83 protein-coding genes are annotated in these 89447 nt (G+C 59.8%); 49 read left to right on the top strand and 34 right to left on the bottom strand.

Annotated features, from left to right (window positions below; all coding sequences use genetic code 11):
- The first annotated feature begins 4 nt into the window (after positions 1-4).
- On the top strand, positions 5-514 hold the full coding sequence (locus ACESMZ_RS12880; protein ID WP_372972732.1) for a nitrous oxide reductase accessory protein NosL: 510 nt from the start codon (positions 5-7) through the stop codon (positions 512-514).
- Between the two features lie 257 nt (positions 515-771).
- Here ACESMZ_RS12880 and ACESMZ_RS12875 read toward each other — a convergent pair whose 3' ends face one another.
- Positions 772-951 (bottom strand): ribbon-helix-helix protein, CopG family, encoded by a 180-nt coding sequence (locus ACESMZ_RS12875; protein ID WP_372972730.1) that lies wholly within the window; start codon positions 949-951, stop codon positions 772-774.
- Positions 952-1142: 191 nt separating this feature from the next.
- Between ACESMZ_RS12875 and dauA the strand changes: the two genes are divergently transcribed.
- Positions 1143-2894, top strand: a complete 1752-nt coding sequence (gene dauA, locus ACESMZ_RS12870; RefSeq protein WP_372972729.1) for a C4-dicarboxylic acid transporter DauA — start codon at positions 1143-1145, stop codon at positions 2892-2894.
- Positions 2895-2898: 4 nt separating this feature from the next.
- Here dauA and moaA read toward each other — a convergent pair whose 3' ends face one another.
- On the bottom strand, positions 2899-3891 hold the full coding sequence (gene moaA, locus ACESMZ_RS12865) for a GTP 3',8-cyclase MoaA (protein WP_372956604.1): 993 nt from the start codon (positions 3889-3891) through the stop codon (positions 2899-2901).
- A 266-nt stretch (positions 3892-4157) separates the two neighbouring features.
- Here moaA and ACESMZ_RS12860 point away from each other — a divergent pair, with 266 nt between their 5' ends.
- The 3 genes from ACESMZ_RS12860 (at position 4158) to ACESMZ_RS12850 (ending at position 5370) form a co-directional block, all read left to right on the top strand.
- A complete protein-coding gene (locus ACESMZ_RS12860; RefSeq protein WP_372972728.1) occupies positions 4158-4391 on the top strand; it encodes a hypothetical protein in 234 nt (77 codons plus the stop codon).
- Positions 4392-4529: 138 nt separating this feature from the next.
- Positions 4530-4886 (top strand): YbaN family protein, encoded by a 357-nt coding sequence (locus ACESMZ_RS12855; protein ID WP_372956606.1) that lies wholly within the window; start codon positions 4530-4532, stop codon positions 4884-4886.
- 46 nt (positions 4887-4932) lie between these two features.
- Positions 4933-5370, top strand: coding sequence for an RrF2 family transcriptional regulator (locus ACESMZ_RS12850; RefSeq protein WP_372956607.1), 438 nt, complete (start codon positions 4933-4935; stop codon positions 5368-5370).
- 102 nt (positions 5371-5472) lie between these two features.
- On the opposite strand, the gene ACESMZ_RS12845 is transcribed toward ACESMZ_RS12850, so the two are convergent.
- Positions 5473-6069 (bottom strand): HD domain-containing protein, encoded by a 597-nt coding sequence (locus tag ACESMZ_RS12845; protein ID WP_372956608.1) that lies wholly within the window; start codon positions 6067-6069, stop codon positions 5473-5475.
- Between the two features lie 117 nt (positions 6070-6186).
- A complete protein-coding gene (locus ACESMZ_RS12840; RefSeq protein ID WP_372956609.1) occupies positions 6187-8274 on the bottom strand; it encodes a catalase in 2088 nt (695 codons plus the stop codon).
- 348 nt (positions 8275-8622) lie between these two features.
- On the opposite strand from ACESMZ_RS12840, the gene ACESMZ_RS12835 reads away from it, so the two are divergent.
- From ACESMZ_RS12835 to ACESMZ_RS12805, 7 genes are all read left to right on the top strand, one after another.
- Positions 8623-9264, top strand: a complete 642-nt coding sequence (locus ACESMZ_RS12835) for a hypothetical protein (protein ID WP_372956610.1) — start codon at positions 8623-8625, stop codon at positions 9262-9264.
- 9 nt (positions 9265-9273) lie between these two features.
- On the top strand, positions 9274-10155 hold the full coding sequence (locus tag ACESMZ_RS12830; protein ID WP_372956611.1) for an ion channel: 882 nt from the start codon (positions 9274-9276) through the stop codon (positions 10153-10155).
- Positions 10156-10473: 318 nt separating this feature from the next.
- Positions 10474-11241, top strand: coding sequence for a Crp/Fnr family transcriptional regulator (locus tag ACESMZ_RS12825; protein WP_372956612.1), 768 nt, complete (start codon positions 10474-10476; stop codon positions 11239-11241).
- A 131-nt stretch (positions 11242-11372) separates the two neighbouring features.
- On the top strand, positions 11373-12725 hold the full coding sequence (locus ACESMZ_RS12820; protein ID WP_372972727.1) for a TrpB-like pyridoxal phosphate-dependent enzyme: 1353 nt from the start codon (positions 11373-11375) through the stop codon (positions 12723-12725).
- A 180-nt stretch (positions 12726-12905) separates the two neighbouring features.
- A complete protein-coding gene (locus tag ACESMZ_RS12815; protein WP_372972726.1) occupies positions 12906-13286 on the top strand; it encodes a CidA/LrgA family protein in 381 nt (126 codons plus the stop codon).
- Positions 13279-14010 carry an LrgB family protein gene (locus ACESMZ_RS12810; protein WP_372972725.1) on the top strand — a complete coding sequence of 244 codons (732 nt, stop codon included), beginning with the start codon at positions 13279-13281 and terminating at the stop codon, positions 14008-14010. Before ACESMZ_RS12815 ends, ACESMZ_RS12810 begins: the two co-directional genes overlap by 8 nt.
- A gap of 198 nt (positions 14011-14208) precedes the next feature.
- Entirely contained in the window at positions 14209-15702 is a 1494-nt protein-coding gene (locus ACESMZ_RS12805) for a diguanylate cyclase domain-containing protein (protein ID WP_372972724.1), read from the top strand.
- 38 nt (positions 15703-15740) lie between these two features.
- Here the strand turns inward: ACESMZ_RS12805 and ACESMZ_RS12800 are convergent, their stop codons facing one another.
- The 5 genes from ACESMZ_RS12800 to tmpT form a co-directional block, all read right to left on the bottom strand.
- Positions 15741-17303: a SpoVR family protein gene (locus ACESMZ_RS12800; RefSeq protein WP_372958355.1), complete on the bottom strand. Its 1563-nt coding sequence runs from the start codon at positions 17301-17303 to the stop codon at positions 15741-15743.
- Positions 17300-18595 (bottom strand): YeaH/YhbH family protein, encoded by a 1296-nt coding sequence (locus tag ACESMZ_RS12795; RefSeq protein ID WP_372972723.1) that lies wholly within the window; start codon positions 18593-18595, stop codon positions 17300-17302. Before ACESMZ_RS12795 ends, ACESMZ_RS12800 begins: the two co-directional genes overlap by 4 nt.
- A 28-nt stretch (positions 18596-18623) precedes the next feature.
- Positions 18624-20546, bottom strand: coding sequence for a PrkA family serine protein kinase (locus ACESMZ_RS12790; RefSeq protein WP_372972722.1), 1923 nt, complete (start codon positions 20544-20546; stop codon positions 18624-18626).
- 339 nt (positions 20547-20885) lie between these two features.
- A complete protein-coding gene (locus ACESMZ_RS12785) occupies positions 20886-23243 on the bottom strand; it encodes a DUF6351 family protein (protein WP_372958357.1) in 2358 nt (785 codons plus the stop codon).
- A gap of 171 nt (positions 23244-23414) precedes the next feature.
- Positions 23415-24074 (bottom strand): thiopurine S-methyltransferase, encoded by a 660-nt coding sequence (tmpT, locus tag ACESMZ_RS12780; protein WP_372958358.1) that lies wholly within the window; start codon positions 24072-24074, stop codon positions 23415-23417.
- A 54-nt stretch (positions 24075-24128) separates the two neighbouring features.
- Between tmpT and ACESMZ_RS12775 the strand changes: the two genes are divergently transcribed.
- The 8 genes from ACESMZ_RS12775 (at position 24129) to ACESMZ_RS12740 (ending at position 32443) form a co-directional block, all read left to right on the top strand.
- A complete protein-coding gene (locus ACESMZ_RS12775; RefSeq protein ID WP_372972721.1) occupies positions 24129-25070 on the top strand; it encodes a D-2-hydroxyacid dehydrogenase in 942 nt (313 codons plus the stop codon).
- Positions 25071-25350: 280 nt separating this feature from the next.
- Positions 25351-26907, top strand: a complete 1557-nt coding sequence (locus ACESMZ_RS12770; RefSeq protein ID WP_372958360.1) for a COG3014 family protein — start codon at positions 25351-25353, stop codon at positions 26905-26907.
- Positions 26908-26923: 16 nt separating this feature from the next.
- Positions 26924-27316, top strand: a complete 393-nt coding sequence (locus ACESMZ_RS12765) for a DUF1425 domain-containing protein (RefSeq protein ID WP_372958361.1) — start codon at positions 26924-26926, stop codon at positions 27314-27316.
- A 15-nt stretch (positions 27317-27331) separates the two neighbouring features.
- A complete protein-coding gene (lpoB, locus tag ACESMZ_RS12760) occupies positions 27332-27934 on the top strand; it encodes a penicillin-binding protein activator LpoB (protein WP_372958362.1) in 603 nt (200 codons plus the stop codon).
- Positions 27935-27951: 17 nt separating this feature from the next.
- On the top strand, positions 27952-29352 hold the full coding sequence (locus ACESMZ_RS12755; protein ID WP_372972720.1) for a DUF6844 domain-containing protein: 1401 nt from the start codon (positions 27952-27954) through the stop codon (positions 29350-29352).
- Positions 29346-30608, top strand: coding sequence for a CsgG/HfaB family protein (locus tag ACESMZ_RS12750; RefSeq protein WP_372958364.1), 1263 nt, complete (start codon positions 29346-29348; stop codon positions 30606-30608). The genes ACESMZ_RS12755 and ACESMZ_RS12750 overlap by 7 nt, the downstream gene beginning before the upstream one ends.
- Before the next feature lie 63 nt (positions 30609-30671).
- The gene (locus ACESMZ_RS12745) at positions 30672-30932 is read left to right on the top strand and encodes a DUF4282 domain-containing protein (RefSeq protein WP_372958365.1); all 261 of its coding nucleotides are present in this window, start codon (positions 30672-30674) and stop codon (positions 30930-30932) included.
- 170 nt (positions 30933-31102) lie between these two features.
- Entirely contained in the window at positions 31103-32443 is a 1341-nt protein-coding gene (locus tag ACESMZ_RS12740) for a YihY/virulence factor BrkB family protein (RefSeq protein WP_372972719.1), read from the top strand.
- Here ACESMZ_RS12740 and ACESMZ_RS12735 read toward each other — a convergent pair.
- From ACESMZ_RS12735 to ACESMZ_RS12710, 6 genes are all read right to left on the bottom strand, one after another.
- On the bottom strand, positions 32408-33454 hold the full coding sequence (locus ACESMZ_RS12735) for an HDOD domain-containing protein (protein WP_372972718.1): 1047 nt from the start codon (positions 33452-33454) through the stop codon (positions 32408-32410). The genes ACESMZ_RS12740 and ACESMZ_RS12735 overlap by 36 nt on opposite strands.
- 116 nt (positions 33455-33570) lie before the next feature.
- On the bottom strand, positions 33571-34308 hold the full coding sequence (locus tag ACESMZ_RS12730; protein WP_372972717.1) for a 16S rRNA (uracil(1498)-N(3))-methyltransferase: 738 nt from the start codon (positions 34306-34308) through the stop codon (positions 33571-33573).
- An 81-nt stretch (positions 34309-34389) separates the two neighbouring features.
- Positions 34390-35739 (bottom strand): adenosylmethionine--8-amino-7-oxononanoate transaminase, encoded by a 1350-nt coding sequence (locus ACESMZ_RS12725; protein ID WP_372972716.1) that lies wholly within the window; start codon positions 35737-35739, stop codon positions 34390-34392.
- A 540-nt stretch (positions 35740-36279) separates the two neighbouring features.
- Positions 36280-37026 carry an amino acid ABC transporter ATP-binding protein gene (locus tag ACESMZ_RS12720; RefSeq protein WP_372958370.1) on the bottom strand — a complete coding sequence of 249 codons (747 nt, stop codon included), beginning with the start codon at positions 37024-37026 and terminating at the stop codon, positions 36280-36282.
- Positions 37027-37037: 11 nt separating this feature from the next.
- Positions 37038-37709: an amino acid ABC transporter permease gene (locus tag ACESMZ_RS12715; protein WP_372958371.1), complete on the bottom strand. Its 672-nt coding sequence runs from the start codon at positions 37707-37709 to the stop codon at positions 37038-37040.
- Positions 37710-37787: 78 nt separating this feature from the next.
- Entirely contained in the window at positions 37788-38546 is a 759-nt protein-coding gene (locus ACESMZ_RS12710) for a transporter substrate-binding domain-containing protein (protein WP_372958372.1), read from the bottom strand.
- A gap of 207 nt (positions 38547-38753) precedes the next feature.
- On the opposite strand from ACESMZ_RS12710, the gene ACESMZ_RS12705 reads away from it, so the two are divergent.
- From ACESMZ_RS12705 to ACESMZ_RS12695, 3 genes are read left to right on the top strand one after another with little or no spacing between them, the layout of a single operon-like run.
- The gene (locus ACESMZ_RS12705) at positions 38754-39359 is read left to right on the top strand and encodes a hypothetical protein (protein ID WP_372958373.1); all 606 of its coding nucleotides are present in this window, start codon (positions 38754-38756) and stop codon (positions 39357-39359) included.
- 16 nt (positions 39360-39375) lie between these two features.
- On the top strand, positions 39376-39951 hold the full coding sequence (locus ACESMZ_RS12700) for a hypothetical protein (RefSeq protein WP_372958374.1): 576 nt from the start codon (positions 39376-39378) through the stop codon (positions 39949-39951).
- 53 nt (positions 39952-40004) lie between these two features.
- Positions 40005-40379 (top strand): hypothetical protein, encoded by a 375-nt coding sequence (locus ACESMZ_RS12695; RefSeq protein ID WP_372958375.1) that lies wholly within the window; start codon positions 40005-40007, stop codon positions 40377-40379.
- A 44-nt stretch (positions 40380-40423) separates the two neighbouring features.
- Here the strand turns inward: ACESMZ_RS12695 and metF are convergent, their stop codons facing one another.
- The 4 genes from metF to ACESMZ_RS12675 all read right to left on the bottom strand — a co-directional run bounded on the left by metF (position 40424) and on the right by ACESMZ_RS12675 (position 45306).
- A complete protein-coding gene (metF, locus tag ACESMZ_RS12690; RefSeq protein ID WP_372972715.1) occupies positions 40424-41293 on the bottom strand; it encodes a methylenetetrahydrofolate reductase [NAD(P)H] in 870 nt (289 codons plus the stop codon).
- 12 nt (positions 41294-41305) lie between these two features.
- Positions 41306-42700, bottom strand: coding sequence for an adenosylhomocysteinase (gene ahcY, locus ACESMZ_RS12685; protein ID WP_372958377.1), 1395 nt, complete (start codon positions 42698-42700; stop codon positions 41306-41308).
- Between the two features lie 277 nt (positions 42701-42977).
- Positions 42978-44168, bottom strand: a complete 1191-nt coding sequence (metK, locus tag ACESMZ_RS12680) for a methionine adenosyltransferase (protein ID WP_372958378.1) — start codon at positions 44166-44168, stop codon at positions 42978-42980.
- A 127-nt stretch (positions 44169-44295) separates the two neighbouring features.
- Positions 44296-45306 carry an ArsR/SmtB family transcription factor gene (locus tag ACESMZ_RS12675; protein WP_372972714.1) on the bottom strand — a complete coding sequence of 337 codons (1011 nt, stop codon included), beginning with the start codon at positions 45304-45306 and terminating at the stop codon, positions 44296-44298.
- A gap of 207 nt (positions 45307-45513) precedes the next feature.
- Between ACESMZ_RS12675 and tkt the strand changes: the two genes are divergently transcribed.
- The 4 genes from tkt to fba all read left to right on the top strand — a co-directional run bounded on the left by tkt (position 45514) and on the right by fba (position 51204).
- Complete coding sequence (gene tkt / locus ACESMZ_RS12670; protein ID WP_372972713.1) at positions 45514-47514, top strand: transketolase; 2001 nt, start codon at positions 45514-45516, stop codon at positions 47512-47514.
- The gene (locus ACESMZ_RS12665; protein WP_372972712.1) at positions 47514-48545 is read left to right on the top strand and encodes a type I glyceraldehyde-3-phosphate dehydrogenase; all 1032 of its coding nucleotides are present in this window, start codon (positions 47514-47516) and stop codon (positions 48543-48545) included. Before tkt ends, ACESMZ_RS12665 begins: the two co-directional genes overlap by 1 nt.
- Before the next feature lie 258 nt (positions 48546-48803).
- Positions 48804-49964 carry a phosphoglycerate kinase gene (locus ACESMZ_RS12660; RefSeq protein ID WP_372972711.1) on the top strand — a complete coding sequence of 387 codons (1161 nt, stop codon included), beginning with the start codon at positions 48804-48806 and terminating at the stop codon, positions 49962-49964.
- Positions 49965-50139: 175 nt separating this feature from the next.
- The gene (gene fba / locus ACESMZ_RS12655) at positions 50140-51204 is read left to right on the top strand and encodes a class II fructose-bisphosphate aldolase (RefSeq protein WP_372972710.1); all 1065 of its coding nucleotides are present in this window, start codon (positions 50140-50142) and stop codon (positions 51202-51204) included.
- Positions 51205-51223: 19 nt separating this feature from the next.
- On the opposite strand, the gene ACESMZ_RS12650 is transcribed toward fba, so the two are convergent.
- Positions 51224-53356, bottom strand: a complete 2133-nt coding sequence (locus ACESMZ_RS12650; protein ID WP_372972709.1) for a hypothetical protein — start codon at positions 53354-53356, stop codon at positions 51224-51226.
- 356 nt (positions 53357-53712) lie between these two features.
- On the opposite strand from ACESMZ_RS12650, the gene ACESMZ_RS12645 reads away from it, so the two are divergent.
- The 5 genes from ACESMZ_RS12645 (at position 53713) to ACESMZ_RS12625 (ending at position 58872) form a co-directional block, all read left to right on the top strand.
- Entirely contained in the window at positions 53713-55956 is a 2244-nt protein-coding gene (locus ACESMZ_RS12645) for a choice-of-anchor F family protein (RefSeq protein WP_372972708.1), read from the top strand.
- Between the two features lie 167 nt (positions 55957-56123).
- Complete coding sequence (locus tag ACESMZ_RS12640; protein WP_372972707.1) at positions 56124-56621, top strand: CinA family protein; 498 nt, start codon at positions 56124-56126, stop codon at positions 56619-56621.
- Positions 56622-56640: 19 nt separating this feature from the next.
- Positions 56641-57477 (top strand): ammonia-dependent NAD(+) synthetase, encoded by an 837-nt coding sequence (gene nadE / locus ACESMZ_RS12635; protein ID WP_372972706.1) that lies wholly within the window; start codon positions 56641-56643, stop codon positions 57475-57477.
- A gap of 70 nt (positions 57478-57547) precedes the next feature.
- Entirely contained in the window at positions 57548-58519 is a 972-nt protein-coding gene (locus ACESMZ_RS12630) for a DnaJ C-terminal domain-containing protein (RefSeq protein WP_372972705.1), read from the top strand.
- 11 nt (positions 58520-58530) lie between these two features.
- Positions 58531-58872: a chaperone modulator CbpM gene (locus ACESMZ_RS12625; protein WP_372972704.1), complete on the top strand. Its 342-nt coding sequence runs from the start codon at positions 58531-58533 to the stop codon at positions 58870-58872.
- A 73-nt stretch (positions 58873-58945) separates the two neighbouring features.
- Here ACESMZ_RS12625 and ACESMZ_RS12620 read toward each other — a convergent pair whose 3' ends face one another.
- On the bottom strand, positions 58946-59122 hold the full coding sequence (locus tag ACESMZ_RS12620; protein WP_372972703.1) for a DUF6435 family protein: 177 nt from the start codon (positions 59120-59122) through the stop codon (positions 58946-58948).
- A gap of 215 nt (positions 59123-59337) precedes the next feature.
- Between ACESMZ_RS12620 and ACESMZ_RS12615 the strand changes: the two genes are divergently transcribed.
- From ACESMZ_RS12615 to ACESMZ_RS12590, 6 genes are all read left to right on the top strand, one after another.
- Positions 59338-60828, top strand: coding sequence for a DUF5666 domain-containing protein (locus tag ACESMZ_RS12615; protein WP_372972702.1), 1491 nt, complete (start codon positions 59338-59340; stop codon positions 60826-60828).
- A gap of 77 nt (positions 60829-60905) precedes the next feature.
- Entirely contained in the window at positions 60906-61775 is an 870-nt protein-coding gene (locus tag ACESMZ_RS12610) for a DUF6502 family protein (RefSeq protein ID WP_372972701.1), read from the top strand.
- Complete coding sequence (locus ACESMZ_RS12605; protein WP_372972700.1) at positions 61756-63246, top strand: DUF5666 domain-containing protein; 1491 nt, start codon at positions 61756-61758, stop codon at positions 63244-63246. The genes ACESMZ_RS12610 and ACESMZ_RS12605 overlap by 20 nt, the downstream gene beginning before the upstream one ends.
- A 127-nt stretch (positions 63247-63373) precedes the next feature.
- Positions 63374-64096 carry a DsbA family protein gene (locus ACESMZ_RS12600; protein WP_372972699.1) on the top strand — a complete coding sequence of 241 codons (723 nt, stop codon included), beginning with the start codon at positions 63374-63376 and terminating at the stop codon, positions 64094-64096.
- 137 nt (positions 64097-64233) lie between these two features.
- On the top strand, positions 64234-65253 hold the full coding sequence (locus ACESMZ_RS12595) for a rhodanese-related sulfurtransferase (RefSeq protein ID WP_372972698.1): 1020 nt from the start codon (positions 64234-64236) through the stop codon (positions 65251-65253).
- Positions 65254-65277: 24 nt separating this feature from the next.
- Positions 65278-66009, top strand: coding sequence for a YdiY family protein (locus tag ACESMZ_RS12590; protein WP_372972697.1), 732 nt, complete (start codon positions 65278-65280; stop codon positions 66007-66009).
- Positions 66010-66024: 15 nt separating this feature from the next.
- Here ACESMZ_RS12590 and ACESMZ_RS12585 read toward each other — a convergent pair whose 3' ends face one another.
- The 4 genes from ACESMZ_RS12585 to ACESMZ_RS12570 form a co-directional block, all read right to left on the bottom strand.
- Positions 66025-66783: a substrate-binding periplasmic protein gene (locus ACESMZ_RS12585; RefSeq protein WP_372972696.1), complete on the bottom strand. Its 759-nt coding sequence runs from the start codon at positions 66781-66783 to the stop codon at positions 66025-66027.
- Between the two features lie 81 nt (positions 66784-66864).
- Positions 66865-67812, bottom strand: a complete 948-nt coding sequence (locus ACESMZ_RS12580) for a YbgA family protein (protein WP_372956628.1) — start codon at positions 67810-67812, stop codon at positions 66865-66867.
- Positions 67813-67890: 78 nt separating this feature from the next.
- Positions 67891-70155: a glycosyltransferase gene (locus ACESMZ_RS12575; RefSeq protein ID WP_372972695.1), complete on the bottom strand. Its 2265-nt coding sequence runs from the start codon at positions 70153-70155 to the stop codon at positions 67891-67893.
- Positions 70152-71192 carry a YbhN family protein gene (locus ACESMZ_RS12570; protein WP_372972694.1) on the bottom strand — a complete coding sequence of 347 codons (1041 nt, stop codon included), beginning with the start codon at positions 71190-71192 and terminating at the stop codon, positions 70152-70154. Before ACESMZ_RS12570 ends, ACESMZ_RS12575 begins: the two co-directional genes overlap by 4 nt.
- A 183-nt stretch (positions 71193-71375) precedes the next feature.
- On the opposite strand from ACESMZ_RS12570, the gene gloA reads away from it, so the two are divergent.
- On the top strand, positions 71376-71924 hold the full coding sequence (gene gloA, locus ACESMZ_RS12565; RefSeq protein ID WP_372972693.1) for a lactoylglutathione lyase: 549 nt from the start codon (positions 71376-71378) through the stop codon (positions 71922-71924).
- A 36-nt stretch (positions 71925-71960) separates the two neighbouring features.
- Here gloA and ACESMZ_RS12560 read toward each other — a convergent pair whose 3' ends face one another.
- The 7 genes from ACESMZ_RS12560 to ACESMZ_RS12530 all read right to left on the bottom strand — a co-directional run bounded on the left by ACESMZ_RS12560 (position 71961) and on the right by ACESMZ_RS12530 (position 78528).
- A complete protein-coding gene (locus ACESMZ_RS12560) occupies positions 71961-72890 on the bottom strand; it encodes a DMT family transporter (protein WP_372956632.1) in 930 nt (309 codons plus the stop codon).
- Positions 72887-73537, bottom strand: coding sequence for a lactate utilization protein C (locus tag ACESMZ_RS12555; RefSeq protein WP_372956633.1), 651 nt, complete (start codon positions 73535-73537; stop codon positions 72887-72889). The genes ACESMZ_RS12560 and ACESMZ_RS12555 overlap by 4 nt, the downstream gene beginning before the upstream one ends.
- Positions 73534-74958: a LutB/LldF family L-lactate oxidation iron-sulfur protein gene (locus ACESMZ_RS12550; protein ID WP_372972692.1), complete on the bottom strand. Its 1425-nt coding sequence runs from the start codon at positions 74956-74958 to the stop codon at positions 73534-73536. The genes ACESMZ_RS12555 and ACESMZ_RS12550 overlap by 4 nt, the downstream gene beginning before the upstream one ends.
- On the bottom strand, positions 74955-75806 hold the full coding sequence (locus ACESMZ_RS12545) for a (Fe-S)-binding protein (RefSeq protein WP_411289451.1): 852 nt from the start codon (positions 75804-75806) through the stop codon (positions 74955-74957). The genes ACESMZ_RS12550 and ACESMZ_RS12545 overlap by 4 nt, the downstream gene beginning before the upstream one ends.
- A 112-nt stretch (positions 75807-75918) precedes the next feature.
- Complete coding sequence (locus tag ACESMZ_RS12540; protein WP_372972691.1) at positions 75919-76215, bottom strand: ComEA family DNA-binding protein; 297 nt, start codon at positions 76213-76215, stop codon at positions 75919-75921.
- A gap of 708 nt (positions 76216-76923) precedes the next feature.
- The gene (locus ACESMZ_RS12535; RefSeq protein ID WP_372956636.1) at positions 76924-78093 is read right to left on the bottom strand and encodes a GNAT family N-acetyltransferase; all 1170 of its coding nucleotides are present in this window, start codon (positions 78091-78093) and stop codon (positions 76924-76926) included.
- Positions 78094-78177: 84 nt separating this feature from the next.
- On the bottom strand, positions 78178-78528 hold the full coding sequence (locus ACESMZ_RS12530; protein ID WP_372956637.1) for a hypothetical protein: 351 nt from the start codon (positions 78526-78528) through the stop codon (positions 78178-78180).
- Positions 78529-78725: 197 nt separating this feature from the next.
- Between ACESMZ_RS12530 and ACESMZ_RS12525 the strand changes: the two genes are divergently transcribed.
- From ACESMZ_RS12525 to ACESMZ_RS12500, 6 genes are all read left to right on the top strand, one after another.
- A complete protein-coding gene (locus ACESMZ_RS12525; protein ID WP_372956638.1) occupies positions 78726-79433 on the top strand; it encodes a response regulator transcription factor in 708 nt (235 codons plus the stop codon).
- 15 nt (positions 79434-79448) lie between these two features.
- A complete protein-coding gene (locus ACESMZ_RS12520; protein WP_372956639.1) occupies positions 79449-80819 on the top strand; it encodes a sensor histidine kinase in 1371 nt (456 codons plus the stop codon).
- Positions 80816-81430, top strand: a complete 615-nt coding sequence (locus tag ACESMZ_RS12515) for an IMPACT family protein (RefSeq protein ID WP_372956640.1) — start codon at positions 80816-80818, stop codon at positions 81428-81430. The genes ACESMZ_RS12520 and ACESMZ_RS12515 overlap by 4 nt, the downstream gene beginning before the upstream one ends.
- Before the next feature lie 80 nt (positions 81431-81510).
- Positions 81511-82056, top strand: coding sequence for a DUF4136 domain-containing protein (locus tag ACESMZ_RS12510; RefSeq protein WP_372956641.1), 546 nt, complete (start codon positions 81511-81513; stop codon positions 82054-82056).
- A 15-nt stretch (positions 82057-82071) separates the two neighbouring features.
- Positions 82072-82428, top strand: a complete 357-nt coding sequence (locus ACESMZ_RS12505) for a translation initiation factor Sui1 (protein WP_372956642.1) — start codon at positions 82072-82074, stop codon at positions 82426-82428.
- Positions 82429-82484: 56 nt separating this feature from the next.
- Complete coding sequence (locus ACESMZ_RS12500) at positions 82485-83741, top strand: D-amino acid dehydrogenase (protein WP_372972690.1); 1257 nt, start codon at positions 82485-82487, stop codon at positions 83739-83741.
- 42 nt (positions 83742-83783) lie between these two features.
- Here the strand turns inward: ACESMZ_RS12500 and ispB are convergent, their stop codons facing one another.
- On the bottom strand, positions 83784-84752 hold the full coding sequence (gene ispB, locus ACESMZ_RS12495) for an octaprenyl diphosphate synthase (protein ID WP_372956644.1): 969 nt from the start codon (positions 84750-84752) through the stop codon (positions 83784-83786).
- Between the two features lie 234 nt (positions 84753-84986).
- On the opposite strand from ispB, the gene rplU reads away from it, so the two are divergent.
- The 4 genes from rplU to proB all read left to right on the top strand — a co-directional run bounded on the left by rplU (position 84987) and on the right by proB (position 88092).
- Positions 84987-85298: a 50S ribosomal protein L21 gene (rplU, locus tag ACESMZ_RS12490; RefSeq protein WP_372956645.1), complete on the top strand. Its 312-nt coding sequence runs from the start codon at positions 84987-84989 to the stop codon at positions 85296-85298.
- A gap of 36 nt (positions 85299-85334) precedes the next feature.
- Positions 85335-85595 (top strand): 50S ribosomal protein L27, encoded by a 261-nt coding sequence (rpmA, locus tag ACESMZ_RS12485; RefSeq protein ID WP_091849904.1) that lies wholly within the window; start codon positions 85335-85337, stop codon positions 85593-85595.
- A 149-nt stretch (positions 85596-85744) separates the two neighbouring features.
- Positions 85745-86938, top strand: coding sequence for an Obg family GTPase CgtA (gene cgtA / locus ACESMZ_RS12480; protein WP_372956646.1), 1194 nt, complete (start codon positions 85745-85747; stop codon positions 86936-86938).
- A 29-nt stretch (positions 86939-86967) separates the two neighbouring features.
- Positions 86968-88092, top strand: a complete 1125-nt coding sequence (gene proB, locus ACESMZ_RS12475) for a glutamate 5-kinase (protein ID WP_372956647.1) — start codon at positions 86968-86970, stop codon at positions 88090-88092.
- Positions 88093-88205: 113 nt separating this feature from the next.
- Here proB and ACESMZ_RS12470 read toward each other — a convergent pair whose 3' ends face one another.
- Positions 88206-88934 (bottom strand): PEP-CTERM sorting domain-containing protein, encoded by a 729-nt coding sequence (locus tag ACESMZ_RS12470; RefSeq protein ID WP_372956648.1) that lies wholly within the window; start codon positions 88932-88934, stop codon positions 88206-88208.
- Positions 88935-89447 lie beyond the last annotated feature (513 nt).

Here is an 89447-nt window from a genome sequence, read left to right as displayed (position 1 = left end):
GGTTCTGGCTTTTTCCCTTGCTCTGGCGGCCTGTTCCGGGTCGGAGGAAACCGCCCAGGCGAAGCCTGATGCGGTTCATTTCGAGTCCGGGGATGAGTGCCATGTTTGCGGTATGGTGATTACCCGGTTCCCGGGGCCCAAGGGGGAGTCAATTTCCGGCAAGGAGCAGCAGGTTCGCAAATTCTGCTCCACCAAGGATATGTTTTCCTGGGTTCTGCAGCCGGAGAACGTTAAACGTGACCATGTGCTGTATGTGCATGACATGGCCGAGACAGACTGGGATCACCCTGACGATACCGCCCTGATTGATGCTCGCGAGGCGTTCTATGTGGTCGGGTCGGAGCGTACCGGTGCCATGGGGCCTACCCTGGCGTCCTTTGCTGAGGAGTCAGCAGCTGAGGCGTTTGCCTCGGAGTTCGGGGGGGAGGTTGTGGCCTTTGCGGATGTGACTATGGAGCATCTGAGTTCCGGGGGTGGGGTGTCGTCCGGGATGGGTGGTTCTCATTCCATGTAGTGTTTGTTTTGAGGGTTGATTCGCGGGCCTGTTTTTTCAGGCCTGCGGGTTTGGGTGGCGGCTCATTGCCCCTGGGGGCTTTCGCCGCCGCGTTGGAGGGGCGTCCTGCCACCCCAACGCTTCCGGGGCATCCATGCCCCTGCTCTGAAAGCCCCCAGGGACACTGAGCCCGGGCCTCAGTGCTGTCCGTATTCGGGCTGGGCTAGGTTGCCTCGTTTGGCATTGAGCAATGGTTAATCACGTTTGAACCAAACTGCTCAAGATTCCGAATTCTTCCCTTCCGTGTCATAACTTACGCCATGCTCCCGCAGGTACTCACGGATCATTTGCCGCACCACCTGTGACGGGGTCAGGTCCTGTGAGGCGCAGAGTTGCTCGAACGCCTTCTTCTTGTTCGGGTCGATCAGCAGGGTCAGCCGCGCCGTCTTCTTTTCCACTACTCGTCTCCTGTCTGTTCTATTAACATTAAATGTTAATATTTTTGGCTAATTCCGGCAATACGGAGTCCAGCCGATTCATTTGCGAGCCATAATAACCATATGTTAATGTTATTAACATAGTTTGCTTTCGAATTACTGGGTGTCCGGCCCGCTTATGCCGGGTGCCTGCATCTGACAGGGGGGTTGCCATGGCGCGTCAACGGTTTCCGGTCAGTCTCCCCGGTATCGCCACCGGGCTTCGTGGGGCATGGCGGGAAGGCTACGGGGCGGCGGAGCTGCGGCAGGATGTGATGGCCGGGATGACGGTGGGAACGGTAGCGGTGCCCCTGTCCATGGCGCTGGCCATCGCCACCGGCGTGCCGCCCCAGCACGGTCTGTATACGGCGATTGTTGCCGGCGCCATCATCGCGCTGACCGGGGGGGCACGGTTTAACGTGTCCGGTCCGACCGCTGCCTTTGTGGTTATTCTCTTTCCCATTGTCCAGCAGTACGGATTGGGTGGGCTGCTGATTGCCACCATGATGGCAGGGTTGCTGCTCGTGGCCCTCGGGCTGGCCCGTATGGGACGATTGATCCAGTTTGTTCCCTATCCGGTGGTGCTGGGCTTTACTGCCGGCATTGCCGTGGTGATTGCCATGCTGCAGGTGCCGGATTTCCTCGGTCTGAGTACCGGGCCCATGGGGGAGCATTTTACCGAGAACATCGGGATTATCCTGTCGTCCTTTCCGACACTGGAACCGTTTGAATTTGGCATCGGGGTATTCACTCTGGGCGTTATGCTGCTCTGGCCCAAACTGGGTGTACCGGTGCCGGCACCGTTGGTGGGGCTGGTTGTCGGCGGCTTTGCGGCGTGGGGAGTGAACGCCGTGTTTGGTGGCGAGGGTACGCAGGCTGTGGAGACCATTGCTTCCCGCTTCACCTGGGAGGCCGGGGGCGAGTCCGGCCAGGGTATTCCGCCGGTGTTGCCCACGTTGATGGCTCCCTGGCAGTTGCCGGGGCCGGACGGACAGCCCCTTGTACTGAGTTTTGACCTGTTCCGGTCTCTGACGGGGCCAGCCTTTGCCATTGCCATGTTGGGAGCCATTGAGTCCCTGCTGTGCGCGGTGGTAGCTGACGGGCTGACCCGGACCCGTCATGACCCGGATGCGGAGCTGATTGGGCAGGGCCTGGGGAATATTGCCGCGCCCCTGTTTGGTGGTATTACCGCGACCGCGGCGCTGGCCCGTACCGCCACGAGCATTCGCAGTGGGGCGCGGTCGCCGGTGGCCGCACTGGTGCACGCCGTCGTAGTACTGCTATCGGTGGTGGTGCTGGCGGGGGTGCTTGGCCTGGTGCCCATGGCGGCATTGGCGGCACTGCTGTTCATCGTTGCCTGGAATATGAGTGAGGCGAGGCACTTCGTCCATACCCTGCGGTCGGCACCGGCGGGGGATGTGGTTATCCTGATTACCTGCTTCGGCCTGACAGTCTTGTTCGACATGGTGCTGGCGGTGGCGGTAGGCGTCGGGCTGGCGGCGGCCCTGTTTATCCGGCGCATGGCCCTGCTCACGCACACCGAGCCCGCCGGTGCGGAGCACCACCCCTCGCTGAACGGCCTACCGGACTCGGTAGTGGTCTACGATATCAATGGTCCCCTGTTTTTCGGGGTCGCGGAGACAGCACTGCGTTCCCTGCATGTGGTGGACCCACACGTTCGTACTGTGATTCTGGATATGCACGATGTGCCCAGCATGGACGGCACGGCCCTTGTGGCCATGCGGTCACTGATGGAAGAAATGCAGCGCGAGGGTGTCAGCCTGATTTTCGCCGGGCTGCCGGCAAGGATTATCGTGAAGTTGCGGCGAGCCGGGGTGCGTAAGCAGACTGGGGCGCTGACCTACGCCCGCACGCTGGATGATGCCCGGGCGGTGGCACTGCGATGGGAAAACCGGGCGGCGTGAACGTTCAGCCGCCGGTCATGTTCATGAAACGAAGGATCTGGACATCGCCGTTGAGGTCGAAGTGGTGCTTCTCGGGCTTCAGGTCCATGGCGTCGATGATGGTCTGTTGCAGCTTGTCATCGCTGACCGGGTTGCCGCGCAGGACACGGCGCAGGTCGACAGAGTGCTCGTTACCCAGGCACAGGAGCAGCCGGCCTTCCACGGTGACACGTACCCGGTTGCAGGTGGCGCAGAAGTTATGGGAGTGGGGTGAAATAAAGCCAACCCGCGTCTTGCTGCCAGGCATGCGGTAATAGCGCGCCGGACCACCGGAGTCCTCTGTGGCTGGCACCAGGTCGTGGTGCTGGCGGATCACGTCCCGGACTTCGTCACTGCTGCAGAAGGCTTCACCCCGGTCGTGCTCGGTGATCTGGCCCAGGGGCATTTCCTCGATAAACGTAATATCCACACCCTTGCGACGGGCGAAGTCGACCAGTTCCGGCACTTCCTCGTCATTACGGCCCTTGAGTACCACGGTGTTGAGCTTGATGCCCCGGAAGCCCGCTTCCCGGGCGGCGTCAATGCCATCCATTACCTGTGACAGGCGACCGGTACGGGTAATGCGGCGGAACTTGTCCTCGTCCAGGGAATCCAGGCTGATATTGAGGCGGTGCAGCCCGGCGCGACGCAGGTCTTCCGCCATGGTCGGCAGCTGGCTGCCGTTGGTGGTCATGGCAAAGTCCCGCAGACCATAGCTGCCAATCTCTTTCACCAGTTCGAGAATATCCTTGCGGACCAGTGGTTCGCCACCGGTAAGGCGGATCTTTTCCGTGCCCAGGTCAGAGAAGGTGCGGGCGACCCGGGCGATTTCTTCGAGGGTCAGCACCTGCTGGCGGGGCAGGAAAGTCATGTCCTCCGCCATGCAGTACACACAGCGGAAATCACACCGGTCAGTGACAGACAGGCGCACGTAATTCACGGTGCGGCCAAAGCGGTCGGTCAACCTGGATTCGGGCATGTCTGCTTTCCTGTCCTGTGGTAAATCGAGGTGTATCAACAAGCGTAGCCCAAGTATGGCAAACCTGGGGCCCGAATCCGATACCCCCCCGGGAGTATTCCCTTGCCTGAAGGGTCGGCCTGCGTTCGTGGTGATAGCCTCAGCGACCGGACAGTGTTGGGCGGGCGAAAACCGTCCTGCTTGCGATAAGATGTATTTAATTTGAAGATTACTGAAGAATGGGCTTTAATACATTCATTGAAAATAAATGTTAAAGAGGGGGCAGCATGGCAGACAGTCAACTGATGGAGCGTCTTCTGAAGTTCGCTAACGGGGCACTGCTGGCCAGTGTGCTGGCGGTGGTTGTCACCGTTGTGCTCGCGTACCCACTGGCGAGCAGTTTGCCAATGCCGGCCCAGATCGGGGCCCATATCGGCACACTGATTATTGCGACCACGCTGAAGCTCTCCTATGTCACAAGGCTGGTTTCTCTTTATTCTCTGGGCAGACCCGTCCATTGAGTTGCGGTAAACTGGTTGCTTTTGCGACGGAATGTCACAGGCATGTTCCTTCCGATACAGGCATCCTCGGTCAACCTTGTGTGTATATCTGGTAGTGGCACGATGATGTTGTCAGGGCAGGGGACGGAGATAACCAATATGGGCAAAACCGGTTACCGGTTGCTTGCGTATATCAGTCTGAGTCTGGGAGTTGCGGGCATCGTCTTGCCCCTGCTCCCCACGACGCCTTTTGTGCTGCTGGCGGCCTGGAGCGCGAGCCGGGGCTCACCGGCGTTTGAAAGCTGGCTTCATAACCATGCACGGTTTGGCCCGCTGATTCGTGACTGGCACGAGAGACAGGCGGTGCCTCTTTCGGCAAAGTGGCTGGCGACAATACTACTGGCGTCCAGCTGGGCGTTCTTGTGGTGGTGGCAGTCACCGCCAGTGGTCCTGGTAATCACAGGACTGTTTTTTTCCGGCCTGGTCATTTTTCTCTTTACCCGGCCGACAGCATGAAATGTCAGGGATTATTCCCTGAAAAACAAGGGTTCAGGAGTCCCAGATGCACATTACCCGTTACACCGATTACTCATTGCGAGTGCTGATCTACCTGTCCATGCAGCGGGATCGGCTCGCCACGATCCAGGAGATCGCCGATAGCTACCAGATCTCCAAGAACCACCTGATGAAGGTGGTGCACCAGCTCAACAAGAAAGGCTATATCGAAACGGTCCGGGGCAAGAGTGGTGGCATGCGCCTGCACCGTGAACCGAACACCATCAACATAGGCGTGCTGGTGAGGGAAACCGAGCAGGACCTGGACCTGGTGGAGTGTTTTTCCTCGGAAGGCCACTGCGTCATTACACCGGTGTGCGGACTCAAGGGCGCCTTTGCCCACGCCCTGAAGGCCTTCCTCGAAGCGCTGGATGAGTACACACTGGAAGATGTGTTGCCGGACCGGCATCGTCCGCAGTTATTGCGGTTATTGCAGATCGCCTGAACACGTCTCCTGAGCCAGGAAAGGCCCGGCCAGAAGCTCTGACCGGGCCTTTTCCATTCCAGCTGTCTGCGCGGTGAGGAGTCGCAGACTCGCTGTTCCGGGTTATTCGGAAACCGCCTTGTACAGTGAGCGCTTCGGCTTGGCCATCACGCGATGCACCATGGGTTCGAAGAACTCCAGCGGCAGGATTTCACCGTCCGGATTAAATGCCGGGGAGTCGTACTTGCTGACAAACTCCAGGGTACGCTCGTAATAGGGGTGGTCCCGGTACTGCTCCCTCAGGTTGCGGTCCATGCCGAGGTGGTGGAAGAAATAATAGCCCTGGAAGATGGCGTGGTGCTTGACCATCCAGTGATTTTCCTCGGACACAAACGGCTCGACGATTGCAGCTGCGATATCCGCGTGGTTAAAGGTGCCCAGGGTATCTCCAATGTCGTGGAGCAGGGCACAGACCACGTATTCCTCATCCTTGCCGTCCCGGTGGGCCAGGGTGGCGGTCTGCAGGCAGTGAGTGAGGCGGTCCACCTTGAAGCCGCCGAAATCCCCGCCCAGCAGTTTCAGGTGTTCCAGGATACGGTCAGGATGCCCCTTGGCGAATTCCCGGAAGCAGCCACCGATCACTTCCCAGTCTTCCCGGGTACCTTCTTTCATGTCAGAGAAACTGGCGCGATCACGGGCGCCTGCGGTCATATCGTTCATAACAGAACCCTCATCAGCAGACATTGTTGTCGTTGTTTAGAATCACTATAGCGAACCGGTTGCACCCGCGACAAGGGAAATACTGCCCCGCCGGGGATGGACGGGACAGGGTACCCCTCAGAACTGATCGACTTTCTCTTCCCTGGGCCAGAAGCGAACGTCGCGGCAGGCCTCGATGAACCTGCCAGTGTCGTCCGGGCCATGGAAGGGAATGCAGCCATCATCGAGCATCGCTGTAAGGCCAACGCTGTCAAACAGCTTGCGTGCCGCCGGGGTGTAGCCGATGAACTTGCAGTGGGCAAAGGCATCGTCCACGAAGTCCCGGGCGGTGGCATCCTTCGCCAGGTCATCCACGTTGTCTTCGGAGGGCAGCAGGGCAATGGCATCGAATACCACGGATGGGCCGCCATCCACCTTTTCATCGGCAGCCAGCGGGTTGCCGTCGCTGTCCCTGACCCCGCCGATGGTGGGGGCCACTACGGCGAGCCGGGCACCTTCTGCCTCCACGGTTTCCCGGAGCTTTTTGAACAGGGCCGCATCAACCCCTTCGCTCACCAGAACGCCCACCTTGCGGCCCCGGAAGGTTTTCGGGCCGTTGAGCAGGATGCTGAGGGCCGGGGATTCCGGCAGGTCGGTGCGGGGAGCCATTGCGGCTTCCGCGGCTTCAGGTATCTCTTTCAGTCCCAGCCCCTCGCTCACTTCGGTGGCCAGCTGCCTGTCCACGTTCAGCAGGTGAGACACCATCCGCTCCCGGATATCCAGGCGCTCACATTTGCTCAGCTCGAACACAAAGGCGTTCTTGATGTGACGCTTCTCGATGTCTGTCTGGCTGATATAGAACTGGCGGGCCTGGCTGTAATGATCCGCAAAGGTTTCCGAGCGGACCCGCTCCTTGACCCCTTCCATCGGTGTTGGGTGTGACTGGAACCCGGTTCCCGGGCACTCCCTGGGGCCGGCGGCTTCCTGGTCCCAGCTGTTGGGCTCGTAGTTCACTCGCCCGGTGGGGTTCTTCATGGTCATGTGACCGTCCTGCATCAGGTGGTGGACAGGGCACCGGGGGGCGTTTACGGGAATGTTGGTGAAGTTGGGGCTGCCGAGACGTTTAAGCTGGGTGTCCAGGTAGGAGAAGTTGCGTCCCTGAAGCAGCGGGTCGTTGGAATGGTCAATGCCGCGAACAATGTTCTGGGTACAGAAGGCCACCTGCTCGGTTTCCGCGAAGAAGTTGTCCACCACGCGGTTCAGCACCATCTTGCCGATGGGGCGCACCGGCACCTGTTCCTCGGGAATGATCTTGGTGGCGTCGAGAATGTCGAACTCGAACTGGTCGGCAAACTCGTCGTCAAAGATCTGAACGCCGAGCTCCCATTCCGGGAAATCGCCGATCTGGATGGACTCCCACAGGTCCCGGCGATGGAAGTCGGGGTCCGCGCCATTGATCTTCAGTGCCTCGTTCCAGACCACCGACTGGAGGCCCTGCAGGGGCTTCCAGTGGAACTTGACGAATTTTGACGCCCCGCTGCTGTTCACAAAGCGGAAACTGTGAACGCCGAACCCTTCCATGAAACGGAAGGAGCGGGGAATCGCCCGGTCAGACATGGCCCACATCAGCATGTGAACACTCTCGGGTGTGAGAGAGACAAAGTCCCAGAAATTGTCGTGGGCGGTCTGGGCCTGCGGGAAGCCCCGGTCCGGCTCCTGCTTGGCGGCGTGGACCAGGTCGGGGAACTTCATGGCATCCTGGATAAAGAACACCGGAATATTATTACCCACCAGATCCCAGTTGCCTTCCCGGGTGTAGAACTTGGTGGCAAAACCACGGACGTCCCGGGGCAGGTCGGCCGACCCCTTGTTGCCTGCCACCGTCGAGAAACGCACGAAGACCTCGGTCTGTTCCCCGGCCCGCTGGAACAGGTCGGCACAGGTAATATCCGAGAGGTCACCGTAGTTCTCGAAATAGCCCTTGGCACCCATGCCACGGGCATGCACGACCCGCTCGGGGATCCGTTCATGGTCGAATTTGAAGAGCTTTTCCCGGAGAACGTGATCCTCCATAAGGGTCGGGCCGCGGGTGCCGCCCCTGAGCGAATTCTGGTTGTCGGCGATGGGCACGCCCTGCGGGGTGGTCATGGTCGGGGTGCCCTGGCCGGCCTGCTGGTGAGTCTCGCCGCCCTTGCCCTTGTTCGTGAAAGTAAATCGCTCAGCCATGTTCTGCTCCTTGTGAGTTGCCGTTTCACTGATGCTGATAACCCGTTCAGCGTCGAACAACCTGGTCAGGGAGGCAAATGGCTTTATTAACGCATCTTGCGGAAGGGTCTCATGATCGTGAATAAAAACGGCCGGGCTGCCAGCGCCTCATAACATGGGTTAATAACGGGGCGAAAAACTGTACTTAATAGGTACATAACGTACATGGAAAAGGGTCTGTACCTGGCAGATGGGGGTGAGGGACCTTAAATAACCTTCATCAAAATGTATGGTTTTTCACAGGGCATGTGCTTGGCTTTTTCATGAGTCCTTTGCAGACTCCCCGGCGAACAGGTCACGGAGGAGCAAATGCTTGAGTGGATACATCAGAACAGTACCCTGGTGAACTCGCTTACCAGTATCGGCACCCTGCTTATCTGGTTGTTCTATGCCCAATTGCTGTACCTGGGATTCAGCCGGCAACGGCGGCCCAGGATGCTGATCAACAAGGGGGTGGGGCACGAATACATCGATTCCCCCTGTCTGGTCTGCAATATGAGCCAGGAGGCGGTGTTTGTGTTTTTCGTGGTGGTTCGCCTGAACACGTCCAAGGGAGTGCTGACCGCCCCGATGACCGACATAGCCCCGGGTGCCGGCGACGAGAAACCGGCTCTGTGGGAGCGCACCCGGCAGGGCCCGCTGGACTCCGGCCAGTGCCTGGAGTTCATCAGTTTCCGTAACATGATCTCGACCATTGCCGGGCGGGAGGGCATCGAAACCGACCACGGTTACCCCTGTGACACCGATGTGGAACTGGAATGGCTGGAAATCCACGTAATCTGCATCTACGGCTCGGATGACAAGGCCTTTGGCGCTGTTCGCAAGTTCCGGATATGTGCCAATGACGAAACCCGTCAGGTAGAGCTGCAACCGACCTCGCTGGACACCTCCCGCCGGACCTCCTGGCGGTACCGGAGACGCATCAAACAATGGCTGCGGGAATATCAATAGGGGATCGGAATGGACTGGTTGAACTTTGTTGCCGGCGCCGCCCTGGTGGTGCTGGTTATGGTGGATGCCTGCTGGACCACCCTTACCACCCGTGGAGCGGGCGTCTTCACGGGCATGGTGACGAATACGGTGCGCTGGTGCGCAATAACGCTTTCCCGGAATGCCGGCCGGCGTGCTTTCCTGGTGGCCGCAGGGCCGTTGGCGATCACCCTGATGGGGCTGGTATGGGTAACGGGCCTCTGGGCAGGCTGGGTGCTGATGTTTGCTGCCATTCCGGGGGCGGTGCAGCAGTCTTCCACGATGATGCCTGCCACCGCTGCGGGTGACCTTGTCTACTTTGTCGGCTTTACCCTGTCGACACTGGGGGTTGGCGATCTGGTCCCCGCCGGTACCTTGTCCCGGGTTCTGACAGCGGTGGCCTCGTTCAACGGATTGATACTGATTACGCTGGGTATCACTTATGCCGTGCCACTGGTGAGCGGTGCCGTGCAGCGCAGGGAGCTGGCCTTTGAACTGAGTCTGGTGAACAGCGCCGCCCGGGCAGAAGGGAGCTCCCCGTTGCCCAGCCTGACAGAGGGCCTGAAGTCGGTACGACGTGACCTGATGCATTGTACGGAACAGCGAATGGCCTATCCGATGCTGGATCTCTACTTCACCCGCGCCAGGGAATTTTCCCTGCCCTGGCAGCTGGCGAACGCCGTGAGTCTTGCCCTGAAGTACCTGGAACAGGACGGGGTTCGGCCACAGGATCAGCGGGAGCTCGGGAACTTCCTGGCGGTGGCGGAGCGGTACCTGGTACTGCACGGTCTGACGTCCGGTTCTGTGGACAATCGGTTACAGCGTCTGGTGGAGAAAGACGGGTGGCCTGAGGCTGTCTCATGGCGGGGTTAATGCTGGCGCGACACGCTTATTTAACGTCGATACATATAAAAAAAATAAATAATTCTACAATCATATCCGGGGAAAACCTGGTTCGCATTAACATAGATTGTGCCGTATCTGGCGGCATAAAATAATCGTTGATAATTATCGTTAATACGCTAACGTTGGTCATGTTGGCGCCATGGGTCGGGTGTGTTACTTGATTCGCCTTCATTGGTAGTTCGCTAACCCGCTGTATGAAATGCGGTTTTATTTTTCCTGGATAAGGTGCCTTGAACGTCGCCTGTGTGGAGTCACTGTGCCCCTGAAAAAAACATCGAGGTAGTTATGGGTTGGAGAATTCCTGAAGCCCTGAAAGAAAGAAGTGGACAGGCGGATGCCGGTAAATCCATTGACCCGTTCAGTATTTGTAATATTTCTTCTTCGCCAGTGAGTGTTTTTAAATCAGAAAACCTTTACTCGGAAGGGAACTCCGCCGATCACGTCTATGTGGTAAGGAGCGGCTTGTGTTTTTCGTTCCGTTATGACGAGGACGGTCGCCGGCAGATTATCGACCTGGCCTTTCCGGGCGATTTTATAGGACTGGAGGCTCTCACCCAGGCCCGGTTTGTCAGCAGTGTCTCGGCTTTGACCCAGGCCGAACTGGTTGCCTATTCGGTCGATGACTTTACCCGCCAGTGCTATGACGAGCCGGCACTCTCTCGCGCACTGGTTGAGTGTATTGCCAAAGAGCACGCCATTCTCACCAAACGATTGGTGGGTGTGGCCCACAGCCCGGCCGACCAGCGTATCGCCCACTTTCTCCTCGAGATACGGAGCCGGGCCCTGCAATCCAGCAAGCTCCACCCCGTCAGTGAGGGCACCAGAAACCGGGCGCTGATCACGGCCGGTGGCGACTTTAACCTGAAGCTGCCCCAGGCAATCATTGCCGACACCCTCGGGCTCAGCATCGTCCATGTCAGCCGGACCCTGAGCAAGCTCAAGGAAGAGGGACTGATCGAGGACTCTTCCGCAGGGATACGTTATCGCAATCTGGATGGCCTGAAAGCGCTGGCACTCTGGGAGGGCATCTCGCCCTGGCTTGAGGCGGGATGACGACTGGTTGCCATTGACCCCTCTCCTTTCAGTCACCGGGCACCCGGGTTATGCCTATGGAGCAGTTCCCGGAACGGGCCGATATGGTAATGTGGGCATCTCTGCAATCGTGTCGTAAGGAACCCAAACCAATGACAACAAAGTACCTCCTTGATGAAACCCGCATGCCAAAGACCTGGTACAACATCCAGGCAGATTTTCCCGAGCCCATGGCCCCGGTGCTTCACCCGGTTACCAAAGAGCCGGTGGGGCCGGCGGATCTGGAGCCTCTGTTTGCCAGGGCGCTGATCGAACAGGAGGTGAGCACCGAACGGGACATCGAGATTCCCGAGCCGGTGCGTGAGGTTTACCGCCTGTGGCGTCCTGCTCCCCTCTATCGCGCCCATGGCCTGGAGAAAGCGCTGGGTACCACCGCAAAGATCTTCTACAAGTATGAGGGCGTCAGCCCCGCCGGCAGCCACAAGCCCAATACGGCGATTCCCCAGGCGTTCTACAACAAGCAGGAAGGCATCAACCGGCTGACCACTGAAACCGGTGCCGGCCAGTGGGGAACCTCACTGGCCTTTGCCGGCTCCCTGTTCGATATGGATGTCAACGTCTTCCAGGTACGGGTTTCCTACGATCAGAAGCCTTACCGCAGGGCGGTTATGGAAACCTACGGCGCCAAGTGCGTTGCGTCGCCCTCCAACCTGACCGAATTCGGGCGCAAGGTGCTGGCGGAAAATCCGGACCATACCGGCAGCCTGGGCATTGCGATTTCCGAAGCCGTCGAGCTGGCGGTTCAGGACCCGAACACCAAGTATGCCCTGGGCTCGGTACTCAACCATGTGCTGGTGCACCAGTCCATCATCGGCCTGGAAGCCATGGAGCAGATGGAAATGGCCGACGCCTGGCCGGACGTGATTGTGGGTTGCACTGGCGGTGGCTCCAATTTTGCCGGCATTGCGTTCCCGTTTATGGGCCATGCCCTGCGTGGTGGTGAGAACCCCCGGATCGTGGCCGTAGAGCCGTCCGCCTGTCCGACCCTGACCCGGGGCAAGTTCGCCTACGACTATGGCGATACTGCCCATATGACGCCGCTCACCAAGATGCATACCCTGGGCTCCCAGTTCACTCCGCCGGGCTTCCATGCCGGTGGTCTGCGCTACCATGGCATGGCGCCGATGGTTTCCCACGCGAAGGAGCTGGGGCTGTTTGAGGCAACCGCCTATACCCAGAGGGAGTGTTTCGAGGCAGGTGTAATGTTTGCCCGTGCAGAGGGCATTGTGCCAGCGCCGGAAGCCAACCATGCGGTGAAAGGCGCTATAGAGGAGGCCCTGCGGTGCAAGCGCGAAGGCACTTCCGAGGTGATCCTGTTCAACCTGTGTGGTCACGGTCACTTTGATATGGCCGCCTATACCTCGTACTTCGCCGGTGAGCTGGGGGACTATGAGTATGATGATGCCGAGCTGGGTATGGCGTTGTCTGGCCTTCCTTCGGTGTAATGCGCTGTCCGGGTAATTCTGCCGAGTAACGAAAACCCGCCAAAACCGGCGGGTTTTCTGTCAGGGCACTCTGTACAAGTGTGAACAGGCGGGTTCTCGCCCCTACTCCGCAGTAGCCAGGCATCCCGGGGTGCCGCCTGACTGAGACAACAACCCTTTGAAAACGGAGCAAGCAGGGGAATGACGTTCCTTGTGGGGGTAACGCTGCTGCTGGTTTTGCAGCTGGCAGGTGAGGTGGTAGTGCGACTGCTGGCATGGCCGGTTCCCGGGCCAGTGTTGGGCATGATCGTGCTGTTTCTGATCCTGCTGCTGCGCAAAGGCGTGCCGGGTTCCCTTGCTACGGCCAGTAGCGGGCTGCTCACTCACCTGTCGCTGCTGTTCGTGCCTGCGGGAGTGGGTGTGATGGTTCATGGCGACCGGCTGATGGCCGAGTGGTTGCCAGTGGTCGCCGTGCTGTTGGTCACCACGTTACTTACCATGCTGGTGACCGCCGGCGTGATGGTCCTCGCAACCCGCTACCTGGTGCCCGGCTACCGGGAGCAGGAGCAAAGCGATGACTGAGCCGAACCTGGTCGAGATCTGGGTTTACCTGTCGGCCTCACCCTTGCTGGGGCTGACCATGACTCTGGTCGCCTATCTGGCGGCATTCTCGCTCTATCAGCGAGCCGGTGGTTCGCCCCTGTTGAACCCGGTGCTGATCGCGATGGTCATGATCATCCTGGTTCTGACGGTGAGCGGTATTCCGTACCAGGACTATTTCGAGGGTGCCCAGTTCGTTCACTTCCTGCTGGGGCCGGCGACGGTCGCCCTTGCGGTGCCTCTTTACGAACAGCTCTCCCGCCTTCGCCGGTTGTGGCTGCCTGTCAGCCTTGCCATTGTGGCCGGCGTTGTCTTTGCCGCTGTCAGTTCTGTGCTCCTGGCCAGGGTCCTGGGGGCGACCAGCCAGACCCAGTTGTCACTGGCCCCCAAGTCCGCTACAGCACCGGTAGCGATGGGTATTTCCGAGGCCATTGGCGGATTGCCCTCGCTGACGGCCGTGCTGGTGGTGGTGACCGGAATAGTGGGCGCGGTATTGGGCACCCGGCTATTCCAGTGGTCTGGTATCCGTGATGACAGCGTAAAGGGCATTGCCATGGGGGTGGCGGCCCATGGTATCGGAACCGCCCGCGCATTCCAGGTGAGCAAGCAGATGGGCGCCTTCTCCGGGCTGGCCATGGCGCTGTCAGCGTTCGCCACCGCCATGCTGGTCCCCTGGCTCGTAGACTGGATCGAGGGCGTTTTGTAACAGGGGCACCCTGTTGGCCAGGCTTCCGGTCTCCGCGGAACTGAGGGCAAACCAGGCTGCGTCGACAACCTGTCGCAAAAAGATGTGAAAAGGTGTCAAAACCAATTCCCAGTATTTTACTCAAGATACAAACAGGCTAATCTTTAGGAATGGGCGGCGTTTAACCGTATAAAAAATGCCCGTAGTCAGGAGGCGCGGATGAGGGATGACAGTTTTGCTGAGGCTCTGCTGAATAACTTACAGGAGTTTCTGGATTCCTCACCGGATTGTTTGCTGGTCAGCGACTTCGACACCCATCGTTACCTGTACGTTAACGAAACCACCTGCACGATGACCGGTTACAGTCGCCATGAGCTGCTGGAGATGGAAGCGTCTGCGCTGACTCTTCAGGATCGTGACCTTGTCTCCGAAATCTATCAGAAAGCCCGGGAGGCGGGCGATGCTGGCTTTACCGATGAGCCCCGGCTTATGGAGAGCAAGGACCGTTCGCGAAGGGGCTGGTGGGAGCCGCATTTCCGCTACACCATCGTTCACGGCAGGGAAGTGGTGGTGATCGTTTCCCGTGAGGTCACACCGCAGGTCCTTGCTGAAAGAGCGGCACTGCGCGCCAAGAAAATCTATGCAGCCTTGAGCGCTACCAACGAAGCGATCATTCGCAGTTCTTCCCCTGATGAGCTTTTCCAGGCTGTATGTGATGCCGCCATCGAAAGTGGTGGGATGACGACGGCGGTCGTCCTGATGCCGGATCCCGGTTCGGATCTCCTGGTACCGAGGGCGATGGCTGGCTATGGGCGCGATGCTATGGACGAAACGGTCATTTCCACTGATCCGGGTCGACCTGAAGGGCGAGGGCTTAACGGCACGGCTTTCCGTAGTTGCGAGCCCGAAGTCACGGGTGACTTTCTCAGGGATGACCGTACGCGCCACTGGCACGGTATGGTCCGAAGCAAGACTCGCCTGAAGTCTGCTGCGTCGGTCCCCATCCTCAGGGCCGGGCGGGCTATCGGGACACTTTACCTTTGTTCCCGCGAACGGGGAGCGTTCGATGAGGAGATTATCAATCTGCTCTTGCGCATGGCGGATAACGTCTCCTTTGCCTTGCAGACGTTCGAGAGGGAAGAGGAGCGTCGGCAGGCGGAAGAGCGAGCCCACTACCTGGCAACCCACTGCAGCCTCACCGGCCTCCCTAACCGCAACCTGCTGGCGGATCTCCTGGAACAGGCTATTGCGTCAGTGGACCGCACCGGCCACAAGCCGGCCATCATGTTTATCGACCTGGACCACTTCAAGGAAGTGAACGACACCTGGGGTCACGACACCGGTGACCGGGTGCTGGAACAGGTGGCCAGCCGCTTGCGGGGTTTGCTGCGTGACCACGACGTACTGGCCCGGCTTGGTGGTGATGAGTTCGTGGTGCTGGTGCAGAACATTGACCGGCGAGCCCACGCGGTTCGCGTGGCAGAAAAACTACTGCAGGCGTCGAAGCAGCCGATAAAGGTCGAGAACCATGCCTTTGAAATCACCTTCAGCATCGGCATCAGCCTCTACCCTGACCATGGCTGCCATCAGCGGGAGCTGATGAAGGCGGCCGACCTGGCTATGTACGTGGCCAAGGAAAAGGGCAAGAACACCTGGGCCATTTCCGGCGACGGTGCCCAGAGCCGGATAAGCTGCGTGGACGAGCCGGCCTGAGTATAACCGGGTGCCTGCACATTGAACCCGATTAAACCTCAGTGGTCCTGGTCTTCCCAGGGGGGGCAGTGGTACTCGTCCACTACCGTGCCTTCATCCACACTCTCCAGGTGCACATCAAAGCCCCACAGCCGGTGTACATGCCGGAGCACTTCCTCGGCATCCTCGCCGCCCAGCGGCACCCGGTCTACCGGGATATGCCGCAGGGTCAGTGACCGGTCACCGCGCACATCCACGTTCCACACCTGGATATTGGGCTCCCGGTAGCTGAGGTTGTACTGACGGGCCAGCTTCTCCCGCAGCGGCCGGTAGCCAGGGTCGTCATGGATGGCGGTGACCCGGTAGACCTCTTCCTGATCGTCGTTCTGGATGGCGAAAAACTTCATGTCCCGCATCACCTTTGGTGACAGGAACTGTTGGATAAAGCTCTCGTCCTTGAAGTTGCGCATCGCGAAGTGAACCGTTTCCAGCCAGTCCCCGCCGGCAATATCCGGGAACCACTCACGGTCCTCGTCGGTGGGGTTCTCACACATCCGTCGCAGGTCCGAGAAGATGTTGAAACCCAGGGTGTAGGGGTTGATGCCGGAGTACCACGGACTGTTGAACGGGGGCTGATAGACCACTGCGGTGTGGCTCTGCAGGAACTCCAGCATGAAACCATCGGTCACCAGGCCCTTCTCATACATGCGGTGTAGCAGGGTGTAATGCCAGAACGAGGCCCAGCCCTCGTTCATGACCTGGGTCTGGCGCTGGGGGTAGAAGTACTGCCCCAGCTTGCGCACGATGCGGATGATTTCCCGCTGCCAGGTTTCCAGCAGCGGGGCGTTCTTCTCGATAAAGTAGAGGATGTTTTCCTGGGGCTCGGACGGGTAACGCTGCTTGCGCCGGGCCTTGTCCTCGTCCGTTTCGTCCGGCCTGGGGATGGTGCGCCACAGATCATTGAGCTGGCGCTGCAGGTATTCCTCCCGCTCCTTCTGACGGCGTCGCTCCTCGGCTGCGGAGATGGGCGCGGGGCGCTTGTAGCGGTCCACCCCGTAGTTCATCAGTGCATGGCAGGAGTCGAGGATCTCTTCCACCGCCTCCACGCCGTGGCGTTCCTCACACTCGGCCACGTAATTCCGGGCGAACACCAGGTAGTCGATAATGGCGCTGGCATCCGTCCAGGTGCGGAACAGGTAGTTGCCCTTGAAGAAGGAGTTATGACCGTAGCAGGCGTGTGCGATAACCAGCGCCTGCATGGGCAGGGTGTTCTCTTCCATCAGGTAGGCGATACAGGGGTTGGAGTTGATCACGATCTCATAGGCCAGCCCCATCTGCCCCCGCTGATAGCCTTTCGAAGTATTGAGGAACTGCTTGCCGAAGGACCAGTGGTGATAGCCCACAGGCATGCCCACGGAGCTGTAGGCGTCCATCATCTGCTCCGCGCTGATCACCTCGATCTGGTTGGGGTAGGTGTCGAGGCCAAATTCCTCGGCGCACCTGGCGATTTCATCGTCGTACTGCTGGATCAGCTCAAAGGTCCATTCGGAGCCGGTGGAAATGGGCTCCCGCCTGGCCGGTGCTGAATCCGGCAGGTTGGGGCGGTCAATAATGTCAGTCATGCGGCTTTCCTCTCGAACAGCTGGCGGAACACCGGGTAGATTTCACCCGGGTCGGCGATCTGCTGCATGGCAAAGCTTTGCGGGAAACGCTCCATGATCTTCTCGTACTCGTACCACAGCATCTGGTGATCCTGGGGGGTGATCTCCACATAGGCGTAGTACTGCACCAGGGGGATAATCCGGTCGGCCAGGATCTTGCCGCAGATGGGAGAGTCGTCGTTCCAGTTATCACCGTCTGATGCCTGGGCAGCGTAGATGTTCCACTCATCCGGGGAATAGCGGGATTCGATGATCTTGTGCATCAGCTTCAGCGCACTGGAGACGATGGTGCCCCCGGTTTCCCGGCTATAGAAGAACTCTTCCTCGTCCACCTCCTTGGCGCTGGTGTGGTGGCGGATGAAGACCACATCGATCTTCTTGTAGTTTTTCTTCAGGAACAGGTACAGCAGGATAAAGAAGCGCTTGGCAATGTCCTTGTGAGTCTGGGTCATGGACCCGGAGACGTCCATCAGGCAGAACATGACGGCGCTGGTGGCGGGTTTCGGCTTCTTGATGTGCTGCCGGTAGCGGAGATCGATTTCGTCAATGAAAGGGATTCGGCGCACATTGGCCTTGAGCCTGGCGATTTCACCCTCCAGTGCCTCGATCTGGTCCACGTGGCTGAAGGCCGGGTCCAGCTCATCCGGGGCACTCTTCAGAGCGGCAAGCTGCTCTTCCAGTTCGCGTATCTTTTTGCGTCGGGCGCCGCCCAGGCCCAGTCTCCGGGCGTGGGCACCCCGCAGGGAGCGCACCACATCCAGCTTAGCGGGAACACCCTGGGTGGTGAAACCGGAGCGATGATACGTGAACGCCTCGGTGTCCTTGAGTTTCTTGCGGGCGAGGTTGGGCAGTTCCAGGTCATCGAACAGGAAGTCCAGGAACTCGTCCTGGGTGATCTGGAAGGCAAATTCGTCCATGCCCTCGCCATCCGGGCTGGCCTGGCCGGAGCCGGAACCACCCCCGCCGCCACCTTCCGGCTTGGGAATTTCATCACCGGCAACAAACTCCTGGTTGCCCGGGTGGACCACCTCGCGCTTGCCGCCCTGGCCGTGATGGAACGTTGGTTCATGGATATCCCGGGAGGGAATGCTGACGCTTTCCCCCCGCTCGATATCCGTGATGGAGCGCTTCTGCACCGCATCCGCCACGGCTTTCTTGATGTGCTGGCGATAGCGGCGCAGGAACCGCTCCCGGTTCACCGCGCTCTTGTTCTTGCCGTTAAGACGGCGATCAACGATGTGGGTCATGCCCATAGTGCAACTCCTTCAGGTCAGAAAACGGTTAATGCGACTTTCTGACTCTGAGGTACCACTCCGCCAGCAGCCGGACCTGTTTCTCGGTGTAGCCACGGTCCACCATCCGCTCCACGAACTGCTTGTGCTTCTTCTGGTCTTCCTGGCTGGCCTTCGGATTGAAGGAAATCACCGGCAGCAGGTCTTCGGTGTTGGAGAACATCTTCTTCTCGATCACGCTGCGCAGTTTTTCGTAGCTGAGCCAGGAGGGATTCTCCCCCTGGTTGTTGGCCCGGGCCCGCAGCACGAAGTTGACAACCTCGTTGCGGAAGTCCTTCGGGTTGCTGATGCCCGCAGGCTTCTCGATTTTCTCCAGTTCGTCGTTGATAGCGGATCTGTCCAGGATTTCGCCCGTTTCGGGATCCCGGAACTCCTGGTCCTGGATCCACAGGTCGGCGTAGGTCACGTAGCGGTCGAACAGGTTCTGGCCGTACTCGCTGTAGCTTTCCAGGTAGGCGGTCTGGATCTCCTTGCCAATAAACTGCACATAGTGGGGAGCCAGGAACTCCTTGATGTAACGCAGGTAGCGCTCCTGGATTTCCGCCGGGAACTGCTCCTGTTCGATCTGTTTTTCCAGTACGTAGAGCAGGTGCACCGGGTTGGCTGCCACCTCGGTGGTATCGAAGTTGAACACCTTGGACAGGATCTTGAACGCAAAGCGGGTGGACAGCCCGTCCATGCCTTCATTAACGCCCGCAGAGTCCCGGTACTCCTGAATGGACTTGGCCTTGGGGTCGGTATCCTTGATGTTCTGGCCGTCGTACACCTTCATCTTGGAGTAGATGCTGGAGTTTTCCGGCTCCTTGATACGGGACAGCACCGAGAACTGGGCCAGCATATCCAGGGTATCCGGTGCACAGGGGGCGCCGGACAGTGAGCTGTGCTTGAGGAGCTTCCGGTAGATTTCGATTTCCTCGGTGACCCGCACACAGTAGGGCACCTTGACGATGTAGACCCGGTCGAGGAAGGCCTCGTTGTGCTTGTTGTTGCGGAAGGTCTGCCACTCGGACTCGTTGGAGTGGGCGAGGATGATGCCGTCAAAGGGCACCGAACCCATGCCCTCAGTGGTGTTGTAGTTGCCTTCCTGGGTGGCGGTCAGCAGCGGATGGAGCACCTTGATGGGCGCCTTGAACATCTCCACGAACTCCATCAGCCCCTGGTTGGCCTTGCACAGGCCGCCGCTGAAACTGTAGGCGTCCGGGTCGTCCTGGGAGAAGTCCTCCAGCATACGGATGTTGACCTTGCCCACGAGGGCCGAGATGTCCTGGTTGTTGTCATCGCCGGGCTCGGTCTTGGATACGGCCACCTGGTCCAGTACCGATGGGTACTTCTTCACCACCCGGAACTGGCTGATATCGCCACCATATTCGTGCAGGCGCTTGACCGCCCAGGGAGACATGATGGGTTTGAGGTAGCGCTGGGGAATGCCGTATTCCTCTTCCAGGATCTGGCCATCCTCAAGCGGATCGAACAACCCCAGTGGTGACTCGTTCACCGGGGAGCCCTTGATGGCGTAGAAGGGCACTTTCTGCATCAGGAACTTGAGCTTCTCCGCCAGGGAAGACTTGCCGCCCCCCACCGGACCCAGCAGGTAGAGAATCTGCTTTTTCTCTTCCAGGCCCTGGGCCGCATGGCGGAAGAAGGACACGATGTTTTCCACCGCCTCTTCCATGCCATAGAACTCGGAGAATTCCGGGTATCGCTTGATAACCTTGTTGGAAAAGATGCGCGACAGGCGCGGGTCTCTGGACGTGTCAATAAATTCTGGTTCGCCAATGGCCAGCAGCATGCGCTCGGCTGCGGTGGCGTAGGCGGCTGGATCGTTCTTGCAGATCTCCAGGTATTCCTCCAGGGAGTATTCTTCTTCCTGGGTCTGGTCATACCGGTCTTTAAAGTGTTGCAGGATGCTCATGGGTGACCCTCGCTTGCTAATGATTCCTCGACTACACGCAAAATTCCCCGTTGTTGGACGCCGCGGGCGGGCGTTTGTGGTTAAGGTTGGATGGAAGTCATGACTGCTGTCTGCCGGATATACGACGGGACTCAAGCCCCGGTTTCCAGCGGGCCCTGTTCCGGGCCCTTTCAATTTCAGCTTAGTCCAGGTTTGCAGCTTTGACAGGACAAAATGTTGTGGGTTCGTGACAGCAGGTGAAAACTTGTGAGGTTGGCAACAGAAGTGTTGTGAAAGGCGACGAATATGGCCGGGGAGGGGCTGACGGCGGTGGTGGCACCGCCGTCAGAAGGGTTGTGGTCAGCCTGCCGGGCGACCCTGGTCCGGAGCCTGGTAGTCGCAGACGCCCTGTGGGTAGATCTCTTCCAGGCGTTCAATTTCGCCGGCACTGAAGCTGACGTTGCCGTAGGTGCCGTCGGCAAGCGCCTCGCTCACCGGCTTCAGGCTGCATTTGAAGATGCTGCCTTCAATGGGGCCACCGGACTCGATCCGTGAGGTGGTGTAGGTCTCGAACTGTTCCGTACATTCGCCTGCGGAATTGTTGTCCAGGATACCATTCCATACATCGTCGCCCGCCTCGATCAGCGAACCGTCGGTATTGAAACAGGCATCCACGGCTTCTGCAGGCCGGTTCTCGGCGATGCTTCTGTCCGGGTTCTGCTGGATATTGGTGATCCAGTCATGAAGTACTTCCAGCGCCATCCAGGTCTGATTGTATTCCTCCCGGGGCCTCGGCCTGGTCGGGTCTGACAGATCCGTGGGACGGGTATCGGTGAACCATATCACCTGGTTGCCGGCATCCCCCATGCGGTTGATGATGCGCTGGCGCGCTGAGAAGGACTGGTGACTGTTGTGCATGTCCAGTACTTCCTCCAGGTAATGGCGCCAGTCGATGACCGGCATGTTCAGCTCACCATCAAACACCAGGCCCGAGGTGTAGGCCGCATTGATGGCTTCGATATCCGCTTCGGTGCGGGGCGCCGGGGTGACGCCGTCCGGACTGAGCATCATGTTGCGGCGGCTCCAGGGGTCGAAGCTGGCTGGCGTGAAATCACCCAGGAAGGGGAAGCCCTCCTGCACCATGTCATTGGGGTGTTTCCAGCCGCCAATCTGGGCGTTCAGCTTCAGGAACTCGTCCGTGGTGATATTGCCCTCCACCAGCGCATTGAGCCCGTATTGCACACCCACGTTGTCGTAGACAGTGCGGGGATTGCCGTTCTCGTCCAGGCCGTAGATGTTGCGGGCGTCATCGTAATGGGTCCACTGCACGTCATCCATGACCCCGGGAGGCTGCATCAGTTGCTGGTTGCGGGCCTGGCCGTAGTTGGGGTTGAGCACCAGGGCGGTGAGACCGCGCCAGGCCGGTATGCATTCGGTCATGCCCGGAGCGGTGCCGTAGCCCAGGGCGCGCTTGGCATCAGCAAACGGGTCCAGGTAGTTGTCGGTGGCATTGAGCCCCACCAGCCAGCTGCGATTGCTGGTGGTCTGCCATTTCGGGTTGGTGCCGTCGGTGACGTCCATGTAGTGCTCGAGCAGTTCACAGTCACCGATGTGTATCACCTGGGTGATCATGTCCGGGTAGGAATACTGGGGTACACCGCCGTCAAGCAGGTCCGGGTGGTTCTGGGAATAGACATACTGCTGGATACCGCCACCGGAGCCGCCAATGGCCACGGTGTATTCTGGCACTCCGAAGCGCTTGATAAAGTGCTCTTTCACCATCAGAGCGGTTTCACCGCCCACCTGCAGGTTATAGTGGCTGCTGGTGCGGGTGCCGGTGGAGTAGATCACTGCGTAGCCTTTCTTCAGCACCTCGGGCTCCAGCGAGCGGCCGCTGATGCGACCCTGGCTGTGGCCAATGGCAACGCCGCCTTCAAAGTGGAACAGCAGACGGCCGTTCCAGTTGGTGGTTGAGGCTTCCCAGGGCCCGTCTCCAGGCTCGGCCAGGGTGGCAAAGCTGTAGATGAAGCGGTTGATGGTTCCCCGCTCCTGCCGGACGACAAAGTCCACGGTGCGGCCGTCCGTCAGGGTGGTGGTGGCCATATTGGCAGGTCGGGAGCCATCGTCGGGCAGGGGAGCCCAGCTACCATCTGTAGTACGGTAGATAAAGGTGACATAGGGTTCGATGGAGCAATCCTTGCTTAGCCCAACCTGGCTGCCGGACGCATCCAGTACCGGAAAGCCGGTATCGCCTTCAGTGTCCACCAGCGGCTGCTTGCCCAACTCTGTGGTGACCGTGCAAACGAACGGATATTGTTGCGGCCCGGAGAAGATTGGCCCGGTGACCGGGTGGGCAGTCAGCATGACAGAGGCCAGGGGGCCCTGCCGGCGGTGGTGCAGTTCAAGCTGGTTCTCGCCTTCGACCAGACCGGAAACCAGCACCTCATGGCCATCGCCGCCGGCACGGATTTCCGGCTCTATGGGCTGGCCGTTCAGCCAGAACTCCAGTTGCCGCAGGCGCGATTTTACGGCAGGCGTGGACTTGATGGGGCGATCCTTGAACAGTACCTGCACCAGCACATCATCACCGGACACCTGGTCCGGGGCGCTGGAAAGTACCTTCAGGTCATAGTGGGGGTTGGCAGCATGGCCAGTGGCAGCGAGCCCTGTCAGGAACAACAGGACGATCAGGGGCTGAAGCATTCTCTTTGGAAGCATGGTGAAGATCCCTCTTTGTAAGTTTTTGTTACAGGGGTGCCTTCACCAGCATGGTCAAACATGTACAAAAAACAAACGGTCGGGCTGAAAAACGAGCCGCCCAGGCATAAGTATGCATGGCAGACGTCTTTAATATTCTGAAAAACCGTCAGAATTTGTCCGCCAGTCGCTTTAGTATTTTTTGAGATAAAAGACGCTCTCGGTAGCTCCGTTCCGCAGGCCCCGGCGTTTGGCAAAAGGATTATCCCGGCCCATTTCCCTGGTCAGGACGTGGTTGATGTCGTAGTCCTGGCCATAGAGGTTGTGAACTTCCTGGTCACTGACATTGAACGGAGGGCCTTTCATTTCAGTGCTGTCGTAATTGAGGGTGATCAGCAGCATGTGGGTGCCGTCCGGAATAACCGCGGTAAGATGCTCGACGTAGTCGCGCCGCATTTCCGGTGGCAGGGCGATCAGCGCGGCCCGGTCATACACCATGCGGATATGGCTGAGGTCTTCCGGTACCAGCTGGAAGAAGTCGCCACACCAGAGTTCCAGGTCGTCATGGCGAAATTTCGTGAAAGGCTCGCCCGGGTGCACCTTTGCTTTTTCCTCGGCCTCCTCGAAGAAATCCTTGCAGGCTACATCACTCAGTTCCACGCCGATGACCGGGTGACCGCGGTCGTGTAGCCACCACATGTCATGGGCCTTGCCGCAGAGAGGGACGAACACGGCATCGGTGCGATCACCGGCAAACTCCGGCCAGTGGTCATGGAGGTACTTGTTGACTGACCCTTCATGAAAGCCTATTTCGCCCTTTGCCCAGCGTGTGTGCCAGAATTCATGTTCCATGCCGTTTGCCCTCTTGTAGTGAACATCCCGGAGCATAAAACAGGAGTCAGAACAGTGAAAGCCGTATTCCTCGACGCCAGCACCCTCGGTGAGGATGTCTCCCTTGATCCGATCGAGGCCGTTACCGGGCCATTGACCTGCCACCCCCGTACCGCACCTGAACAGGTGACTGAACGGTTGCAGGGCTTCGATACGGTGCTGGTTAACAAGGTTGTGCTGGGGCGCAGGCATTTCGAAGCCTGCCCGGAGCTGAAAACCATCGCTGTGGTGGCCACGGGCCTGAACAACATCGACCTGGAGGCAGCCAGGGATCACGGAATCCAGGTGCTCAATGTCACCCGCTATGGCCGCTCAACCGTGGCCCAGCACACCATGGCCCTGATACTTGCGCTTGCGACCCGGCTGCTGGATTACCACCGGGATGTCCGCCAGGGGCGCTGGGCGCAGAGTGACATGTTCTGTTTGATGGACCACCCCATCATGGAGCTGGAGGGCAAGACCCTGGGGATCATCGGCTATGGCGACCTTGGGCAGGGTTTGGCGGAACGGGCCCGGGCGTTCGGCATGAACATCCTGCTGGGTTGTCGTCCCGGCCCGGCGCCCGGAGAGGTTGATGGTTATCAACGCATCCCGTTGGACGAGCTGCTGCCCCAGGTGGATGTGCTGTCGCTGCATTGCCTGCTCACGGATGACACCCGGAATCTGATCGGCGCCGCCGAGCTGCAAAAAATGAAACGCACCTCGCTGCTGGTCAACACCAGTCGCGGCGGCCTGGTGGATGAGCAGGCCCTGGCCGACGCCCTCCGGGATGGCACTATCGGCGGCGCCGGTTTCGACGTGCTCACTGAAGAGCCCCCGCGAAACGGCAATCCTTTGCTGGCGGAGGATATTCCCAACCTGATCGTCACCCCCCATTCCGCGTGGGCGAGTCTGGAAGCCCGACAGAGGATTGTGGAAATTACGGCAACGAATCTTGAGCGCGTCCTCTCTGAGTAAGGCCCGGGCTGATCAAAAATCAGACGCTTAACCGATTGATCTGGCTATGAAATGATCATCTTGTAACATTGTGTAACGGTGACCGGGAAAGATGTGTCGCTAATGTGAAATGATGCAATAGATTACTTCCTACGCTGTTTATGTGACCTCCCTCTCGCTTATTGTTAACTCCCGTTAAGGAATCGGTAATGTGGTTCCTTGCTGATGTGATAAAGGGAGTTATCGCAGCGCATGACTCCCTTTACGGCCAAGAGCCTGCAAGACAACAAAGGGAGTCTGCGTGAGACCTATCATACGTATCGCCGTTGCCACCCTGGCAGCGACCACCATTTCAGGATGTGCCTCTTTCCAGCATCGCGCCCAGATGACGGACTTCAATTCCGCCTACGCGAGCGGTGACTATGAGGCCGCACTTTCCAGTATGTCGTTCAAGCTTGACCCGGAAAAAGAGATCGATACGGAGGGTCGCCTCCTCGAAATCCTGCACCAGGCCGAGCTGTACCGATTGAAAGGCGACTTTGTGAAGGCCGCCGAGTATTACGACCTTGCCGAGCAGGGGATGAAATACCTCGATACCGAAAGTGTTGCGGAAGAAACCGGTGAGACCTTCATGGCCGTGATGATCAACGACTCGGCCCGGGACTACGAGGCCCTGATGTCAGAGGCGGTGCTGGTCAATACCTACAAGGCGCTGGCGTTTCTTGCCGAGGGCAACAATGAGTATGCCCGCATCGAGTTTAACCGGGCCGATGACCGCACACGTCGGGCGGTGGGCTTCTTCGCTGACGAAATTGCCGAGCAGAAGGAAAAGCTGGCGGAAGAGGCTCGTGAGGCAGAGCTTGAAGCAGCTGACGCCGAGGAGGAGACTGGCGGGCGCGCCAGCAGCGCCCTGTTTGCCAGTCAGAGTCTGCAAAGCGAGGGGCTCCAGCAAGCGGTTGCTGAAAATTACGGTGGCCCATCCGAATGGGCTGCCTATTCCGAGTTCCTGGTACCCACCAGCACCTACCTGCACGGGATCTATTTCCTGGCCAACGGATCGGTCTCGTCAGATTACGACAAGGCCGTGACCTCCCTGCGTCGCGTTGCCCAGATGAATGATGAGAACGAGCACCTGGCCCGCGATGTAAAGCTGGCCGAGGACCTGGCCGCGGGCCGGCTCACCTCCGGCGACATCGGCCCCCAGGTCTGGATCGTCTATGAGAACGGCCTGGGTCCGGTGCTGGAAGAGATGCGCTTTGATGTACCACTGCTGCTGTTCCATGGTAACCAGCAGGCACCGGCTTACACCGGTATTGCCCTGCCGAAATATGCCCGGCGGTCATCCGTAAGCGGCAATCTCATGGCTATCACCGGCGATGGTGAAACGGTTGAGACGGAGCTGCTCTCTGAAATGGACAAGGTGTTCCAGACCGAGATGAAAGCCCGTTTTCCCGGTGTTCTGACCCGTGCTGTTGCTTCCGCTGTGGTGAAGGCCGTTATCCAGAACGAAGCAACCGAGCGCCTGGGTATCTGGGGCCAGCTGGGCAGTGCCGTTCTCACTGCCGCGACAACCCAGGCTGATCTGCGCGGATGGCAGGCTTTGCCGGATCATTGGCAGGCCACACGTATTGCACGGCCGGAGGATGGCCAGCTGACCCTCGCACAGAACGACGGCACCACCCTGGGCACAGTGCAGATTCCTGACCAGCCTTTCACCCTGCTCTACGTCAAACGTCCCAGCCTGCAGGCCCCGGCCACGGTGATGACCCTGGATCTCAACGGAGCGTCGCCTGGCCTGCTGGCGCGTCTGCCGGAAGCCCCTGAGACCACCGAAGTGACTTCGGCCTCAGCCCAGTAATGTCGGGAGATACTGAATGATAACGCGCGTGATTTTGTTGGCGTTGCTGAGCCTGGTGTTGTCCGGATGCGCGACGCAGCCGCCCAGGAGCGAACTTTACGACCGCGAAGAGCTGAGCGTTGACCCGGAGGTTCAGTTTGGGCTGGTGGTGACGGAGCTGTTTCAGGAACGTCTGCGCCAGCCATCCGGCAACTCATTGTTGCAGGTGGCGTTCGCTGTAGAAGGCAGGGCCGATACCCGCTTTGGCTGGAAGGTAACCTGGTTCAACGCCAGTGGCATGGAAGTGCCTGGTGTTGGCAAGGGCTACCGGGAAGCCCGTGTACTGCCAGGTCAGCATCGATATTTCAAGGCTACCGCCCCCCACCCGTCGGTGGATTCGTTCCAGCTTCATCTCCGTGAAATGCGATAACTCAGAGGAAAAACAATGTTCAGGAAAGCCTTTCTATTGATCCTTGCAACGGTACTGGTCTCCGGTTGCGCCACCCAGACACGGTATGTTGACCCGGCGGCAGATGACGGCCCCGTATCCATGTCACTGGACTATCGCGATTTTGAGCGGGCGGCTACCGAGGCGGTCGAAGACATGCTGGCCAGCGGTGCGGTGGATAACCCCGACGGTGGGCGCTACATCCTGGTGGTCAGCCGGATCACCAACGACACCATGCAACGGATCGACACTGACCAGCTCATCAAGAAGATTCGTGTGTCCCTCCTGCGTTCCGGGAAAGTAGTTACCACCACCGCCGTGGGTCTCAACGGCGCCGAGGATGAGATGTCCATGCGTGCCCGTGAGCTTCGCGATTCCGAGGAGTTTGACCAATCCGGCGTGCAGCGCAAGGGCACTTTACAGGCTCCGGACCTCAGCCTGTCCGGCAAGCTGATCCAGCGTAACCATAAGGTAGGCCGTGAACAGCAGGTGGAATACTACATTCAGCTTACCGTCACCGAGCTTGGTACGGGGCTGGCGTTCTGGGAAGGCGAAACGCCCATTATCAAGCGTGGCTCTGACAAGTCGGTCAGCTGGTAAAAAACGGGGAAATGATGATGGATATTCGTAATACGGCTCTCTCGGTTGTTATTGCCGGCCTGCTGTCAGCAGTGCCCGCCCCCACGCTGGCCCAGGAAGGTGATCTCGCTGACCAGGCCCAGGCGGCCGATCAGGAGGCCAGCAAGACCCCACCGTCTCCGTTCATGGCAGTTTCCGAAGTGGATCCTGGTGACAAGAAAATCCAGGAGTTCCTGGATGCCCGCGGCTGGGTGCGTGGTGAGTCCGACAAGAACCCGGCCGGTGGCACCCTGGTGGTTGCCAGTCAGGCTATTGCTGCGGACCCGTCCACAATCCAGTTCAGCCAGGCCCGGGTCATTGCGACTGAGGAGGCCTTCCTGAAAGCCATGGGGGAATTGGTATCGCAGGATTCCGTGGATATCGGCGTGTCCCTGGCAGACCGGTTCATGAAAGACGACCTGCCTGAGGACGTGCGCGACACCACCAGTATGGATGCGCTGGGCAAGGCGGTAGCCGGTCGCGCCGCCGAACTGACTGTACAGAGCATGAATGCCCTTCTGGAAGAGCTTGGGGCAGACCCGTCAGGCCTTCCGGAAATGACCGTCGCCGAGCGCAAAGACCTGATCTACGACGAATTCGTCAGTGAAACCACCTGGCGTGCCATGGGGCGCCTGAGTGGGGTCGGGATCTTTGGCGTCATTGAGGAAGTGGGCGGTGACGGCCCGGTCAACAACGGCCGGATGAGTGTGGTGGTGGTTCGCTCTGACCGTTTCAGTGAGTTCGGTCGCCAGCTTCGTACCGGTGATGTGAATTCCGCCCAGGCCATCTCCCTTGACGAGATTCGCGAGCGCCTGGACCCGCAGCTGCGGGAAGGGGAGCCCATGCTGGGTTACTTCGGTGTTCAGCCAGTGGTTGATGCCAACGGGCGCTACGGACTGTTGTCATTTGGCACCTCCGGTCCGCAACTGACCCGCGGCAATATGGAAGAATTTGAAATTGCAGCAGAGATGGAAGCGGCCCGCGAAGAAGCCATGACAATGGCTGACGGCTGGCTCGCCCAGTTTGCCTCCATGACGGTGCAGGGGCAGAAGGAAACCACCCGCCGCAAGCTCAAGCAGAAGGTGCGTGAAACCCGGGGTGACGGTCGTACCGAGATCAAGACCTCTGAAGGTATCGGACGGATGGTCAATAACATCCTCAAATCCGAGGCCAATGCCCGTCTGACCGGTGTCCAGACCGTGGGGCAATGGGATGCGGTAGATCCTGCCACGCAACACCCCTACCTGGGGTATGTGAAGTACTGGTCACCGGGCACCTCCGCGAAAGCCCAGGGGCTGGACAAAAAGCCTGAGAAAGCAGCGGCCGAAAATACCGAAAGCCAGGGACAGCCCGCAACACAGAAATCCACTCGCAGCACAGGATCGTTTGGCTCATGGTAAGGCACAAGCTGGCGATCCTGCTGCTGATGCTGGTTCCCGGGCTGGCCATGGCGGCCACCGAGACGCGGACTGTCCAGGCGGAAGCCACCGGCATCAACCGGGAACAGGCCATTTTCAACGCCCTCGGGGACGCGGTACGCCAGGTTCGGGGCGCCCAGATCAGTGCCAGCAGGCAGGTGCAGTCAGCCCTGAGCCGCATGTCAGTGCGCACCGGGGACGGTCGCGAGGCCAGCGTGGAAATCCAGTCCGGCTCCAGTAGCCAGACCAGCGTTGCCAGTGAAGGCCTGATCAGTGGCTATCGCATCCGCTCCATTACCGATGCCCCTGGCGGTGGGAAGCTGGCTCGCCTGACCGTTGACGTACCGGTCTACCGGTCGCCGGGAAACCCCAATGACGGGCGCTGGCGCATGGCAGTTTACCCGGTCTGGCCGGCACGCCCCTTCTACGAGGTGGATGGCCGCCGCTTGTCCAGAGAGGAAGTTTCGGACCGGATGACCCAGTCCATTACCGAAGCGCTGGTACAGTCCCGGCGATTTGCGATGCTCGCCCGTGACAAGGAAAACGCGATTCTCTCAGAGCGGGACCGGATGCGCGGTGAAGACGTTCCGGTGCAGGAAAAGGCCATGCTCGGTAACGAGCTGGGAGCCGAGTACCTGGTGACTGCACAGGTGACTGACCTGACGCTGAATGTTGAAGAGAAGGTTTCCGGCCTGACCGGTGAGCGGAGTCGCCGGCAGTCCGGCGGCCTGGTGCTCGAGGCACGGGTAGTGGTGCCGGCTACCGGCACTATTGTCTGGACGCAGACCATGAACCTTTCGCCGGCCCGGCTGGGCATTGAGCTGGACGGCTCTCCCGGCTCACTGCAGTCCCTGTTCGGGAAAGCGGGTGAGGAAGTGGCCCTGGCGGTCATCGACGTTGTCTGGCCGCCGCTGGTTGAAGCCCATGAGGGTGATGAACTGGTCATCAACATGGGCGGACACCTGATGAAAGCGGGGCAGCAATGGGAAGTGTTTGCCCTCGGGGATCAGGTACGTAACAGCCACACCGGCAGCGGTCTGGGGCGCTCCGAGCGCCCGGTGGCCACGGTGGAGGTTACCCGTAGTACGCCCAAGCTGGCCTACGCGCGGGTAGTCGATGGCGAAGTGCAGGGGAAGGGGCAGGTGCTCCGCCGCCCTGCCTGGGCCGAGGCAGAGGATCCGAACGAAGCGATTCGGGGAACCCGTAAGCGTACCTGCCTGCCCATTGATCCCTGTTAGCACAGGGCAGGGATCAGGCAGCAGTGAGTTTACTCAGTCGTTAATAACCTAGGAAAAAGTAGAATGTTTAAGTCTTTTCTGAACTTTGATTCCATGATTACGCCGAAAATCATCACAGTGATTTACTGGCTCTCGATTGTTGCAGTCGCGCTTGGCGGCATTGCGAGCATGTTTTCCGGTTATCGCGGATTCACCTTCGCCAGCTTTCTGATGGGCCTCGGCATTATCGTCGGTGGTGTACTGCTGACACGGGTTTACTGTGAGCTGCTCATCGTGATTTTCAAGATCAATGAAAACCTGCGTACCCTCGCTACCAGGGAGTGATACGTCCACGCCGGTGGGGTCCAGCCCCCACCGGCATTTTTCCCCCGCCGCGTTTTAAGCCATACTCTCCCCTATATCCCGGAAAATAAAGGCAGTCCCGCGTTTATGCTGTCCCTCTGGATGGTTATAACCCGTTGTGCGATGCCGCTGGCTTTTACTAAGGACGTTGCGTGGCTTCATTCCAGTTCAAAGAGCGTTTCAACGCCGCCGAACGGTGGATACTGTCCAATCCGAATCCGCCCGAGAGATGGCCCTGGACATGGCTGTACAAGGCGGGGCGGGTTGCCTATGCGGTGGCGCGGGATATTCTCAGCGGGCAGTTGACCCTCCATGCGATGAGCCTGGTCTATACCACCCTGCTCAGCATCGTGCCGCTGCTGGCGCTGAGTTTCTCGGTGCTCAAGGCCATGGGCGTGCATCAGCGCATTGAGCCGTTCCTGTACCAGTTCTTTCAGCCGTTGGGCGATCAGGGCACGGAACTGGCCGAGCAGATCCTGGGGTTCGTGGACAACATGAAGGTGGGCGTACTGGGCTCAGTGGGCCTGGCGCTGCTGGTCTACACCGTGATTGCCCTGGTGCAGAAAATCGAGCGTTCCTTCAACATGATCTGGCGGGTGCCGGAGATGCGCTCCCTGGCCCAACGCTTCAGTAACTATCTGAGCGTGATCATGATCGGCCCCCTGTTGATGGTTTCGGCTATCGGTATTACCGCCACGATTTTCTCATCGGAGTTTGTGCAGCGGCTGATCGAGATAGAACCCCTCGGTACCGCCGTTCTTGTCGCCAGCCGGATGACGCCCTTCATGCTGGTGGTGGCGGCGTTTACCTTCGTGTATATCTTTATCCCCAATACCCGGGTGAAGCTGCGGTATGCATTTATTGGCGGTCTGATCGCGGGGGTGACCTGGCAGGCCGCTGGCATGATCTTCGCCTCATTTGTGGCGGGCTCTACCCGGTATGCGGCTATTTATTCAAGCTTTGCCATCGGCATCATTTTGCTGATCTGGATCTATATCAACTGGATGATCCTGTTGGCGGGTTCGAGCATTTCATTCTATTTGCAGAACCCCGGTAACGTGTCCCGGCGTCGTGATGTGGACCCGTCGCCCGAGTTACAGGAGAAGGTGGCGCTGGTATTGATGTGGCGGGTCTGCAAGCCCTTCAGCGAGGGTCGCCCCGCACCCCAGCAGGAAACCCTGGAGCAGGAAATGCGGGTTCCCGGGGAGATTACCCGCCGCATTTCCGACAAGCTGATTCGCAAGGGGCTGCTGAATCTTGCGGGCTCATCCGGTGACTACCTGGTGCCGGGGCGTGCGTTGGAACTGATCCGGGTAGGGGACGTGCTGGAAGCCGTGCGTGAGGACGAGGAGGGAGTGATGGCACGGCTTCCGAACGTGCTGCCCCCCGAGATGTATCCCACCGTCAGCGCCGACAAGACACGCTCCTTCGCCGAGCTGCTTCGCCCTGCGATGGTCTCAACGGCTGGAGAGTCCCTCGGCGAGAAAGCGTGACAGGATCTGGCGGACTTTATCGAGCTGGCGGGTTTCGAGGGATATAAGGGCCTGGAGCTCATCGTCGGCCAGGTTGCGCTGGTGAGCGTCACGCAGGACTTCCCGGGTGCCAAGTACCAGGCCGTCATTCAGCGGTGAATGGTCATTGCCTGGCACGGGACGCTCGGCGGTCAGTAGCAGTGCATGGTAGCGGGGCGGCAGGTTCCAGGCCCTGGCCACTTTCTGGGCGGTGGCCCAGGCAAACCGGTGCATGGCCTCGTAATACATCTGGGGCGTGGCATGCTGGTCCGGATAGCGCCGACGGATAATGGACTGCACCTCTCGCCTCAGGGTGAGGTAAGCCAGTGCCGGCAACAGGCCGGTCATGAAATAACTGGTGCTTTCTTCCTTGCGGTTCAGCGCAATCAGTTCAGACGCCCGCGCACAGCTCAGGCCCCAGCGCCAGACCCGTTGGGTAAAGGTGGACTCGGTGGAGTTGCGCGCTGCCAGCATGGGGCGCATCACCGAGGCTGAAGCCACATTGCGGATGCCATCAAGGCCAAGCAGAAAGACCGCCTGGTCAACGGTTTCCACTGTCTGGTCCCCGGCCTTGAAAAAGGGGCTGTTAGCTACCTGCAGCACCTGGTCGGTCAGCGCGGCGTCACTGAGTATGATACCCGTGACATCCTTGCGGGTGGTGGACTCGCTGGCCAGGGTTCGCATCAGGGTCGGCAGTGTCAGGGGCTGCCGGGGCAGTTCTTCCAGCCGGTTGCTATCCAGCCGGTTTTCGATTTCCCGCAGGATCTTGCCGGTGAACGGTGAAGGTGTGGTCAGTTGTCTCGGGCTGCAGTCCAGCAACCAGCAGAACAGGTGGTCGTCCAGCCGGTCCCTGGCGGAACGGTCCGGATCGGGTTGCAGGCTGTCCGATGGCCGTTTTCGGGTGGAAAACCCGTTACTGGCGGGATTTCGGGAGTCCGCGGCACCGTGGCCCTGGAACAGCCTGTCCATTATCCAGGATAGAATACCCGGCATCCGGTGTTTCTCCTTGAAGATATCTGGGTTTTCACGAGGTTACGGTCCCGAATCTGCTGTCGCAGTATAGTACAGTCCTGTTGCCGTTGCCTGCGCCCTGGCTGCAGGTCGTAATCTCATTCCCGGAAGTCACCCCAGAGCCACTGGCACAGGGTAAGCGCTGCCACAGGGGCGGTTTCTGTTCTCAGTACCCGGGGGCCGAGTGCAGTCGGACGGAAGCCGTGCTCCTGTGCCATGGCGATCTCTGCCGGGGTCAGCCCGCCTTCCGGGCCAACCAGCAGGGCGATACCCTTCGCCGGCGGGGGCAGCTGGTCAAGTGCCTGCTCGGTCCGGTGGTGCAGCACCAGCCGCAGATCACAGCTGTGGCTCTGTCCGAACCAGTCACCCAGGGACGCAAGCGGGGCAATGACGGGTACCGTGGCACGGCCGCACTGTTCGGCGGCGCTGATGGCCACCTGCTGCCAGTGGCGGATGCGCTTGTCTTCCCGGTCGCCCTTGAGACGGACATCGCAGCGCTCGCTGGTCAGGGGCACAATGGTATCCACTCCCAGTTCGGTGCTTTTCTGAACGGCGTAGTCCATCCGGTCGCCCTTGGAAATTACCTGGCCGAGTACGATCCTCAGCCGGTGTTCGCAGGTACTGGGCTCTTCCCGAAGCACGCGGGCCGTGACCTGTTTCTTGCCAACCTCGTTGAGTTCGGCCGGGTAGTTACTGCCATCGCCGTTGAACAGCTCCAGCGGCTGGCCAGGCTGCATCCGCAGCACCTTGCCCACATGGTGGGCGGCGTTATCATCGAGGATGACCGTCTGGCCCGCTTGCAAGGGAGCGCTGGTGTGGATTCTGGGGTTACGCACAGAGTGAACCTGCCTGGAACGGATACAAGGGCGTCAGGTTACCGAAAACCCGGGCCCTTGCGCCAGTCAGTTACGTCAGGGTCAGTCGCGAACAGCGACGTCGATACCTTCGGTGGCCACCTGTGCCAGGTGGCGAATCTGCTCTTCGGTGATCACGTAGGGGGGCATGAAGTAGACTACGTTGCCCAGGGGGCGCAGCAGGGCTTCCCGGGTAAGTGAGTGCTGATAGACCCGGATTCCACGGCGTTCCTGCCAGGGGAAGGGCTCTTTCGTTTTACGGTCTTTGACCATTTCGATAGCCATGGTCATGCCGTGCTGGCGGATGTCACCTACGTTGGGGTGATCGGCCAGGTGGGCGACCGACTCCGTCATGCAGCGGGCCAGGGCCCTGTTGGCATTGATTACATCGTCATCCCGGAAGATATCCAGGGTGGCCAGGGCGACGGCACACCCGATGGGGTTGCCGGTATAGCTGTGGCTGTGCAGGAAGGCCCTCAGGGTTTCGTAGTCGTCGTAGAACGCGTTGTAGACATTGTCGGTGGTCAGCACCACTGACAGGGGCAGGTAACCGGCGGTCAGGCCCTTGGACAGGCACATGAAGTCCGGGGTAATGCCCGCCTGCTCGCAAGCAAACAGGGTGCCGGTGCGACCAAAGCCGACGGCGATCTCGTCGGCAATCAGGTGCACGCCGTAACGGTCGCAGGCTTCCCGCAACTTAGTGTGGTAGATGGGGTGGTGCATGCGCATGCCCCCGGCGCACTGGATCAGTGGCTCGACGACAACGGCACAGATCTCGTCATGCTTCTCGGCCAGCAGTTTGTCCATGGCCTCGAACTGGCGCAGTGCGTACTCTTCGTCGGTCTCTCCCGGCTCCTTGTTGTAGGCATCGGGCGAGGGGGCAGTGAGCACTTCCATCAGCAGTGGCTGGTAGGTGTCCTTGTAGAGCGCTACGTCGCCAAGGGCCAGGGCACCGAGGGTTTCACCATGGTAGCTGTTGGACAGGTTGACGAAGTTTTTCTTGCCGGGCTTGCCGTGGTTTTTCCAGTAGTGGTAGCTCATTTTCAGGGCCGCCTCGATGGCGGATGAGCCGTTGTCGGCGTAGAAGCATTTGTTCAGGCCTTCCGGCGTTACTTCAATCAGCCTTTCGGACAGTTCCACTACGGGTTCATGACTGAAGCCGGCGAGGATAACGTGCTCCAGTTTCTCGATCTGGTCGCGGATGGCACCGTTGATGCGGGGGTTGGCGTGGCCGAACAGGTTAACCCACCAGGAGCTGACGGCGTCGATGTAGCGGTTGCCTTCGAAGTCTTCCAGCCAGACGCCTTCGCCTTTCTTGATGGGGATCAGCGGCAGGGATTCGTGGTCCTTCATCTGGGTACAGGGGTGCCAGACGGATTTCAGGTCACGGGCGACCAGGTCGGCATTGCGCATGTTTGGCTCCGGTTCTGTTTGCTTATTGGTGGATGTTGGCTGTTAACCAGAACGGATAATACAGTTAACGGCGATTGGTAGGAAGGGGCTGTTTTTTGTTGGTAGCCTGGCTGGTCTGGTGGCTGGCCGCATGGTGTAGGGGGGATTTCTTCACCGCAATTCACGGCCCGTCCCTGGGCCGGCCTTGCTCCGCGCCATCCCTGGCGCTGTTACGAAATCCCCCCTACACCACACGTCCGACGGGCCTTTTCGATAACGCGACTGGAGTTATTTTTGGCCCCCATCGGGCGCCAGCAGTATTCGGGAACTTACTGATCAGCTGAACAAAAAACGGAGTGAGCTGGTTATTCCAACGGATTTTAGTAGAGGTAACTCTATTGCTAGAGCGGATCGGGGGTGGTGGTAGCGCTTTCGCAGCAGCGCCATGGATGGCGCGGAGCAAGGCGGGTGCCAGGGATGGCCCCTGAATTGCGGCGGAGAAAGCGCTACCACCACCCCCGGTCCAGCCCCCAAACCGCAAGGGCCTATTTGGTCACCTGCTTAGTGCTTAAGCACCCGGGAAAGAAACGACTGGGTCCGCTCATTCTGCGGGTTATCAAACACATCCTCAGGCTTGCCTTCTTCAACAATCTGACCCTCGTGGATATAGATCACCCGGTCAGCCACCTCCCGGGCGAAGCCCATCTCATGGGTCACCACCATCATCGTCATGCCTTCCTTGGCCAGCTCCCGCATCACATCGAGAACCTCACCGATCATCTCCGGGTCCAGGGCCGAGGTCGGCTCATCGAACAGCATCAGCCGGGGTTCCATGGCCAGCGCGCGGGCAATAGCCACCCGCTGTTGCTGGCCGCCTGAGAGATGGCTGGGGTACTTGCTGGCCTGGTCCGCAATGCCCACCCGCTGAAGCAGCCGCTCCGCCGTCCCGTTGGCCACAACCTGGGGTGTGTTCTTCACCTTCATCGGGGCCAGCATGATGTTCTTCTTCACCGTCAGGTGGGGGAACAGGTTGAACTGCTGGAACACCATGCCCACTTCCTTGCGGATCTCCGCCAGGGATTTCTGGTTGCCACCCTTGGGCGCCAGCGGGTGACCGTCCACCTCCAGCTTGCCGGACTCGAAAGGCTCCAGCCCGTTCACGCAGCGAATCAGGGTTGACTTGCCGGACCCGCTGGCCCCGATAATCACCACCACCTCGCCGGCTTCCACGGTGAGGTTGATGTCCTTCAGCACATGGAGCTTGCCGAAGTACTTGTTCATGCCCTGCATCTTGACTATCTGGCTCATACTTCCGCTCCTTAAACCGACGTCAGCCCGCGCCGCTCAACCAGGCGCAGGATCAGTGACAGTGACAGGGTGATCATCAGGTAGAGTATCGCCACCATGAAGTAAACTTCGAAGGCGGTGAAGGTGTTGGCGATATATACCTGACCCTGACGCACCAGTTCGCCAACGCCGATCACCGAGAACAGCGAGGTGTCCTTGATGGAAACGATGGCCTGGTTACCCAGGGGCGGAATCATGCGGCGGAAGGCCTGGGGCCAGACGATGGCCCAGAAGGTCTGGGTGCGGGACAGGCCCAGGGACAGGCCTGCCTCAGTCTGGCCCTTGTCGATGGACTGGACACCACCACGGACCACTTCCGAGATGTAGGCGCCGGAGTTCAGCGCAATTGCGGCAATACCGGCAGTCAGCGGGTCAATGGGCCCGCCAACCAGGTCCGGCAGACCATAGAAAATGAACAATACTTGCACCAGGATAGGGGTACCACGGAAGATCTCAATATAGGCCGTGGCAGGCCAGCGCAGGAACCAGTGTTTGTTGATGCTCAGCAAGCCGAAAATAATGCCGAGAACAAAGCCGATGGCCAGGCCGCCGAAAGAAATCAGCAGGGTGTAGGGGACGCCCTTGAGCAGGTAGGGAATGGAATGAATCGCTGCCTGCCAGTCGAACTGGAACTGAAACTCCACGTTCTGTTTCTCCGTTCAGCCCAATGAAAAGCGCCGGAGCACACGGGCTCCGGCGCGGGTTGTCATGAGAGTGAAGGCTTACTCGTCTTCCGGCAGCTCACCGAACCATTTCTTGTAGATCTCGTCGTAGGTGCCATCTTCCTGCATGGAGGCGAGGGCCTCGTTGACCTCATCCACCCATTCGCTGCCTTTCTTCAGCGCGATGCCGTACTGCTGGCCTTCGTACAACGGCCCGACGGTCTTGACCCGGCCTTCGCCCTTGGTCTGGGCAAAGTAGCCAACGTTGGGGGCGTCATAGAAAACCGCATCAATGGAGCGGCTCATCAGGGCCATGTACATATCCGAGCTGCCAGGGTAGGGGGTAACGCCGTCGTCATCTTCCAGTTCGCGGGTCAGGAAGTCATAGCTGGTACTGCCGATCTTTGTGCCGACCTCCAGTCCTTCCAGATCCTCCAGGGCTTCCACCGAGTCATTGTCTGCGCGTACCAGAATGCGCAGGCCGGAATCATAGTAGGGATCCGAAAAGTCGACGATTTCCTTGCGCTCTTCAGTGATGGTGATGCCGGCAATGGCAATGTCCACATTACCGGTCTGCAGGGCTGGAATAATGCCATTGAAGTCCATGGTCTGCAGGTCGTATTCGAACCCGGCCCGCTCGGCTACTTCTGCAATGATCTCCATATCGAAACCGATCATCTCGCCGGTTTCCTGGTCCATCATCTCGAAGGGAACAAAGCTCGGGTCGGTGACCACTTTCAGGGTTTCTGCGGACGCGAGGGTCGTGGTCAGCGACAGCGCAGCAGCCACGCCGAGGGGTTTCATCCAGTTGGTGTTCATGGGATCTCCTTTCAGATTAGGGACATACCTGTATCAGGATAGACCATGTCACCTGGATTTTCAGGTAAATAGAAGGTGGCTTGTTTTCGGAGTGTCGATACAGGGAGCAGTTACCGGCGAACTGACTGAATTGCTTTGTGTATAGGTGGGTTGAGTGCCTCAAGGAAATCTCTTATTATCGGCGCGTCAACCCAAGGAGGGGCCCCAGTGCAAAGGAATAGTGCGCATACGCTTCTATTGTTTTTCTTCATCGCTTTTCTTATTTTTCAAGGGCCGGCGTTAACGAAAGCTGGCCCGCCGGTGATAGTTCCGTTGGTTGAAAGTACCTATACGAGCCCTTCCGGTAAGTTGCGATGTGACCTCGATGATTTTGTTTCCTCTCCTGGATTTTTCGTTAACGAAGCGTATGACTCTGGTGAGTCAGAAACACTTAGTTTCGGCTGGGACGCAGGGAGTTATTTTGAGTTGTGGACGATCCGCAGACAACGAGCAGGAAGAGTGGAATTTACCCCAATAGGGAAAGGCGGGTTCGCCGTCGATAACGCCTCTTTTATACCCTATTTCTACAGCGAACTACCGTACGAAATAGAGAGCGTGGCGACACTTGAGCCGTTGGGGGGGCGTAGCGAGGTCTTACGTGTTCAGATGGCTAAGCAGGTTCAGCTACATGCCTATTGGCTTGCTCAAGACGGTCTGTGGTTAAACAGTATTCAGTTCCTGCCAACTTTGGTCGATTCAGCGGAGGATATGCTGGACGTGACGGCAGTAAAAGATGCGCTCCAGAAGCTGACGGAGCGCTGTACCTTCAAATAGGAAAGGAGATAAGGGAATGTCTGATTATTTGAATTTGCTTCCTTACGAGACGCCGGAAAGCCAAAAGGAAGCGGCTCTAATGTTGGCCGAAGTAATTGACCTTCCAGAGCGTGTAGTACCTAAAGATACTGATTACAATCAGGTCGTTGCTGCAATGGCCGGCCTGGTTTTATATCGACATCTTGAAACTCACCAAAGGCGTGAGGTTATGCTGACTATCGATCAGTTCAAGAATTCTCACCGTTCTTTTTACGGACAATTGCAGGGGAAGATTGCTCTGGTCATAGCCCAGCCACGATGGGAGAGGTGGTCATTAACGACTGAGGAGTTGGAGGATATTGTAGAGTTTCACCGTAGCTTTGGTCGTTTCAGCACGTTAGCGGGTATCAATCCGGGGGCTTACGGAGTTGGTGCCAGCGTCTGGCAGATGATCGTTCATGGTGCCACGAAAGGGAATGTTGTCGGGTTCGCAGCTTCAACAATACTCGTAGGTATTGGAGAGGCATCCCATTCAACAGGTGAAGCGGCACAAGGGGAGCTGGAGAGACGAACAAGAAGAGAGCCGATTAACTCCGCGTCTCCTGTAAACTAACAGGTTGTAAATATGTGCTTGAGCCAAACGGGTCTTGGTAGATGAGGCAACATGTGTGGTCTCGCGACCTTCTGTTCTTTTTTCTGGTCTTCCTGGGATTGTCGGTGACCATCCTCGCAGTGAATCTGCTTACAACCTCTTACGAAGGTGTGTCTGGCCATGCCCTTGCCACAGTTCTGGCCGGACTGGCGCTAGTCAGGTACCGTTGGGATGGAAGCGTCCCGGGCTACACGGTGATAGTGGGATTCTCGGTCGTCGCCGGTTTCAGCGCTATACTCTATCTTTACCTCTTCCAGATTCTGGCGAGCCTGATTCCCAGGCTTGAGTTTGATCCGTTGCGGGGCTACGAAATCGCGTTCTCTTTTTTCGTGAATGCCTTGGTGTTCTGGGGAACGATGTGGTTCAGGCGCAGGGCTACTGCCCGGTGAAATCAGTCAGCCACAAATACGTCGTGGCTGACTGCTGAACTAACTCAGAACGAAATCTTGTCCCAGTTGGCCAAACCCAGGTTGTTCCAGATATTCAGGCTGGCCTCGGCCTGGTTCAGGGTATAGAAGTGCAGGCCGGGGGCACCGGCGGCCAGCAGGCGTTCGCACATGCGGGTTACCACGTCCTCGCCGAACTTTCTGATGCTGTCGGAATCGTCACCGTAGGCTTCCAGCTGCTTGCGGATCCAGCGGGGGATTTCCGCGCCGCACATATCAGAGAAGCGCACCAGGCTGGAGAAGTTGACGATGGGCATGATGCCCGGCACCACCGGAATGGTGATGTTCATCTTTTCCAGCCGGTCGATGAAGTAGAAGTAGCTGTCCGCATTGAAGAAGTACTGGGTGATGGCGCTGTTGGCGCCGGCTTCCACCTTGCGGGCGAAGTTCTTAAGGTCTTCCTCGGCATTGCGGGCCTGTGGGTGGAACTCCGGGTAGGCGGCCACTTCCAGGTTGAAGGTGTCACCGCTGTGCTCGCGGATGAAGGCTACCAGCTCGTTGGCGTAGCGCAGCTCACCGGAAGCACCCATGCCCGAGGGCAGGTCGCCCCGCAGGGCGACGATGCGGTTGACGCCGCTTTCCCGGTAGATATCCAGCAGCTCGGCAATGCTCTCCCGGGTGCCCCCCACGCAGGACAGGTGGGGCGCGGTGGAGATGCCCTGGCTGTGGAGGTTCAGCACCGTTTCAATGGTGCGATCCCGGGTTGAGCCACCGGCCCCGAAGGTGACCGAGAAGAAGTCCGGGTGCACCTCCGCCAGGCGGTCGCGCACGGTCTGGAGCTTTTCCCGGCCCTGATCCGTCTTGGGCGGGAAAAACTCGAAACTGAAGCGTCGTTTGAATTGCTTCTGGGATTCCATGTCTGTTTCCAATCAGTACTTGTAGCTTTCCGGCTTGTAGGGACCTTCAACGGGCACGCCGATGTATTTCGCCTGCTCTGCAGTCATCTTTGTGATCACTCCACCGAAGCCTTCCACCATGGCCCGCGCCACTTCCTCGTCCAGTTTCTTGGGCAGCACCTTGACGTAGACGCCATTGGCTTTTTCAGCGGTGGGCAGTTCCGCAAAGCGGCGCTCGAACAGATACATCTGGGCCAGGACCTGGTTGGCAAAGGAGCCATCCATGATCCGTGACGGGTGCCCTGTGGCGTTGCCCAGGTTCACCAGGCGACCTTCGGACAGCAGGATCAGGTGATCATTGGCGGCCTTGTCGCGGTAAACCACGTGTACTTGCGGTTTGACCTCGTCCCACTCCCAGTTCTTGCGCATGTAGGCAGTATCAATCTCGTTGTCGAAGTGGCCGATGTTGCACACCACAGCACCGCTCTTGAGGGCCTTGAGCATATGCTCGTCGCAGACGTTCATGTTGCCGGTGGTGGTTACCAGCAGGTCTGTGGTGCCCAGCAGGGCCTTGTCGATACCTTGATCAGTGCCGGTGTTCTCACCGTTGATGTACGGGGAGACCACTTCAAAACCGTCCATGCAGGCCTGCATGGCACAGATGGGGTCCGCCTCGGTAATCTTGACGATCATGCCTTCCTGGCGCAGGGAGGCGGCAGAGCCCTTGCCCACGTCACCATAGCCGATCACCAGCGCTTTCTTGCCGGCCAGCAGGTGGTCGGTGGCACGTTTGATGGCATCATTGAGGCTGTGACGGCAACCGTACTTGTTGTCGTTCTTGGACTTGGTAACGGCATCATTGACGTTGATGGCCGGCACTTTCAGTGTCTTCTCGCGCAGCATTTCCTGGAGGCGGTGCACACCGGTAGTGGTTTCCTCCGTTACGCCATGGCACCTGGCCAGGACGTCCGGGTATTTGTCGTGGAGCAGAGCGGTGAGGTCACCACCATCGTCCAGGATCAGGTTGGGCTCCCAGCCTTCCACATCGGCGCCGACCGTGCGCTCCAGGCACCATTCGTACTCTTCCTCTGTTTCACCTTTCCAGGCAAATACGGGAATACCGCTGGCAGCGATGGCGGCTGCGGCCTGGTCCTGGGTGGAAAAGATGTTGCAGGAGGACCAGCGCACGTTGGCGCCCAGTTCGATCAGAGTTTCGATCAGCACCGCGGTCTGAATGGTCATGTGGATGCAGCCCATGATGTTGGCACCCTTGAGGGGCTGCTCACCCTTGTACTTGTTACGCAGGGCCATCAGCGCGGGCATTTCGCCCTCGGCAATGTTGATTTCCTTGCGGCCCCAGTCGGCCAGGGTGATATCGCGGACTTTGTAGTCGTCGAAGCTGTTCAGCTGTTCTGCCGGAGTGCTCATGGTGTTCTCCTGTTCACTAAAAAGAATGGTTTGCCACGGAATCCACGGCCCTTCGACAAGCTCAGAGTGAACGGGAAAACAAAAGATTTTCAGCCACTATATCCACTAAATCCGCGAAAAAGACAAAAACCTGCACTTCAGAAGGTCCTGATTTCGTGTTCTTTAGTGGATTTCGTGGCAAATAATCTATGCCTGTTCTTTTTTCCGTGCTTTCTGTACTTCTCCGTTCGCCCTGAGCTTGTCGAAGGGCCGTCGATTCCGTGGCTAAAAAGGGTCTTTAAACGCCTGCCGCATCCTTCAATGCAGCCGCCCGATCTGTTTTCTCCCAGGGGAAGGCGGTAAACGTCTTGCCCCCAACCGTCATCTCGTACGCCTCACGGCCAAAGTGCCCGTAGGCGGCGGTCTGCTGGTACATGGGGTGCAGCAGGTCCAGCATGTTGGTGATGGCGTAGGGGCGCAGGTCGAAGTGTTCCCTCACCAGCTGGACGATCTTGTCGTCGCTGATCTTGCCGGTGCCGAAGGTGTTCAGGGAGATGGAGGTGGGCTGCGCCACGCCGATGGCGTAGGACACCTGGATCTCACACTTTTCGGCCAGGCCGGCGGCGACGATGTTCTTGGCCACGTAACGGCCGGCGTAGGCCGCGGAACGGTCCACCTTGGACGGGTCCTTGCCGGAGAAGGCACCGCCGCCGTGGCGTGCCATGCCGCCGTAGGTGTCAACGATGATCTTGCGGCCGGTCAGGCCACAGTCGCCAACCGGGCCGCCAATCACGAACTTGCCAGTGGGGTTGATGTGGAACTGGGTGTCCTTGTGCAGCAGTTCCGCCGGCAGGGTGTTCTTGACGATCAGTTCCATTACCGCTTCCTTGAGATCCGCCTGGGTGACGTCCGGGTCGTGCTGGGTAGACAGGACCACCGCGTCGATGCCCACCACCTTGCCGTCTTCGTAGCGGCAGGTGACCTGGCTCTTGGCGTCCGGGCGCAGCCATGGCAGCAGGCCGCTCTTGCGGGCTTCGGCCTGGCGCTGTACCAAACGGTGAGAGAACGTAATCGGCGCAGGCATCAGTACATCGGTTTCATTGCTGGCGAAGCCGAACATCAGGCCCTGGTCGCCGGCACCCTGGTCTTCCGGTTTCTGCCGGTCCACGCCCTGGGCGATGTCGACAGACTGCTTGCCGATGATGTTGATAACGCCGCAGGTATCGCCGTCGTAGCCCACATCCGAGGAGGTGTAGCCGATGTCCTTGATGACGCCACGGACCAGGTCTTCCAGGTCGACCCAGGCGCTGGTGGTGATTTCACCCCCAACAATGGCCACGCCGGTTTTGACCATGGTTTCACAGGCTACGCGGGCGTGGGGGTCGTCTTTCAGGATGGCGTCCAGTACGGCATCGGAGATCTGGTCGGCCAGTTTGTCCGGATGGCCTTCGGAGACCGACTCGGAAGTAAAGATGCTGTAGTCAGACATAGCACAGGCTCCTCTTGAGCTGGCGGGCAGTTTGCTGCCCTGTTTTCAGTGTGATGTTCGCTTTGCTTGGCTGTTAACCAATACGGTTCAGATTGGTAACGGATTTTATATCAAAGAATTTTGATATTCATTGTTGTGTTTGGCTTTCCGGCTTGCGGAATTCCCTTACCTGTATCTGGAAGCCGTTACGCAGGCCAATGAACAGGGTTTCTCCGGTTTCCAACCCCGCGGCGCCGGCCCAGACGTTCAGCTCCTCCGGCTCGAAACCCAGCCAGAGGTCGCCGCAGTTTTCCCGCGCCCAGTCCTGGTCATGCCGACGCAGGTCGCTGATCACCAGATAACCGCCGGGCGACATCAGTTCGCTGGCCTCCAGGAAGATATCCGCCGGGCTCGGCACGTGGTGTAGCACCATGTTGGCCACCACCAGGTCGAAGCGCTCGTTCTTCGGGAGCAGGGTGGCGGTGGTGCCCTCAATCAGCTCCACGTTATCCAGCTTCTCGTCGGCGCAGGTCTGCTGCGCCTTGCGCAGCATGTCGGCAGAGTTATCTACCGCCACTACTCGAGGACAGATACCTGCCAGTACCGGCAGGAAGGCACCCTCCCCGGGGCCGATTTCCAGGGCTGTTTGCCAGTTGTGCTGGGTGGCCCGGGCCCGTATCAGGTCTGCTGCGGGCTCCGCGTAAAGGTCAAAGGCGGCAATCAGCTCCTGTTGCTCACGGAACTGGTCCGCATGGCGGGCGAAGAACGCCTGTGACTGGTCCGCCCGCTGGCTGCGTATGGCTTCGATCTTTTCCTGCAGATGGCCGGCCACCGATACCCGGTCGATGGTACTGAATACCTGTTGTGCCGCAGAGTCGACAACGCCGAGCTGGCCCGGAGTCAGGTGAAGCGGGCGGCGATAGAAGATGGCGTTGCCTTCCCGCTGGGGTTCGATCAGCCCGGCCTTGTGCAGCACTTTCAGGTGGTGGCTCATGCCTGACTGGCGTACATCGAACAACTGGCTCAGCTCCAGCACCCCGAAGGTATCCCGGCGCAGCACGCGCAGGATTTCCAGGCGCAGGGAATCACCGCAAGCCTTGTAGAGCGGGGCGAGGGCATCGAGGCCAACTGGCAGGGCAGGTGCTTTCATATTGGTCATGGCGGCAAGTCTAGTGGTTGGTTGCGGATTGGGCAATATCTATATCAAAAAAAATTGATATAGCTTTGGTGGTGGGTTGGCCGGATTCGGTAATCCCTGCCTCTGTCGCAGCCACGCCGATTTGCCCCGATGGCCACTAATCGGCGAAAATACGCGCCTTCTTTTTTCGATCGCTTATGTTTCCTGACAAATACTGGAGAAACGTCAATGCCGTCCCGTAACGATCTCGCCAACGCCATTCGCGCGCTGAGCATGGATGCGGTTCAGAAAGCCAAGTCCGGCCACCCGGGTGCGCCCATGGGTATGGCGGATATCGCCGAGGTGCTGTGGAATGATTACCTCAGCCACAACCCGGCCAACCCCCAGTGGGCCAACCGTGACCGTTTTGTGCTGTCCAACGGGCATGGCTCCATGCTGCAGTATTCCCTGCTGCACCTGAGCGGGTACGACGTTTCCATTGACGACATCAAGAACTTCCGTCAGCTGCACTCCAAGACGCCTGGTCATCCGGAATACGGCTACACCCCGGGCGTTGAAACCACTACCGGCCCTCTGGGGCAGGGTATTGCCAACGCCGTTGGTTTTGCACTGGCCGAGAAGGCCCTGGGCGCCCAGTTCAACCGCCCCGGCCATAACATTGTCGACCACTACACCTACGCCTTCCTGGGCGACGGCTGCCTGATGGAAGGCATCTCCCACGAGGTGGCGTCCCTGGCCGGAACCCTGGGCCTTGGCAAGCTCATCTTCTTCTATGACGACAACGGCATTTCCATTGACGGCGAAGTGGACGGCTGGTTCACCGACGATACTCCCAAGCGCTTCGAATCCTATGGCTGGCACGTGATCCCGGCGGTGGATGGCCATGACGCCAACGCCATCCGCGCCGCCATCGAAAGTGCCCGCGCCAATACCGACCAGCCTACGCTGATCTGCTGCAAGACCATCATCGGCTTTGGCTCTCCCAACAAGCAGGGCACCGAGAGTTGCCATGGCGCACCGCTGGGCGATGATGAAATCCAGCTGACCCGTGAAAAACTGGGCTGGAACCATGGGCCTTTTGAAGTGCCCGAGGACATCTATGCGGCCTGGAACGCCAAGGAGAAAGGTGCCGCGGCCCAACAAGCCTGGGATGAAGCCTTCGCTGCCTACGAGAAGGCCGAGCCTGGGTTGGCTGCGGAGTTCAAGCGCCGCATGAACGGCGACCTGCCGGCGGACTTTGCGGAAAAGGCGGATGCCTATATCCGTGAGTGCCAGCAAAAGGGCGAGACCGTTGCCAGCCGCAAGGCCTCGCAGAACACCCTGAACGCCTATGGCCCGCTGCTGCCCGAGTTGCTGGGCGGCTCCGCGGACCTGGCCGGCTCCAACCTGACGATCTGGAGTGACAGCAAGGGCCTGACCAGGGATGACGCTTCCGGCAACTACATCTATTACGGTGTGCGGGAGTTCGGCATGGCCGCCATCATGAACGGCATTGCCCTGCACGGTGGCTTTGTGCCTTACGGCGCCACCTTCCTGATCTTCATGGAGTACTGCCGTAACGCCGTGCGTATGGCTGCACTGATGAAGCAGCGCTCCATCTACGTGTTCACCCACGACTCCATCGGCCTGGGCGAAGACGGCCCGACCCACCAGCCCATCGAGCAACTGGCCAGCCTGCGTACCACCCCGAACATGAACACCTGGCGCCCGGCGGATGCGGTTGAATCCGCCGTGGCCTGGAAAGCGGCCCTCCAGCGCAAGGATGGTCCTTCTGCCCTGGTATTCTCACGCCAGGGCCTGCCCCACCAGGACCGTGATGACAAGCAGTTGGCTGACGTGGCCAAGGGGGGGTATATCCTCTCTGACGACGGCGGCACACCGGACCTGATCCTGATCGCCACCGGCTCTGAAGTTGGTCTGGCCCAGGATGCCGCCGCCGCCCTGCGGGAGAAAGGTCATAAGGTGCGGGTGGTTTCCATGCCGTCCACCGAGGTATTCGATGCCCAGAGCGCTCAATACAAACAGAAGGTGCTGCCGCTGGATGTCACCAACCGCATCGCCATTGAGGCGGCCATCGAGGACTACTGGTACAAGTATGTGGGCCTTGATGGCCGGGTGATCGGCATGAGCACCTTCGGTGAGTCCGCGCCCGCCGGTGAGCTGTTCCGGGAGTTCGGGTTCACGGTCGATAACATCGTCGACACCGCCCTTGAGCTGCTGGATAACTGATGAGCAACGGAGCCCCTGCCCGCATTGCCATTAACGGCTATGGCCGCATTGGTCAGTGCGTGCTGCGTGCGCTCTATGAAAATGGCTACCGTGACCGGCTGCAGGTGGTGGCCATCAACGAGCTGGCAGACCTGGACACCATCGCCCACCTGACCCGCTATGACTCAACCCACGGACGCTTTCGTGGGGACGTGCAGGCACAGGGTGACCAACTGGTCGTGAACGGCGATGCCATCCGGGTGCTGCGAAGCGCCGAACCCGATGGCCTGCCCTGGGGTAATCTGGGCGTGGACCTGGTGCTGGAGTGCTCAGGTTCGTTCAGTGATCGGCCAACGGCGGAGCGACACCTGGCATCAGGTGCCCGCCGGCTGCTTTTCTCCCAGCCGGCAGGGCCTGATGTGGATCGCACGGTGGTTTTCGGCGTGAACGACAACAGCCTGGAAGCCGCAGACCGTATCGTGTCGGCGGCCTCCTGCACCACCAACTGCCTGGTGCCTGTGATAAAGGTACTGGATGAGGCGCTGGGCGTGGAGCAGGGCAGTACCACGACCATTCACGCGGCCATGAACGACCAGCCGGTTATCGACGCCTACCATCACCAGGACCTGCGTCGTACCCGTAGCGCCCTGCACAATATCGTGCCGGTGGACACAGGCCTGGCCCGGGGTATCGAGCGGCTGTTACCGGATATGAAAGACCGGTTCAGCTCAGTCGCCATGAGGGTGCCCACGTTGAACGTCTCGGCCATCGATATGGTGGTGAACGTTCGCCGTGAAACCTCCGTTGACGAAGTGAACCGCCTGCTGGCGGACGCCTCCGGGAACGGCCTCAAGGGTGTATTGGGCTATACCGACGAACTGCTGGCCAGCTCCGACTTCAACCACGATGCCCACTCCGGCGTCGTCGATGGCGGCCAGACCCGGGTCACCGGCGGGCGAATGGTGAAGGTGCTGTGCTGGTTTGATAATGAATGGGGCTTTGCCAACCGGATGCTGGACGTAGCCCGGTGCTGGTTGGGTAAAAACGATTGATTGGCCACGGAATCCACGGAAGAACACGGAAAGAAGATAAAGATACTTGCCACGAAAATCACGAAAGAACACGAAAAACTGGACTGCTCTAAAAATCTGTCTGTTTTAACTTTCGTGTTGTTTCGCGGGTTTAGTGGCTAAAAAATCATTCAATCTTTTCTTTCTTCATGTTTTCCCGCTCGCCCTGAGCTTGTCGAAGGGCTGTGGATTCCGTGGCAAAACAAGTATTTGAACTCTCAGGAAAATGGAACTGCGATTATGGCCATCAAGAAAATGACTGACCTGAACCTCGCGGGCAAGCGGGTTCTGATTCGTGAAGATCTGAACGTACCGGTAAAGGACGGCAAGGTCAGCAGCGACGCGCGTATCCGTGCCTCACTGCCCACCATCAAGGCGGCGCGGGATGCCGGTGCGAAGGTCATGCTGATGTCCCACCTGGGGCGCCCGGAAGAGGGCGTTTACGACGAGGCCTCCTCCATGAAGCCGGTGGCCGAGCACCTGACCGGTCTGCTGGGGCAGGACGTTCGCCTGGTCAAGGACTACCTGGACGGTGTCGAGGTGGCCGACGGTGAGGTGGTGCTGTTCGAGAACGTGCGCTTCAACAAGGGTGAGAAAAAAGACAACGAGGCGCTGGCAAAGCAGTACGCCGCCCTGTGTGACGTCTATGTCATGGACGCCTTCGGCACCGCCCACCGGGCCCAGGCCTCCACCCACGGTGTGGCGAAGTTCGCTCCGGAAGCGTGCGCCGGCCCGCTGCTGGCGGCGGAACTGGATGCCCTGGGCAAGGCGCTGGACAACCCGGCGAAGCCCGTGGTTGCTATTGTTGGCGGCTCCAAGGTCTCCACCAAGCTGGATGTGCTGAACGCCCTGGAAAAGGTTTGCGACCAGATTATCGTGGGTGGTGGTATCGCCAACACCTTCCTGGCGGCCGCCGGGCACCCGGTGGGCAAGTCCCTGTGTGAGCACGACTTGATCGATACCGCCAAGGATATCGCCTCCCGGGTGGAAATTCCGCTTCCGGTCGATGTCGTGGTTGCTCCGGAGTTTTCGGAAAATGCCACCGCGACGGTGAAGAACATTTCCGACGTGGCCGAGGACGATATGATCCTTGACGTCGGCCCGGAAACTGCCGGCGAATTTGCCCAGTTACTCAAGAATGCAAAGACCATTCTGTGGAATGGCCCGGTCGGCGTATTCGAATTCGATCAGTTTGGTAATGGCACCAAGGCCCTGGCCCATGCTATTGCTGAGAGCGACGCGTTCTCGCTGGCCGGCGGTGGCGATACCGTGGCGGCGGTTGACAAGTATGGCGTAGCTGACAAGATTTCGTATATCTCCACCGGCGGCGGTGCCTTCCTGGAGTTCGTGGAAGGCAAGACGTTGCCTGCAGTAGCGGTATTGGAAGAGCGAGGGGAGTAACTCCCAAACCAGATCGCGAGGTGGGCCGGGAACGCTTTCCGGGACCTTCGAAAACATGGACGTTTTCGAAGAGCCTACATGGATGTATCTACGGCGTGTCCCGGAAAGCGTTCCCGGCCTGCCGTAGCAGACTCCCAAGTCTGCCTCAACAAAATTTCAAGCAAGGAGAAAACCCATGGCCCTGATTTCGATGCGGCAACTTCTGGATCATGCCGCCGAGCATGGTTACGGTGTGCCCGCTTTCAACGTGAACAACCTGGAGCAGATGCGCGCCATCATGGAAGCGGCGGACAAGACCGATTCCCCGGTGATTGTCCAGGCCTCCGCCGGTGCCCGCAAATACGCAGGTGCCCCCTTCCTGCGCCACCTGATCCTGGCGGCAGTGGAAGAGTTTCCCCACATTCCCGTGGTAATGCACCAGGACCACGGCACCAGCCCGGCGGTTTGTCAGCGCTCCATCCAGCTGGGCTTCAGCTCGGTGATGATGGACGGCTCCCTGGGTGAAGACGGCAAGACCCCCACAGACTATGAGTACAACGTGGATGTGACCCGTCGTACTGTGGACATGGCCCACGCTTGTGGTGTGTCCGTGGAAGGTGAGCTGGGCTGCCTCGGCTCCCTGGAAACCGGCATGGCCGGCGAGGAAGACGGGATCGGCGCGGAAGGCAAGCTGGACCACGACAAGCTGCTGACGGATCCGGAAGAAGCCGCTGACTTCGTCAAGAAGACCCACGTGGATGCCCTGGCCATTGCCATCGGCACCAGCCACGGCGCCTACAAGTTTACCCGTCCGCCCACCGGCGACATCCTGGCCATCGAGCGGATCAAGGAAATCCACGCCCGCATCCCGGACACCCACCTGGTCATGCATGGCTCCAGTTCCGTGCCTCAGGAGTGGCTGGAGATCATCAACCAGTACGGCGGCGAGATTCCGGAAACCTACGGGGTGCCGGTTGAGGAAATCGTCGAGGGCATCAAGCACGGTGTTCGCAAGGTCAACATCGATACCGACCTGCGCCTGGCCAGCACCGGTGCGGTCCGTCGCTTCCTGGCTGAGAACAAGGCCGAATTTGACCCCCGCAAGTTCCTCAAGGAAACCATGAAGGCCATGACCGAGGTCTGTGTCGCCCGTTATGAGGCATTCGGTACGGCCGGTAACGCCAGCAAGATCAATCCGATCAACCTGGAACGGATGTACGAGCGTTACGAGGCTGGTGAGCTGGACCCGAAGGTCCGGTAACCGGCTACCCCAGGAGCACTCAGTTGACCGTAAAGGTTAGAGTGCTCAGCACCTCCGCCGGCGGTGGGTTCAGTGCCGCTGCCGTGCGGAACTGGCTGATGGCCTCATGGTCGCCATGGATGGCGTGCACGAAGGTCGGGCGAACGCTCTGGTAATACAGGGTGTTCTCCACTGTCAGGGGTAGCTCCAGACCCTCCGGTAACGGTAGCTCGTAACTGATGGTGTCGGTTCCTCCTGCCTCCGCATTGAAGTCCTCATCCCCCTCTATGCCGGCCGGCGCTACATGCCCGGGCGCTGCCTTGTTGTCGAATCCTGCCGGCGGTATCCGGTTGTCCTTCAGCGCGTCGGACGCATACAGCAGGATATGGGTAATGTCCCCCGTGGTGGCTTGCAGCACGGTTTCGTACACGGGCACCTGATCTGCGGAGGTCACCAGGTTGACGTGGGGACTGAAGCACGTCGATGAATCGAACCCTTCCGGCTTTCGCGCGGTCAGGCATTCGGTTCGGGTAAAGGTGCTATCACTGACCAGCCGGTGTTGATCGTCCGGAATGCCGCTCTCGAATATGGTGGTACCGCGGGCATCCATTACCCGTGTGGCCAGCCAGACCCGCCGTGAGGGGAAACTCGTGGGCAGCTTGTGGCCTGTTCGGTTCTGTACCGTTATCCGGAAGGCGAGCCGGTCGTCGCTGAGGGCCGGGCCGGAAGCCGACAGGCTGGCAGCGGTTCCCAGAAACGCCCGGGTACGCTCGGCGTTGCGGGCGAACTCTCCCGCCTCATTGATGGTGCCCCGCCCCAGCTCTTCCCGGAACATTTCCAGCGTCTCCAGCAGCCAGGTATTGCCCCCCAGGAACAGGTGAGGTGAGTAGGGCCCGCGCTCCGGCCAGCTGAGGTTTACGCTGCCGTCGTAGCGGTTTACCGCCAGTCTCGTCAGGAAGTTGTCGCTGATGTCGTCCCTGGCCATGTGACAGTCCTGGCAGGATGTCTGATTACTGCCCGAAGGCCCGAAATCACTCAGGGTCCATTCCGTATACGGCGCCTGCTCCGGGAAATAGGCGCCCGTGGGCTGGTCGGTGACGTTGTCGATAACCGGTGTGAACAGCTCGTGACAGCTGGCGCAATGGCGGGCATCGCTCATCTGCAGACCGAATTCCGGCTCGAAGCCGATGGCATTCTGCATCGCATTCTTGACGGGACTCTGGTAAGGGCCGTAAATCAAGGGCATGGCCTGGTCGTAGTCCACGTCAAAGTCGCCGGAATGGACGTCTCCACTGAGTATATCGTCAGTGATCTGGTGACAGAGGGAGCAACTGATTCCCTCCCGGGCATGAGGGTCCGTCAGTGCTGAAGCCATCGGGTAGAAGTCGTTATTCAGGCCAACTCCGGTCTTGTGAGCGTGGGTCCTTGCCATGGGGGAGTGGCAGGTGAGGCACTTGTCCTCAATAAAGCCGGCGAGCTCCGGGAACTGTTCCGTTTCGTGGGCGACCGCGGCGCGGAAATAGGGGTCGGTAAAGGCATTGGCCATGACTGAACTCTTCCAGCCGGTGATTGGGCTGACGTCCTCGCCATCAGGGGCGGGGACGGGATCCCCGGGGGTGGTCGGGGCTCGCAGCACTGCCGGGTCCGCTCCGGGTTCGCTTGCCCGGTGACAGCTCCCGCAGTCCGCAGCGGCCAGGAAATTGCCGGTCTGGTCCCAGTGCGCTGGCTGGTCTGTCAGGGTGGGCAGGTCTTCATCATCCACCACATCGATTATGGCGCTGTCTGCCAGTGTCGGGTCTGACACGGCCGTGGCGGTCAGAGTGTAGCGCTCAAGCCCGTTGACATCCGGGTTGTCTGATAGTTGCAGTTGGAAGCCAACAGTCACCTCACCGGCCGGGATCACCAGGCTTCGGGGCGGGGTGACATCGTCTGAAACCGGTGTGATTGAAACCTCAAAATGTTGATCCACCGGTTGGGGTTGCGAGAGCGTCAGCTTGCCGTCAAGCGATCCTGATGATTCCACTACGGCGGTTTGTGAAAGCGACAGGTGAATGACCGTAGCGGGATCCTCGCCCGCAGTGCTGTCGGAATCACCGCCACCCCCGCCTCCACACCCGGATACTGAGGTAATAACCAGTGCGGCAAAAAGCCGCATACCCCGGCCAGCGTTCATAGCAGTAACTCCGCGAATGTTTGATGGAATTAGCTTAGTCCATTTCACCATAAAATTGACGAAAGAAGCTTTCACTGGACAGAAACTGATCTATCATGAATTTTGTGAAAGAAATCTCAGTGGAGTGTGGCACGGATCGGGCCACTTCTGAGCAGATGGGTCGTTTGTCATTTTCAGTTCAAGGGGTTGTGGATATGATCTCAAAAAGAAGCCGGAAAGCGTGGAAATCCGGGAGACCCAAGACGGGCACTTCCTGCTACAGGAAGGCCTTGTTGGCCGGATTGTTGGGAACGGGGCTGGTGGCAGGAGCAGTGGTCGCCCAGGAGCCTACACCTAACACTTATGTGGATGTGCCTGTGCCCCAGCTGACAGGCTGGAACGAAGTTAACCGGTTGACGGTTCAGCCCGGTATTGATGGCTATACCGGCGCTTCGGCCCGCACGCAGATTTACACCAGTGAAACAGCCAAACAGGCTGCAGCAGATGCCCTGGCGGCTGACCCCGATGGGAGCGAGTCAAACATCGAGGATCTGCTATGGACTGACAGTCCCGCCGCAGTCTACTGGGAACTCGACGATGGTAGTGGCCGTCCTCCGGGCATCCAGGTCGTCACTGACGATTTCGACTTTCCCACCAACAACTGCATTATGGCCTCGGGTGAGCGTGAGTCCACCGAGTTCCCCGGTACCGTTGTGCCGAAACTGTGTAGTGATCCCCCAAGCAGTTCCAAGCGCTATTTCCTGGAGATCCGTGAGGCGGATGTCCCTGTCGACCTGGTGTTTGATTTCGGTGTGAAAGACATCCGCTACGGCGGCGTCAAGGATCCCGAGGATGATGGTGGTGAGGCGTTGGAAGCCTTCCGTCAGGAATATGGCATTGGTCGTATTTACCGGGCCATCCAGAAAGTCATCAATAACTCCGATGAGCGCTGGGCCGCCATTAATGTTGAAATCGGCCGAGGGGTCGGTGATGGTTTCCAGCGTTTCAACTTCGCGGATGACGGTGTTGCGTTCGAATTGCGTAACTTTGTTCCCCGGGAATTCTTCGAAGGGGAAACCGGCGCGCCGGACATCGAAGTCTGGAACCCTGACCGGTATGCCACCTTCTCGCCGAAACTGTATGACGACGGCTCCCGCGAGCGCTTTGATCCGGGCTTCTTCGATGCCCAGGCGGGCGGCATGTTCCCTCCCCAGCAGGCAAGCGGGTCGGATGACAAGAGCCCGTTTATTTTCAGTGGTACAGCCACCAATCCGGACACCGGGGCGACTGGTGCCATTACCGGCAACCATTTCAGCATGCTGGATAACCAGGCCGCCGGCTCAAGCCTAAACCAGTTTGTCTTTGGTTATATGCTGTCCGACTCACTGGCACCGTCAGTTGTCGCAATCTATGAAGACGGCAACCCGGAAGGTGAGTCAGATGCTATCGAGGCGTGGTGGGATGGCCAGAACTGGCGCTACGGCCAGGCTGGTGACGAGAGTGGCCTGAACCCGTTTGGAGCTGTGCCCCTGGATCAGCTTGAACAGTGGGCTGCCAAGCCTCTGGGTCTGGATATCGACGGGGCAACGCCGGAGCGTTACCAGGTCGATCTGAGTGATGACCTGGCCACACAGAATATGGACGTTTTCATCTATATCGGCGAGGAAATCCTGGATGAGACCGGGGCCCCACGGTACGACACCCTCACCCTGCGGGTGGAGGCGGTATCTGTGGCCGAAGCCGGCCTGACGGGGGCGGACGGAGCTACTGATCCGCTATGGACACAAGCTGGCAACGAAGCACCACTGCTAGCCTCCTACTTGCCTGAGAGCACAACACCGGTGGCCCTGAACGATCTGGCTACCACCATCGGCACCAATCCGGTGGAGATTAATCTGTTGGAGAATGACATTCTCAACCAGGCGCTCCTAAGCACGCGTATCTCCGACGGGGCCGTGACAGCCACAGTGGTAGAAACGCAACCTGCCAATGGAACCGTGACCGTGGATGCCTCTGGCATAGCAACGTATACAGCAGACGCGGACTTTGCCGGGGCAGATACCTTTACCTATGTGGTCCGAACCACTGATGATGATGGTACTGATGGTTTTGATTATGGCACTGACACTGAGTCGAACACTGCCACTGTAACGGTCCGGGTTGACACCCCGCCTGATCCGGATGCTCCGGTTGCAGCCAACGACTCTGCGGTAACCTTCTTCGACACCCCGGTAACCATCGATGTGCTGGCCAATGACACATTGCCAACCGGTACGCCCACCGTCGAAATCCTGGACGATCCTTCGTCGTCGCAGGGCACTGCAGTGGTTGAAGATAACAAGATCGTCTTTACACCGAACGAAGCGTACACGGCGTTCGATGTGCCGGCCCGGTTCACCTATCGCGTCACGGTAAATGGTAAGGAGTCCAACGCGGCCCTGGTGACTGTAAGGATCGACGATACTCCTGAAATCTATGTCCCGCCCGCAGAGCCTTCCTCAGGTTCTGGTGGCTGTAGCTACAAGCCGGGTGCACCCTTCGACCCGACCCTGTTGCTGCTGGCCCTGGCAGCCATCGGTGGCGTGGCCTACCGCAACCGCCGCAGGGAGCAACAGCAGTAAGGCTGTGACGCGGTAGCCCTGACAAGCCCCGGTATTTTGCACCGGGGCTTTTTTGTTTCTGTGGGGCGGTCAGACGTTACGTTTGCGCAATGCTGTGGCGGTAGCGGGCTCAGGCCCCGTCACAGCGTCTATAGTCTGGAGGTGTATGGAACTTCAGGAGACGCATCATGGATATGCTGGAGCAGATTGCCGACTACCTTCAGGATAATGACCTCAAACTGGCCACCGCCGAGTCCTGCACGGCGGGCCTGGTCGCCTCGGAACTTGCGCGAATTCCTGGCAGCGGCAGTTGCATGGACTGTGGCCTGGCGGTCTACTCGCCGGAATCCAAGAATCGCTACCTGAAGGTGAGCTTCGATACCATTGAGCAGTATGGGCTGACCAGCGAGCAGGTGGCAGCGGAGATGGCCATCGGTGCCCTGAACCGTAACAACGCCAGCATTGCACTTTCCAATACCGGTATTGCCGGCCCGGCACCCGGTGATGACGGTACGCCGGTGGGTACCGTGTGCTTTGCCTGGGCGGTGCGCTGCGGTGAGCAGACCTTCAGCTACACAGAGACCCGGCGCTTCGACGGGAGCCGGAACGAAGTCCGCCTGGCGGGCACCCACTATGCCCTGGAGCGGCTCCCCTATTATCACCGAAGGGCCTTGAACGAAAGCTGACAGTCAGAGGAGACGACGGATGGATGCCCCATCAGGCGATGACGTTCAACAACAGATCATCCGCGAGCTGAAGGTACGGGCGGCGATAGACCCGGACCAGGAAATCGAGCGGCGGGTGGCATTCCTCAGGGAGCATATGGCCGCCTCCGGACAGCACTCCCTGGTACTGGGAATCAGTGGTGGTGTTGATTCCACCGTTGCCGGGCGCCTTGCCCAGCTTGCCGTTGAGTCCGCCAGGGCACAGGGCATGGACGCTGCCCGGTTCGTGGCGATGAGGCTGCCCTATGGGGTGCAGCACGACGAGGAAGACGCCCGCACGGCCCTTAGGTTTATCGATCCGGATGAGCTGCTTGAGGTGGATATAAAGCCTGCCAGTGATGCCATACTCGAATCCCTTGACCAGGGTGGCCTGCAGTTCCGGGACGCCGGTCACCGGGATTTCGTGATGGGAAATATCAAGGCCCGGCAACGGATGATCGCCCAGTACGCCGTCGCCGGCGCGAGGTCCGGGCTGGTGGTGGGCACTGACCAGGCCGCTGAGGCCATGATGGGCTTCTTTACCAAGTACGGTGACGGCGCCTGTGACCTGGTACCGCTGACCGGACTGAACAAGCGCCAGGTGCGTCAGCTGGGGCAGGCCCTGGGGGTACCGGCCAGGCTGGTGGACAAGGTGCCTGCCGCTGACCTGGAATCACTGGACCCCGGCAAGACCGATGAAGAGGCCCTGGGGGTCAGTTACGATGAAATTGACGATTTTCTGGAAGGCAGACCGGTTACTGACCGGGGCCGGGCAATTATCCTGGAAACCTGGCGGGCCACCGCTCACAAACGCCGGTTACCGATCGAACCTGACTGACTTGTAATTTCGGTGTTCGCGTCAAATATAGGTAGGTAGAGATTTTTTATATAAGGCGCGAGGAGAATCGATGGACTTCAAGGACTACTACGCGGTACTCGGTGTCAGCGAGTCGGCCTCTCCCGAGGAAATCAAGAAGGCCTACCGCAAGCTGGCCCGGAAATATCACCCGGATGTCAGCAAGGAGGAAGACGCTGACACAAAGTTCAAGGATGTGGGCGAAGCCTACGAGGTGCTGAAAGACCCGGAGAAACGGGCGGAATACGACCAGTTGCGCAAGTATGGCGCCCGGGATGACGGTTCTTTCGAGCCGCCGCCCGGGTGGCAAAGTGCTTCCGGGTTTGGTGGTGGTGGTTACACAGATGCCGATGCCCGCCAGTTCAGTGACTTTTTCGAGGAGATCTTCGGTGGCAGTCGCCGGGCCGGGGGCTTCTCTGGCGGCGGATTCGGCGGTTTCCGCCAGAGCGCGCGCAGCCGGGGTGAAGACGTGCATGCCCGCCTGGCGCTGTTCCTGGAGGAAGCCTACCATGGTTGTGAGAAGCAGGTTCAGTTCACCACCCATGAGGTGGACGAGCACGGGCGCATTGTCACCAGGCCGAAAACCCTAAAGGTGAAGATTCCTGCCGGCATGCGGGATGGCCAGCATATCCGTCTGAAAGGCCAGGGCTCTCCCGGCATTGGCGGTGGCGAGAATGGCGATCTGTTTATCGAGGTGGAACTGGCGCCCCATCCGCTGTTCACAGTGGAAGGCAGGGACCTGTTGCTGACCGTACCGGTGGCCCCCTGGGAGGCCGCCCTGGGCGCCAGTGTCACCGTGCCGACTGTGGGGGGCAAGGTGAACCTGAAGGTTCCCAAGGGCTCCAACAGTGGTCGCAAGCTTAGGCTGAAGGGCAAGGGCCTGCCCGGCAAGCACCCGGGCGATCAGATTGTGGTGCTACAGGTGGTCATGCCGGAGCAGCACAGCGAAGAGGCCGAGAAGCTCTACCAGCAACTGGCGGAAGCCGAGAAGCATTTCAATCCGCGTAGCAAACTGCATGTGTGACAGGGGGCAGGATGACAACCACGGATACCACCATCACCATCGAACTGGACGACCCGGCAGGTACCTTCACTCTGCGGGAGGTCTGCGAACGCGGGGAATGTCACGCGGAATTCGTGATCAAGCTGGTGAGTCACGGCGTGATATCACCGGTGAACGATACCGCAGAGGTCCACGAGTGGGCGTTTGACCTGCAGGCCCTGGCGCGGCTACGCAAGGCCCAGCGTCTGCAGCGGGACCTCAAGATCAACCTGCCGGGCCTGGCCATGTCCCTGGACCTGCTGGACGAGGTCCGGGAAATGCGCCGTGAAGTGGATCGCCTGAACCGACTGCTGGCGCAGTTTATCACCGACTGAAGGGAGCTCCGCTAATTGCCGGGATGGCCGGAGGGTCACCCCGGCGGCCCGGTGGTGCCCCCTTACAATTGTCTCAACCCCCTTTCTTGTCCAGCGCCTGGATCTGCGCATAGAGGGCTTCGGCCTCCTCCATCAGGGCGGAGTGCGTCCTTAAATCCCCGTTTCGTTGTGCGTGCAAGGCCTTCGCGAGCTTGTCGTTATAGGCTTTCTGCAGTTTTTTCTTTGGATCGCCCTTCAGAAATCCCAACATTTTTTCGCTTCCGTTTTCGTCGTGTGTTCAGTTCTTTACGTGGCCCGGCCGGTGAGGTTCACAAAAACTTCACCGTTGGCTGCTGGACTTTTTGTAAATTGGGAATAAAATCCCAAAATATGAGTTGGGAAAAAAGTCCCAAAAGCGGAATTGGCGTTACCGCCCCCGGGCAGTCCAGGCCGATAAGAACGGTCGAGCACGCAATGGAGAGAGCAATGAAACGCAACAAACTGACAATCGCAGTTAAAGCCCTGCTGATCGGAACCGTCGCCGGCTCCCTGGTGGCCTGTGGCGGAGGCGGGGGCTCAAGTTCCGGCGATACCACCGGCGAAACCAGCACCACGGCCAGCGGCACCAGCGTGGGGCCGGTTTCCGGTTTTGGCAGCGTCTATGTCAACGGTACCTACTTCAATACCGACGATCTTGGCGGCAGCATTACCAGCGATGACGGACTCAGCCGGGAAGACGAGCTGGAAAAAGGCATGATCCTGCAGGTGAAGGCCGATTGGGATGACGACCGTAACGAAGGCCGGGCCCGCAGCGTCGAATACGACGACACCCTTCGTGGTGCCCTGACGGCTTTCAGCTGGGATGAGGTCGAGAACACTGGCTCGCTGATGCTGGCTGGCCAGACCGTTTTGCTGGATGGGCGCACCGTCATTAAAAGTATCGACGAGCTTGCAACCGTAGCCGGGGCACCTGGCAATTACCGGGTGCGGGTGAGTGCCTGGCGTCAGGGGGATGGCAGTTTCAGGGCAAGCTTTGTGGGCATCCGGCCGGTGGCGGAGCGCTTCACAGGGGATGATGACCGTGAGACAGAGATCGAGGGAGTGATTGCTGACCTGGATCGTGACGCACGGACCTTTACCATCAGCGGTCTGGTGGTGGATTATCAGTTGGCCGGGTTTGATGACGACCTCGATAGCGCCGATGATCTTCGTGATGGCTTGGTGGTGGAAGTCGAGGGCTACCTCGATAACGGTGTACTGATGGCCCGGGAGATTGAAGGCGAGGACGACTGGTTCGACGATGACGATGATGTGGAGATTTCCGGTGCCATCGCCGGTGATTACGACACCAGCGCCCGCCGGTTTATTCTCAACGGCGTGACTGTCCAGGTGGACAGCGATACTGAGTTTGATGACGGCCTGCGCGAGGACCAGTTGTCCGATGGTCTGTTCGTGAAAGTCGAGGGTGAATATCGCGGCGGCCTGCTTCACGCAGAGGAAATCGAGCCCCGGGATGGCGATGCGGAGCTGGAAGGCGTGATCGACTCGGTCAACCTTGCGGAGAACCGGATGCAGGTTTCCGGGGTGACGGTGGCCATTTCCATCAATACCCTCATTGAGGACGACGACGATGATGATGCCCGCAGCCGCACCCAGGACCTGGAGTCCCTGGCACAGGGCCAGTACGTCGAGATCGAGGGTCGCCAGCGCTCCGACAATACCGGTAGTTACCTTGAGGCGTTCAAGATCGAGCGTGAAGACGACGATGATGGCGACTTCGAAGTGGAAGGCCGGGTGGATGAGATAACCGGTGATACCTTGAATATCATGGGCCTGACCCTGAACCGGGGCGACGTCAGCTTCAGCGGTATTTCTGCCGGTAGTCGGGTTGAGATCGAGTTTGAAGGCTCGCCGGGCCGTTACGTAATCACTGACATCGAACTTGAAGACGACGATGACGATGACAGTGATGATTGATGGTGCTGGATAATTGAGGGGCCGGTCATGGCCCCTCTCTGGTGCTACCCCCTTATGTGGGAATACAATCCCAAACCATGTCAGATCATACTCTCGGGCCCCTGCACCGTGCCCTCTATCGAATCCTCCGGCCCCTGGTCCGCCTGTTGCTCCGTAATGGCGTGCCTTTCGGGGACTTTGCCGAACTGGCGCGGAGAGCCTACATCGAGACTGCTCTGAAGGATTTTCCGGAGCGAGGACGGAAAATGACCGACTCACGGGCCGCTGTGCTCACCGGGCTGACCCGGAAGGAAGTGAAGCGTCAGCGGGAAATCCTCGCCGGCGAGCCCCTCGAGCCCCGATACAATCGCCAGGGCAACCGCGCGTCCCGGGTGGTGGCGGGCTGGGTACATGATCCCCGTTTTCAGGATGCCCGTGGGCATCCCGCGACACTCACGGTGGATGGCAGCGCCGGCTTTGCCGAGTTGGTCCGCCTTTACAGTGGCGATATGACCCCCAGGGCCGTGCTGGACGAACTGCTGCGCGTGGGTGTGGTGGCCTGGAAGGCCGAAGAGGGGGGTATGCTCGAACTTCGCAAGCGGGCCTATGTGCCGGCCGGCGACGACACTGAGATGCTCCATATCTTCGGTGAAGACGTATCAGATCTTGTGGCCACCATTGACTACAACCTTGTGAGCAGCCGGCAGGGGCAGCAGCCCCTGTTTCAGCGGACGCTCACATACGACAACATCCCACCGGAAGTCATCGGGGAGTGGCGGGCACTGGCCAGTCGCCAGTCACAGCAGCTCCTTGAGCGGCTGGACGGCTGGCTGGGACCAAAGGATCAGGATGTAACCGGAGCCGGGACAGAAGCAGCCCATCGGGCGGTTCGCACGGGCATCAGTGTGTTCTATTTTGAAGACCCGGTTCAGAACAGAGGGAAAGACCATGATTGCTCGTCCAGCTAGTCGTCTCGCCACCATCTGCCTGTTGTCGGCAACACTGTCGCTGGCAGCCTGTGGTGGTGCCGGGGGAGGTGTTTCGGGTGGGGGAGGCCTTGCCGAGGGGGGCATTCGTGGCACCGGCTCCAGCGTCGGGCCTGTGTCCGGTTTTGGCAGTGTTTTTGTCAATGGAATCCGGTTTATCACCGAGAACCTGAGCATTGACGATTTCGAGGGTGAGCCTGGTGTTCCCGTCGAAGCGGACCTTGAAAAAGGGATGATTCTGCAGATCCGTGGAGAATGGCAGGACGATGGCGAGGGGCAGGCGGAACTGGTCCGTTATGACGACACCCTGCGTGGGCCGGTGACCTCGGTTACTCAGCCCTGGGACGATGTGGCCCGGCAAGGGCGAGTCGAGGTCATGGGCTTTGATGTCACCCTGGACCGCCTGACGCAGACCACGCTGGCGGACCTGGCGACGATCACCGTCGATCAGCCCCTGAGAGTCAGTGGCTGGCTGCAGGCAGACGGCAGTTTCCGGGCCAGCTTTATCGGACCTGTTACATCGGCGGATCGCGCACAGGAAATCGAGGGCTACCTTTCCGTCACCGGTGAAGAGGGAAACGAGCGCTACTTTGTCGATGGCCTGGAGTTGCAGATCCCCTCAGGGGCTGTATGTGACGAACTGGAACTGGCTGACGGTACGCCGGTTGACGCCGAAGGCGAATACTCCGGCGACGCAGCGTTTATCGTCAGTGAGATCTGTAATGGCCCGACGGCTTTCCTGGATGAATCCCTTGATGAGGATGTCCAGATCGCGGGAGTGGTAACCGAGGCGTTCGACGGTGAATTCGCCAATGGCCGTTTCTCGCTGAACGGTATTCCTGTCACTACGGACGGCAATACCGAAGTTGATGACCTGGCGCCATCCGATATCAACCCCGGCGTCTTGCTGCAGGTCGAGGGGCGTTATATTAACGACAATGGTGTGCTGACGTTGCAGGCCGAGGAAATCGAGTACCGTGACGCGGATGCGGAAGTGGAAGGAGCCCTCGACGGGGTGGACGGCGATGTCCTCTGGGTTGGCGGCGTCGAGATTCGCCAGACACCGTTCACTATCCGTGAGGACGATGACGACGATGATGAGGGCTGCCCTGAAGTGATCGGTTCGGAGCTGATCGGTCGGGTTGCGCTTGAAGTTGCCGGCATCCAGCGGTCGGATGCAGGGTACCTGGAAGCCCTGGAAATCGAGTGTGAAAGTGATGTTGATGACTCTGGGTATCAACTCGAGGGACGGATTGAAGCCTTGAACCGCGACGCCGGCTCGGAAAGCCTGACTGTTCTCGGCGCGGTGATCCGTGTAGGTGGGGACAGCGAGCTTGATGATGTGGAATTTGCTGACCTGAGTGAAGGTGACCGTGTCGAGGTCGACTATGTGGCTGATGATGGCGGCGGCTATATTGCTGAAGAGATCGAACTGGAGGAAGACGACGACTGACGTCTCCCTGAAGCGGGCTGGCGGCATAGTGCAGGCACAGGGAGTTGTTCCGCCGGGCCAAACATCTCACAATAGCGTCCCTTGAAACATCGCCGCCATACTACGGACAAGGAGCAGGAGACCATCCATGGGTGAAGCCAAACGTCGTCAGGAAACGGGGGGGCCGTCACCCCGCAAGCGCTCCCGCAAGAGCCTGGTGTTCACCGGGCTGGTGATTGTTGCCGTAGCTGTTGTGGCTGCGTTGTATTACCTGACCCAGCCGTCGCTGACCGGTGCCGGCGACCTGCCGGATGTGTCTGAAGACACCCCGGCGTTTCCGGCGGAACTGGATCGTTATGGTGTTTCGGTGGGGCCGGAAGACGCCGATGTCGTGGTAAGGGAGTTCGCCGACTACCAGTGCCCGGCGTGCGCCCGCTTTGCCGAGGCCACTGCGCGCCTGAAAGAAGAGTACGTGGAGCCAGGCAAGGTACGCTTCGTATTCTTTGACCTGCCTCTGCCCCAGCATACCCACTCCACCCCTGCGGCTATGGCGGCTCGTTGTGCCGGTGACCAGGACCAGTACTGGGCCATGCATGACCGTCTGTTTGAAGAGCAGTCCAACTGGGAGTCACTCTCTGATGCCTCGGATCGATTTGCTGGCTATGCTGACGACCTGGACTTGGATAACCGTCGCTTCAAGCGGTGCATGGAGTCCGAGTTGCACAGTGAGGCCATCGAGGACAGCCGGCAGGTAGCCATACAGCTGCAGATTGCCAGTACCCCGACCGTGCTGGTGAACAATATCCCCCTCAATCGCCCGGGCTGGGAACAGCTTTCTGCCGTGGTTGAGCGGGAACTGAACGAACAGTAATGCCGGTCGCCCCTGGCGGATTGGTTTTCATTTCCGGGTTTGGTTAAAATTCGCCCGCCATTGACGATGCCGGCCCGTGCCGGCGTCGTACTGAATCACCATGCTCCGGATTTACGGTCCGGCCCGCAGGAGTCACCATGTCCCAGAATGTTGTTGTCTGCGCACTGTACAAGTTCGCAGTGCTGAATGATTACCGTGATTTACGCCAGCCTCTGCTGGACCTGATGCTTTCAAGGGACGTCCATGGCACCTTGCTGCTGGCCCGCGAAGGCATCAACGGCACCATTGCCGGCAGCCGTGAGGGCGTCGATGCAGTCAAGGACTGGCTCAGCCAGGACGAGCGCTTCGAAGGGATTGATTACAAGGAGTCTTTCGTCGACATCCAGCCGTTCAAGCGCACCAAGGTCAAGCTCAAGAAAGAGATCGTTACCATGGGGATTGAGGGAATCGACCCCAAACGCACCGTAGGCACCTATGTGGAGCCCCGGGAATGGAACGACCTCATCTCCGACCCTGACGTGCTGCTGATCGATACCCGTAACCAGTATGAGGTGGAGATCGGCACCTTCGAGCGGGCCGTAAACCCGGCCACCGATACCTTCCGGGAGTTCCCGCAGTATGTGAAGGAAAACCTGGACCCGGACAGACACCGGAAAGTCGCCATGTTCTGCACCGGCGGCATTCGCTGCGAGAAGTCCACGGCGTTCCTGAAAGAACAGGGATTCGAGGAGGTCTACCATCTCAAGGGCGGTATCCTGAATTACCTGGAATCCGTACCTGAAGAGAGCAGCTTGTGGCGGGGTGAGTGCTTTGTGTTTGATGACCGGGTTACCGTCAACCACAAGCTGGAACGCGGGCAGTATGACCAGTGCCATGCCTGCCGTCGTCCCATCACCGAAGCTGACAAGCAGCGTCCGGAATACGAGCGCGGTGTAAGCTGTCACCAGTGCATTGATACCCTGACTGAAGAGCAGCGGGCCCGTTTTGCCGAGCGTGAGCGCCAGGTACGGCTGGCCCGGGAGCGGGGTGAAGCCCATGTGGGCGGAGAGGCGGCCCGGATCATTGCCGAGCGCAAGGCCCGCAAAAAAGCCGAACGCGCCCGCCAGGCCGCCCGCAGTGCACAGGGAGAGCAGTGCCCCGGAAAGGCTTCCGTCTGAACCAGAACCAACCACGGAGAACCCATGACTCGCATTACCAGCGCGGCGGCCTTTGTCGCCCTGACCATGCCCCTGGCGGCTAACGCCCAGGACAGTAACTGGGAAGGTGAGGCCGAGCTCGGCCTGCTGGTCACGACCGGCAACTCGGAGGAGACCAATCTCAAGGGGCGCCTGGGCCTGGTGCACGAAACTGAAAGCTGGCGCAATATCGGGGAGCTCCGTTCTGCCTATACCGAGGCCGAGGATGAAACCACGGCCGAGCGTTACCGGGCTGAGGCAGAGACGGACTACAAGTTCTCTGAAAACCAGTTCTGGTTCCTTCGCGGGTCCTGGGAGAATGACCGCTTTTCCGGCTATGACTTCCGTTCTTCTGCCACCACCGGCTATGGTCACCGGGTCTGGGAGCTGGGGGAGGATTCCTTCCTGGACCTGTCGGCTGGTGTGGGTTATCGCTTCAATAAACTGAATGAGCCGGACGAGGATGGCAACCTGGACGAGGACGAGGCTATTGCCCGCCTGGCGGGGCAGTTCGATTTCGCCCTGTCGGAGAACGCCCTGTTTCGCCAGAAGCTCTCTACCGAGATCGGCCTTGATGAAAACAACGTGATCACCGAGTCGGAAACGGCGGTCCAGGCCAGCGTCATCGGTGACCTGTCCATGAAGTTGGCCTACCGCGTCACCCATGTGTCTGACGCACCGCCTGAGTCGGAAGACACAGACACCGAAACCTCCCTGTCACTTTTGTACGGTTTCTGATGACGGCTCAGTCGCTTACTGGTAGTCGCGAATAATACGGTCCAGTTCCCCGCTGGCCTTCATCCGCTGTAGTTCCTGGTTGATCCAGGGCACCAGTGACTGGTGTCGGGGGGGAAACATGAGGCGGTAACCGACTTCATCCAGGCGAATGGGAGCTTCGCGGATGCTGTCCCCCCAAGCAGCGTTCTCCAGGGTCCAGTAGCCCGCATGTAGGTTACTGATCGCGCCCGTGAACCGGGTGCCGCCGTGGTAAAGACGTCGCAGCATCGATTCCTGATCCTGCACGGGTATCAAAGATACCGCCTCCTGTTGCAGTCGCTCTGCCAGCCAGGGATAGTGGAAGCCGAGACGGCCGAGCAGGGTACCTCCCAGGTCCTCTATGGCATCAATCTTTCGATCGCTGTCACGGTGCACGAAAATGGCGTCACGGGTCATCATAACCGGATCGGAGAACACGAACGCTTGAGGGTCATCGACCCATTCCCTGGCCCGCATGGTGACGTCCACGTGGCCGGATAGGAGCAGGCTTTCCGTGCGTTTGGGCGGCACTTCGATAGAGGTGAGCTCTACTTGGTAGCTCTCGGCAATTGCCGATAATACATCCCAGAAAATTCCGGAAACACGGCCGTCGTCGTGGACGATGGTGAAGGGGGGCTGGCCCCCGGTACTGACATTGAAGGTCAGTTTTTCCGGTAGACCGGCAGGCCTCGCATCGTCACCTACAGCGGTTTGTGTGCCCAGAAACAGCAGCAGGGCTATCACACAGTAACGCATGGTTGTCCGGTTCCGCTCAGAAAGGAATGTTTAGCATATAGTTCACAAAGTGAAACTTCCAGCTTTAGGCGCAGGGCCCGCTCAGATCCTGTTCCTGAGGCCCAGGTCATCCGGATAGGGCGACAGGTAATGCTGCTGGTCCAGGTAGCTGATGGGCTCCCGGCGCTGGGCCATGCGTAGAAGGGTCATGGGCACAATTAGTGGTACCTCGCCTCGGTGGTAGGCTTCGATCTGTTCCATCAGTACCTTGCGGTCGGCATCGCCCATGGAGTCCCGCAGGTACCCCATCAGGTGCTGCATGGCGTTGACATGGGAGCCGCGGCTGACCCGCCGGGTCATGGCCTCCATAAAGCGGTGAATGTAGCGGTCGGCGATGTTGGCCAGGGGCTCGGATTTCAGGTCCCCCAGCATGGGGCCAAGCTGCCGGTAAATCTGTTCGGAGTGGGCCAGCAACTGGAACTTGTGGCGGGTATGGAACTCGATCAGGGCCTGGGGCGTGAGCCGCTCTCCGGCCACGTTCTGCATCCAGTCATCGTAGGCGAAGACCCGCTCAATAAAGTTCTCTCGCAGCTGGTCATCATTGAGTCGCCCTTCCTCTTCCACGGGCATCAGCGGGTAGTTGCGGATCAGCGCCTCGGCAAACATGCCACGACCGTCCCGGTGGACCACGTTGCCATCGCTGTTATGTATGCGGATGCGCTCCATCCCGCAGGAGGGAGACTTGGCCATCAGGATATAGCCGCGCAAATCGGCCAATGAGTCCATGACCTGGTCGATAAAACCCTGCATTTCTGCGGTATGGTCGGTGCCTTGTCTGACCTCGACCAGCTGAAGCCCCTCGCCGCTTTCCCGCAGGTGGATAGCTGGCCGGGGAACACCGAGTCCGGCTTCCAGTTCCGGGCAAAGGGAGCGGAATTCAAAGTAACGGGACAGCACCTCGGTACAGTACCGGGAGTGCTTGTGGCCGCCGTCATGGCGGACTTCCTTGCCAAGCAGGCAGGTGCTGATACCGACGGGGATCTTGTTCATGGTGCCGCGCTCCACTGGAACCTTAAAATGACGCCCGGGCAGGGCATTACCTGAACCAGTATACGGCATATAACCCGGTTACGATGACCGCCGGTCGCCCGCTTTATGTCGCCGGGTGAAACGACTAGCCCTGGCTTGCTCGTCGCGGGCCGCCAGTACGTAGGCGTAGATTTCCCGGACGTTGCCCGAGAAACGCTCCACGGAGAAGTCCCGGGCAAAGGCCCGGGCATGGTCGGAGAGCCGCTGGCGCAAGGTATCGTCGTCCAGAAGGTCCGTTACCCGCTCGCACCAGAGGTCCCGTCGTTCCGGCGTCTTGTAGCCGTTCTGACCGTGCTGGATCACATCGTCGATTCCGCTGGAGCGCACCGCTACCACAGGCAGCCCCGCAGCCATGGCTTCGAGGATTACCATACCCTGGGTTTCGGATTTCGACGCGAACAGGAAAGCGTCCCCCAGCCGGTACCAGGTGGCCATCTCGTCCGGGGGCACCGCGCCGGCGAGGGTGATACTGTCGGCCATGCCCAGTTCCTCAACCCGTGCCTGCAGGCGGTCCCGCTGGTGGCCGTCCCCGACCATCAGGAAATGGAAGGGGCGGGTGGTCCTTTGCCTTACTTCGGTCAACCCTTCAATCATGAAATCAATATTCTTCTCGTTGGACAGGCGGGCAACGCTGACCAGCACCAGGGTGTCTGCCGGCAGGCCCAGCCGCGACCTCAGGGCCTCCACTTCGGTATCCCTGACCTGCTGGAAACGTTCGTACTCGATACCGGTGGGCTGCACAAAGGTGGGCGTTTTCACGCCGATCATGCGCAGGTATTCCTCGGTGGAGTAGGTGGGCACGATGACTCCATCACAGAAGTTGGCAAAGCGCCGGATCAGGGCGTGGGAAATCAGGTTCCTGAACAGCAGGCCGGGCAGGGGCACGAAGTGGGCGTAGTGCTCCAGGCGGGTGTGGTAGGTGTAGATAACCGGCACATTCAGCAACCTCGCCATGAACACACCCAGTGACCCGAGCCAGAACGGGTGATGGACGTGGATCACGTCTGGCCGGAATGCCCGCACCTGGCGCCGGATACGGCGCAGGAAGATGTTGGCCATGCGGAATTCACGCCGTGCCCCCATGGAGAGCAGCGACGGCACCCGGAGTACGTGGGACTCCTCCGCAGGCTGGTCCTGGTAGGTGGGGGCAACCACCAGGACCTTATCCCCCAGTTTGGTGAGGCCCTTCCTCAGTCGCTCTATGGAAATCGGTACCCCACCGATAAAGGGCAGGTAGTTGTTGGTAAACATCACCACCCGCATGGGATTTTCCAGCCACGGAGTGGGGTCCAGGTCATAGTTGGGGTAATAGTCCCGTCCACGGAAGACCACGGTGTAGAGTTTGATGGCAAGAATGGCCAGTACGGCTACCAGCAAAACAAAGTTGAGGAAGCCGGTGTAGAACAGGGAGTAGATAAAGAACCACAGGCTCTCCAGGTGACGCAGCACCGGGTGCTGCCGGGTCTCCACCGGCTGCATATCGACCTCGATGCCCTGTTCGTCCACCGTGACCATCAGGTAGTGATAAAAGCTGTCGTCAGTGTTCAGGACCAGGCCGCCCGCTCCTCCGGTAGTGATAAAACGGGTGCCGTCCTCGACCCGGTCAGACCAGGTGGCAACGTTGGCGGAGAACACCAGGTCCACTCCATGCTGTCGGAACAGGTCCAGCAGGGCCTGGCGGAAAGGTTCCGGTTGCAGGTAGTCGTCTTCGTCGTCCAGTATCAGCGAATCCCTGGTGGAGAATAGCGGGTGGCCTACGAAAACGATGCGGTGCTCAGAACTGTCCTCGGCCAGCAGGTCGTGGAGCCAGTGGACCTGCCAGCGCCAGGGGGTCTTCCCGGTACTATCCAGGAAGATAAGACGGGAATCCGCCACCCGGAAACTGAAGTAGTGGGGACCGAAGTGCTCGTAGTAACGGTAACTGCCGAAGGTGCTGTGCTCGTTCTCACCGAAAGTGAGCAGCCAGGGAATCTCAAGCTTCCCAAGGGTGCCATAGAGGGCCTGGTACTTGTCCTCGCCGCCATTACTGACCGCATTGCCGGCGGAGACCAGGAACCGGGCTTCACTGCGGTTGATCCGGGGCAGGATGCGGTTCTCGAACATGCCCACAGAGTTGTTGATATTGCCAACCACGGCAAAGCGGTAGGGTTCATCGTTAATGGCACCGGTAATCGCCTCGACCTGGTTGGTATGAACCCCTTCGAACTCCGGCAGGAAATAGTTCAGGTAGGCCTTGTAGCCCAGCAACAGCAGGACCACGATGACGTTGAGGTAGAAGAGCGGTTTGAGGGGGTTGCGGATCATGGTCTGCGACTCCTTGCCAGGTCCCTCTGCAGCAGTATGAGCCCGATCAGCATGCCAAGGTAGATGGTGACGGCCCGCCAGGCAATGGTAACCAGTACCAGGTGGCTGCCCCCCAGGATGTCCCGGAAGAAACTCCCAAATACGCCTTCGGAGATGCCCGATGCACCGGGTGTGGGCGAAAAGTACATGATGAAGGTGGTGACCACCAGCAGGCCAAGGTTATTCAGCCAGGAAATGTCATACCCCAGTCCGGTGATCAGCAACCAGGGAAAGCTGAACAGACTGAGCAGGAACAGGGCCGTAAAGACGACGGACAACAACACCCAGCGGCGATCTCCCCTGAGGTAGTAGCCGAAGCTGCGGGCGAACCGCATCATTTCGCGGCGGGCTCGGAACTGCCAGCGGCGGTGGCGCCGGGGGCTGATCAGGTTCCAGCGTTCCAGCATGGCCAGGGTGACTGACAGGGGCGGAATCAGCCAGCGGGTGCGGAACAGGACCACGGCAAAAAATGCAAGGTAAAGCGTGATCAGCACGGCCAGTACCCAGCTGACCTGACCCAGTAAAGGCTGGCCCTGGAGCGTTGGCAGGGTAACCAGGAAAACGGGGGTCAGGGAGAAAATGAACACGATGGCGAGGATGGTACGAATCGTGGTTGCCGCCGTGGCAAAGCCCAGGGGCACGCCCTCACGCTGTAAATACCATATCTGGGCAAAGCCACCGCCGGTGGCCATTGGCGTAACGTTGGAAAAGAAGATGTTGATAAACACCAGGCGGGCGATGGCTCGGGGCCTGACCCTGTAACCCAGGGCACGGAGGGTGGCGTACAGGCGAAGACCGTCGCATGTGAAATAGATCAGCAGCAGGGAACCCACCGTGGCCAGTGTCCAGGGGGTGATCAATCGGCCATCAAAGGTCACATCCCGGTCAGCAAACTGCTGATGGACGACCCATAACCCCGCGCCTGTCAGGAACAGGAACAGCAGCGTGAACAGAGCAAGCCGGCGACCGGATGTGGAAGGCTGTTGCGGGTTTGCCATGAAGTCCTGGGCCCGGGGTTGATGAGGCCACAGTGTATCTCCCGGGGTCCGAGATATACCAGCGTGAGTTAACTGGCCCATGAGCAGTGGCATCTGATCCGTGGCGGCGGGGTTGAAATCCGGCCATGTCGCGCGCAGGTATATAGGTTGACCCGTACTCAAACCCATAACCGGAGTAAACCCATGCCCCGACATTTCGAGCAGGCACCCGGCCTGCATGATTCAGTGGTACCGGAAACCGAAGGCTACGTGTTCAACCAGACCATGCTGCGTATCAAGGACCCCGAACGGTCCATGGATTTCTACACCCGGGTGATGGGGATGCGGCTGGTGCGCAAGCTGGATTTTCCGGAGATGAAGTTCACGCTCTACTTCCTGGCTTACCTGGATGATCGCCAGGCCCAGATGGTCCCGGCGGACGATGGCCATCGGACCACCTTTATCTTTGGCCGCGAAGCCATGCTGGAGCTGACCCACAACTGGGGTACCGAAGAAGACGAAGGCTTCAGCTACCACAACGGCAACGACGAGCCCCAGGGCTTTGGCCATATCGGGGTGGCGGTGCCGGACGTGTACACGGCTTGCGAACGCTTCGAGAAACTCGGAGTCGACTTCGTGAAGCGTCCTGATGACGGCAAGATGAAGGGGCTGGCCTTTATCCGCGACCCGGACGGCTACTGGATCGAGATTCTCCAGCCCAACATGATGGAGAAGCAACGCAAGGAGGGGTGACGACCCGCTCCGGTGATCATGGTCCGCCCGGCCGCCTCACTCCTTTGCGGGTGTGCCGGAGCGGCTACTGACCGAGGCGACGATGACCGCCACGGTCAGAATAAGGGCTCCGGCAATGCCGATGGGGCCCAGCACTTCGCCAAGTATCAGCCAGGCCAGCAGGGCCACGAACAAGGGCTCCAGGGTCACGATGATGCTCGACAGGGTCGCGGGCGTGGTCTTCATGCCAATAAAGAAGCCCACGTAGCCGATGCAGGTGGGCACAACGCCAATATAGACCACCATCAGCCACTCCCTTGGCCCCAGGGTGTCCAGCCCGCCAAACCCGCCGCTCAGCCAGACCACCGGGAGTAACAGCAGGGCCGCCACCAGGAAGCAGATAAACGCCGTTGTGAATACCGGCGTTCCGGCAGAGTTGTAGCGGCTTGTCAGGGTGAATCCGGTGTAGACCGCCGCTGCCAGCAGGGCCATGAGAATACCCGCAAGGCGCAGGCTGCCGGCGGTATCCATATCGCTCACCACCAGCATTCCTGTACCCGCTATGGCGGCTATCAGCGCCAGAATCGTGATCAGCCTGGGTTTCTCGCCCAGCAGTGGTGCTGCCAGTATGGCCACCAGCACCGGGGGCAGGCACAGGGAAATGAGCGTCGCGATGCCGGCACCAGTCAGGTCCACGGCAAGCAGATAGCTGCCCTGGTAGAAGGCCTGGAACAGACCCAGCGCGGCCAGCACCATCAGGGCCGGTGGCGAGACAGAGGGCCATAGCCGGCGTTGCTCACCGGCGGCGGTGCGTGAATCCAGTTCCCGCTTCATCAATACCCAGAAGAATGGCAGTGCCACCAGAAGCCGCAGCAGTGCCAGGGTCAGGGGCTGCAGACTGGTATCCGAGAACAGGAATTTGGCAACAATGCCGGTGGTCGCCCAGAGCAGTGATGCGAGGGCGATAAGCAGGGCTCCGCGAATCATGAAATTACCAGTACGATCAATTCCCGGGGACCGTGGACCCCATAAGCGAGGGTTTGCTCTATATCAGCCGTCTTGGACGGGCCCGAGATCAGCAGGGCGTTGGTGGGCATACCCGACGACCAGTTCTGGCCCGCCATGGCCTCAGCCAGCGTGCCGTATAACTCCGAGGCGTTCAGCAGTGCAATGTGGACAGGTGGCACCAGACTGATAAGCCGGGGCTCTTCGGCACCCGGCCACAGAATCAGGGAGCCGGTTTCGGCGATGCCGCCGCGAGTTGTGGTCAGCCCGGCGTCCACCTGACTGAACAGGTGGGTTTTCCAATTGTCCACGGGTTCGTCGTATACCATTAGTTCCGGCAGGCCGGCTGCGGATGATGAAAGGGTTGCCAGTGGCGCAGGGCCGTTACCGACCAGCAGGGTTGTGACCTCCCGGGCCTCCAGCAGCGCAGCGAGTTCGACCACCCAGTCGCGATCACGGCAATCATGAATTTCACCGTGTACCGGCTCCATGGCCGCCCGGAAGCGGGCCAGTTTCTCGTCAAGGGTCCATGGCGGGCGCTGTAACGGGGAAAAGTCCTGCTCCGGCGTGGGCAGGGGCCCACCCCGGCGCTGGCGCAGCCGTTGCAGAATCTGGTCACGGCTGCTCATGAACGTCGCTCCCGGACCTGTTGGTGGAGGGTTCTACCGGCCAGTTTTGGCGCCGTACGATACCGGGTCCAGGCGCCCAGGCGGGAGGGCTGCAGCGCCCGCAGACGGCTGGCCATGGCGGTTCCCAGACGGTAGGCCGCCGGATGGCCATGGATCAGGCGCCAGGTCTGCCAGGCCAGGGATTCCTTCCATTCCCTTTTGGCGCCATGCCCCGATACGACGGCCGGGTGCAGGTGGTCGCCGTCAACGGACTCCTGTCTCAGCCGGACCAGCAGGTCGGGGATGGGGATCCTGACCGGGCACACCTCACCACAGGCACCGCAGAGGCTGGAGGCGGACGGCAGATGTCGGCCCTCGTCCAGGCCGATCAGGTGGGGCATGAGGATTTTTCCGATAGGGCCCGGGTAGGTGGTGCCGTAGGCGTGGCCCCCCACCCGGGTGTAGACCGGGCAATGGTTCATGCAGGCGCCGCAGCGGATACAGCGCAGGGTATCGATCAGTTCATCGTCCTGGTAGATACCGGAACGACCGTTGTCCACCAGCACCAGGTGCACCTCTTCCGGGCCGTCCAGCTCATCAGGCCGCCGGGGGCCGGAAATCATATTCACGTAGGTGGTGATGTGCTGCCCCGTGGCCGACCGGGTCAGCAGGGCCAGCAGGGCGGACATGTCCTGCAGTGTGGGCACCACTTTCTCGATGCCAGTTACCGCGACGTGGCAGGGAGGCACCGTGGTGGTCATCCGGCCATTGCCTTCATTTTCCACCAGGCACAGGGTTCCGGTCTCCGCCACGGCAAAGTTGACGCCTGACACGCCCACGTCGGCGGCCATGAACTTTGCCCGCAACTGCTGCCGGGCACTGGCCGTGAGGTACTCCACATCCGTCGAGCGGTCGGTGCCGGTTTTCTCGTGCATCAGGTCGGAAATCTCGCCCGTGTTCTTGTGAATGGCGGGCATGATGATATGGGATGGGGTCTCCTCGGCCAGTTGCACAATGTATTCCCCCAGGTCCGATTCCAGGGCTTCAATGCCGTGCTGTTCCAGGTGGTGATTGAGGTGCATTTCCTCGCTCACCATGGACTTGCCCTTGATGACAGTGCGGGCGTTGCGGGCCTTGCAGATACCAGCGACGATACGACATGCTTCATCGCCATCCAAAGCCCAGTGAACGGTCACGCCATTGGCGATCAGCCGTGCCTCCAGTTGCTCCAGCAGCTCCGGCAGTTGGGCCAGTGCATTCTGGCGCACATTGGCGCCGAGGGTGCGCAGTGCCTCCAGGTCCCAGTCTTCGAAGGCGGTGCGTCGTTTGTCCATCAGGCCATCCATGGCCCGACGGAAGTTCTGGCGGATCTGGGGGTTGTCGATGGCGGCCCGGGCCCGGGGGTGAAATTGCCGCACGTCGTTGGTGTTGGCGACGGTCATGACGAGGTCGCTCCCTCTTCGCCGGCCTCATCACGGGTGCGTTCCCAGAGGAAACTGAGAATGTGCTGACCGTGCAGGAGATGCCCCTGCTTTTCGGCAAAGCCGGCGATGTTCATCAGGCAGCCACAGTCGGTGGTCACGAACTGGCGGGCGCCGGTGGCAGTCAGGGTGTCTACTTTTTCGGTTACCATGGCTGCTGAAATCTCCGGGTGACGGACAGCGAAGGTGCCACCGAAACCACAGCATTCCTCCGCCCGGGCCTGCTCCACCACCGTGACCCTGTCCAGTTGCGACAGCAGTTCCGGGCCGGTACCGCCCAGGCCCAGCTCCCGCCGGGCCGAACAGGAAGTGTGCATGGCGACAGTGACCGGTTCGCCCCGGTCGCTGAGACAGACCTGGCAGACGTTAAGCAGGAAGTCGGTCAGTTCCCAGACCCTCCCGGCGATCTCAATGGCCCTTTCCTGGTCCGGGGTGTCGCGGAACAGTTGCGGGTAGTGCTTGCGCATCATGCCACCACAGGAGCCCGAGGGCACCACGATGGGCCAGTCTTCCGGGAACAGGTCCAGTTGCCGGCGGGCGACCGCCCGGGCGTCATCATGAAAGCCGGAGGTCCATGCCGGCTGGCCGCAACAGGTCTGATCATCCGGAAAGATGACTTCGATGCCTTCCCGTTCCAGCAGCTGGATGCCTGCCATGCCGGCATCCGGGTAGAACAGGTCCACCAGACAGGTGCCATAGAAATAGACTTTTTCGGGCCGTGCCGGGTAAAGCTTGAGGGTGTCCGCCATGTTGGAGTCCGGGTCAACAGGGTAATGGTCCAGACAACCATAGGGTTCGTCGTCAGGCATGTCCAGACGACTTTGGACGTAATGCCAGCCGCAAAGTGAACGGCTGGCTGCCGAATCAGGGGGGCGGAAAAACGGTGGTGGAAACAGCCCCGCCGGTCGGCGGGGCAGGAGGTCAGCGGGTGGTGATGCGGTCGGCGTTCTTCGCCACCGTGGCATCACCGATACCCCGCACGCGGGTCAGGTCGTCGCCGGATTCGAACGGGCCGTTGGTATCCCGGTCGGCAACTATGGCCAGGGCCTTGCTTTCACCAATGCCCTCCAGCGTCGTCAGTTCTTCCGCAGAGGCGGTATTGATGTTGATGGCGCTGGCGGCTGGCCCGCCAGGTTCTTCGGCCCAGGCAGGCGCCTGGGTGGCGAACAGGCTGAAGATCAGGATTAGTGACGCAAGAATGGTTTGTGTCTGTTTCATGGCTTTGTCGCTGTGGTTTGTTGAGTGTCAATGCGTGAACGACCGGCAAGAAGCCGGTAACCGGGGCCGGTTTTGCTTCACCACGGAGCCTCGACAAACCACCGCAAGATGTCTGCCAGCCGTGTACCACGAAACGAACGTGTCCGGCCATGAATTCCGGCGTTTCGGGAAAATGGGGGAGGTGCAAGATGGGGGGCAGGATAAAAGCCGGTGCACGGCTGGAGCCACAGTCCCTGTGACCCCTTGTCCGCGACCAGACCCGGTGCCGGTTCCTTCGGCACTGCCCGACTCCCTGGGCGTCATCCCTGACGGCAATCCTTCAGGCATCCCTGCATCGCCGACCTTCCTGGCCTGCGATGGGCGACTCCTTGCCAAATCTGCTCCTACACTCCCTGCAGCAGCCTCTGCTCCATGACTACGCTTTCCCTACGTCTGCCAGTCCCTGCATTCCCTTGGTGACGTCCGTGTACAGGACCCATTCTACGAATTGCAGGTTTGTGAAAAATAAGACATCCCCATCACCATGTGTAGGAAAAGGCTTACATGTCTGTAAGCCGGCCTCTGGTGTCCGTCGTTTCGCCGGTAAAGGAGTTATGACCCGCAACTTTGTGTAAGCGTGCGAGGGCAGAGTGGCTGGGTTACGGCTCTATGCAGATCTGTACCCGGACACCACTTCGCTGGTGGACACCCGCGTCGGCAGAAACAGCACTACCCGGATTCCTCCTGACGATAGGGGAGTGCCGACATCGCGGCCCGCCGGTAGCCTTCCACATCCACGGCTTCTTCTTCACAAAAGTCTGCCACCGCCTCCCGGAAGCCGGGGTGGTCAACGTTATGCCAGGAGTGTGTCAGTACCGGTTCGAACCCGCGCACCAGTTTGTGTTCGCCTTGGGCGCCGGCATCGAACCGGGACAGTCCTTCGGCAATGGCCAGGTCGATACCCTGGTAATAGCAGGTTTCAAAGTGCAGGTGGTTGTAGTCTTCCAGGCATCCCCAGTAGCGTCCGTAAAGGGTCCGGTCGCCGATGATAAACAGGGCGGCGGCAATGCGTTTGCCGGACAGCTCGGCGGTGATCAGGCGTAGCTGCGGGCCCAGACGCCGTGCCAGTGCGCTGAAAAAGTCCCGGTTCAGGTATGGGCGCATGCCGCGCTTCAGGTAGGTGGCGTTATAGAACAGGAAAAAGTCGTCCAGTACCTCATCCGGTAGCGAGTCGCCGGCCCACTGGCGGAAGCCGATGCCCTGTTCGGCCACCTGTCGCCGCTCCCGCCGCAGGGATTTGCGCTTGCGGGAGGTGAGGGTGGCCAGAAAATCCTCGAAATGTCCGTACCCGCGATTGTACCAGTGGAACTGGCAGCCAAGACGGTGGAGGCTCCCGGGCTGGTCCAGCAGGAACTGATCTGCCTCATCGGGAAACAGCAGGTGCCAGGAGTGAACCCCCAGTCGTGGCATCAGCTGGTCCAGAGCCTGGTGGAGCTGGCTGGCGGCCAGCCGGTGCCGGACTTCCTCCCGGAGCAGCAGACGGCGTCCCTGACAGGGCGTAAAGGGGACTGCAATGAGCAGCTTGGGGTAGTAGGCCAGGCCGTGGCGCTGCCAGGCGTCTGCCCATGCCCAGTCAAAGACATACTCGCCCATCGAGTGATATTTACGGTAGGCCGGCGCCACACCGACCCATTGGCCATCAAGGTAGAGTTTCAGGTGGCAGGGCTGCCATCCGGAGTGCCTGCTGACGGCGCCGCTGGTTTCCAGGGCTTCCAGGAAGTCGTAGCTGATCAGGGGATCAGCCGCGCCGGAGAATGACTGCCAGTGGTCACGACCAATATCGGCAATGCAGCTTGTGGTCAGTATATCGAGGCCTCGGGAGGCGGGGTGTCCGGTCATAACTCTGCCAAAAGAAACGGCCGCCTCGGAAGGCGGCCGGGTCAGGGAACGTTAACCTACTTTACGACAGCAGGCACACCCTGATCACTCTTCTGACTGATTTTTGCAGCGTTCTTTCATTTTCTCGAAGCGGCGTTCGTGTTTCTGCTGGCGCTCCTGGCGCATTTCATCCCAGATTTCCCGCTGTTCGTCGGTCAGTTGCAGGCGCTCGGCCATGGCTTCGTGGCGTTCACCGGCTTTCTGGCGGTATTGCTCACGCTTCTGTTCCCAGTCGCCGCGTTCAAACTTCTCGCAAAGCTCGGCATGCTGGCGTTTGTTGTCGTAACCCCGGTTCTCCTTGTCGCCCTTGTCCCCGGCGAAGGCAAGCGGGCTGGCGAGCAGCGTTGCGGAAATCAGGGCGGCGGTCAGGGTAGAGGCAGTTCTGCGTGCTTTCATGGTGATGCTCCTGTATTCGTTTTTCGGTGCGTATGGCTCAACATCTTTGTGGTGATCATAATAGGGGCTTGCGTGTAAGTTCCTGTCAGATCATGGTAAATAATCGGTAAAGAGCGTCTGACCGGGCAGTCCGGGCTGCGCCGGATCCGCTGGTACTGGTATGGTTAGTGCCAATATCACCGTGGGGAGAGTGCCCGATGCAGAACCGGGTCTTGCTGGTTGAAGATGACGAAGAGCTGCGAACCCTGCTGGCCCGGTATCTGACGGGACAGGGGTTTGAGGTCCGCGAAGCGGCCAATGGCGGCGACGGACTGACCCTTGCTGCAGAGGGTCTGACGGACATTGTCGTGCTTGATATCATGTTGCCTGACATGTCGGGCCTCGATGTGCTCAGGGAACTCCGGGCGAGAAACCACCTGCCGGTAGTGCTGCTCACGGCCCGGGGGGATGAGACGGACCGCATTGTCGGCTTTGAGGTCGGGGCCGATGATTACATCCCCAAACCCTGCAATCCCCGTGAGCTGGTGGCCCGCTTACAGGCAGTGCTCCGGCGGGTGGCCTGGGACCATCAGGCAGAAGTGGACGCTGATCGGGTCTTCGGTGATCTGCGGGTTGAGCCGGAGCAGCGGCGGGTCTGTCTTCGCGGGGAGCCGGTGGAGCTGACCGCCACCGAGTACGAAGTGCTGCAGGTGCTGCTGGCCCATGCCGGCAGCGTTGTGCGCAAGACCGACCTGATGCAGTGGGCGCTGGGCCGGCGTCTGGCGGCCTATGACCGCACCCTGGATATGCACATCAGTAATCTGCGTCGTAAACTGGGGCCGGAGGAGCCATCCCGTATCGAAACCGTGCGCGGGCTGGGCTACAGCTACCGGGTGACCGGGACCGCCCCCTCGGAACCTCAATGACCTGCAGGAGCTACCTTGACCACGTCTGAGAAACGCACCGTGATGTTTCCGCTGTTCTGGCGGATATTCCTGCTGATCTGGCTGGCGCTGGCGGCAGCGGTGGCGCTGAGTAACCTGGTGACCCGGGAGCTGCTGGACCGGGAGAGGGAAGCGATAGAACAGCTGGAAGGGCTTCGGGACGTGGCTATTGAAGCGGCCCGCCTTCGCAGCGGCGATGACCGCGGCGCCTTCTGGCGATACCTGCGGGCGAAAGGTGAGGAGATGGACCTGCACCTGATGCTGGTGGACGTGGATGATGCCCGCGAGCAGCTGCCGGACTCCGTTCGGGAGCGCATGCGCTCCTGGTATCACCGCAAGCCAGCGGTGATCGAGGTGAGTGATACCCAGCGGCTTGTGGCCTGGCCCCGCTCGGACCGGGAAGGGCGGGTGTCCCCGGCGGTGGCCCGGACCCTGGAGTTGTCCCTGGGCGTTATCCTGCTGACCTTCGCCTGCTGGTGGATCGCCAGGCTGGTTTCGCGCCCCCTGCGTCATATGGAAAGTACCGCCCAGGCGATTGCCGCAGGCGACCTGAGCCTGAGGGTCAATGAGCGGATTGCCCGGCGCCGGGACGAAATCGGCCTCACCGCCCGGGCCTTCAACGCCATGACGGAACGGCTTTGTGACCTTCTGGACCGACAGAAACAGTTGATGAGGGATATTTCCCACGACCTGCGAACCCCGTTGGCAAGGCAGCGCGTGGCGATCGAGCTGGCAGCAGACAACGGCATTGAGCCGGAATTGCTGGAGAGCATCCGGCGCCAGAACGAGCGCCTGGAGGAAATGACCGGCCAGATCCTTACGCTTTACCGGGTTTCCGGCGGGCGTGACGGACTGGAGCGGGAGCCGGTGCAGATCGTGCATGCCATCAATGATGTGCTGCGGGATGCCGCCGATTACGCCGAACACCAGCGGGTGGCCTGTCATTTTGAGGCCGGCCCGGACTGTCACCAGGTGACGGTGCTGGCCAATGGCGAATTGCTGCGCCGGGGGCTGGATAATATTCTGCAGAACGCGCTGGATTACACGCCCCCGGGCAAGGCTGTGAGCGTCCAGCTGTCCCGGGCCGGTAGTCAGTTGCAATGTACCATTACCGACCAGGGCCCCGGTGCACCTGAAGACATGCTGCCCCATCTGTTCGAACCCTTCTACCGGGCCGACAAGGCTCGCAGCGGTCGCGGCTGGGGCCTGGGGCTGGCCATTGCCCGGGATATCGTTACGGCCCACGATGGTCAGATTGAAGCCCGCAACGTTGAAGGTGCCGGGCTCCAGGTGACCCTCTGGCTGCCGGTGTTCACCGGTCCTGATGACCCGGGCCTGGGTGATCGCCCGCGCGGGGTCGCAATGTGAGCAGGGACTATCCGGTACCGGCGGGATTTCTGGAGCGGGAGACGGTGGTGCGCAAGAGCCGTTTTATCGCCCGGGTCGCCCCGGTGGAAAGCCGTGAACAGGTCAAGGCGCTGGCGGACCAGGCCTGGCAGGACCATCCGGATGCCCGCCATGTTTGCTGGGCATACCAGATCGGGTCACCCGGGTCAGCGGCCGAGGCCGGCATGAATGATGACGGCGAGCCCTCCGGCACTGCCGGAAAACCCATACTCAATGTGATCCAGCACAAGGACATGGGGGATGTGGCGGTTATTGTGATCCGCTATTTCGGTGGCATAAAACTTGGGGCAGGGGGCCTGGTGCGGGCCTACGCCGGGGCGGCGGAGTCCGTTCTGTCTGAAGTGGGCCGGCAGCAGAGCCAGCCAGTGGAAGAGCTGGTCGTGTCGCTGCCCTTCGCCCTGGAGCAGCCACTCCGTCACTGGTGCGACCAGCACGGTGCCCAGCCATCGCAGCCCGTCTACGGAGAAGGCGTCACTTTCACCGTGACGGTGCCGGTTACAGAGGTTGCCGACCTGGTGTCATTTTGCGAGGCCAACCAGCTGGATTACCATCAGCAAACGCCTCCGGCCTGAAACACACCGGTTGGTGGTGCCTGGCGTATACTGATAGAACATGCACTAATGGCGAATACATCTCCGTGGAGAGGCCTCCTATGATCCGGTTAGCCCGAATTCCACATCTGCTTGCCCTGACGGCACTGACCCTGCTGCTGGGAGGGTGCGCGTCGAAGGTAGTCACTGACTACGACAGCAACGCGGCCTTCACCAGTTATCAGACCTGGGCTTTCGCTCCGGATGCCGGCAAGGGATATACCTCGCTGGACGGCAGCCGGGTGGAGGCCGCGGTGACGCGGGAGCTTGAGGCACAGGCGCTGAGCCAGACCGGGGCCGACACGGCGGACCTTCTGGTAAGTTACCGCATCGATGACGTCGAGCGCCTGGACACCACCGGCTTTTCCTATGGCCTGGGCTTCGGTAGCGGCCGGTTCGGCTGGGGGCTTTCCACCGCACCACCCGTGCGGGAGGTGCGTGAAGGACAACTGGTGGTGGAGCTGGTGGACAGCACCACCAACCGGGTGGTCTGGCGCGGTGCCAGCAAGCGTTACCTGAATGAAAACCAGTCGCCGGAAACCCGTCAGCAACTGATTGATGAAGTGGTTGCCAGCATGTTTGAACGCTACCCTCCCCAGACCCGGTAACTGACAGGAGTTGATGTGAAGAAGCGAGAATCCGGCGGCCTGGTCTATTCCACTGAACAGGGTCGCATGTGCCCTGACTGCCGCAACCCCAGGGAAGCCTGCACCTGTGGCGAGCAACAGGCCCCGACCGGCGACGGCGTGGTGCGGCTCAGTCGGGAAACCAAGGGTCGCAAGGGCAAGGGCGTTACCATCGTTACCGGAATTCCGCTGGCTGGCGCCGAGCTCAAGGCCTACGCGAAGAAGCTCAAGGCCCGGTGCGGCACCGGCGGCACCGTAAAAGACAACACCATCGAGATCCAGGGGGACCAGCGGGATATCCTGGTCCCGATCCTGCAAGAGCAGGGCTGGACCGTCAGACGGGCAGGCGGCTGAGCCGTCCGGCGGCCATATCCCATTCACGGTCAATCACGTAATACAGGGGATCGCATATGCACATACTGGTCATGGGAGCCGGTGTGGTCGGTGTCACTTCGGCCTGGTTTCTGCGCCAGGCCGGCCATGACGTGACGGTAGTGGACCGTCAGGGCCGAGCCGGGGTGGAAACCAGCTATGCCAACGGTGGGCAGATTTCCGTATCCCATGCCGAGCCCTGGGCCAATCCCTCCGCTCCGCTCAAGGTGTTGAAATGGCTCAGCCAGCCTGATGCTCCACTGTTGTTCCGGCTGCGCATGGACCCTTCCCAGTGGCTTTGGGGGCTCAGGTTTCTGACCCAGTGCACATCCCGCCGCGCTGCCTGGAATATCCGCCAGATGGTAAACCTGGGCACCTACAGCCGGTCGAGGCTGCAGGCGCTGCGCGCCGAGCTCGGGCTGGAATATGACCAGCTGGAAAAGGGCATTCTCCATTTCTACACCAGCGAGAAAGAATTCGAGGCGGCGCGGGAGCCCACCCGCATCATGCAGGACCTGGGTTGCGATCGTCAGATCATCGATACGGACCGCGCCCTGGAGCTGGAACCCGCCCTTGCTCCGATCCGTCAACGTATTGCCGGGGCAACCTATACCCGCGAAGATGAATCCGGTGATGCCCGCAAGTTCACCCAGGCCCTGGCCGCGAAAGCTGAGGCGGCCGGAGTGGAGTTCCTCTATGACACTGAGGTTGTGGGTTTTGAGAGCACCCGTGACCGCATTCTTGGCGTCGGTACCATTGGTCCGGAGGGAACCCACCGCACCCTGCGCATGGACAGCTATGTGTTGAGCATGGGTAGCTACAGCGCCCACTTTGCCCGCAAGCTGGGGTTCTTCCTCAATATCTATCCGGCCAAGGGCTACTCCATTACGGCACCGGTCAAGAAAGAGGAAGCCGCCTTCCAGGTGAGCCTGACGGATGACGAATACAAGCTGGTCTACTCGCGGCTGGGTAACCGCCTGCGGGTGGCTGGTACGGCGGAACTTAACGGTTATGACAGGGATCTGAGCCTGGTGCGTTGCAACGCCATTGTACGACGGGCAGCGGAGATCATGCCGGATGGCGCCCATTGGGACCAGTCCGAGTTCTGGGCCGGACTGCGCCCGGCCACGCCGTCCAACGTGCCCTACATTGGCAGGAGCCCCGTCAGCAACCTGTATCTGAACACCGGCCACGGCACCCTGGGGTGGACTCACTCCTGCGGCTCCGCGGCCGCCCTCGCAGACATCGTCAGCGGCCGGAAGCCGGAGCTGGAGTTTGATTTTACCGGGGTATGAGCGCCGGGAGTGGCTGCAAGTGCCGGACCGGATTCCCCTGGTTCAGGACACCCGCTCAACGGCCAGGTCGGCCAGCAGGTCGAGGGCGGTTGTGTGCGGGGAAGCCGGGAGGCTTGTGACGCAGGCTTTTGCCAGCGCAGCCTGCTCCCGGGCCTTGGCCATGGTGTATTCCAGCGCCCCTGACGCATTGACGATGTGAAGGATGCGGGGCAGGTCGTCGAGTCCGCCCTTGCGTATTGCATTACGGATCAGTTGGCGATGTTCCTCGCCACTGTTGGCCATGGCGTGGATCAGTGGCAGGGTGGGTTTGCCTTCAGCCAGGTCATCGCCCACATTCTTGCCCATGGCATCGGCGTTACCCGTGTAGTCCAGGGCGTCATCCACCAGCTGGAAGGCCAGCCCCAGGTGCTTGCCGTAGTCTTTCAGGGCATTTTCCTGTTCCGGGTTGGCGCCGGCCAGCAGGGCGCCGGTGTGGGAGGCTGCCTCGAACAGCATGGCGGTCTTGTTGTGGATGACCTCCATGTATTTTTCTTCGCTGACGTCCGGGTTTTTTACGTTCATCAGCTGCAGCACTTCCCCTTCCGCAATCACTGCGGTGGCGTGGGACAGAACCTCCATGATGGGCAGGCTGCCCAGCTCCACCATCATCTCGAACGCGCGGGCATAGAGGAAATCACCTACCAGAACACTGGGAGCGTTGCCCCAGCGGGCGTTGGCCGTGCTCCGGCCCCGGCGCATGTCGGAGGTGTCCACCACATCGTCATGGAGCAGGGTGGCGGTGTGGAGGAATTCGATCACCGCTGCCAGCTTGTGGTGGTCGTCACGGTCATAGCCAGCGGCGCGGCTGGAGAGCAGCACCAGCAAGGGCCGCAGCCTTTTGCCACCGCTTTCTATGATGTACTGGGCAATCTTTTCCACCAGGGGAACATCTGAGGAAAGCCGCTTGATGATCAGGTCATTGACGCGGGCAAAGTCGTCCGCGACGGTGTCGTGTATACGCTGGGCAGTCATGCGGCTGTCCGGTCCCCTGAAAAGTGATTTGTCTGATAAAACAGGCAGGTCGCGGCAATGCTAGGTATTGCCGCCAGCAGTGTCAACTTGACTTGTGTTCAGGCAGCGGTTTTCGTACAATCACGCGCCCCAACTCATCCCAACCTGCGCTCCCTGCTATAGGGTTGCCAAAGCGCTTCCCTTAGAACCAGGTGGATAAGAGCAGGGATGGGTCAATCGCGGAGAAGAGTACCTATGTACGCAGTTATTGTTAGCGGTGGCAAGCAGCACCGTGTGAAGGAAGGCGAAACACTCAAGCTGGAAAAGCTGGAAGTGGAAACCGGTGGTACCATTGAGTTTGATCGCGTTCTGCTGGTTGGTAACGGCGACGACATCAAGGTGGGTGCACCGGTAGTTGATGGTGCCAAGGTCACCGCCGAGGTGGTTAACCACGGTCGTCACGACAAGGTTCAGATCATCAAGTTCCGTCGTCGCAAGCACCACATGAAGCGTCAGGGCCACCGTCAGTGGTTCACTGAAGTCAAGATCACGGGTATCAAGGGCTGAGGCCTTTGACACACCCCCTGAAAGAGGAGGCTGGTAATGGCTCATAAAAAGGCAGCAGGTAGTACCCGTAACGGTCGCGATTCCGAGTCGAAACGACTTGGTGTCAAGCGCTTCGGCGGTGAGACTGTATCTGCAGGCAGCATCATTGTTCGTCAGCGCGGCACGCGTTTCCACGCTGGCACCAATGTAGGTCTGGGCAAGGACCACACCCTGTTCGCAACTGCGGACGGCCAGGTGAAGTTCGAGACCAAGGGTCCCCAGAACCGCAAGTTCGTCAGCATCGTTCCCGCGGCGTAAGTCGCGGTGATGCCCGGCTCTGATATCATCTGATACAGAGGCCGGCAAAAACCCCGCAAAGCTTTACGGTTCACTGTCTGGCCGAGCCAGTAGTGAACCCGGGCCTGCGGGGTTTTTTTGTTTATGCGCGAGGCGCAAAAGGTTGAACCATGAAATTTGTAGATGAAGCCACCATTATCGTGGAGGCCGGCAAGGGCGGCCACGGCTGCCTGAGTTTCCGGCGCGAGAAGTACGTGCCAAAGGGTGGTCCGGATGGTGGTGACGGCGGTGACGGCGGTTCCGTCTACCTGGAAGCGGACGACTCTCTCAATACCCTGATTGACTACCGCTTCCAGCGCAAACACAAGGCCCAGAACGGCCAGCCCGGAGCAGGGCGCAACTGCACAGGTATCAAGGGTGATGACCTGGTCCTGCCCGTGCCGGTTGGTACTACGGTGGTGGATATGGACACCCACGAAGTCCTGGGTGACCTGACCCACGTTGGCCAGCGCCTGAAAGTGGCCCAGGGCGGCTTCCACGGGCTGGGCAACACCCGCTTCAAGTCATCGGTCAACCGTGCACCGCGGCAGACCACCAAGGGCTCCGAAGGTGAAGCGCGCAACCTGCGTCTCGAACTGAAGGTACTGGCGGACGTTGGCCTGCTTGGTATGCCCAATGCCGGCAAATCCACCTTTATCCGGTCGGTCTCGGCGGCCAAGCCCAAGGTGGCGGATTACCCCTTCACCACGCTGGTACCGAACCTGGGTGTAGTGAAGGTCCAGGCCCACCAGAGCTTTGTTATTGCGGATATTCCCGGATTGATTGAGGGCGCGGCGGAAGGTGCCGGCCTGGGTATCCGCTTTCTCAAACACCTGGTGCGTACCCGGTTACTGCTTCATCTTGTGGACGTGGCACCCTATGACGGCTCCTCTCCGGCCGATGCGGTGCGGGCCATTGAGCATGAACTGGAGAAGTTCAGCGAAACCCTGGCCAGCCGTGACCGCTGGCTGGTGCTCAACAAGGTGGACATGGTGGCCGAGGAAGAGCGAGAGGCTCATTGCCAGGCCATTGTGGATGAGCTGGGCTGGCAAGGCCCCGTGTTCCGGATTTCCGCAATCAGTGGCGAGGGCACCCGGGAGCTGACCCAGGCCGTCATGCGCTGGATCGAGGAGCGGGCCCGGGAAGAGGCGGACAATCCCGAGCTGGCCGATGAAGAGGCTGAACGCCGTCGACAGATGGATGATGAGGCCCGGGAAGGCATCCAGCAGGAGAAGGCCGCAAGGCGAGCGGCTCGCGAGGATGACGATGACGACGACTTTGACGACGACGATTACGACGTCGAAGTCGTGTACGCCCCGGAATAACAGGCAGGACCAGGAACCCCATCAGAACCATGACAGAACGAGTTCAGGTGCGCCGCGCCCGGCGCCTGGTGATCAAGATTGGCAGTGCGCTGCTCACCAACGATGGCCGTGGTCTCGACGTGCCGGCCCTTGCGGGCTGGGTGGACCAGATTGCCGATCTCATCCGTAACGGTGTGGAAGTGGTAGTGGTCTCCTCCGGGTCCGTTGCCGAAGGCATGACCCGCTTGGGTTGGAGTCAGCGCCCGGAGCATCTCCACGAGCTGCAGGCTGCCGCTGCCGTAGGCCAGATGGGCCTGGTACAGACCTGGGAGGCCCAGTTCCGTCGCCATGATATCCACGCGGCCCAGATCCTGCTGACCCATGACGACCTCTCTGACCGGAAACGGTATCTGAACGCCCGCAGTACGCTCCGTACCCTGCTGGATTTTGGTGTGATTCCCATTGTTAACGAGAACGATACCGTGGTTACCGATGAGATCCGGTTTGGTGACAACGATACACTCGGGGCGCTGGTGGCGAACCTGATCGAAGCCGATGGCCTGATCATCCTTACCGACCAGGATGGCCTGTTTGACAGGGATCCCCGCAAGCACCCGGAGGCGCAGCTGGTCACTGAGCGTCGCGCTGGCGATCCTGAGCTCGACATCATGGCCGGCGGTGGTGCCGGAGCCCTCGGGCGGGGCGGCATGCAAACCAAGCTGCGGGCTGCTCGACTGGCCGCCAGGTCCGGTGCGTTCAGTGTCATTGTCGGTGGCCGCCTGGAGAACGTGGTCTCCCGGTTGCGGCAAGGGGAAGAAGTGGGCACTCTGCTGCTGCCGGAGCAGGGTCGCATCGCTGCCAGGAAGCAGTGGCTTGCGAGTCACCTGCAGACCAGGGGCCGGGTAATCATTGATGACGGCGCGGTGCAGGTGCTTTGCAAGGGAGGCCGCAGCCTGCTACCGGTGGGCGTCAAGGGCATATCCGGGCAATTCCGCCGGGGCGAAATGGTGTCCTGCGTAGACCAGAACGGACGGGAAGTGGCCCGTGGACTGATCAATTACGATGCGGACGAAGCCCGTGCCATTGCTGGCCGGGCCAGTGATCGAATTGCCGATGTACTGGGGTATGTGTCAGATGAGGAAATGATTCACCGGGATAACCTGGTCATCGTCTGAGGCACTGTAGCCGCGCAACCGGGTGATTCGCACCCCGTAATCAGAACAGAAAAGCCACAGGGCCTGTGCCCTGTGGCTTTTCTGCTTGTGCGGCGGTCGCGACTATTCGCCGGTCACGCCTTGCGGCGACGGGCTGCACCCAGTCCTGCCAGGCCCAGCCCGAGCAGTGCCAGGGTGCCGGGTTCAGGCACGTTGACCACGCCATCCACCAGAACCACCAGGTCATTCACGTCCTTGTCGGAAGAGTTATAGGGCAGGTCCTCCCAGGCGATGATGTATTTGTCGTCAGTCCAGAGAATCTCGCCAAGGCCAGCCAGGTCCAGGGTGTCCACGTTGTTACCCTGGTAGGCTGCCATCTGGTCGGTTCCGCCACCGTTGAGGCTGCTGTCGGAATAGAACTCGACGCCGGGACGGGCCAGGTAAAAACCGAACTGGCTGGAGCCCAGGGTGATGCTCTGGTCGACGCCATCCACAAAAACGGCGCGGCTGCCATCAATGGTCAGCGTTTTCTGGGCAGAGGCGCTGTCACTGCCGGCAAACAGTTCAACGTAGTTGCTGCTGTCGGTCTTGTCGTAGATGCCGAAGGTATTGCTGTCACGCTTTCCTGCCAGCTCAAAGACCAGCGTGGTTGTGCTTCCGCCGCCACCCACGATTTCCCAGTAACTGTCGAAGCTGTCATTGATCTGGTCATCGTTCACATCAATGGTAGAGTCACCGCCCACCGTGGCGTTATCCAGAACAGTCTGCAGGCCGTTTCCGGTGCTGTCGCTGACCACGATGGCACTGGCTGAGCCAGTCCATGCGGTCAGGGCGATGGCTGCGGCGAGGAGTTTCCTGTTCATAGTCATTCTCCAGTTGTTAAGCACTAAAAGTCTTTCGTTCTTGTCACCACCAGGCGTCTCAGCGTTACTGCCGCGGAGACCCTTGGCATCCCTGGCCATCCCGTCATCCTCGGGTGGTCACATGTCCTGACCTCTGCCAGTCAGGTCACTTGTTTTTTAATTGCGATAATCGTGCCGGAATAAAAAATATTTAAATATCAATAAGGTAGATGCTTATGGAGTCGTATGCGGCGCAAAATTTTCTGACATTTATGCGGAGGTTAACCGGCACATGAGATGCATTTTCGTGCCGGCGTGGAGGGCATCATGTGTCTGTTGCCTTTTAAGTCACTGGTTGTAAAGAACTTATGCCAAGATCAGACTCGTATTGTTGGTGGGTCCGCGCATCGAAAAGCGTTTCGACATGTATAAGGCTGCGTATTCCAGGCCAAGGTTGCCACTGATTCCAGACGAAGCCTGCCACCCATTCCACGCGAAAGCTGCCACTGATTCCACGGCAAAGCTGCCACCCCG

The organism is Marinobacter sp. (assembly GCF_041690615.1).
In the GTDB taxonomy this organism is placed as follows: Bacteria; Pseudomonadota; Gammaproteobacteria; order Pseudomonadales; family Oleiphilaceae; genus Marinobacter.
The sequence above is the reverse complement of the archived record's forward strand: the minus strand, read 5'-3'. Positions and strand labels throughout refer to the sequence as shown.

Coding starts and splice junctions, on each gene's coding strand:
- ACESMZ_RS12710 (WP_372958372.1), bottom strand. CDS start 38,546: ATGAACACCAACTGGATGAAACCCCTCGGCGTGGCTGCTGCGCTGTCG.
- ACESMZ_RS12585 (WP_372972696.1), bottom strand. CDS start 66,783: ATGCGTTACTGTGTGATAGCCCTGCTGCTGTTTCTGGGCACACAAACC.
- ACESMZ_RS12530 (WP_372956637.1), bottom strand. CDS start 78,528: ATGAAAGCACGCAGAACTGCCTCTACCCTGACCGCCGCCCTGATTTCC.
- ACESMZ_RS12620 (WP_372972703.1), bottom strand. CDS start 59,122: ATGTTGGGATTTCTGAAGGGCGATCCAAAGAAAAAACTGCAGAAAGCC.
- ACESMZ_RS12745 (WP_372958365.1), top strand. CDS start 30,672: ATGTTTAAGTCTTTTCTGAACTTTGATTCCATGATTACGCCGAAAATC.
- ACESMZ_RS12840 (WP_372956609.1), bottom strand. CDS start 8,274: ATGGCTGAGCGATTTACTTTCACGAACAAGGGCAAGGGCGGCGAGACT.
- ACESMZ_RS12755 (WP_372972720.1), top strand. CDS start 27,952: ATGGATATTCGTAATACGGCTCTCTCGGTTGTTATTGCCGGCCTGCTG.
- dauA (WP_372972729.1), top strand. CDS start 1,143: ATGGCGCGTCAACGGTTTCCGGTCAGTCTCCCCGGTATCGCCACCGGG.
- ACESMZ_RS12800 (WP_372958355.1), bottom strand. CDS start 17,303: ATGACTGACATTATTGACCGCCCCAACCTGCCGGATTCAGCACCGGCC.
- ACESMZ_RS12615 (WP_372972702.1), top strand. CDS start 59,338: ATGAAACGCAACAAACTGACAATCGCAGTTAAAGCCCTGCTGATCGGA.
- ACESMZ_RS12605 (WP_372972700.1), top strand. CDS start 61,756: ATGATTGCTCGTCCAGCTAGTCGTCTCGCCACCATCTGCCTGTTGTCG.
- ACESMZ_RS12735 (WP_372972718.1), bottom strand. CDS start 33,454: ATGCCGGGTATTCTATCCTGGATAATGGACAGGCTGTTCCAGGGCCAC.
- ispB (WP_372956644.1), bottom strand. CDS start 84,752: ATGACTGCCCAGCGTATACACGACACCGTCGCGGACGACTTTGCCCGC.
- ACESMZ_RS12555 (WP_372956633.1), bottom strand. CDS start 73,537: ATGAGCAGCCGTGACCAGATTCTGCAACGGCTGCGCCAGCGCCGGGGT.
- metK (WP_372958378.1), bottom strand. CDS start 44,168: ATGTCTGACTACAGCATCTTTACTTCCGAGTCGGTCTCCGAAGGCCAT.
- ACESMZ_RS12575 (WP_372972695.1), bottom strand. CDS start 70,155: ATGATCCGCAACCCCCTCAAACCGCTCTTCTACCTCAACGTCATCGTG.
- ACESMZ_RS12660 (WP_372972711.1), top strand. CDS start 48,804: ATGGCCATCAAGAAAATGACTGACCTGAACCTCGCGGGCAAGCGGGTT.
- ACESMZ_RS12545 (WP_411289451.1), bottom strand. CDS start 75,806: ATGCCTGACGACGAACCCTATGGTTGTCTGGACCATTACCCTGTTGAC.
- proB (WP_372956647.1), top strand. CDS start 86,968: ATGACAGAACGAGTTCAGGTGCGCCGCGCCCGGCGCCTGGTGATCAAG.
- ACESMZ_RS12595 (WP_372972698.1), top strand. CDS start 64,234: ATGTCCCAGAATGTTGTTGTCTGCGCACTGTACAAGTTCGCAGTGCTG.
- ACESMZ_RS12525 (WP_372956638.1), top strand. CDS start 78,726: ATGCAGAACCGGGTCTTGCTGGTTGAAGATGACGAAGAGCTGCGAACC.
- ACESMZ_RS12580 (WP_372956628.1), bottom strand. CDS start 67,812: ATGAACAAGATCCCCGTCGGTATCAGCACCTGCCTGCTTGGCAAGGAA.
- fba (WP_372972710.1), top strand. CDS start 50,140: ATGGCCCTGATTTCGATGCGGCAACTTCTGGATCATGCCGCCGAGCAT.
- ACESMZ_RS12630 (WP_372972705.1), top strand. CDS start 57,548: ATGGACTTCAAGGACTACTACGCGGTACTCGGTGTCAGCGAGTCGGCC.
- lpoB (WP_372958362.1), top strand. CDS start 27,332: ATGTTCAGGAAAGCCTTTCTATTGATCCTTGCAACGGTACTGGTCTCC.
- moaA (WP_372956604.1), bottom strand. CDS start 3,891: ATGCCCGAATCCAGGTTGACCGACCGCTTTGGCCGCACCGTGAATTAC.
- ACESMZ_RS12835 (WP_372956610.1), top strand. CDS start 8,623: ATGCTTGAGTGGATACATCAGAACAGTACCCTGGTGAACTCGCTTACC.
- ACESMZ_RS12500 (WP_372972690.1), top strand. CDS start 82,485: ATGCACATACTGGTCATGGGAGCCGGTGTGGTCGGTGTCACTTCGGCC.
- ACESMZ_RS12820 (WP_372972727.1), top strand. CDS start 11,373: ATGACAACAAAGTACCTCCTTGATGAAACCCGCATGCCAAAGACCTGG.
- ACESMZ_RS12795 (WP_372972723.1), bottom strand. CDS start 18,595: ATGGGCATGACCCACATCGTTGATCGCCGTCTTAACGGCAAGAACAAG.
- ACESMZ_RS12640 (WP_372972707.1), top strand. CDS start 56,124: ATGGATATGCTGGAGCAGATTGCCGACTACCTTCAGGATAATGACCTC.
- ACESMZ_RS12510 (WP_372956641.1), top strand. CDS start 81,511: ATGATCCGGTTAGCCCGAATTCCACATCTGCTTGCCCTGACGGCACTG.
- ACESMZ_RS12560 (WP_372956632.1), bottom strand. CDS start 72,890: ATGATTCGCGGAGCCCTGCTTATCGCCCTCGCATCACTGCTCTGGGCG.
- tkt (WP_372972713.1), top strand. CDS start 45,514: ATGCCGTCCCGTAACGATCTCGCCAACGCCATTCGCGCGCTGAGCATG.
- ACESMZ_RS12650 (WP_372972709.1), bottom strand. CDS start 53,356: ATGAACGCTGGCCGGGGTATGCGGCTTTTTGCCGCACTGGTTATTACC.
- ACESMZ_RS12785 (WP_372958357.1), bottom strand. CDS start 23,243: ATGCTTCCAAAGAGAATGCTTCAGCCCCTGATCGTCCTGTTGTTCCTG.
- tmpT (WP_372958358.1), bottom strand. CDS start 24,074: ATGGAACATGAATTCTGGCACACACGCTGGGCAAAGGGCGAAATAGGC.
- ACESMZ_RS12855 (WP_372956606.1), top strand. CDS start 4,530: ATGGGCAAAACCGGTTACCGGTTGCTTGCGTATATCAGTCTGAGTCTG.
- ACESMZ_RS12815 (WP_372972726.1), top strand. CDS start 12,906: ATGACGTTCCTTGTGGGGGTAACGCTGCTGCTGGTTTTGCAGCTGGCA.
- nadE (WP_372972706.1), top strand. CDS start 56,641: ATGGATGCCCCATCAGGCGATGACGTTCAACAACAGATCATCCGCGAG.
- ACESMZ_RS12550 (WP_372972692.1), bottom strand. CDS start 74,958: ATGACCGTCGCCAACACCAACGACGTGCGGCAATTTCACCCCCGGGCC.
- ACESMZ_RS12625 (WP_372972704.1), top strand. CDS start 58,531: ATGACAACCACGGATACCACCATCACCATCGAACTGGACGACCCGGCA.
- ACESMZ_RS12610 (WP_372972701.1), top strand. CDS start 60,906: ATGTCAGATCATACTCTCGGGCCCCTGCACCGTGCCCTCTATCGAATC.
- gloA (WP_372972693.1), top strand. CDS start 71,376: ATGCCCCGACATTTCGAGCAGGCACCCGGCCTGCATGATTCAGTGGTA.
- rplU (WP_372956645.1), top strand. CDS start 84,987: ATGTACGCAGTTATTGTTAGCGGTGGCAAGCAGCACCGTGTGAAGGAA.
- ACESMZ_RS12470 (WP_372956648.1), bottom strand. CDS start 88,934: ATGAACAGGAAACTCCTCGCCGCAGCCATCGCCCTGACCGCATGGACT.
- metF (WP_372972715.1), bottom strand. CDS start 41,293: ATGGAATCCCAGAAGCAATTCAAACGACGCTTCAGTTTCGAGTTTTTC.
- ACESMZ_RS12810 (WP_372972725.1), top strand. CDS start 13,279: ATGACTGAGCCGAACCTGGTCGAGATCTGGGTTTACCTGTCGGCCTCA.
- ACESMZ_RS12830 (WP_372956611.1), top strand. CDS start 9,274: ATGGACTGGTTGAACTTTGTTGCCGGCGCCGCCCTGGTGGTGCTGGTT.
- ACESMZ_RS12860 (WP_372972728.1), top strand. CDS start 4,158: ATGGCAGACAGTCAACTGATGGAGCGTCTTCTGAAGTTCGCTAACGGG.
- ACESMZ_RS12825 (WP_372956612.1), top strand. CDS start 10,474: ATGGGTTGGAGAATTCCTGAAGCCCTGAAAGAAAGAAGTGGACAGGCG.
- ACESMZ_RS12700 (WP_372958374.1), top strand. CDS start 39,376: ATGTCTGATTATTTGAATTTGCTTCCTTACGAGACGCCGGAAAGCCAA.
- ACESMZ_RS12850 (WP_372956607.1), top strand. CDS start 4,933: ATGCACATTACCCGTTACACCGATTACTCATTGCGAGTGCTGATCTAC.
- ahcY (WP_372958377.1), bottom strand. CDS start 42,700: ATGAGCACTCCGGCAGAACAGCTGAACAGCTTCGACGACTACAAAGTC.
- ACESMZ_RS12845 (WP_372956608.1), bottom strand. CDS start 6,069: ATGAACGATATGACCGCAGGCGCCCGTGATCGCGCCAGTTTCTCTGAC.
- ACESMZ_RS12535 (WP_372956636.1), bottom strand. CDS start 78,093: ATGACCGGACACCCCGCCTCCCGAGGCCTCGATATACTGACCACAAGC.
- ACESMZ_RS12540 (WP_372972691.1), bottom strand. CDS start 76,215: ATGAAACAGACACAAACCATTCTTGCGTCACTAATCCTGATCTTCAGC.
- rpmA (WP_091849904.1), top strand. CDS start 85,335: ATGGCTCATAAAAAGGCAGCAGGTAGTACCCGTAACGGTCGCGATTCC.
- ACESMZ_RS12590 (WP_372972697.1), top strand. CDS start 65,278: ATGACTCGCATTACCAGCGCGGCGGCCTTTGTCGCCCTGACCATGCCC.
- ACESMZ_RS12675 (WP_372972714.1), bottom strand. CDS start 45,306: ATGACCAATATGAAAGCACCTGCCCTGCCAGTTGGCCTCGATGCCCTC.
- ACESMZ_RS12750 (WP_372958364.1), top strand. CDS start 29,346: ATGGTAAGGCACAAGCTGGCGATCCTGCTGCTGATGCTGGTTCCCGGG.
- ACESMZ_RS12600 (WP_372972699.1), top strand. CDS start 63,374: ATGGGTGAAGCCAAACGTCGTCAGGAAACGGGGGGGCCGTCACCCCGC.
- ACESMZ_RS12720 (WP_372958370.1), bottom strand. CDS start 37,026: ATGAGCCAGATAGTCAAGATGCAGGGCATGAACAAGTACTTCGGCAAG.
- ACESMZ_RS12765 (WP_372958361.1), top strand. CDS start 26,924: ATGATAACGCGCGTGATTTTGTTGGCGTTGCTGAGCCTGGTGTTGTCC.
- ACESMZ_RS12665 (WP_372972712.1), top strand. CDS start 47,514: ATGAGCAACGGAGCCCCTGCCCGCATTGCCATTAACGGCTATGGCCGC.
- ACESMZ_RS12570 (WP_372972694.1), bottom strand. CDS start 71,192: ATGGCAAACCCGCAACAGCCTTCCACATCCGGTCGCCGGCTTGCTCTG.
- ACESMZ_RS12805 (WP_372972724.1), top strand. CDS start 14,209: ATGAGGGATGACAGTTTTGCTGAGGCTCTGCTGAATAACTTACAGGAG.
- ACESMZ_RS12725 (WP_372972716.1), bottom strand. CDS start 35,739: ATGCGCAATGCCGACCTGGTCGCCCGTGACCTGAAATCCGTCTGGCAC.
- cgtA (WP_372956646.1), top strand. CDS start 85,745: ATGAAATTTGTAGATGAAGCCACCATTATCGTGGAGGCCGGCAAGGGC.
- ACESMZ_RS12790 (WP_372972722.1), bottom strand. CDS start 20,546: ATGAGCATCCTGCAACACTTTAAAGACCGGTATGACCAGACCCAGGAA.